This window comes from Halomonas saccharevitans, assembly GCF_032333995.1.
Taxonomy (GTDB): domain Bacteria; phylum Pseudomonadota; class Gammaproteobacteria; order Pseudomonadales; family Halomonadaceae; genus Halomonas; species Halomonas saccharevitans.
The window spans coordinates 271,231-384,529 of sequence record NZ_JAVXUR010000001.1 but is presented as its reverse complement, the minus strand read 5'-3'; the positions used below and the strand labels follow the sequence as shown (position 1 = coordinate 384,529).

At 67.5% G+C, this 113,299-nt stretch carries 103 protein-coding genes (1 of these 103 cut by a window edge); 45 read left to right on the top strand and 58 right to left on the bottom strand.

The annotated features are described in order from the left end of the window. A protein-coding gene (gene metH / locus RSO68_RS01755) for a methionine synthase (RefSeq protein ID WP_315585205.1) crosses the window boundary here: on the bottom strand, positions 1-3,532 show its 5' portion. It extends 188 nt beyond the left edge of the window; only the first 3,532 of its 3,720 coding nucleotides appear in the window; it begins with the start codon at positions 3,530-3,532; its stop codon lies off the left edge, out of view. Between the two features lie 356 nt (positions 3,533-3,888). Here metH and nfuA point away from each other — a divergent pair, with 356 nt between their 5' ends. Continuing rightward, positions 3,889-4,479 carry a Fe-S biogenesis protein NfuA gene (gene nfuA / locus RSO68_RS01750; protein ID WP_089848906.1) on the top strand — a complete coding sequence of 197 codons (591 nt, stop codon included), beginning with the start codon at positions 3,889-3,891 and terminating at the stop codon, positions 4,477-4,479. 55 nt (positions 4,480-4,534) lie between these two features. Here the strand turns inward: nfuA and RSO68_RS01745 are convergent, their stop codons facing one another. After that, positions 4,535-5,593 (bottom strand): DNA-binding protein, encoded by a 1,059-nt coding sequence (locus RSO68_RS01745; protein WP_315585204.1) that lies wholly within the window; start codon positions 5,591-5,593, stop codon positions 4,535-4,537. A gap of 438 nt (positions 5,594-6,031) precedes the next feature. Between RSO68_RS01745 and RSO68_RS01740 the strand changes: the two genes are divergently transcribed. The 3 genes from RSO68_RS01740 to RSO68_RS01730 all read left to right on the top strand — a co-directional run bounded on the left by RSO68_RS01740 (position 6,032) and on the right by RSO68_RS01730 (position 9,254). Then, complete coding sequence (locus tag RSO68_RS01740) at positions 6,032-7,147, top strand: tyrosine-type recombinase/integrase (RefSeq protein ID WP_315585203.1); 1,116 nt, start codon at positions 6,032-6,034, stop codon at positions 7,145-7,147. Positions 7,148-7,184: 37 nt separating this feature from the next. Beyond that, complete coding sequence (locus RSO68_RS01735; RefSeq protein WP_089848900.1) at positions 7,185-7,613, top strand: SufE family protein; 429 nt, start codon at positions 7,185-7,187, stop codon at positions 7,611-7,613. An 87-nt stretch (positions 7,614-7,700) separates the two neighbouring features. After that, positions 7,701-9,254: a Fic family protein gene (locus RSO68_RS01730; protein ID WP_315585201.1), complete on the top strand. Its 1,554-nt coding sequence runs from the start codon at positions 7,701-7,703 to the stop codon at positions 9,252-9,254. Here the strand turns inward: RSO68_RS01730 and yidD are convergent. The 8 genes from yidD to RSO68_RS01690 form a co-directional block, all read right to left on the bottom strand. Then, complete coding sequence (gene yidD, locus RSO68_RS01725) at positions 9,251-9,595, bottom strand: membrane protein insertion efficiency factor YidD (RefSeq protein WP_089848899.1); 345 nt, start codon at positions 9,593-9,595, stop codon at positions 9,251-9,253. The genes RSO68_RS01730 and yidD overlap by 4 nt on opposite strands. Before the next feature lie 33 nt (positions 9,596-9,628). Next, the gene (gene hisI / locus RSO68_RS01720) at positions 9,629-10,069 is read right to left on the bottom strand and encodes a phosphoribosyl-AMP cyclohydrolase (protein WP_089848897.1); all 441 of its coding nucleotides are present in this window, start codon (positions 10,067-10,069) and stop codon (positions 9,629-9,631) included. Beyond that, a complete protein-coding gene (locus RSO68_RS01715; protein ID WP_315585200.1) occupies positions 10,066-10,536 on the bottom strand; it encodes a Fur family transcriptional regulator in 471 nt (156 codons plus the stop codon). Before RSO68_RS01715 ends, hisI begins: the two co-directional genes overlap by 4 nt. Before the next feature lie 70 nt (positions 10,537-10,606). Further along, positions 10,607-11,569, bottom strand: a complete 963-nt coding sequence (locus RSO68_RS01710) for an alpha-L-glutamate ligase-like protein (protein ID WP_089848893.1) — start codon at positions 11,567-11,569, stop codon at positions 10,607-10,609. Between the two features lie 3 nt (positions 11,570-11,572). Beyond that, on the bottom strand, positions 11,573-13,078 hold the full coding sequence (locus tag RSO68_RS01705; protein WP_315585199.1) for an inactive transglutaminase family protein: 1,506 nt from the start codon (positions 13,076-13,078) through the stop codon (positions 11,573-11,575). A gap of 53 nt (positions 13,079-13,131) precedes the next feature. Next, on the bottom strand, positions 13,132-13,926 hold the full coding sequence (locus RSO68_RS01700; protein WP_315585198.1) for an ATP-dependent zinc protease family protein: 795 nt from the start codon (positions 13,924-13,926) through the stop codon (positions 13,132-13,134). A gap of 203 nt (positions 13,927-14,129) precedes the next feature. Then, positions 14,130-17,195, bottom strand: a complete 3,066-nt coding sequence (locus RSO68_RS01695) for an efflux RND transporter permease subunit (protein ID WP_315585197.1) — start codon at positions 17,193-17,195, stop codon at positions 14,130-14,132. Next, positions 17,195-18,262, bottom strand: a complete 1,068-nt coding sequence (locus tag RSO68_RS01690) for an efflux RND transporter periplasmic adaptor subunit (RefSeq protein ID WP_245781489.1) — start codon at positions 18,260-18,262, stop codon at positions 17,195-17,197. The genes RSO68_RS01695 and RSO68_RS01690 overlap by 1 nt, the downstream gene beginning before the upstream one ends. 366 nt (positions 18,263-18,628) lie before the next feature. On the opposite strand from RSO68_RS01690, the gene RSO68_RS01685 reads away from it, so the two are divergent. Further along, positions 18,629-19,174, top strand: a complete 546-nt coding sequence (locus RSO68_RS01685) for a DUF3833 domain-containing protein (RefSeq protein WP_315585196.1) — start codon at positions 18,629-18,631, stop codon at positions 19,172-19,174. A gap of 124 nt (positions 19,175-19,298) precedes the next feature. Here RSO68_RS01685 and RSO68_RS01680 read toward each other — a convergent pair whose 3' ends face one another. The 4 genes from RSO68_RS01680 to gorA form a co-directional block, all read right to left on the bottom strand. Next, on the bottom strand, positions 19,299-19,712 hold the full coding sequence (locus RSO68_RS01680; RefSeq protein ID WP_089851181.1) for an ectoine synthase: 414 nt from the start codon (positions 19,710-19,712) through the stop codon (positions 19,299-19,301). Between the two features lie 98 nt (positions 19,713-19,810). After that, positions 19,811-21,076 (bottom strand): diaminobutyrate--2-oxoglutarate transaminase, encoded by a 1,266-nt coding sequence (ectB, locus tag RSO68_RS01675; RefSeq protein ID WP_089851180.1) that lies wholly within the window; start codon positions 21,074-21,076, stop codon positions 19,811-19,813. Positions 21,077-21,194: 118 nt separating this feature from the next. Then, positions 21,195-21,773, bottom strand: a complete 579-nt coding sequence (ectA, locus tag RSO68_RS01670) for a diaminobutyrate acetyltransferase (protein ID WP_315585195.1) — start codon at positions 21,771-21,773, stop codon at positions 21,195-21,197. A gap of 283 nt (positions 21,774-22,056) precedes the next feature. Then, entirely contained in the window at positions 22,057-23,418 is a 1,362-nt protein-coding gene (gorA, locus tag RSO68_RS01665; RefSeq protein ID WP_315585194.1) for a glutathione-disulfide reductase, read from the bottom strand. Between the two features lie 148 nt (positions 23,419-23,566). On the opposite strand from gorA, the gene can reads away from it, so the two are divergent. The 10 genes from can (at position 23,567) to RSO68_RS01615 (ending at position 33,884) form a co-directional block, all read left to right on the top strand. Beyond that, complete coding sequence (gene can / locus RSO68_RS01660) at positions 23,567-24,220, top strand: carbonate dehydratase (RefSeq protein WP_315585193.1); 654 nt, start codon at positions 23,567-23,569, stop codon at positions 24,218-24,220. A 147-nt stretch (positions 24,221-24,367) separates the two neighbouring features. After that, positions 24,368-25,942 (top strand): ABC transporter substrate-binding protein, encoded by a 1,575-nt coding sequence (locus RSO68_RS01655; protein WP_089851172.1) that lies wholly within the window; start codon positions 24,368-24,370, stop codon positions 25,940-25,942. 107 nt (positions 25,943-26,049) lie between these two features. After that, the gene (locus tag RSO68_RS01650) at positions 26,050-27,096 is read left to right on the top strand and encodes an ABC transporter permease (protein WP_315585192.1); all 1,047 of its coding nucleotides are present in this window, start codon (positions 26,050-26,052) and stop codon (positions 27,094-27,096) included. After that, positions 27,093-28,049, top strand: coding sequence for an ABC transporter permease (locus RSO68_RS01645; RefSeq protein ID WP_089851168.1), 957 nt, complete (start codon positions 27,093-27,095; stop codon positions 28,047-28,049). The genes RSO68_RS01650 and RSO68_RS01645 overlap by 4 nt, the downstream gene beginning before the upstream one ends. Before the next feature lie 5 nt (positions 28,050-28,054). Then, complete coding sequence (locus tag RSO68_RS01640) at positions 28,055-29,074, top strand: ABC transporter ATP-binding protein (RefSeq protein ID WP_315585191.1); 1,020 nt, start codon at positions 28,055-28,057, stop codon at positions 29,072-29,074. Further along, positions 29,074-30,120 carry an ABC transporter ATP-binding protein gene (locus tag RSO68_RS01635; protein ID WP_089851164.1) on the top strand — a complete coding sequence of 349 codons (1,047 nt, stop codon included), beginning with the start codon at positions 29,074-29,076 and terminating at the stop codon, positions 30,118-30,120. The genes RSO68_RS01640 and RSO68_RS01635 overlap by 1 nt, the downstream gene beginning before the upstream one ends. A 61-nt stretch (positions 30,121-30,181) precedes the next feature. Continuing rightward, positions 30,182-31,105: a LysR family transcriptional regulator gene (locus tag RSO68_RS01630; RefSeq protein ID WP_089851163.1), complete on the top strand. Its 924-nt coding sequence runs from the start codon at positions 30,182-30,184 to the stop codon at positions 31,103-31,105. A gap of 94 nt (positions 31,106-31,199) precedes the next feature. After that, positions 31,200-32,201: a hydrolase gene (locus RSO68_RS01625; RefSeq protein WP_315585190.1), complete on the top strand. Its 1,002-nt coding sequence runs from the start codon at positions 31,200-31,202 to the stop codon at positions 32,199-32,201. A gap of 184 nt (positions 32,202-32,385) precedes the next feature. Beyond that, positions 32,386-32,955, top strand: a complete 570-nt coding sequence (locus RSO68_RS01620) for a hypothetical protein (protein ID WP_315585189.1) — start codon at positions 32,386-32,388, stop codon at positions 32,953-32,955. A 140-nt stretch (positions 32,956-33,095) separates the two neighbouring features. Then, positions 33,096-33,884: a Crp/Fnr family transcriptional regulator gene (locus RSO68_RS01615; protein ID WP_315585188.1), complete on the top strand. Its 789-nt coding sequence runs from the start codon at positions 33,096-33,098 to the stop codon at positions 33,882-33,884. Here RSO68_RS01615 and msrA read toward each other — a convergent pair. The 4 genes from msrA to RSO68_RS01595 form a co-directional block, all read right to left on the bottom strand. Next, positions 33,865-34,479, bottom strand: a complete 615-nt coding sequence (gene msrA / locus RSO68_RS01610; RefSeq protein WP_315585187.1) for a peptide-methionine (S)-S-oxide reductase MsrA — start codon at positions 34,477-34,479, stop codon at positions 33,865-33,867. The genes RSO68_RS01615 and msrA overlap by 20 nt on opposite strands. An 85-nt stretch (positions 34,480-34,564) precedes the next feature. Next, entirely contained in the window at positions 34,565-38,608 is a 4,044-nt protein-coding gene (tamB, locus tag RSO68_RS01605; RefSeq protein WP_315585186.1) for an autotransporter assembly complex protein TamB, read from the bottom strand. Between the two features lie 11 nt (positions 38,609-38,619). Next, positions 38,620-40,467, bottom strand: a complete 1,848-nt coding sequence (gene tamA / locus RSO68_RS01600) for an autotransporter assembly complex protein TamA (RefSeq protein WP_315585185.1) — start codon at positions 40,465-40,467, stop codon at positions 38,620-38,622. A 26-nt stretch (positions 40,468-40,493) separates the two neighbouring features. Further along, entirely contained in the window at positions 40,494-41,339 is an 846-nt protein-coding gene (locus RSO68_RS01595) for a hypothetical protein (RefSeq protein ID WP_315585184.1), read from the bottom strand. Between the two features lie 244 nt (positions 41,340-41,583). On the opposite strand from RSO68_RS01595, the gene RSO68_RS01590 reads away from it, so the two are divergent. Both RSO68_RS01590 and RSO68_RS01585 read left to right on the top strand, forming a co-directional pair. Further along, a complete protein-coding gene (locus RSO68_RS01590; protein ID WP_315585183.1) occupies positions 41,584-42,162 on the top strand; it encodes a superoxide dismutase in 579 nt (192 codons plus the stop codon). Positions 42,163-42,301: 139 nt separating this feature from the next. Next, positions 42,302-43,378, top strand: coding sequence for an alcohol dehydrogenase family protein (locus RSO68_RS01585; RefSeq protein WP_315585182.1), 1,077 nt, complete (start codon positions 42,302-42,304; stop codon positions 43,376-43,378). A gap of 65 nt (positions 43,379-43,443) precedes the next feature. On the opposite strand, the gene RSO68_RS01580 is transcribed toward RSO68_RS01585, so the two are convergent. Together RSO68_RS01580 and galU are read right to left on the bottom strand one after the other, a co-directional pair. Further along, positions 43,444-44,733: a nucleotide sugar dehydrogenase gene (locus RSO68_RS01580; RefSeq protein ID WP_089851144.1), complete on the bottom strand. Its 1,290-nt coding sequence runs from the start codon at positions 44,731-44,733 to the stop codon at positions 43,444-43,446. Positions 44,734-44,737: 4 nt separating this feature from the next. Continuing rightward, positions 44,738-45,628, bottom strand: a complete 891-nt coding sequence (gene galU / locus RSO68_RS01575; RefSeq protein ID WP_315585730.1) for a UTP--glucose-1-phosphate uridylyltransferase GalU — start codon at positions 45,626-45,628, stop codon at positions 44,738-44,740. Between the two features lie 141 nt (positions 45,629-45,769). Here galU and ubiG point away from each other — a divergent pair, with 141 nt between their 5' ends. Continuing rightward, on the top strand, positions 45,770-46,495 hold the full coding sequence (gene ubiG, locus RSO68_RS01570; RefSeq protein WP_315585181.1) for a bifunctional 2-polyprenyl-6-hydroxyphenol methylase/3-demethylubiquinol 3-O-methyltransferase UbiG: 726 nt from the start codon (positions 45,770-45,772) through the stop codon (positions 46,493-46,495). After that, positions 46,495-47,169, top strand: a complete 675-nt coding sequence (locus tag RSO68_RS01565; protein ID WP_089851139.1) for an HAD-IA family hydrolase — start codon at positions 46,495-46,497, stop codon at positions 47,167-47,169. Before ubiG ends, RSO68_RS01565 begins: the two co-directional genes overlap by 1 nt. A 105-nt stretch (positions 47,170-47,274) precedes the next feature. Here the strand turns inward: RSO68_RS01565 and RSO68_RS01560 are convergent, their stop codons facing one another. From RSO68_RS01560 to RSO68_RS01500, 13 genes are all read right to left on the bottom strand, one after another. Further along, a complete protein-coding gene (locus RSO68_RS01560; protein ID WP_315585180.1) occupies positions 47,275-48,039 on the bottom strand; it encodes a YciK family oxidoreductase in 765 nt (254 codons plus the stop codon). A gap of 16 nt (positions 48,040-48,055) precedes the next feature. Further along, positions 48,056-48,835 (bottom strand): tol-pal system protein YbgF, encoded by a 780-nt coding sequence (gene ybgF, locus RSO68_RS01555; protein ID WP_315585179.1) that lies wholly within the window; start codon positions 48,833-48,835, stop codon positions 48,056-48,058. Positions 48,836-48,864: 29 nt separating this feature from the next. Next, positions 48,865-49,401: a peptidoglycan-associated lipoprotein Pal gene (gene pal / locus RSO68_RS01550; protein WP_315585178.1), complete on the bottom strand. Its 537-nt coding sequence runs from the start codon at positions 49,399-49,401 to the stop codon at positions 48,865-48,867. 22 nt (positions 49,402-49,423) lie between these two features. Further along, positions 49,424-50,710 (bottom strand): Tol-Pal system beta propeller repeat protein TolB, encoded by a 1,287-nt coding sequence (tolB, locus tag RSO68_RS01545; RefSeq protein ID WP_315585177.1) that lies wholly within the window; start codon positions 50,708-50,710, stop codon positions 49,424-49,426. After that, the gene (gene tolA, locus RSO68_RS01540; RefSeq protein WP_315585176.1) at positions 50,710-51,744 is read right to left on the bottom strand and encodes a cell envelope integrity protein TolA; all 1,035 of its coding nucleotides are present in this window, start codon (positions 51,742-51,744) and stop codon (positions 50,710-50,712) included. The genes tolB and tolA overlap by 1 nt, the downstream gene beginning before the upstream one ends. Positions 51,745-51,753: 9 nt before the next feature. Next, complete coding sequence (tolR, locus tag RSO68_RS01535; protein ID WP_089851126.1) at positions 51,754-52,194, bottom strand: protein TolR; 441 nt, start codon at positions 52,192-52,194, stop codon at positions 51,754-51,756. 13 nt (positions 52,195-52,207) lie between these two features. Continuing rightward, positions 52,208-52,897 (bottom strand): protein TolQ, encoded by a 690-nt coding sequence (gene tolQ / locus RSO68_RS01530; RefSeq protein WP_089851186.1) that lies wholly within the window; start codon positions 52,895-52,897, stop codon positions 52,208-52,210. Positions 52,898-52,946: 49 nt separating this feature from the next. Beyond that, entirely contained in the window at positions 52,947-53,969 is a 1,023-nt protein-coding gene (gene ruvB, locus RSO68_RS01525) for a Holliday junction branch migration DNA helicase RuvB (RefSeq protein ID WP_315585175.1), read from the bottom strand. 44 nt (positions 53,970-54,013) lie between these two features. Continuing rightward, positions 54,014-54,628: a Holliday junction branch migration protein RuvA gene (gene ruvA / locus RSO68_RS01520; protein ID WP_089851123.1), complete on the bottom strand. Its 615-nt coding sequence runs from the start codon at positions 54,626-54,628 to the stop codon at positions 54,014-54,016. A 141-nt stretch (positions 54,629-54,769) separates the two neighbouring features. Beyond that, complete coding sequence (gene ruvC, locus RSO68_RS01515; RefSeq protein WP_089851121.1) at positions 54,770-55,309, bottom strand: crossover junction endodeoxyribonuclease RuvC; 540 nt, start codon at positions 55,307-55,309, stop codon at positions 54,770-54,772. 182 nt (positions 55,310-55,491) lie between these two features. After that, positions 55,492-56,250 (bottom strand): YebC/PmpR family DNA-binding transcriptional regulator, encoded by a 759-nt coding sequence (locus tag RSO68_RS01510; RefSeq protein WP_315585174.1) that lies wholly within the window; start codon positions 56,248-56,250, stop codon positions 55,492-55,494. Between the two features lie 337 nt (positions 56,251-56,587). Continuing rightward, complete coding sequence (aspS, locus tag RSO68_RS01505; RefSeq protein ID WP_315585173.1) at positions 56,588-58,369, bottom strand: aspartate--tRNA ligase; 1,782 nt, start codon at positions 58,367-58,369, stop codon at positions 56,588-56,590. A 50-nt stretch (positions 58,370-58,419) separates the two neighbouring features. After that, positions 58,420-58,680, bottom strand: a complete 261-nt coding sequence (locus RSO68_RS01500; protein WP_089848735.1) for an FmdB family zinc ribbon protein — start codon at positions 58,678-58,680, stop codon at positions 58,420-58,422. A gap of 210 nt (positions 58,681-58,890) precedes the next feature. Between RSO68_RS01500 and RSO68_RS01495 the strand changes: the two genes are divergently transcribed. Genes RSO68_RS01495 through RSO68_RS01485 form a run of 3 tightly spaced genes read left to right on the top strand, consistent with a single transcriptional unit; the run spans position 58,891 to position 61,750 of the window. Continuing rightward, the gene (locus RSO68_RS01495) at positions 58,891-59,826 is read left to right on the top strand and encodes a D-2-hydroxyacid dehydrogenase (RefSeq protein WP_315585172.1); all 936 of its coding nucleotides are present in this window, start codon (positions 58,891-58,893) and stop codon (positions 59,824-59,826) included. Between the two features lie 19 nt (positions 59,827-59,845). Then, positions 59,846-60,754 carry a ribokinase gene (locus tag RSO68_RS01490; protein ID WP_089848739.1) on the top strand — a complete coding sequence of 303 codons (909 nt, stop codon included), beginning with the start codon at positions 59,846-59,848 and terminating at the stop codon, positions 60,752-60,754. A 54-nt stretch (positions 60,755-60,808) separates the two neighbouring features. Continuing rightward, the gene (locus tag RSO68_RS01485; RefSeq protein WP_315585171.1) at positions 60,809-61,750 is read left to right on the top strand and encodes a nucleoside hydrolase; all 942 of its coding nucleotides are present in this window, start codon (positions 60,809-60,811) and stop codon (positions 61,748-61,750) included. 120 nt (positions 61,751-61,870) lie between these two features. Here RSO68_RS01485 and RSO68_RS01480 read toward each other — a convergent pair whose 3' ends face one another. Then, positions 61,871-62,143 carry an acylphosphatase gene (locus tag RSO68_RS01480; protein WP_089848743.1) on the bottom strand — a complete coding sequence of 91 codons (273 nt, stop codon included), beginning with the start codon at positions 62,141-62,143 and terminating at the stop codon, positions 61,871-61,873. 286 nt (positions 62,144-62,429) lie between these two features. Here RSO68_RS01480 and RSO68_RS01475 point away from each other — a divergent pair, with 286 nt between their 5' ends. Next, complete coding sequence (locus RSO68_RS01475; RefSeq protein WP_315585170.1) at positions 62,430-63,476, top strand: Glu/Leu/Phe/Val family dehydrogenase; 1,047 nt, start codon at positions 62,430-62,432, stop codon at positions 63,474-63,476. 144 nt (positions 63,477-63,620) lie between these two features. On the opposite strand, the gene RSO68_RS01470 is transcribed toward RSO68_RS01475, so the two are convergent. After that, on the bottom strand, positions 63,621-64,550 hold the full coding sequence (locus RSO68_RS01470; protein WP_315585169.1) for a YihY/virulence factor BrkB family protein: 930 nt from the start codon (positions 64,548-64,550) through the stop codon (positions 63,621-63,623). A gap of 158 nt (positions 64,551-64,708) precedes the next feature. On the opposite strand from RSO68_RS01470, the gene RSO68_RS01465 reads away from it, so the two are divergent. Then, a complete protein-coding gene (locus RSO68_RS01465; protein ID WP_315585168.1) occupies positions 64,709-65,797 on the top strand; it encodes a bifunctional nicotinamide-nucleotide adenylyltransferase/Nudix hydroxylase in 1,089 nt (362 codons plus the stop codon). Between the two features lie 134 nt (positions 65,798-65,931). Here RSO68_RS01465 and RSO68_RS01460 read toward each other — a convergent pair whose 3' ends face one another. The 7 genes from RSO68_RS01460 to RSO68_RS01430 form a co-directional block, all read right to left on the bottom strand. Continuing rightward, complete coding sequence (locus RSO68_RS01460; RefSeq protein WP_089848751.1) at positions 65,932-66,849, bottom strand: LysR substrate-binding domain-containing protein; 918 nt, start codon at positions 66,847-66,849, stop codon at positions 65,932-65,934. Positions 66,850-66,943: 94 nt separating this feature from the next. After that, a complete protein-coding gene (gene cls, locus RSO68_RS01455; protein ID WP_315585167.1) occupies positions 66,944-68,386 on the bottom strand; it encodes a cardiolipin synthase in 1,443 nt (480 codons plus the stop codon). A 135-nt stretch (positions 68,387-68,521) separates the two neighbouring features. Continuing rightward, the gene (locus RSO68_RS01450; protein WP_315585166.1) at positions 68,522-70,027 is read right to left on the bottom strand and encodes a fumarate hydratase; all 1,506 of its coding nucleotides are present in this window, start codon (positions 70,025-70,027) and stop codon (positions 68,522-68,524) included. Positions 70,028-70,194: 167 nt separating this feature from the next. Then, the gene (gene nei / locus RSO68_RS01445; protein ID WP_315585165.1) at positions 70,195-71,025 is read right to left on the bottom strand and encodes an endonuclease VIII; all 831 of its coding nucleotides are present in this window, start codon (positions 71,023-71,025) and stop codon (positions 70,195-70,197) included. A 59-nt stretch (positions 71,026-71,084) separates the two neighbouring features. Beyond that, positions 71,085-73,112 (bottom strand): excinuclease ABC subunit UvrB, encoded by a 2,028-nt coding sequence (gene uvrB, locus RSO68_RS01440; protein ID WP_089848758.1) that lies wholly within the window; start codon positions 73,110-73,112, stop codon positions 71,085-71,087. A gap of 66 nt (positions 73,113-73,178) precedes the next feature. Continuing rightward, positions 73,179-73,616 (bottom strand): OsmC family protein, encoded by a 438-nt coding sequence (locus RSO68_RS01435; protein ID WP_089848761.1) that lies wholly within the window; start codon positions 73,614-73,616, stop codon positions 73,179-73,181. A gap of 68 nt (positions 73,617-73,684) precedes the next feature. After that, positions 73,685-73,882 (bottom strand): hypothetical protein, encoded by a 198-nt coding sequence (locus RSO68_RS01430; RefSeq protein ID WP_089848763.1) that lies wholly within the window; start codon positions 73,880-73,882, stop codon positions 73,685-73,687. 151 nt (positions 73,883-74,033) lie between these two features. On the opposite strand from RSO68_RS01430, the gene ygfZ reads away from it, so the two are divergent. Beyond that, on the top strand, positions 74,034-75,068 hold the full coding sequence (gene ygfZ / locus RSO68_RS01425; RefSeq protein WP_315585164.1) for a CAF17-like 4Fe-4S cluster assembly/insertion protein YgfZ: 1,035 nt from the start codon (positions 74,034-74,036) through the stop codon (positions 75,066-75,068). 37 nt (positions 75,069-75,105) lie between these two features. Here the strand turns inward: ygfZ and RSO68_RS01420 are convergent, their stop codons facing one another. Together RSO68_RS01420 and RSO68_RS01415 are read right to left on the bottom strand one after the other, a co-directional pair. Next, complete coding sequence (locus tag RSO68_RS01420) at positions 75,106-75,870, bottom strand: TatD family hydrolase (RefSeq protein WP_315585163.1); 765 nt, start codon at positions 75,868-75,870, stop codon at positions 75,106-75,108. 198 nt (positions 75,871-76,068) lie between these two features. Further along, on the bottom strand, positions 76,069-77,658 hold the full coding sequence (locus tag RSO68_RS01415) for a peptide chain release factor 3 (RefSeq protein ID WP_089848768.1): 1,590 nt from the start codon (positions 77,656-77,658) through the stop codon (positions 76,069-76,071). A gap of 358 nt (positions 77,659-78,016) precedes the next feature. On the opposite strand from RSO68_RS01415, the gene RSO68_RS01410 reads away from it, so the two are divergent. Further along, positions 78,017-79,366: a type II toxin-antitoxin system HipA family toxin gene (locus RSO68_RS01410; RefSeq protein ID WP_089848770.1), complete on the top strand. Its 1,350-nt coding sequence runs from the start codon at positions 78,017-78,019 to the stop codon at positions 79,364-79,366. Next, positions 79,363-79,698 carry a helix-turn-helix transcriptional regulator gene (locus RSO68_RS01405; RefSeq protein WP_315585162.1) on the top strand — a complete coding sequence of 112 codons (336 nt, stop codon included), beginning with the start codon at positions 79,363-79,365 and terminating at the stop codon, positions 79,696-79,698. The genes RSO68_RS01410 and RSO68_RS01405 overlap by 4 nt, the downstream gene beginning before the upstream one ends. A 17-nt stretch (positions 79,699-79,715) precedes the next feature. Here the strand turns inward: RSO68_RS01405 and RSO68_RS01400 are convergent, their stop codons facing one another. Continuing rightward, positions 79,716-80,237 carry a DUF6647 family protein gene (locus RSO68_RS01400; protein ID WP_315585161.1) on the bottom strand — a complete coding sequence of 174 codons (522 nt, stop codon included), beginning with the start codon at positions 80,235-80,237 and terminating at the stop codon, positions 79,716-79,718. A 230-nt stretch (positions 80,238-80,467) separates the two neighbouring features. On the opposite strand from RSO68_RS01400, the gene RSO68_RS01395 reads away from it, so the two are divergent. Together RSO68_RS01395 and RSO68_RS01390 are read left to right on the top strand one after the other, a co-directional pair. Next, positions 80,468-80,971 (top strand): CIA30 family protein, encoded by a 504-nt coding sequence (locus RSO68_RS01395; protein WP_089848777.1) that lies wholly within the window; start codon positions 80,468-80,470, stop codon positions 80,969-80,971. Beyond that, entirely contained in the window at positions 80,968-81,372 is a 405-nt protein-coding gene (locus tag RSO68_RS01390; RefSeq protein ID WP_089848779.1) for a DCC1-like thiol-disulfide oxidoreductase family protein, read from the top strand. Before RSO68_RS01395 ends, RSO68_RS01390 begins: the two co-directional genes overlap by 4 nt. 122 nt (positions 81,373-81,494) lie before the next feature. Here RSO68_RS01390 and RSO68_RS01385 read toward each other — a convergent pair whose 3' ends face one another. After that, positions 81,495-82,160, bottom strand: a complete 666-nt coding sequence (locus tag RSO68_RS01385) for an SDR family oxidoreductase (RefSeq protein WP_315585160.1) — start codon at positions 82,158-82,160, stop codon at positions 81,495-81,497. A gap of 69 nt (positions 82,161-82,229) precedes the next feature. Further along, the gene (dkgB, locus tag RSO68_RS01380; RefSeq protein ID WP_315585159.1) at positions 82,230-83,039 is read right to left on the bottom strand and encodes a 2,5-didehydrogluconate reductase DkgB; all 810 of its coding nucleotides are present in this window, start codon (positions 83,037-83,039) and stop codon (positions 82,230-82,232) included. A gap of 592 nt (positions 83,040-83,631) precedes the next feature. On the opposite strand from dkgB, the gene nhaD reads away from it, so the two are divergent. Next, positions 83,632-85,068, top strand: a complete 1,437-nt coding sequence (nhaD, locus tag RSO68_RS01375; RefSeq protein ID WP_245781486.1) for a sodium:proton antiporter NhaD — start codon at positions 83,632-83,634, stop codon at positions 85,066-85,068. Positions 85,069-85,232: 164 nt separating this feature from the next. Here nhaD and RSO68_RS01370 read toward each other — a convergent pair whose 3' ends face one another. Next, entirely contained in the window at positions 85,233-88,367 is a 3,135-nt protein-coding gene (locus tag RSO68_RS01370) for an efflux RND transporter permease subunit (protein ID WP_315585158.1), read from the bottom strand. Next, positions 88,364-89,716, bottom strand: coding sequence for an efflux RND transporter periplasmic adaptor subunit (locus RSO68_RS01365; RefSeq protein WP_315585157.1), 1,353 nt, complete (start codon positions 89,714-89,716; stop codon positions 88,364-88,366). Before RSO68_RS01365 ends, RSO68_RS01370 begins: the two co-directional genes overlap by 4 nt. A 173-nt stretch (positions 89,717-89,889) precedes the next feature. Here RSO68_RS01365 and RSO68_RS01360 point away from each other — a divergent pair, with 173 nt between their 5' ends. Continuing rightward, on the top strand, positions 89,890-91,161 hold the full coding sequence (locus tag RSO68_RS01360) for an ATP-binding protein (RefSeq protein ID WP_315585156.1): 1,272 nt from the start codon (positions 89,890-89,892) through the stop codon (positions 91,159-91,161). 34 nt (positions 91,162-91,195) lie between these two features. Next, positions 91,196-91,735, top strand: a complete 540-nt coding sequence (locus tag RSO68_RS01355) for a response regulator transcription factor (RefSeq protein ID WP_089848790.1) — start codon at positions 91,196-91,198, stop codon at positions 91,733-91,735. Positions 91,736-91,837: 102 nt separating this feature from the next. Here RSO68_RS01355 and RSO68_RS01350 read toward each other — a convergent pair whose 3' ends face one another. Continuing rightward, complete coding sequence (locus RSO68_RS01350; RefSeq protein ID WP_315585155.1) at positions 91,838-92,608, bottom strand: 3-hydroxybutyrate dehydrogenase; 771 nt, start codon at positions 92,606-92,608, stop codon at positions 91,838-91,840. Between the two features lie 139 nt (positions 92,609-92,747). Beyond that, positions 92,748-93,242, bottom strand: a complete 495-nt coding sequence (gene hybE / locus RSO68_RS01345) for a [NiFe]-hydrogenase assembly chaperone HybE (protein ID WP_315585154.1) — start codon at positions 93,240-93,242, stop codon at positions 92,748-92,750. Positions 93,243-93,371: 129 nt separating this feature from the next. Between hybE and RSO68_RS01340 the strand changes: the two genes are divergently transcribed. The 3 genes from RSO68_RS01340 (at position 93,372) to RSO68_RS01330 (ending at position 95,660) form a co-directional block, all read left to right on the top strand. Next, complete coding sequence (locus RSO68_RS01340) at positions 93,372-94,190, top strand: inositol monophosphatase family protein (RefSeq protein WP_315585153.1); 819 nt, start codon at positions 93,372-93,374, stop codon at positions 94,188-94,190. Positions 94,191-94,428: 238 nt separating this feature from the next. Beyond that, the gene (locus RSO68_RS01335) at positions 94,429-94,698 is read left to right on the top strand and encodes a GrxA family glutaredoxin (protein WP_089848798.1); all 270 of its coding nucleotides are present in this window, start codon (positions 94,429-94,431) and stop codon (positions 94,696-94,698) included. 194 nt (positions 94,699-94,892) lie between these two features. Further along, entirely contained in the window at positions 94,893-95,660 is a 768-nt protein-coding gene (locus tag RSO68_RS01330; protein ID WP_315585152.1) for a DUF1338 family protein, read from the top strand. 194 nt (positions 95,661-95,854) lie between these two features. Here the strand turns inward: RSO68_RS01330 and RSO68_RS01325 are convergent, their stop codons facing one another. Then, entirely contained in the window at positions 95,855-96,517 is a 663-nt protein-coding gene (locus tag RSO68_RS01325; RefSeq protein ID WP_089848801.1) for a CoA transferase subunit B, read from the bottom strand. Positions 96,518-96,592: 75 nt separating this feature from the next. Further along, on the bottom strand, positions 96,593-97,294 hold the full coding sequence (locus RSO68_RS01320; protein ID WP_089848804.1) for a CoA transferase subunit A: 702 nt from the start codon (positions 97,292-97,294) through the stop codon (positions 96,593-96,595). 169 nt (positions 97,295-97,463) lie between these two features. Between RSO68_RS01320 and RSO68_RS01315 the strand changes: the two genes are divergently transcribed. The 6 genes from RSO68_RS01315 to RSO68_RS01290 all read left to right on the top strand — a co-directional run bounded on the left by RSO68_RS01315 (position 97,464) and on the right by RSO68_RS01290 (position 102,701). After that, positions 97,464-98,369 (top strand): LysR family transcriptional regulator, encoded by a 906-nt coding sequence (locus RSO68_RS01315; protein ID WP_089848806.1) that lies wholly within the window; start codon positions 97,464-97,466, stop codon positions 98,367-98,369. 72 nt (positions 98,370-98,441) lie between these two features. Continuing rightward, positions 98,442-99,314, top strand: a complete 873-nt coding sequence (locus tag RSO68_RS01310; RefSeq protein ID WP_315585151.1) for an acyltransferase — start codon at positions 98,442-98,444, stop codon at positions 99,312-99,314. Further along, complete coding sequence (locus tag RSO68_RS01305; protein ID WP_315585150.1) at positions 99,260-100,201, top strand: M23 family metallopeptidase; 942 nt, start codon at positions 99,260-99,262, stop codon at positions 100,199-100,201. The genes RSO68_RS01310 and RSO68_RS01305 overlap by 55 nt, the downstream gene beginning before the upstream one ends. 128 nt (positions 100,202-100,329) lie before the next feature. Further along, a complete protein-coding gene (locus RSO68_RS01300) occupies positions 100,330-101,490 on the top strand; it encodes a glycosyltransferase family 4 protein (RefSeq protein WP_089848809.1) in 1,161 nt (386 codons plus the stop codon). Beyond that, complete coding sequence (locus RSO68_RS01295) at positions 101,462-102,004, top strand: phosphatase PAP2 family protein (protein WP_089848811.1); 543 nt, start codon at positions 101,462-101,464, stop codon at positions 102,002-102,004. Before RSO68_RS01300 ends, RSO68_RS01295 begins: the two co-directional genes overlap by 29 nt. Positions 102,005-102,071: 67 nt before the next feature. Beyond that, positions 102,072-102,701 carry an alpha-ketoglutarate-dependent dioxygenase AlkB family protein gene (locus RSO68_RS01290; protein WP_315585149.1) on the top strand — a complete coding sequence of 210 codons (630 nt, stop codon included), beginning with the start codon at positions 102,072-102,074 and terminating at the stop codon, positions 102,699-102,701. Positions 102,702-102,834: 133 nt separating this feature from the next. Here RSO68_RS01290 and gcvT read toward each other — a convergent pair whose 3' ends face one another. Together gcvT and RSO68_RS01280 are read right to left on the bottom strand one after the other, a co-directional pair. Beyond that, on the bottom strand, positions 102,835-103,944 hold the full coding sequence (gcvT, locus tag RSO68_RS01285) for a glycine cleavage system aminomethyltransferase GcvT (protein WP_315585148.1): 1,110 nt from the start codon (positions 103,942-103,944) through the stop codon (positions 102,835-102,837). A gap of 76 nt (positions 103,945-104,020) precedes the next feature. Then, positions 104,021-105,427, bottom strand: coding sequence for an alanine/glycine:cation symporter family protein (locus tag RSO68_RS01280; RefSeq protein ID WP_089848816.1), 1,407 nt, complete (start codon positions 105,425-105,427; stop codon positions 104,021-104,023). A gap of 476 nt (positions 105,428-105,903) precedes the next feature. On the opposite strand from RSO68_RS01280, the gene gcvH reads away from it, so the two are divergent. Continuing rightward, positions 105,904-106,296: a glycine cleavage system protein GcvH gene (gene gcvH / locus RSO68_RS01275; protein ID WP_089848818.1), complete on the top strand. Its 393-nt coding sequence runs from the start codon at positions 105,904-105,906 to the stop codon at positions 106,294-106,296. Positions 106,297-106,430: 134 nt separating this feature from the next. Continuing rightward, on the top strand, positions 106,431-109,325 hold the full coding sequence (gcvP, locus tag RSO68_RS01270) for an aminomethyl-transferring glycine dehydrogenase (RefSeq protein ID WP_089848819.1): 2,895 nt from the start codon (positions 106,431-106,433) through the stop codon (positions 109,323-109,325). Positions 109,326-109,559: 234 nt separating this feature from the next. On the opposite strand, the gene RSO68_RS01265 is transcribed toward gcvP, so the two are convergent. Beyond that, a complete protein-coding gene (locus RSO68_RS01265; RefSeq protein ID WP_089848821.1) occupies positions 109,560-110,468 on the bottom strand; it encodes a LysR family transcriptional regulator in 909 nt (302 codons plus the stop codon). A gap of 141 nt (positions 110,469-110,609) precedes the next feature. Here RSO68_RS01265 and ppnN point away from each other — a divergent pair, with 141 nt between their 5' ends. Further along, complete coding sequence (gene ppnN, locus RSO68_RS01260; RefSeq protein ID WP_315585147.1) at positions 110,610-111,971, top strand: nucleotide 5'-monophosphate nucleosidase PpnN; 1,362 nt, start codon at positions 110,610-110,612, stop codon at positions 111,969-111,971. 148 nt (positions 111,972-112,119) lie between these two features. On the opposite strand, the gene RSO68_RS01255 is transcribed toward ppnN, so the two are convergent. After that, a complete protein-coding gene (locus tag RSO68_RS01255) occupies positions 112,120-112,488 on the bottom strand; it encodes a hypothetical protein (protein ID WP_315585146.1) in 369 nt (122 codons plus the stop codon). A 1-nt stretch (position 112,489) separates the two neighbouring features. Further along, complete coding sequence (locus RSO68_RS01250) at positions 112,490-112,954, bottom strand: flavodoxin (RefSeq protein ID WP_089848826.1); 465 nt, start codon at positions 112,952-112,954, stop codon at positions 112,490-112,492. Between the two features lie 134 nt (positions 112,955-113,088). Here RSO68_RS01250 and RSO68_RS01245 point away from each other — a divergent pair, with 134 nt between their 5' ends. After that, the gene (locus tag RSO68_RS01245; protein WP_089848828.1) at positions 113,089-113,298 is read left to right on the top strand and encodes a DUF2788 domain-containing protein; all 210 of its coding nucleotides are present in this window, start codon (positions 113,089-113,091) and stop codon (positions 113,296-113,298) included. Position 113,299 lies beyond the last annotated feature (1 nt).

The following is a 113,299-nucleotide window of genomic DNA, read 5'->3' as shown; positions in this document are numbered from 1 at the left end:
TGAGCGCGAGGCCGGCGTTCTCGGTGGCGTCGAGCAGGCGGAACAGGGTCGCCTTCTCGGTGTGATCGGGGCAGGCCGGATAGCCCGGCGCCGGGCGAATGCCCTGGTACTTCTCGGCGATCAGCGCCTCGTTATCCAGGGTCTCGTCGGGCACATAGCCCCAGAACTCCTTGCGCACCCGCTCGTGGAGCCGCTCGGCGAAGGCCTCGGCCAGGCGGTCGGTGAGCGACTGCACCAGGATGGCGTTGTAGTCGTCGCCGGCGGCCTTGTAGCGCTCGGCGAGCGCCTCGACGCCGTGGCCGGTGGTCACGGCGAAACCGCCGATCCAGTCCGGCTGGCCGCTTTCCTCGCCGCTGGCGTCATAACGGGGCGCCACGAAGTCGGCGAGGCTCTGGCAGACGCCGTCGCGGTTCTTGGTGGTCTGCTGCCGGATGTGGTGCAGCCGCTCGATCACCTCTCGGCGTGACTCGTCGGCGTACACCTCGATGACGTCGTCGTCGACGCAGTTGGCCGGCCACAGGCCGATCACCCCGCGGGCATGCACCAGCTTCTCGTCGATCAGCTTGCCAAGCATCGCCTGGGCGTCGGCGAAGAGATGGCGCGCGGCCTCGCCGACCACCTTGTCTTCTAGGATCCTCGGGTACTTGCCGGCCAGCTGCCAGCTCATGAAGAAGGGCGTCCAGTCGATGCGCTCGACCAGCGATTCGATGTCGTAGTCGTCGAACACCTGGAGGCCGGTGATGGCCGGCCGGGGCGGCGTGTAGCCCTCCCAGGCCATGTCGGGCTTGCGGCGTCGCGCCTCGTCGTAGCTCAAGTCGGCGGCCTTGGGGCGACGCTTGGCATTACGCTCGCGCACCGTCTCGTACTCGGCGCGGATGTCCGCGATGTAGGCCGGCTTCAGGGCCGGCGAGAGCAGCTTGCCGGCCACGCCCACCGCGCGGGAGGCGTCCGAGACGTAGATCACCGGCTGATCGTAGCCCGGTTCGATCTTGACCGCGGTGTGAGCCTTGGAGGTGGTGGCGCCGCCGATCAGCAGCGGCAGGCTGAAGCCCTGGCGCTGCATTTCCTTGGCCACGTGGACCATCTCGTCGAGCGACGGGGTGATCAGCCCGGAGAGGCCGATGATATCGGCGTTCACCTCACGGGCCGTCTGCAGGATCTTCTCGGCGGGCACCATCACGCCCAGGTCGATCACCTCGTAGTTGTTGCACTGCAGGACGACGCCGACGATGTTCTTGCCGATGTCGTGCACGTCGCCCTTGACCGTGGCCATGACGATCTTGCCCTTGGCCTTGGTCTCGGCACTCTTCTCGGCCTCGATGTAGGGGATCAGGTAGGCCACCGCCTGCTTCATGACCCGCGCCGACTTGACCACCTGGGGCAGGAACATCTTGCCGGCCCCGAACAGGTCGCCGACCACGTTCATGCCGTCCATCAGCGGCCCCTCGATCACCTCGATGGGGCGCTCGGCACGCTGGCGAGCGAGTTCGGTGTCCTCCTCGATGTAGGCGGTGACGCCCTTGACCAGGGCGTGGGAGATGCGCTGCTCGACCTCCCAGGAGCGCCACTCCAGATCCTCCTTCTTGGCCGGGCCGCTGCCGTCGCCCTTGTATTTGTCGGCGAGCTCCAGCAGACGCTCGGTGGAATCGCTGCGCCGGTTGAGGACCACGTCCTCCACGGCCTCGCGAAGCTCCGTCGGCAGGTCGTCGTAGACCGCCAGCTGGCCGGCGTTGACGATGCCCATGGTCAGGCCGGCGCGCACGGCATGGTAGAGAAACACCGAGTGGATCGCCTCGCGTACCGGGTTGTTGCCGCGAAACGAGAAGGAGACGTTGGAGACGCCGCCGGAGACCATGGCGTGAGGCAGGTGCTCGCGGATCCACTGGGTCGCCTCGATGAAGTCCACGGCGTAGTTGTCGTGCTCCTCGATACCGGTGGCGATGGCGAAGATGTTGGGGTCGAAGATGATGTCTTCGGCCGGGAAGTCCAGTTCGTCGACCAGGATGCGGTAGGCGCGCTCGCAGATCTCGCTCTTGCGGGCGAAGGTGTCCGCCTGGCCCGCCTCGTCGAAGGCCATCACCACCACGGCGGCGCCGAAGCGCCGGCAGGCGGTGGCCTGCTCGCGGAAGGCGTCCTCGCCCTCCTTCATGGAGATGGAGTTGACCACCGCCTTGCCCTGCACGCACTTCAGGCCCGCCTCGATGATCGCCCACTTGGAGGAGTCGATCATGATCGGCACCCGGGCGATGTCGGGCTCGCCGGCGATCAGGTTGAGGAAGCGCACCATCGCCTCCTCGGACTCGAGCATCCCCTCGTCCATGTTGATGTCGATGACCTGGGCGCCGTTCTCCACCTGCTCCAGGGCCACCTCCAGCGCCGTGGTGTAGTCCTCCTCGACGATCAGCCGCTTGAAGCGTGCCGAGCCGGTGACGTTGGTGCGCTCGCCGACGTTGACGAACAGCGAGTTGGCCTCGATGTTGAAGGGCTCGAGCCCGGAGAGGCGACAGGCCCGCGAGCGCTCGGGCACCCGGCGCGGGGGCAGGTCCTTGATGGCGGCATGGATCGCCGCGATGTGCTCGGGCGTGGAGCCGCAGCAGCCGCCGATGACGTTGACCAGGCCGCTTGCGGCGAACTCGGCGACGATGGCCGCCATCTCCTCGGGGGTCTGGTCGTACTCGCCGAACTCGTTGGGCAGGCCGGCGTTGGGGTGGGCCGAGACGAAGGTGTCGGCCTTGGTCGAGAGCTCCTCGACGTAGGGGCGCAGCTCCTCGGCGCCCAGGGCACAGTTCAACCCGATGGTGAGCGGTCGGGCGTGGCGTACCGAGTTCCAGAAGGCCTCGGTGGTCTGCCCCGAGAGCGTGCGCCCGGAGGCGTCGGTGATGGTGCCGGAGATCATCACCGGCAGACGCTCGCCGCGATCCTCGAAGAGCTCCTCGAGGGCGAAGATCGCGGCCTTGGCGTTGAGGGTGTCGAAGACCGTCTCGATCATGATCAGGTCGGCGCCGCCCTCGATCAGCGACTCGGCGGCCTCACGGTAGTTCTCGCGCAGGGCGTCGAAGGTGACGTTGCGCTTGGCGGGGTCGTTGACGTCCGGCGACAGCGAGGCGGTGCGTGAGGTCGGCCCCAGCACCCCCGCCACGTAGCGCGGCACGCCGCTCTCCTCGGCCACGGCATCGCACACCTGGCGGGCCAGGCGCGCCGACTCGCGATTGAGCTCCGGCACCAGCGCTTCCATGCCGTAGTCCGACTGGGAAAGGCGGGTGCTGTTGAAGGTGTTGGTCTCGACGATGTCGGCACCGGCCTCGAGGTAGTCGCGGTGGATGCGGGTCACCAGGTCGGGGCAGGTCAGGGCCAGCAGGTCGTTGTTGCCCTTGAGGTCGCTGGGCCAGTCGGTAAAGCGCTCGCCACGGAATTCCTGCTCAGACAGCTCGGCGTTCTGCAGCATGGTCCCCATGCCGCCGTCGAGCATCAGGATGCGACGTGACAGGCTGTCGTGAAGCGAGGCGGTCTGGGCGGTGGGAACGGCGGCCATGGGCGGGTCAATCTCCAGCGAAGAAGCGTCAAGGTTCTGGCCGGCAGCGGTGCGCCTGTGGCGTCTTGTCTCATTGAGGCGCTGCGGGCCGAGGGCGGCCTGCCGAGATGCGGCACGTCGGCGGGTCGCCGGGCAAGCCGATCATCCTAGCAAAAGCCGGCGCGCCGCGGCAGGGGCGCGACGCGAGCGTCTTTCATGTCGTGCGTGACCGAGCTTCATACAGCCGATGGATGTAAAACCCAGCAAATCAGTCGGGATTGTGTCGGCCGCGCGGGTCGCTTACCATTGATGTCATCACCATTTCTGCCTCCGTCGCGACGGTCTTCGCTGCGGCGGGTCACGATAGCGAGAGCATGATGAGCGACAGCATCCAGATCACCGATAGCGCCCAGGACTACCTCGCCGAGCTGCTCGAGAAGCAGAACGTCGAGGGCATCGCGGTACGCATCTTCATTACCCAGCCCGGCACGCCCTACGCCGAGACCTGCCTGGCCTACTGCCGGCCCGGCGAGGAGGAGCCCAACGACGAGCTGCTGGAGCTTCCCAAGCTGCGCGTCTATCTCGACAAGAACAGCCTGGCCTTCCTCGAGGAAGCCGTGGTCGACTTCAACGCCGATCGCATGGGTGGCCAGCTGACCATCAAGGCGCCCAACGCCAAGATGCCCAAGGTCAACGCCGACAGCCCGCTGGAGGATCGCGTCAACTACATCCTCTATAGCGAGATCAACCCGGGTCTGGCCTCCCACGGCGGCGAGATCAAGCTGGTCGAGCTGACCGAGGACCAAGTGGCGATCCTGGCCTTCGGCGGCGGCTGCCAGGGCTGCGCGGCGGTCGACCTGACCCTCAAGGATGGCGTCGAGAAGACCCTGCTCGAGCGCATCCCGGAGCTCGCCGGCATCCGCGACGTGACCGACCACTCGGACACCACCAACGCCTACTACCGCTAAGCGCGGCGATGGGCGCGAGACGCCCCGGGAGGCCTTCGACCTCCCGGTGTCGCGCTCACTCCTCCCTGGAAGGCTCCGCATTCGCGGGGCCTTCGTCGTTTCTGGCGCCGTGTTCGGCTTCGCCCTCTGTCTCGTGCTCGTTGTCAGGCGGCGTCACCGGTGCCTGCCACAGGCAGCGATGCAGCTGAGTCTCTAGGTCGCGCAGGCGGCGCGCCTGCTCGGCCAGCAGCTGCTTCTGCTCGTCGATGCGCCCTTGCAGCAGAGCCTGTTCGTGCTGCTGCGTGCGCGTGCGCTCCTCGGCCTGCCGGCGTGCCCAGTCGGTCTCCCGGTGGCGCTTCTCTTCCTCGGCCAGCGCGCTTCGCGCCTCCTGCACCAGCCGCTCTGTCTTCTCCAGTCGCGTCTCGAGCTGCTGGTGGCGCTGCGCGTGGGCCTTGTCGGCGGCTTGGCGCTCCTGGCGCGCCTGGTCGAGCAGGGCCATCAGCCGCGATTCGCTGCTCTCATGACGCTTCTCCTCCTGGGTCAGCCGCTCCTGGTGGTGTGACGCCTGCTCGGCCAGCGCCTGCTGATGCTCCCGGGCCTTCTGCTCCTGCGCCTGCTGCAGGTCGGCGAGCTGCTGCTCGAGCCGCGCCTGCTGGCGGGAGAGCTTCGCTTCGCGCTCGGCCAGGGTATCGCGTTCGGCCTCCCGGCGGGCGAGCTCCCCGCTCTGTTCCGTCAGGCGCTGCTCGGTGCTCGCCAGGTGGGCGGAGAGCGCCGACTCCCGCTGCTCGGCATCTTCGGCGCGGCGTGACGCCTCGCCGGCCTCCTGGCGGGCCGTCTCCACTCGGCCGTCGGCCTCCTGGCGATAGTGGGCCAGCGCCTCGTTGGCGGCGGCCTGAGCCTTCTCCCACAGCGCCTCGGCGAGCTCCTGCAGCGCCGGCGGCATGCCGTGGGGCGGGGGCTGGTCGCGGTTCTCCTCGCGCTGGGTGCGCCACTCCCGCAGGTGCTCGCTGATGGTGGTGAAGCTGCCGGTGCCGAGCACCTCGCGCACCTTGTGCACGCTCGGGGCCTCGCCTTTCGAGAGCAGAGCGTCGATGGCCCGCTGTACATCCTCGTACCGCACGCCGCTGCGCGCCATGGTCGTGTCCTCGTGGTGGTCTGCCGCCCGCATGTCGGGCCGTGTTGGTGTTCAGGGCGCCAGTCTAACTGGGAGCGGGCCAATATTGAAGCCAATTACATAATACGTAAAACGTAAAAATATTTACATTAATCAGAATAAAATCAAGATTACGCGGCTTATCTTGATTATGTGGCGGTACAGGGGCGACACTGGGCGGTGTGGCAGAAGGGGCCCTCCACAAGCAGGTCGCGAAATACGGCAAGAGTCGCGGGGAGCCACGGCGTAAATCGATACGGCATGAATGTCAGGGAAGGACACGAGGAGTCGATGAGAGACGAATCACATCAGGGGGTTGAGCAGGGTAGTCGGGGGGGTGATCGGAGCCTGGCAAAGGGCCTGGAGGTCGCGCCGAGCCGAGCGCCCGCGGCGGATCTCGCGCCTTCGCCGGCAACGCGCGTGCATATCGAGGCCGAGAGCGACGCCGAGGCGGTGGCGCGGTGGCTCGCCGAGTATCGAGCCAGCCGGCAGACCCAGCGCGCCTATCGCCGTGAGGCGGAGCGGCTGCTGCTGTGGCTTTCCGAGCAGGGCAGGGGCCTTGGCGAGCTGCGCCGGGGTGACCTGGATGCCTTCGAGGTGTTTCTGGCCGATCCGCGTCCGGCCGAGCGCTGGATCGGCCCGGTACGACCTCGCGACGATCCCCGCTGGCGGCCCTTTCGCGGGCCGCTGTCACCGGCGAGTCGCCGGCAGAGCCTGGTCATCCTGCAGGGCATGTACGCCTGGCTCGTGGAAGCGGGCTGGGTCGGCCACAACCCGTTTCGGCTGATGCGCGACAAGCGTCGCCGCCTGGATAATCGCCAGGGTGGCATCGAGCGCTATCTCGAGCGGCCGCTGTGGGACTGGTTCTGGGCCTGGCTCAATCGGCCTATGGCGGCGGACGCCGCACCGCGCCGGGTCTTCGAGCGGTCGCGTCGCCGGCTGGTCTTCGGCTTCGCCTACCTGCTGGCCCCGCGCATCGGCGAGATGAGCGCGGCGCGCATGAACGACTTCGTGCGCCGCGAGGGGCGCTGGTGGTGGCGGGTGATCGGGAAGGGCGACAAGGCGGCGCAAATCCCGGTGCCGCCGGACATGCTGGCCCTGCTGGAGGCCTGGCGGGAGGCCCTGGGTCTGTCACCCCATCCTGCGTCGGACGACGATGGCCCGCTACTCAGGGCCCTGGACGGCAGGCGGGGCCTGGGCGACAACCGGCTCTATCGGCTGATTCGCGACGCCTTCGGCGAGGCGGCGGACGTCCTGGAGGCCGAGCAGGGCGACGAGGCTCGCGACGCCGCGGCGCGCCTGCGCCAGGCGACGCCCCACTGGCTGCGTCATACGGCCCTGACACACCAGGCTCAGGCCGGCGTGGAGCTTCGTTACCTGGCGGGCACCGCACGCCACTCGCGACTCGATACCACGGCGCGCTACCTGCATGCCGAGGATGAGGAGTGGCATCGCCAGCAGGCCCGCCATGGCTTCGGGAGCGGGGCCGCCTATGAAGAGCACGACGACGGCGGAGGATCGAGATGGGACGCCTGAGTCGTTATACTGAACCTCACCGCTTTGAGGAGAGATCATGAGCACCGAGACCACCGCCGAACAGGCCCAGCAGGAGCTTCTCGACGAGTTCGAGATGTTCGACAACTGGATGGATCGCTACCAGTACATCATCGACATGGGCAAGCAGCTGCCGACCTTCCCCGAGGAGTGGAAAGTCGATGAGCTGAAGATCCAGGGCTGTCAGTCCAACGTCTGGATGCGTCACCGCCGCGAAGGCGAGACCCTGCACTTCGATGCGGTCTCCGATGCCGCCATCGTCTCCGGGCTGATCGCCGTGCTGATGCGCATCTACAACGACCGCCGGCCGGCGGACATCCGCGCCACCGGCCCGCACTTCCTCAAGGATCTCGGCCTCGACAAGCATCTGTCGCCGACCCGCAGCAACGGCCTCAACGCCATGCTGGAGCGGATCTACCGAGTGGCCGAACAAGAAGCCGCTGCCTGACCCATAGGCTCTGATCCTCGGGTCTGCCATAATCATTATTATCGGCCGTGTCGATTTTATAATCATTTTCGCAGCGGGATAATCATTTTGGCAGCCCAAGAGCAGAATGAAATCGGCTATGGCTGGCTTGCCCGCCGCTACGACGTCGAGGCGACTCAGCCGTTCCCAGTCACGAGCCGTATCGGGAGGACGCGGCATACGCATGAAGTCGATGGTGGCCGCCAGGAGACGTATCTCGAGGCCATGCGCCCGGCCGATACCCTGAGTGCTCATTTGACCTTCGCCCTGAAGCACGAAGAAGTGCACCTGGAGTTTCTGGCTCGACTTTTCGAGGTCATTCCCGAGCAGTTGCTGGCAGATTGGGTGCTTAGTGAATCTACCGGGCAATATGCCCGTCGGGCGGGCTTTCTCTATGAATGGCTGACGGGGCGTCAACTGGATATCGACGAAGTGGGGGGCAACTATCGCGACCTGCTCGATGCTCGATATCACCTCGTCCGAAGCTCGCCGAAGCGGAATCGTCGCTGGAGGATCAACGATAACCTTCCCGGAACTCCCGACTACTGCCCGATGGTGCGCAAGACGCCCTTGGTCGATGAAGCCTCGGGTTACGACGTTGGTGCCCGGCTGGATGCCATGGAGGGGGAGTTCGGCGCCGACATCCTGCGCAGAAGTGCCGTCTGGCTGACCATCAAGGAAAGCCGTGCCAGTTTCGTCATCGAGCATGAGGGTGATCGGCGAGACCGCATCCAGCGCTTTGCGGAAGCCATGGAAGCCTACTGTGGTCGCCTGTCGGACCCGCTCGATCAGCATGCGCTGAGTGATCTCCAGCGGGCCATCCTGGGCGTGTCGACGATCGAGCCGGGACTGCGTCAATCTCCGGTCTTCGTCGGTAGCCGGTCTCTCCAGCACGGTGCCGTGGTGCACTATGTCTGCCCACACTGGGATTGGCTGCCCGGCATGCTCGGTGGGCTGCGTCAGTTCCTGTTGACCACAGAGAATGTTCCTTCCATCTTGCGCGCGGCCGTGGCGAGCTTCGGCTTCGTCTTTCTCCATCCTCTGGCCGATGGCAATGGCCGAGTGTCGCGGTTTCTGGTCAATGACGTACTGCGGCGCGATGGGGTCGTGCCCGAGCCCTTCATTCTACCCGTCTCCGCGGCCATCACTTCCTCGGCGATTCGGCGTGCCGAATACGACCGGGTGCTTGAGCGCTACTCGCGCCCCTTGATGGAGGCCTACCGAGATTCGGTTACCTTCTCTAGGGAGCGCTCACGATACGACGATGGAATCGAGTCTGACTTCGAGTTTTCGGCCTATGATCTGGCGGGGCCAACCTGGCGTTATCCCGACCTGACACCCCAGGTCGAATATCTAATGGGCATTCTTCGTCATACGCTGGAACATGAGATGCATGAGCAGGCCACGCTGCAACGGGCCTGGTATCAGACGCGATCGGCGATCAAGGATTGGCTGGAAGGGCCCGATGACCACATCGATCGCATCATTCGTGCGATTCGCCAGAACGGCAGAATCAGCGGCAAGCTGATCAGGGAATTTCCAGTGTTGCAGGATGCGGACCTGGCATCACGCCTGGAGCAGGAAGTGGTCACTGGTTTTCGTGATCTGGACGTCCATTTCTAGGCGTTATTTTCTTTGGCGGCATCGCTTGCGCCGTGCTGTCGGCAGCGAAAATGTTCGTCGAGCTCGGGGTCCTCGCGGCACAGTTGCTCGCTCGGGCCGCCGGGTACCGGATCGATGCCGCCGTCGGCGCCGGGATGGCAGCGCGCGATGCGCTTGATGCCCAGCCAGCCGCCGCGCAGCGGGCCATGTACCCGCAGGGCCTCCGCCGTATAGGCCGAACAGCTCGGCCAGTAGCGACAGCGCGGCCCCAGCAGCGGGCTCAGCGTGACCTGATAGAGCCGCACCAGGGCGATCATCAGCCCGCCCAAGGCGCGTGACAGCAGGGCCAGCCCGCGCCTCATGACTCAGGCCTTTCCATCTCGGTCCTTCTCATCTCAACCCTTGCCATAGAGCGTATCGGGGTCGATCAGCGGATCGCTGCTGATACGCGCCTCGTCACCCTCCAGCGCCACATAGAAACAGCTGCGCCGCCCGCTGTGGCACGCCGGCCCGGTCTGTTCCACCTGCAGCAGCAGGGTGTCGCCATCGCAGTCCAGCGCGGCGGCCCTGAGGCGCTGCTGCTGGCCGGAGCTCTCGCCCTTGCGCCACAGCTTGCCGCGGGAGCGCGACCAGTAGCAGACGCGGCCGGTGCGCAGGGTCTCCTCCAGGGCCTCGCAATTCATCCACGCCATCATCAGCACCTCGCCACTGTCGTGCTGCTGGGCGATGGCGGGGATCAGGCCGTCGGCATTGAAGCCCACGGCGGCGAGGATCTCGGCCAGGGGCCGGCGGCTGTCGCGGGGGGCCCGTTCGAGGGCCTTGAAGGATGTGCTCATGGAGACTCCGCGGATAGAGCAGGAGAGTGTGCCTGACGGCAGGCGTCGCACTGGCCGAGCAGCTCGATGGTCTGGCGCTGGACCTCGAAGCCCAGCTCCTGGGCGCGTCGCATCAGGTGATCGTTGATTTCGTCCAGGTGCAGCTCCTCGACGCGGCCACAGTGGCGGCAGATCAAAAGCTGGAAGCCGTGGGCGTGCTCCGGGCAGGGGCAGGCCACGTAGGCGTTGAGCGACTCGATGCGATGCACTAACCCGTGCTCGATGAGAAACTCGAGGGCCCGGTAGACGGTGGGCGGACGCGCCGCAGCGTGCTCGGCCGCCAGGCGGTCGAGCAGCTCGTAGGCCTTCAGGCCGCCGCGGGTGGTGGCGATCAGCTCCAGCACGCGGCGGCGAATCGGCGTGAAGCGCGCGCCGCGCTGCTGGCACTGCTGCTCGGCCTGGCGGATCATGTCGCGGGGGTCGGTCATGGCACCCGAAGCGGTGGCTGGAGGAAGCACATATTCTACGCGGCCCCTAGGTGAGGAGCCAGCCGGCGCCTCAGGCCGTCTCGCGCAGCTCGCTCGAGCGGGCGAAGTGGTGCTGCGAGAAGGCGATCCGCTCCTCGGCGGATACGCCGTCCGGCTGGCGTTCGATCAGGTCGAGCCGCGAGCGCAGCCCCACGCCGTTGGCCATCTGGATCGCCAGGCCCGGGCGGGCGTTGAGCTCGAGCAGCATGGGGCCATGATCGCGATCGAGCACCATGTCGGTGCCGAGATAGCCAAGGCCCGTCATCTCGTAGCAGCCGGCGGCGAGCAGCAGCAGGGTCTCCCAGCCGGGAATGTGCAGGCTGGCGAGCTCATGGCCGGTATCGGGATGGTCGTGTCGCGTGCGGTCGAACTGCACGCCGCGGATCGCCATGCCGCTGGCGATATCGATGCCGACCCCCACGGCGCCCTGGTGCAGGTTGGCCTTGCCGTCTGATGCCGCCGTGGAGAGGCGCATCATCGCCATCACCGGATAGCCCTTGAAGACGATCACCCGGATGTCGGGCACGCCCTCGTAGGTGTACTCGGCGAAGGAGTCGTCGAAGTTGATCAGCGCCTCGACCAGCGCCACGTCGGGTGAGCCGCCCAGCGAATAGAGCCCCGAGAGGATGTTGGAGACGTGACGCTCCACGTCGCCGAGGCTCAGCCGGGTGCCGCTCGGCTTGACGTAGTGATCGCCCTCGACCCGCTCGATGACCAGGATGCCCTTGCCACCACTGCCCTTGGCGGGCTTGATCACGAAGCCCGGGTGGCCGATGAGCATCTCGCGGATGTGCTTGATGCCGAACTGCGTGGTGACGGTGCCGATCAGGGCCGGCGTGGTGATGCCGTACTCCTGGGCGAGCAGCTTGGTCTGGAGCTTGTCATCCACCAGCGGATAGAGCCGGCGGCTGTTGTAGCGTCCGATGTAGCGGATGTTGCGCCGGTTCATGCCGATGATGTCCTTGGCACGCAGGCGCGCGGGGGTCGTCCACATGACTCAGTCCTCCGTGACCGGCTGGAAGCGGCGCAGCTCGAGCAGGCGATAGCCCGTGTAGTTACCGAGCAGCAGAATCAGCCCCATCAGCATCAGCTGCACGCCGAGGAAGTTGAAGGTGATGTGGCGGATCCAGGGGTTGTTCATGGCCAGATAGGCGAGCACCGCCGTCATGAGGCTGCCGCCACCCTGGATCAGCACCTGCTTGGGGCCTTCCTCCTCCCACAGGATCGACATCCGCTCGATGGTCCAGGAGAGGATGATCATCGGGAAGAAGGTGATGGTCAGGCCGGCGTTGAGCCCGAATCGATAGGAGAGCACCGAGAACACCGAGATGATGGCGATGACCGTGATGATCACCGCCGTGACTCGCGCCACCAATAATAGATTCAGATAGGAGAGATAGTTGCGGATCACCAGTCCCACGGCGACCACCATCAAGAAACCGACCAGGCCGGTGATCAGGGTGGTCTGGATGAAGGCCAGCGCAATCAGCACCGGCATGAAGGTGCCCGAGGTCTTGATGCCCACCAGGACACGCAGCAGCACCACCACCAGCGCGCCGATGGGAATCAGCAGGATGGTCTGGAACAGTGCCTGATCCTCGAGGGGCAGGCTGTGGATCGAGAAGTTGAGCAGGGTGTCGTCGGCCAGCTGGTTGCGCACGGCGGCGGCGGCCGGCTGGTTGCGCGAGAGCATCGAGAAGTTGATGCGCGAGTTGCTGCCGCCCTGGACCTCGAGCACCGCCTGACCGGCGGACTCCCAGAGCAGCATGTTGTCCGGTCGTCCTCGCTCGCCGGTGCGCGGATCGAAGAGCCCACCCTGCTGATCCTCGAAGACCTGGATCCAGGTCGTCAGGCTCTGGCGGCGGCGGCCATGATCCAGCATCAGCCCGCTGACCTCGCGGGCCGGCACCCCCGCCTGATTGAGCAGGCGCACCAGCAGCGGCGTGCGGTCGAACTGGGTCAGCAGCAGCCGCGCATTCTCGCCCTGGCGCTCGTCGCTGAAGTCGCGGATCAGCTCACGGGCGAAAGTGAAGTGATCGGCGCTGCGCGACCAGGCGCGGTCGATCACCTGGCTGGCTGCGGTATCGTAGGGCGACTCCCAGAGGATGTCGCGACGCAGGGCAGGGGGCTCGATGTTCGCGTCACGGGCTTCCGGTGCCACCAGCGCCTGGACGCTATAGTAGAGCTGCTGCTCGCCGACGGCCTCGCGGGTCGACCATTCGGCGCGACGACCGCCTTGCTCCTCGAGAAAGGCCAGGCCGTAACCGGGCGAGGCGGTATGCTCGGTAAGGATGCGATACCCCTGCTGGCTCGAGGGCAGTGCCATGTTGACCTTGGCCGGTCCACCGTCGGCGGTGAAGTTCACCTGGGCCTCGATCTCCCAGACCTGGCGCAGTTCGCCCGGCGTCCAGGGCACTTCGAACTGCACGTGACGATGGATGCTCATGGCGGCGCCGGCCACCAGCAGGAGGGTGACGATCAGATAGAAGGGCAGTCGTGACATGGGTCTTCCTTGGGGGATGGACGGGCGGTCCGGGTCAGGCCCGGACGCGGGCGTCAGCCCTCGGGTTGTGCATCGGCATCGGTGGCTTCATCGGCGCCGGCGTCCGCTGCCGGACGCCCACCCGGAAATTCGGGGCGCTCGTGGAGGTACTGCTCGGCCACGTCGATGATGGCGATATCCAGCAGGAAACGACGCCCGAGCAGGACCGGGTGATCGAGGTGCGTGCGGTCATTTAGGGTGAACTGCACCGTCTCGCGCAAGGGGCCGAGGGTCATCATCAGGCTGATCACCGGTCGAGAATCCTCACCGGAGGCCTGGATGATGCGCACGCGTCGATCCACCGGCGCTTCGATCCACTCGCCGCGGACGCCGTCGACGACGCTGTCGTCATCGTTGAGCCCCAGCTTGAAACGCACCCAGTCCTCGCCGTCGCGTTCGAAGCGCGTGATCTCGGTGGCCGAGAGCGACGAGGTAGTGGCACCCGAGTCGATCCGCGCCTTCAGGTAGGTGCCTACGCTTGGCAGGCCGATCCATTCTGAGCGCCCCAGCAGCGACTTGTTGGAGACGCTCGCATCGTTGGTGCACTCGCGTGTCACCTGCTCCGGTTCGCTATTGGCCTGCGCCAGACCGGACTGCAGTCCTCGCAGCAGGCTGCCAATCTCTCCGAGGTCGGCAGTGACCCGATCGAGACGCTGCTGCTGCTGTGCAAACTGCTCCTGCTGGCCACCGCACTGACTCATCACGGTGGTTTCCAGCTGCATGAAACGCTCCTCGAGCTGCGCCCGGGTGGCAGGCTTGGCGTCGACGTCCTCGTCTGCCTGAGGCAGCCAGGCGCATCCCGTCAGCAACGAGAGTCCAAGCACTGCCACTGCGCATGAATAGCGATTACCCATTTATCGTTCACACCTTTCAGCGGCCGTTGGTATCCGACCCGAGCCACCGCCGGAATCATCAGGTTCTGTGCTTCGCGCCCGGCGAAGCAAACCGCGATGATAAGGAGTGGGGTCGAGCCTGTCCACGCAGACCCCGGGCGGATCCGGCGCCGCCATGATCAGGAGGGCTCGCCTTGCGCCGCGCCTGCGTCCTTGGTCGCGTTGTGGTCTCGTGCCAGCAAGAGGTAGAACGCCGGCAGCACGAAGAGGGTGAACAGGGTACCGATGCCCAACCCCGAGGCGATGGTCAGGCCGATATCGAAACGACTTACCGCACCGGCACCGGTAGCCACCAGCAGCGGCACCATGGCCACGATCAGCGCCACCGACGTCATCAGGATCGGCCGCAGCCGGATGGCCGAGGCCTCGATGACCGCCTCGCGCTTATTGAGTCCCTTCTCGTGCTGCAGGTGATTGGCAAACTCAACGATCAGGATGCCGTTCTTGGCCACCACGCCGATCAGGGTGATCAGGCCGACTTGAGTATAGATGTTCAGGCTCGAGACACCGAGGGTAATGAACGTCATGGCGCCGGCGATCGACATCGGTACCGAGACCAGGATGATCAGCGGATCGCGCCAGCTTTCGAACTGAGCCGCCAGTACCAGATAGATGACGATCAGCGAGAGGAAGAAGGTCAGCACCAGCGCGCTGCCCTGGGTCATCAGCTGTCGAGACTGGCCCTTGTAGTCGACCGAATAGGCCGGTGGCAGGGTCTCGGCGGCGGCCTGGTTGAGCCAGTCCAGTGCATCGCCCAGCGCCACGCCGGGTCGCGGTACCCCTTCGAGAATCAGCGAGTTCAACTGCTGGAACTGGCTGCGCGCCGAAGGCTCCACGCTGTCTTCGAAGCGAACCAGATTGCCAAGCGGCACCTGTTGACCGGCGTCTGCCTCGATGTAGTAATCGTCGATCATCGAGGCGTCCAGCCGGAATGCCTGCTCGACCTGCGCGATGACCTTGTAGCTTCGTCCGTCCATGCTGAAGCGGTTGGTGAAGCCCTCGCCGAGCAGCGTCGACAGCGCCTGGCCGACATCGGCCATGGTCAGGCCAAGGTCCGCCACTCGGTTGCGGTCGACGAGGATGCGAGTGGTCGGACGATCGAAATCGATCGACTTGCGCAGGAAGGCGAAGTTGCCGCTGCCCATGGCCTGGCCGAGCAGCTCATCGGCGACGGCGTTGAGCTCTGCATAGCTGTTGCCGCTGGTCAGCACGAACTGAATCGGCAAGCCGCCGCTGGAGCCGGGCAGGGAAGGGCGAGGGAAGGCGGCAGTCTGCAGGCCGGTGACTCGGGAAAGCGCCTCCTGAAGCGTCGGCATCACCTCCATCTGGGAGACCTCTCGTTCGCTCCAGGGAGCCATCTTGAAGCCTCCGAATACGGTGTCGGCGCTGGTGCCGCCGAGGATCATGAAGGATTCCTTGTAGCCATCGATCTCCTCCATGCCGGCCTGGATATCCGCGGCGTAGCGCTCCAGATACTCCAGCGTTCCGGTCTTCGGCGCGGTGCCTTGAAAGAAGATGATGCCCTGATCTTCCGTGGGGGCCAGCTCGTTCTGGCTGGTGATGAACATGAAATAGATCGAGGCCAGGACCACCGTGGCAAACACCACCGGCACGGAGACGGTTTCGAGGGTGCGGGAGAGCATCCCGCGATAGCCATTGGAGAGGCCGTTGAAGCTGGCCTCGACCCCGCGCTCGAAGCGAGACGACGCCCCGTGAGGTTTCAGCACCTTGCCGGACAGCATGGGGGAGAGCGTCAGGGCGACGATACCCGAGACCACCACTGCGCCGGCCAGGGTGAAGGCAAACTCGGTGAACAGTGAGCCGACCAGCCCTCCCATGAAGCCGATGGGCGCATAGACGGCGACCAGCGTCGTGGTCATGGCAATGATCGGCACTGCCATTTCGCGAGCGCCATTGATGGCCGCATCGAATCGCGATTCACCGGCTTCGATATGCCGGTGCACGTTCTCGACCACGATGATGGCATCGTCCACCACCAGGCCGATGGCCAGTACCATCGACAACAGGGTGAGCAGATTGAGTGAGAAGCCCAGCATCAGCATCACGAAGGCGGCCCCGATCAGCGACAGCGGCACCGCCACGGCCGGGACCAGGGCCGCACGGAAGGATCCGAGCGACAGGAAGATCACCACCAGCACGATGATGACCGCCTCGAGCAGCGTCTTGATCACCTCGTTGATGGAGTCCTCGATGAACTCCGAGGCGTCATAGGGCAGTACCGCCTCGAGGCCGGTCGGTAGCTGGCGTCGGATCTCCGGCATGGCGTCGCGCACGGCCCTGGCGACGTCCAGCGGGTTGGCGCCGGGCGCCTGCTCGATGGCCATGAAGGTGGCGGGAGTGCCGCTGTACCAGGCCGTGCTGTCATAGTTTTCCGCGCCCAGCTCGGCGCGTGCCACGTCTCTCAGCCGCACCAGATCACCACCGTCGTTGCGCACCACCAGTTCCTCGAACTTGGCGGGATCCGTGATATCGGTATCGGTGGTCAGGTTGATGGCCACGAACTCGCTGCGGGTCTTGCCGACGCCCGCCTGATAGTTATTGCTGCGCAGCACCTCGAGGATCTGTTCGGGGTCGACGTTCAACGCCGCCATGCGCTGCGGGTCGAGCCAGATGCGCATGGCCATGCTCTGGCCGAAGCTGCGCGCCTTGGCCACGCCGGGCAGTGCCTGCAGCTTGGGCTGCACGACGCGCGTTAGGTAGTCGGTGATGCGCGGCACCGCCATGCGCTGCGAGTAGAACGCCAGGTACATCAGCGCCGTGCTGTCGCCGGTCGACGACTCGATGACTGGACTCTCGGCCGCCGCTGGCAGCACGCTGCGCTGACTGGCCACCTTGGCCTGCACCTCGGCCAGCGCCGCGTTGGCGTCATAGTTCAGCTCCATGTTGACCTCGATGGTCGAGGCCCCCTGGATACTGCTCGATTCGATGAAGTCGATGCCATTGGCTTCGGCGATGGCCTGCTGCAGGGGTGTGGTGACGAAGCCCTGCACCAGCTCGGAGCTGGCCCCGGGATAGGACGTCGTCACCGTGATAACGGTGCTTTCGAGCGCCGGATATTGGCGAACCTCCATGTCCATGGCGGCCCTGAGGCCCGCGAGAAGAATCAGCAGGCTGACCACGGTGGCGAGCACCGGACGGCGGATGAAGATGTCGGTGAAAGCCATCAGCCGTCTATCTCCCTGTCCGCGTCAGTCGCCTGGTCACGGCCCGACACCGCCACGGGCTGGCCGTCGCGCAAGCGCAGCAGCCCAGTAGCCACCACGCGATCGCCTGCGCTCAGCCCCTCGACGATCTCGACGACATCGCCGCGCGTGCTGCCTGAGGTGACCTGCTGGCGAGAGGCGATCAATTGGCCTTCGTCGTTCTCGGTGACACGAAACACGAAGTCGCCATAGGTATTGAACGAGAGCGCCGTGCGGGGGAGGGTGAAGACCTCGCGGGTCTCGGGCGAAAGGGTGTCGACCTCGGCAAACATGCCGGGACGCAGGACGTTATCGGCATTGTCGAGACGTGCGCGGACATTGAGCGTGCGTGTCGATTCATTGATCGAGGGCGCGATCGCCAGGATCTCGCCACGGAAGGTACGCTCGGGATACGCGGCCACCGACAGCGAGATTCCGCGCCCGGCGGCCACCCGATTCAGTGCCCGCTCGGGCACGCTGTAGTCGACGTGGATAGGATCGAGCATGTTCAGGTCGACGATCGGCGTGCCCTCGGCCAGGTATTCGCCCAGATCCACCTCGCGAAGCCCCACCACGCCGTCAAAGGGAGCGCGAATCGTCTTCTTGCTCAACTGGGCCCGCTGCTGTTCGGCCTTGGCGCGAGCGGCCTGGAAGTTGGCGCGGGCCTCATCGAACTCTGACTGGGAGACCGCGTTGCGTGGCAGCAGATTCGAGTAACGCTTGAAGGTTTCATTGGCGAGCTGGGCCTGGGCCTCCAGGGCAACGAGCGCGGCCCGATCGACGCTATCCTCGAGGCGAATCAGGATATCCCCCTGGCTGACGCGCTGACCGGACTCGAAGGCTAGATGACTGACGACACCGGCCACTTCATTAGCGACCTTCACGCCATTGATGGCGCGCAGTGATCCAACGGAACTCACCCCCGAGCGCCATGACTGTGACGTGATGGTGACGACCTCGACGGGTGTCGGCGGCTGGGCGCGGGCGTTCTGTTCATTCGTTTCCTGCATCTTCACGTACTTCCAGCCGAAGATGCTGCCCAGGGCCACCGCCAACACGGCGATGACGATGACGAGGCGTACGGTGGTTTTCATAGATGGTCTCGCGAAGCGTCGATACGATCCACGCGCTCAGGACTCACCGAGGCGGCGTAGGAGAAGGTCATATAAGAACACAACGGGGAAAGGGTGTAAGCACGACGCACAAACCGCCAGGCTTTCGCAGGCCAATGCCGGAGCCGCGTTCGCCGGACATATCCATGATTTAACATAATATACATTATGCGGCTTACAGGATGTTTGGATAATACTCACTATGAGCCAGGACTTCCCGCATCGCCTTGCCGGCCATCGAATGGCAACGCCGTCGGCGATCCGCTAGCCTATGTTATACCTTAAACCAATACCGGATAGATCATGTACAAGATATTGCGCTATCGACTGCTCCCACTGCTCTTCCTGCCACTGCTGCTCGCCGGCTGCGGCAGCGTCGACGTCGAGCGGTACGCCGGCACCACGCCGCGGCTGGACATCGGCGAGTATTTCGACGGTCAGACGCGCGCCTGGGGTATGGTTCAGGACTACAGCGGCGAGGTGCAGCGCCGTTTTACCGTAATGATCGACGGTAGCCTCGAGGGCGACACCCTGACCCTCGACGAGCGCTTCACCTACCAGAATGGCGAGACGGATCGCCGGGTCTGGACCTTCGAGCGCCAGGATGATGCCACCTGGCTCGGCAGCGCCAACGACGTCGAGGGCCCCGTGGAGGCTCGCCAGGCCGGTCACGCCTTCAACATGCGCTATCGCCTGCCGGTCGAGGTCTCGGGGCGCGAGCTCACCTTTACCCTGGATGACTGGATGTACCTGCAGCCCGACGGGCGGCTGATCAACCGCACGGCGATGAGCAAGTTCGGCGTGACGCTGGCCGAGATCACCATCGTCTTCGATCGCTCGGCGCCCTGAGGTGCCACCAGGCCATGCCGAGTGGCGCACTCCATGAACGACCTGGCCCCGAACCATCATGGTTCGGGGCCAAAAATCAGACCCATGTGTCGCGACAGGAACGCGACGAACTGCGCTCAGATCATCAGAGCGGGGTCTTGTCGTCCGGCTCGTTGGCCGGCGCGTAGGAGCCATCCTCGCGATGGATCTCCTTGCCAGTGAGGCCCGGAGTGAAGACGCAGGCCAGATGCATGGTCTTGCTGGCCCGCAGCAGGTGTTCGTCGTGCTGATCGAGGATATAGATGTCGCCCGGCTTGATCGGCCAGATCTTGCCGTCGGCCAGGGTCTCCACCTCGCCTTCGCCCTCCATGCAGAACACCGCTTCGAAGTGATGCTTGTAATGGATATGAGTCTCGGTGCCCTCATAGATCCGGGTGATGTGGAAGGAACAGTTGCCACCGTCGTCGGCCAGCGACAGGCGGGTGCTGTCCCAGTTGCCGTTCTCGGCGGCGACCAGGCGGTCTGACTTGCGCGCTTCCTCGAGATTGCGAACGATCATGAATACTCTCCAGTAATGTCGATGGCGAACCGGCCGAGCCCTCGGCCGGTCGAGGACCGGGCCGCCCTTCCTCGTTTTCGGGCGACCCTTTCAGCGTATCAGCTCAGCGCTTCGCGTGCGCTGGCCTCGAGGATATCCAGGCCGCGAGTCAGTTCTTCGTCGGTGATGGTCAGTGGGCAGAGGCACTTGACCACCTCGCCGTCCTGGCCGCTGGTCTCGATGACCAGGCCGTTCTCGAAGGCCTTGTGGGTGATCTTGTCGGCGACGTCGCCGCTGCCCACGTCGATGCCGCGCATCAGCCCGCGGCCGCGCTCGGTGGCCTCGAAGCCCAGCTCATTGAGCATGCCGGCGATCCGCTGGAAGCGCTTGGCGACCACCTCACCCTTGCGCGCCACTTCCTTCTCGAAGGCGTCGTCGGCCCAGTATTCACGCAGCGCTGCGGCGGCGGTGGTGAAGGCCAGGGCGAAGCCGCGGAAGGTGCCGTTGTACTGCCCCGGCTTCCAGACGTCGAGCTCCGGGCGCATCAGCACCTGGGCGAACGGCAGGCCGAGGCCGGAGAGCGACTTGGAGTTGGTGACGATATCCGGGGTGATGCCGGCGTGCTCGAAGCTGAAGAACTTGCCGGTGCGACCGCAGCCCGCCTGGATGTCGTCGGCGATCAGCAGGATGTCATGGTCGCGGCAGATCTGCTCGAGACGCTTGAGCCAGTCGAGGCCGGCGACGTTGATACCGCCCTCGCCCTGCACGGTCTCGATGATCACCGCGGCCGGCACGTCGAGTCCGCCGGACTTGTCGCCGAGCAGTTTCTCGAAGTAGTCCAGGGTGTCGGTGCTCTCGCCCATGTAGCCGTCGAACGGCAGGAAGCTGCCGCCGACCGTCGGCACGCCGCCGGTGGCTTCGCGGAACTTGCGGTTACCGGTGGTGGCGAGCGCCCCCATGGTCACGCCGTGGAAGCCGTTGGTGAAGGTCACGACGTTATGGCGACCCTTGGCGTTGCGGGCCAGGCGGATGGCCGCCTCGACGGCATTGGTGCCGGTCGGTCCGGGGAACTGGACCTTGTAGTCGAGCCCGCGCGGCTTGAGAACGACCTCCTCGAGAGTCTCGAGATAGTCGCGTTTGGCGGCGGTCCAGAAGTCCAGGCCGTGGATGATGTTGTCCTCGGCCAGGTACTCGAGCAGCGCCTGCTTGATGTGCGGGTTGTTGTGGCCGTAGTTCAGCGTGCCGGCGCCGGCCAGGAAGTCGATGTACTCGCGGCCGTCTTCATCGGTCAGGCGCGCATTCTGGGCCTTGGTGAAGACCACCGGAAAGGAGCGAGAATAGGTCCGAACGTCGGACTCCATGCGTTCGAGAATCTGGGTCTGCATGTGCGACCTCCTGTGGGTCTTGGGAAGTTGAAGAAAGGGTCTGGCCGTGGAAGCGGCCGGTAGAGACGCAGGGGCCTGGGCCGCCCGTCGGGCAGCCGGTCCCACGAAAAGGCGTTGGTCAGATACGATCGGTCTGGAAGGGTCCGATGCGCACGAGGTTTTCCGGGTCGTGCTCGCCGCCGAGCTGATCGGTGGAGAAGTACTCGCGGCTATTGAGCGGTGCCTGCCAGCGATCGGCAAGCCGACGGAACAGGCCCCAGGAGGCCTGGTTGTCGGGAGTAATGGTGGTCTCGAGGTGATGAACCTCGGCCATCTCCGTGCGAGACATCACGGCTTCCACCAGGCGACGTGCCAGGCCGGTACCGCGCGCCTTCTCGCCTACCGCCACCTGCCAGAGGAAGTAGGTGTCGGGCGCATTGCTCTTAACGTAGCCGGAGACGAAGCCGACCACCTCCCCTTCCTGGTTGGTGGCCAGAGCGCAGCTGTCGCGGAATTGGGTCGCCAGCAGCAGGTAGGCATAAGCGGAATTGACGTCCAGCGGAGGGCAGGACTTGACCAGTTCGTAGATGCCCCAGCCATCGTCGGGATTGGGCTTGCGGATGAACAGCGGCGAGGCGTCGTGGCCGACCACGGCGTCGGCCACGGTGGGCCTTGCCAGTTCGGCGGAGGGTGTGAAGGGTTCGTTGGTTGCGGTCATGTCGGTGGTTCGCTGTAGCGAATTTGAGCGGGATTATAACAGCGCCTTATCAGCAATTCAAAACCATGGTTATCCAGGCGCCGCCTAGTCATAAAATATCATTATGAAGAGTGAGCCAATGCCCGCCATGTCGGCATCGAAGCCCGTCTTACCTCTTCCACAGTGGCGTCAGACGGTATCTTCAGAATAGCCCAGGACGAGGACGCCGAAACCTTGAGGATCACTAACGCAAACGGGCCACCCCTGAGGGTGGCCCGTGGTCACACACCGGCGTCGATCGCGCTCAGCGGCGGGTCGGCGTGCGCATGGTGACGAACTCCTCGGCGCCGGTGGGATGGATGCCCACGGTGGCATCGAAATCCGCCTTGGTGAGTCCTGCGCGGACGGCCACGGCGATCCCCTGGATCACCTCCCCGGCTTCCTCGCCCACCATGTGGGCACCGACCACCACGTCGCTTTCGTCGTCGACGATCAGCTTCATCAGGCAGCGCTCGCTGCTGCCGGAGAGGGTGTGCTTCATGGGGCGGAAGTCCGCCGCGTAGACCCGGATCTCGCCACAGGCCTCGCGTGCCTGCTCCTCGGAGAGTCCCACGGTGCCGATGTTGGGATGGCAGAATACCGCCGTGGGAATGTGGCGATAGTCCAGCGGGGCCGGCTCGCCCGGCTCGAAATGGTGGCGGACCAGCTGCATGGCCTCGGCGAGCGCCACCGGCGTGAGCTCAGGGCCGCCGGTCACGTCGCCGAGCGCCAGGATCGATGGCACCGAGGTCTCGAAGCGCTCGTTGACGGCGAGATGGCCGCTCTCGGTGCGGGTCACGTCCAGCGCCTCGAGCCCGAGTCCCTCGACGTGGGGGCGACGACCGGTCGCCGCCAGCACCGCGTCCACCTCGAGCTGCTCACCGCTGGTCAGGGTGACCGCGAGGCCGCCCTCGACCTTCTCGATCGCCTCGATGTTGGCCTCGAAGTGCAGGTTGACGCCCTTCTTGGCCATCTCGTCCCGGGTGAACTCGCGCACCTGCTGGTCGAAGCCGCGCAGGAAGAGCTCGCCGCGATAGACCAGGTGGGCCTCGCTGCCGAGCCCGTTGAAGATGCTGGCGAACTCCACCGCGATATAGCCGCCGCCGAGCACCAGGAAGCGCTCGGGGAAGGTCTCGAGATCGAACACCTGGTTGGAGTTGACCGCAAACTCCTTGCCGGGGAAGTCCGGTGTCCAGGGCCATCCGCCGACGGCCACCAGGATCTTCTCGGCGCTGACGGTCTCGCCGCCGACCTCCACGTGATGGGCATCCACCACCCGGGCGCGCTCGTTGATCAGGCGTACGTCGGCGGCGTCCAGCAGCCGCCCGTAGATGCCGTTGAGCCGCTTGATCTCGCCGATCTTGTTGTCGCGCAGCGTCGACCAGTCGAAGCGCGGCGCCTCGGCCAGTTGCCAGCCGAAGCCGCTGGCGTCCTCGAAGGCCTCGTGGAAGTGGGCCGCATAGGAGTAAAGCTTCTTGGGCACGCAGCCGACGTTGACGCAGGTGCCACCCAGATAGCGGTCCTCGGCCACGGCGACCCGGGCGCCGGTCGCCGCCGCGGTGCGGGCGGCGCGCACGCCGCCGGAACCGGCGCCGATCACGAAGAGATCGTAGTCGTATTCGGACACAGTGTTCTCCTGATGGTGTGTCGTTCTGATCGGGCGCGATCATACCAGCCACGGCCATGGCCCGGGAGGCCCGCTGCATTGACCCTGGCTATGCCGGTAATCAAGAATGCGTCCCGTCCCATGGCCCGTTCTTCAGAGAAGCCCACCCATGAAAACCGAAATGCAAGAGCTGCTCGAGCGCAACCGCGATTGGGCCGAGAGCGTCCGTCGCCAGGATCCCGACTTCTTCTCTCGGCTGTCTCAGCAGCAGAACCCCGACTATCTGTGGATCGGCTGCTCCGACTCCCGGGTGCCGGCCAACCAGATCATTGACCTGCCGCCCGGCGAGGTCTTCGTCCATCGCAACGTCGCCAACCTGCTGCACCACAACGACATGAACGCCCTCTCGGTCGTCCAGTTCGCCGTCGACGTGCTCAAGGTGAAGCACATCATGATCGTCGGCCACTACGGCTGCGGCGGCATCAAGGCGGCGGTGACCGGCGACGAGTGCGGCATGGTCGACTACTGGCTGCACTCGGTCCGCGAGCTCTACAGCCGCCACCGCGGCGACCTGGAGCAGCTGCCGCTCGGCGAGCAGGTCGATCGCATGTGCGAGCTCAACGTCAAGGCCCAGGTCAACAACCTGTGCCGCACCAAGATCATCCAGCGGGCCTGGCAGCGCGGCCAGGCGCTCGCCGTCCACGGCTGGGTCTACGGCCTGAGCGATGGGCGCGTCACCGACCTGAAGTGCAGCGTCTCTGGGCTTGATCAGGTCGCGACCCTCTACCGTATCGGCCGTTTGACGCCGTCGAGCGAGGACTGAATCGTCGTTCGCCCGGCGGCCTCATTCGCCGGGCGCATGGCGCCTGTCAAAATTTCGATTGGGCAGGGGTCGCCGGGCTCTCTATGTTGTTGGCTGGACCTTAGCGGTCATTACACCAATAACAAGTCACCCGGCATGGAACGACACATGACTCTCAAGAAGACCCTGCTGGCGAGCGTGATCGGCGCCGCCATGACCACCGCCGTGCTGCCCTCCGTGGCCAGCGCCGAGACCAGCCTGCGCATGGCCTACGACGCCGACCCGGTCTCGCTGGACATCCACGAGCAGCTCTCCGGCGGCATCATCCAGCTCTCCCACATGACCTTCGATCCGCTGGTGCGCTGGAACAAGGACCTCTCCTTCGAGCCGCGCCTGGCCACCGGCTGGGAGCAGGTCGACGACACCACCATGCGCATGACGCTGCGCGATGACGTCGAATTCCACAGCGGCAACACCTTCAGCGCCGAGGACGTGGTCTGGACCATCGAGCGCCTGAAGCGAAGCCCCGACTTCAAGGCGATCTTCGAGCCCATCGAGAGCGTCACCGCCATCGACGACACCACCGTGGAGATCACCACCACCAAGCCCTACCCGCTGCTGCTGAACCTGGCGACCTATGTCTTCCCGATGGACAGCGCCTTCTACAGCGGCACCGATGCGGATGGCGACCCCAAGGACGAGATCGTCAAGAACGGCAACTCCTTCGCCTCGACCCACGTCTCCGGCACAGGCCCCTACGTGGTCACCGAACGCCAGCAGGGCGTGCGCATCACCTTCGAGCGCTTCGATGACTACTGGGACGAGGAATCGCCCGGCAACGTCGACGAGATCGTCATGACCCCGATCAGCGAGAACGCCACTCGCGTGGCCGCGCTGCTCTCCGGCGACGTCGACTTCATCGCCCCGGTGCCACCCAATGACCTGGACCGGGTCCGCGAGGACGAGGACGTGCAGCTGGTGACCATGTCGGGCACCCGGATCATCCTCTTCCACATGAACCAGGAGCGCGTCGAGGCCTTCCAGGACCCGAAGGTGCGCCAGGCCTTCGCCTACGCCATCAACCAGGAAGGCATCGCCGATCGCCTGATGAAGGGCTTTGCCACCCCGGCCGCCCAGTTCTCGCCGGAGGGCTATGCCGGCCACGTCGAGAGCCTCGAACCGCGCTATGACCTGGAGAAGGCCAAGCAGCTGATGGCCGACGCCGGCTTTGAAGACGGCTTCGAGATCAGCATGATGGCGCCCAACAACCGCTACGTGAACGACGCCAAGATCGCCCAGGCGGTCGCCGCCATGCTGGCGCGCATCAACGTCACCGTGGATCTCAAGACGCTGCCCAAGGCCCAGTACTGGGGCGAGTTCGACGAGCGCGTCGCCGACATGATGATGATCGGCTGGCACGCCGATACCGAGGACTCGGCCAACTTCCACGAGTACCTGACTGCCTGCCCGGACGCCGACACCGGGGCCGGCCAGTACAACGCCAGCAACTACTGCAACCCGGAACTCGACAAGCTGGTCGCCGAGGCCAATCTCGAGATCGACCTCGAGAAGCGCGCCGAGATGCTCCAGCAGGTCGAGCAGACGCTCTACGACGATGCCGCCTTCGTGCCGCTGCACTGGCAGGACCTGGCCTGGGCCTCGGCCTCCAACGTCAACATCGAGCCGGTGCTCAACGTGATGAACTTCCCCTACCTCGGGGACCTGGTCATCACCGACGAGTAAGTCCGCCGCGCGCCGGCCCCTCGCGGGCCGGCCCTTCGAAACCATGACCCCTGTGACGCGCTCGATGATCGAGTGCGTTGCCGCGTGTTGCACACGGGACGCCAGCCATGATCGCTTTCCTGATCAAGCGCCTCTACCATGCCCTGCTGGTGATGTTCGTCATCAGCATCATCGCCTTCGCCATCCAGGACAACCTGGGCGACCCCATCCAGCAGATGGTCGGCCAGTCGGTGCCCGAGAGCGAGCGCGAGGCCCTGCGCGAGGAGCTGGGGCTCAACGACCCCTTCCTGGTCCAGTACCTGCGTTTCGCCGGTAACGCCGTCCAGTTCGACTTCGGCTATTCCTACACCTTCAACCAGCCGACCACCGAGGTCATCATGCGCCACCTGCCGGCGACCCTCGAGCTGGTGGCGGCCAGTACCTTCCTGATCATCGCGCTGTCGGTACCGATCGGCGTGTACAGCGCCATCCGCCCCCGCGCCTGGCTGACGCGCTTCTTCATGGGCGTGTCGATCGTCGGCATCTCGATACCGGTGTTTCTCACCGCCATCGTGCTGATCCAGATATTTGCCATCGGGGTGAGCGTCACGCCCTTCCCCGCCGACACCGGCTGGGGCGCCTGGCTCAATGATCTGCTCTCCACCGACGGCGGCATGCCGGCCTACGGCCGCGGCGATCCCGTCAACGTCTTCGGCACCTGGGACAGCAACTTCGCCTCGCTGAACGGGCTGACCTACCTGGTGCTGCCGGCGGTCTCGCTGGCCTCGATCATGCTGCCGCTGTTCATTCGCCTGATCCGCGCCGAGATGCTCGAGGTCCTGCAGTCCGAATACGTGAAGTTCGCCCGCGCCAAGGGTATCTCGCTGCGCCGTATCTACTTCATCCATGCGCTGAAGAACACCATGCTGCCGGTCATCACCGTGGGCGGCGTGCAGATCGGCACCCTGGTGGCCTACACCATCCTCACCGAGACGGTGTTCCAGTGGCCGGGCATGGGGCTGATGTTCCTCAACGCCATCCAGCGTTCCGACGTGCCGCTGATCGTGACCTACCTGATGATCGTGGGGCTGATCTTCGTGATCACCAATACCCTGGTCGACCTCATCTACGGCCTGGTCAATCCCACCGTCAAGCTGACAGGGAAACCCGCATGACCACCACCAACTCTTCCATGGACGTTGCCCCGGTGGCGAGCCGCTGGTCCCGTTTCCGCGGCTCCTACCTGCTCTACAGCTTCAAGCGCGATCCGATCGCCCAGCTCAGCCTGCTGGTATTCATCGTGCTGGTCGGGGTCGCCGTGCTGGCGCCGTGGCTGGCGCCGATGGATCCCTACGACCTGGCGCAGATCGATATCCTGGCCTCGGAGCTGCCGCCTTTCTGGGTCGACGGCAGCGATCCGGCCTACCTGATGGGCACCGATGCCCAGGGCCGCGACCTGCTTTCCACCATCCTCTATGGTGCCCGAGTGTCGTTGATCATCGGCTTCGGCGCCGTGGCCCTGCAGGCCCTGCTCGGCGTCAGCTTCGGGCTGCTCGCCGGCTACCTCGGCGGGCGCGTCGACGCCTTCCTGATGCGCCTGGCCGACATCCAGCTGTCGTTCTCCACCCTGATGGTGGCCATCGTGGTCGGCGCCCTGGTCAAGGCGGTCTTCGGCGGCGCCACCTACAGTGACTTCGCGGTGCCGCTGCTGGTGCTGATCATTGGCCTGGCGGAGTGGCCGCAGTACGCGCGCACGGTGCGCGCCTCGGTGCTCGCCGAGCGCAGCAAGGAGTACGTCGACGCCGCCCGGGTGATGGGCTTCACGAGCCGGCGCATCATGTTCCGCCACATCCTGCCCAACACCCTGTCGCCGATCTTCGTCATCTCCACGGTGCAGGTGGCCAACGCCATCATCTCCGAGGCCGCGCTGTCGTTCCTGGGGCTCGGCATGCCGGAAACGCACCCGTCGCTCGGTTCGCTGATCAAGTCGGGCTTCGACTACATCCAGTCCGGCTCTTGGTGGATCACCCTGATCCCCGGGGCGATGCTGGTCATCCTCGTGCTGGTGATCAACCTGCTCGGCGACTGGCTGCGCGACGTCCTCAACCCGCGACTCTACAAGGGCTGATTCCCATGGCACTCCTCGACGTAACCAACCTCGACGTGCGCTTCGCCCTGCGCCGCGGTGACGTGCAGGCCCTGCGTGACGTCTGCTTCAGCCTGGAGCGTGGCGAGCGCTTAGGGATAGTGGGCGAGTCCGGCGCCGGCAAGTCGGTGGCGGCCTTCAGCCTGCTCAACCTGATCGCCAAGCCCGGCTACATCGCCGGCGGCAGCATCACCTTCGACGGCCAGGAACTCACCGCCATGAGCGACCGCGGCCTGCGCCACGTGCGCGGGCACCGCATGTCGATGATCTTCCAGGATCCGATGATGACCCTGAACCCGGTGCTGACCATCGGCGAGCAGATGGTCGAGTGCCTGAAGGCACACCGGCGCATCTCCACCAGGGAAGCCCGGGCGATCTCGCTGCGCAAGCTCGAGCAGGTGCAGATCCCCTCCCCCTCGGCGCGCCTGGACCAGTACCCCCACGAGCTCTCCGGCGGCATGCGCCAACGGGTGATCATCGCCATCGCGCTGCTGCTCGACCCGGACATCATCATCGCCGACGAGCCGACCACCGCGCTTGACGTGACCATCCAGGCCGAGATCATGGCGCTGCTGCTCGAGCTCTGCGAGAAGCACAACGTCGGCCTGATCCTGATCACCCACGACCTCGGCGTGGTCAGCCAGGTGACCCAGCGCATGCTGGTGATGTACGCCGGCCGGGTGATCGAGCAGGGCCCGACCCGGGAGATCATCAACGACCCGCAGCCCCCCTACACTCAGGGGCTGATCAACGCCCTGCCGCAGATGGCGACGCCCGGCGCGCGCCTCAATCAGATCCCCGGCAGCATGCCGTCGCTGGACAACCTGCCGAGCGGCTGCGCCTTCCATCCGCGCTGCGGCTTCGTGGCACGCGCCGACGGCTCGACCCGCCACGCCTGCACCGACGAGGTGCCCGACTTCGTGACCTCCGGCAACTGCCGGGTCGCCTGCCACATGGTCGCCGAGATGCTCGATCGCGAGCGCATCCCGGCCGAGGAGATCCGCTGATGAGTTCGACAGCACACGCCACCGCCGCCGAGCCCGCCTCCCCGCTGCTGGAGATTCGCGGCGTGGAGAAGCGCTTCTCGCTCTCCGGCGACTTCCTCGAGCAGCTCAAGTTCAAGGGCGGCAAGCTGGTCCGCGAGCAGAAGTACGTGCACGCCATCAACGGCGTCGACCTGGACATCCAGCGCGGCGAGGCGCTCTGCGTGGTCGGCGAGTCCGGCTGCGGCAAGTCCACCGTGGCGCGCACCGTGATGGGGCTGCTGCACCCGAGTGCCGGCGAGATCCGCTATGACGGTGAGCGCATCGACGATCTCTCCCATCAGGCGCTGATGCCCTATCGCCGCCGCATGCAGATGATCTTCCAGAACCCCTATGCGTCGCTGAACCCGCGCATGACCATCCAGCAGACCCTGGAGGAGCCGATCCGCCTGCACCATCCGGACTGGTCGCCGCAGCGGGTCAAGCAGCAGGTCGCCGAGGTGATGGCATCGGTGGGCATCGCCGCCGACTGGGGCGCGCGCTACGGCCACGAGTTCTCCGGCGGCCAGCGTCAGCGAATCGCCATCGCCCGGGCCCTGGCGGTGGACCCGGAGTTCATCGTCGCCGACGAGCCGATCTCGGCGCTGGACGTGTCGATCCAGGCCCAGGTCCTCAACCTGCTGATGGAGGCCCAGCAGCAGCGCAACCTGACCTACCTCTTCATCACCCACGACCTCGCCGTGGTGGAGCACTTCGGCACCCGGGTGGCGGTGATGTATTTGGGCAGGGTCTGCGAGGTGGCGCCCACGGCGACGCTCTTCGCCCGGCCGCGCCACCCCTACACCCAGGCACTGATGTCGGCCATTCCTCGCCTGGAGGACGACCGGCCGCAGCATATTCGCCTGCAGGGCGAGGTGCCCACGCCGGTCAATCTGCCGTCGGGCTGCGTTTTCCATGGGCGCTGCCCCCACGCCAACGCGCGCTGTCGCAGCGAGATCCCGGAGCTGATCGTCAGCGACGACGGCAGCCAGGTGGCCTGCCACGCCGTGGAGGAAGGGCGCATCGACTGACGCCTGGGGAGGTGTGGCACAATGCCGGGTGAGACACCCGGCTCCTGGCTCGAGGATCGACATGGAACTGCGCTGGCTGGAAGACTTCATCGTCCTGGCCCGGACCCAGCACTTCTCGCGCGCGGCGGAGGAGCAGAACGTCACCCAACCGACCTTCTCGCGACGCATCAAGCTGCTCGAGGAGGGCATGGGCACCACCCTGATCAACCGCCAGACCCTGCCTCTGACGCTGACGCCGGCCGGCGAGGAGTTCCTGGCGCTGAGCCTCGAGGTGACGCGCCGGGTCGCCGCGACCCGACTTCGCCTGTCGCAGCTGGCCGAGGAACAGGCCAGCCAGCTGCGCCTGGCCGCGCCCCAGAGCCTGCTGGCGCACTTCCTGCCGGCCTGGCTCTCCAGCTTTACCTCCCCGCCGCCGCTGACGCCCTCGCTGCGGGCCACCGGCTGGCTGGCCAGCGACTTCTTCGAGGCGCTGGCGCGTGACGAGTGCGACCTGGTGCTCACCTACTGGCCGCGGGTCGAGGGGTCGCAGATGCCGGATACCGAGGGCCTCGAGCACCGCTGTCTCGACAGCGAACGGCTGGTGCCGGTGTCGCTGCCCGAAGGCGACGGGCGGCCCCGTTTCGAGCTGGAGACCGGCCCGCGTGCCAGCCTGCCGCTGATCGCCTATCACCCGCGGGGTCTGACGGACATGGCCCTGCGCCGCCATCTCGAGGGGATTCCCGGCGCGCCGAGCTTTCGCGTGCTTCACGAGAGCATCCAGAGCGGCAACATCCGCGAGCTGGTCGGCCTGGGCTATGGGCTGGGCTGGCTGCCCGAACGCGTGGTGCAGGAGAGCCTGGCCGCCGGCACCCTGGTCCGCGCCGGCGACGGACGCTGGGACGTACCGTTGGAGATCCGCCTCTACCGCCGCCAGGGCATCGATCAGGCCGCCGTCGAGGCCCTCTGGGAGGCGCTGGCGACGGACTCCGAGTCGCGCGCATCCTGATACCCTTTGAGCCTGATGCGGCACGCCGCCGACCCTGGCGGCATGCCATCCCCCCTATCCCTTCCTTTTTCTGAATCCCCTGGTGGAGCCCCTCATGGACGAGCCCTGGCATATCGCCGACTTCCGCGCGCCCCCGGGGCTTGGCAATCGTCACGTCCAGACCCTGCTGCCGCGATGCCTGCCGCGACCTGCGGTTAGGTGGGCAGGCGAGATCCTGGCGCTGCCCGATGGCGACTTCGTCGAGCTGGCCTGGGCGCAGCCGGCCCCGTCCGAGACCGATGCGCCCATCCTGGTGCTCTTCCACGGGCTCGAGGGCTCGATCGACTCGCCCTATGCCCGGGAGCTGCTGAATGCCGCCGCCGGACTGGGCTGGCGGGCCGTGCTGATGCATTTTCGCGGCTGCGGCGAACACACGAACCGCCTGCCCCGCGCCTATCACAGCGGCGATACCGCCGATGCCCGCTGGCTGATCGGCCAGCTGTCGCAACGCTATCCCGACGCCATGAAGGTCGCAGTCGGGGTCTCCCTGGGCGGCAACATGCTGGCCAAGCTGGTCGCGGAAGAAGGTAGCCAGGGCCTCGACCTGGCCGGGGCCATCGTCATTAGCGCGCCGCTGGACCTCGCCGCCTGTGCCGACACCCTGAGCCAGGGATTCGCCAGGCTCTACGAACGCCATCTGCTCGCCTCGCTCAAGCAGAAGATGGCCGGCCGCCTGGCGCGCGGCGAACTGCCGCTGGCGCTCGGTCCCCGCGAGCTCGCCTCGCTCGACAGCCTGCGCGGCTATGACGATGCCGTGACCGCCCCGCTGCACGGTTTCGACGGCGCCGCGGACTACTATCGGCGGGCCTCGGCCGGCCCGCTGCTCACGGAGGTGACGCTGCCCATGCTGATGCTGCACGCCGACGATGATCCCTTCATGCCGCCGGCGCTCTTCGCACGCCTCCCCCGGCCGTCGCCCGCGGTGCGGGTGGAGCTCGCCCATCACGGCGGGCACGTCGGCTTCGTCGAGTGGCGCGACGGCCGCCCGGCCTCTTGGCTGGCCAGGCGCGTCGCCCGCCAGCTTACGGCCTGGCAGGCCCCTCGCACGGGCCGCTGACGGCCGCCGATGTCCCTCCCGCCAAGACGCCTGCGACAATAAAGCCCATGACCTTAACCCATGTTGTCGCCGCTTCCCGGGCGCGATCCCTAGTCTGACTGCATGGCGAGGCCCGCGATCGATGTCACCGTGCCGGCCGCCGCCCCGGATTCATCACACGGTTCATCACACAGGGGGGGAGCTCATGGACATCTCGAACCAGTCTCAGGGATCGACCATCCACGCCAGTGACTCCCGGCCAAGCCGGACGCCCATGCTGCCCGCGGAGCTGCGGCAGGCGGTAGACGACCATGAACGCCGGCAGTCGCAACGGTATCGCTGGCGGGCGCTGCGCTTCTTGACCTACCACCCCGGCCTCAGCCAGCTGATGGAGGCCCTGGCCGACGAGAGTCGCGATCGACGCGAGGTGCTGGTCGAGGCGCTGGCGGGGGAGCATCCCGTCGAGTCCCGCCAGGCGCCCACGGCCGGGGATTGCCGGGGGCGGGGTGCGGCGCACTTCTTCATCGTCGACGACGACATCGCGCACCTGGAACTGGGCCTAAGTCTGCTGGAGGAGCGTCGTACGGAGCGCTTCTACACGCGCCTGCTGCGCGACGGAGCGATCCCGGGCCTGGATGCGCTGCTGGGCGACTGCATCGCCCAGTGTCGGGCCCATGGCCGGCTGATCGAGGAGACGCGACAGTCGCTGCCGGCCCGCCACCGCTCGCTTGGCAGCATCGCGCGCAGCCGGCGGCGGCGTCGACGCATCGGCTGAGCTCATCGTCGGGGGCCATTGTCGGGGGCGATGGAACGCGCGGGCATGGGTCATGGTGACATGGCGCTATAGTGAACAGGTGGGGGCAGCGTCGCGCTTGCCATCTTCCCGCCGTCGCCACCACCCATCGAGGTTCGTGAATGTCCACCGCCCCCTTCTTCCAGGCCGCCATGAGCCGCTACTTCGCCCTGCGCGACGACGATTGCCGGCTGCTCGAACAGCTCGAGCGGTGCAGCGTGCCGGTCGGCAAGGATCGGGTGCTGTGGCCGCTCGGCGCGCGGGTTCAGGATCTGTTCATCCTGCAGAGCGGCTGGGCCTGTACCGTTCGCGATACCTGTGCCGGAGAACGCCAGATCATCGAACTGTTGCTGCCGGGCGATATCGTCGGCCTGCGGGAGTTCACCTTCCGCCAGCACGGCAGCGAGGCGCGCATGATCAGCGAGGGCAGCGTCAGCACCTTCACCCACCAGCACATCGTGGATCTCGTGGCGGCCTCCACTTCCCTGGCGATGGCCCTGTTCGCCACGATCGGACGACAGGAGGCGCTGCTCACCGAGCGCATGCTGGTGACCCTCCACCGCTCGGCCCGGGTACAGGTCAGCCATTTCGTGCTGGAGACCTATCTGCGCCTGAGCAAGCTCCAGTCCGTCGACCCCGGCCACATGCCCTTCCCCGTCTCCCAGCGCCTGCTGGGACAGATCCTCGGGCTCTCGCCGGTGCATATCAATCGCACCCTGACGGCGCTGGAGCGTGACGGGGTGCTCGAGAAGCACCGCGCGCACATCGTCATTCACGATCCCGCTCGCCTGCGCGCCGAGGCGGATTTCGACGACGACTACCTGAGCGACCGTGTGGACGGCCTCAGCACCCGCCTCACGGAGCTGAGAGAGGGCGCCGCGTCCTCCGGTGTCAGCCGATCGGGCAGCTGACGCCGGTGCCCTTCAGGCCGCAGTAGCCGCCGGGGTGCTTCTCCAGATACTGCTGGTGGTACTCCTCGGCGAAGTAGAAGGCCGTGAGCGGCTCGACCTCGGTGGTGATGGGGCCCTTGCCGCGTTGCGACAGCGCCTCGCCGTAGGCCTCGCGACTCTGCTCGGCGGCCTTCTGCTGCTCGTCGGTGGTGGTCAGGATGATCGACCGGTACTGGGTGCCGATGTCGTTGCCCTGGCGGTTGCCCTGGGTCGGGTCGTGCGCCTCCCAGAACACGCGCAGCAGCGTCTCCAGATCGACCACGCGCGGGTCGAAGACCACCCGCACCACCTCCGCATGGCCGGTTCGGCCGCTGCAGGTCTCCTCGTAGGTGGGATTCGGGGTCACGCCGCCGGCATAGCCCACGGCGGTGACGTGCACCCCGGGCAGCTGCCAGAACAGCCGCTCGGCGCCCCAGAAACAGCCTAGGCCCAGCACGATCTCCTGCATCCCCTCGGGCCAGGGCGGCCGCATGGCGTGGCCATTGACCAGGTGGGTGGCGCTGATCGGCAGCGGCGTCTCGCGCCCGGCGGGCGCATGGACGGGATGGAGTGGCATGCGGTTCGCTCCTTGTCGTTGGTCGCCCGCCGCCCCCGACAAGTCGAGGGAGCGGGCGCAGTGGCTCGTCTGAGGGGCGGGCCGATCACGGCGACGGCGGATCACCCGGCAGGCTGAAGGTATAGATCATGTCTACCGCCTGCGCAGCGCCAGACACCGCCTCGAGGTAGAGGTTACGCCACAGCTTGTAGCGCAGGGACAGCTCGGCGATGGGCGAGAACACCCCGACGCCATAGCCGATGCTCAGCCGGTCGGTCAGGTTACCGCTGACCACCACCTGGCTCTCCTCTCCGGTGCCGGCGGACGAGAGACTGAGATCCTCGATGCCGAAGGCCTCGCCGACGGCCCCCACGGCGTTACCGGTCTGGCCGATCGTCAGGCCGATCAGCGCCGAGGTCAGGGCGCCGTCGGTCCCGCCGCTGCTGTCGGGCGCGCGCCCGCGCAGCAGGTAGGAGAGCGCCCTGCCCTCGTTCATCTCCGGCTCCGAGAAGATCTCCAGGCTCGGCGCCGACGCCTCGCCGCTCACCCGGAGTCCGGCGATCACGTCGTCCTCGGTGGCGGCCGGGTTGCGAATCGCCTCGAAGTCGAGCCGCGGCTGCCCCGGCGGGCCGCTGAAGAAGATGATCCCCTCGCGGATGACCAGGTCCTGACCGTAGGCCTTGAAGCGGCCGTCGACCAGGCTGACATCACCGAACAGCTGGACCGGGCCGCTCTGCTGGCGCACCTCGAGGTTGCCCACGAGCTCCGACTCCAGGCCATAGGCCTCGAGCTGCATGTCCGGGCCCAGTGACAGGGTGATCTGGATATCGGTGGCCATGCCGGCCTCGGCCATGGCCTCGGCGGTAGATTCGCCAGGTTGGCGTTGCGCCCTGGCCTTTGCCTCGGCTTCGGCGGCACGGCGATCGTCTTCCTCGGTGATGATCACCTCGTCGGGGCTTGGCGCCTGCGCCGACTCGGGCACCTCGCCCACCTGGAGCCTCGCCCAGGGTATCTTGACCGTGCCGCGCACCCGGAGTCGCTCGGGGTCGGCGCGCACGCGCAGGTCCGGGGCCAGGCGCAGGCGACCGAAGCTTGGCAGGATCGCCAGCAGGGGGTCATCGACGGCGTTCAGATCGATCGCCGCCTGCCATCCGCCGTCGGCCGGCCACTGGGCGTTGCCATCGATGGTGAGGCGGCCCTCCTCTGCGGCCAGGAAGCCGTCGAGATCGGCCCGGTCGCCGGCCAGGTCGATGGTGAGCTCGCCGTCCCGCACCTCCAGGGGCAGGTCCAGGCCACCGGCCTGGAGCCCGGTTAGGGCGAGCCGGCCGTCCAGCCGCGGGGCCTCCTGGTTGCCGGCGATGCGGATATCGCCGTCCAGGCCGCCCTCGAGGGTCTCCAGGCCGGCGACCAGCGGGCGATACGGCGCCAGGCGCAGGTCGTCGACGCGCAGCTGTCCGTCCAGGGCGCCGTCGCCCAGCGGGTCGATGATGCCCAGCGCCAGGCGCAGCTCCCCGGTGTCGGCCAGGCCCACGACCAGTTCGAGATCCGCCCGCGCTTCGCTGGCCTCCACCACCACGCTCAGGCTGGTGCCGGGCACCGCCCAGGGCTGGCCATAGGCGTCCTCGCCGGTCACCTCGGCGCGGCTGTCGAGGTCGGCGTCGAGCCGCCAGCGTTCTCCCCCGCCCGACCAGCCGGCGGAGAGGGTGCCGGCGCTCTCGCCGCCGATGCGCCATCCGGGCGGCATCACGCTGTCGACCATATCCATCGGCAGGTCGCGGATCTCGAGGGCGGCGCGCCCGGCCTCGGCCGAGGCCTCGAGCGGCTCGACCAGGCAGACGTCCCCGCCCTGGCGTCGGCTCAGGCAGAACGGCGCTACCCGGGCCGAGCCCTCGGGCAGATTGGCCTCGAAGGTCAGCGCCTCGGCCAGGCGGATATCGCCGAACTCGCTGTCGAGCTCCAGCGGCGCCAGGTTGCCCCGGTAGCGCTCGCGGGCGGCGTCCAGGCCACCCTCGAGGGTCAGGGCCAGGCGCGAGACAGGCAGGCCCTCACCGCCGTCCATGGCCAGGCGCAGTCGATGCGATGTCTGCCGTCCCTCGAGGTCCAGCGTCAGCGCGCTGATCCGCTGGCCGCCGGTGGCGATATCACGGACGTCCAGGGTCACGGCGAGTTCGGGATCGTCGAGACCGGCGACGCTGGCTTCCAGATCCAGGCGCGACAGCCGGTTCTCGTTGAAGGCCAACTCGCGCCCGGCCAGGTCGAGATCGAGCCGTGGGGCCTCGAGGCTGCCCTGGGCGATGAATTCGCCGTTCAGGACGCCCTCGAGCCCGGGATAGAGGCTTTGGAGTGCCGGCAGGCTGAGCTCGCCGCCCAGGTCCAGCGATGACGGGCTGATCGACCCCGCGGCGCTGACCCGATTGCTGCCCTGGCGAAAGTCGAGGGTCTCGAGCTCCCAGCGCATCTCGCTGTCGCCGGCGAGCACCGCCTCGAGGGAGAGCGGCCGATCGTCCAACACGCCCTGGACGTCCAGGGACGGGACCTCGACTCGCCAGCCGTCGTCGTCCTGGGTGAAGCTCACCTCGGCGCCGCCGCCCAGCCGGCCCTCGAGCCCCTCGACAACGTTGCCGGGATTGATCCCGTCCAGGGAGAGTGTGGCCGTGGCGGCAAGGCCCTCCGCCCAGTCGACCCGGCCACGGCTGACGATCACGCCGCCCTGCTGATTGATGGTCAGCGGCGACCAGTCGAAGTGGTTCAGGCTGCCGCTGCCAATGAGCGAGAGATCGGTGGGCGGCAGCGTCGGCCCCGCGGCGGACAGGGAGAGTTCGGCCCGATAGTCGACCAGGCTGCCGGCCAACCGCAGCGAGAGATCCTCGGCCCGCCACGGCTCTGCCGGCGCCTCGGACGAGGTGTCGCCCTCTTGCGCCTGTGTCTGCGCCTCGGCGGGCGCGTCTTGCCCCTGGGCCTCGGCGGGCAGCGGCCACTGCAGGGCCTCGCTTTCAAGCGAGGCCTCGAAGGGCAGCGTGGGGTCGAGGGCGTCGAGTCGGGCCGTCAGCCGCGCCTCGACCGGGCCCTGCAGGGCCAGGTCGACCTCGAGCTCGGCCAGGCTGCCGGCGATGTCGAGCTCGATGCGCTCTCCCGCCACCGCCGGCATGCGCTCCGGCAGGTAGAGGTCGGCCCCTAGGCGTGCCCGGAGGGGATAGTCGTCACGCAACTCCAGTCTTGCCGTCAGCTCGGCATCGGCATCGGGGCTCGCGATCGTCAGAGGATCGATCGCGATCTCGTGGTCCCGGGCGCTCAGGCGCAGCAGCAGGCGTTCCACGCCGGCCTCGACGGCGCCCCCCACGGCAAAGTCCTCGACGAGCAGTTCCGGCACCTCCACCGCCAGGGGCAGCGTCACCTCGGGCAGCACGCGGCGCGGCTGCTCCGCAAGTGGCAGGCCGGCCACGCCCTTCAGCTCGGCGGCGGCCTCGTCGGGCAGCGGTGAAGTTACGGCGGTGGCGGCGTCGATGGCCTGGGCGGTGAGCCTCGGCGCCTCGTGCTCGGCCTCGCTGAGGGCGAGACGCGTGCCCGCCGAGAGCGGCAGGGTCAGCCGGGTGCCGGCGAGCCGCGTGGGCAGCAGGGTCAGGGTGCTCTGCTCGGCGCGCAGCGCACTGGTGAAGGACGCCCAGGCGAGCCGCGTGCCGTCGGCGAGCCGCAGGTCCACATCGTTAAGCGACAGCTCGCGCAGCTCGAACGCAAACGGCAGCTGGATCTGGCCGAGCGGTTCGCCGTCAGGGGCGGGCTCCTCGTGGGGCTCCGGTGCGGCGGGCGCCGTCTCGGCCAGGCGAATGTCGGCGCCCTCCAGGGCGAGGCGCTCGATGCACAGCCGCCCCCTGAGCAGGCAGTCCTCGGACCAGGCCAGCTCCAGCCGCGACAGGGCGACCCGCGCCGGGCCCGCCTCCAGGCGCAGGTCCTCGAGCACCAGGCGATCCAGCGGCGCCCCCTCATGGCCGCCCAGCTCATAGAAGCCGCGCTTGGCGCCCTGCTCGAGCAGCACGCCGGTGCCCCAGGGCGACAGGGCCAACCCCAGCAGCAGCAGCACGAGGCCTATCAGCCACAGGGGCAGCAGGATCAGCAGGCGGGCCAGGGCCCAGGTCACGGCGCGCTTTCTCAAGATGTTGGCTCTCAGAATTCCGGTCCGATGGAGAAGTGGATGCGAAAGGTATCCTCGATATCGAAGGGGTGCGCGACGTCGAAACGGATGGGGCCGACCGGCGAGATCCAGCGCACGCCGAGGCCCGCCCCGGTCTTCAGCTCGCTCGGCCACCAGTCGTTGAACGCATCGCCGGTGTCGACGAAGGTCGCCAGCCACCACTTGCCGGCGACGCGACGCTGGGCCTCAAGGCCCAGGGTCAGCAGCTGCTCGCCGCCGATCAGGTCGCCGTCGCTGTCCTCGGGGGCGATGCTCTCGTAGGAGTAGCCGCGCACGCTGCGATCACCGCCGGTGAAGAAGCGCAGGGACGGCGGGATGTCCGCGAAGTCATCGGTGGTGATGCTGCCGAACCCGACCCGGCCGACGAAACGATTGTCATCGCCCAGCATGCGGATCCATTCGCTGTCGCCGGTGATCCGCAGGAACTCCGCCGCCGACCCCCAGGCCTCGTTGGAGTACTCGAACGCCAGGAGCTGGCGATCCCCCCAGGTGGGGAAGGCGGGATTGCGCGTGCGCGTCCGCGTCCAGCTAATGCCGGGATAGAGCAGCAGGACCTGGTTGGAGACGCCGGCCTGGGTGAAGTCCTCGTAGGTGCCCCGCAGGTAGAGCGACTGTTCCCAGTCGTTGTCGAATTTCCAGCGCCGGGCGATCTCCACGGTGCTCTCGAGGGTGCGGGTGTCCTCGCTGTCCTTGTTGCGCAGCCCGTACTGGAGGCGATAGCTGTCTCGCAGGGGATTCTCGAGGGGCATCGTATAGAGTCCCGAAAATCGCTGCTCCGGGCCCGAGATATAGAGGTCGTGGTCGAGGCCGTGACCATAGCGATTGACCCAGGGCTGATCCCAGGAGAGGCGGATACGGGGGCCCACGTCGGTGGCATAGCCCAGGCCGACCTCGAACTGGTGGCGGTCCGCCGGCGTCACCGTGACATCGATCGGCGCCTCGGCGGGACGCTGAAGGGTGCTGGCCGCGACCAGCGCCTCGGCCTCGAGACGCGCCGCGGGGGGCGTCGGCTCGCGGCCCACCAGGTCGAGCGCCTGCCACCAGCCCGCCTCGGAGGCCGGTAGTGCCAGGCGCTCCAGCTCGCGATCGAGGCGCGGGCGAACGCTCAGCGAGGCAAACCACTCGGTCTGGCCCAGGCGCTCGTTGAGCCTGGCCACCTGGCTTGCCAGGTAGGGATCCCCGCGTTCGAAGGTCGCCAGGTTCTTGAGTCGCTCGGTCTCGATGTGATGGCCCTGAAACGTCACGTCGCCAAAGCGATAGCGTGGGCCGCTGTCCAGTGCCAGGTAGAGCCGGGCACTCCGGGCATAGGGTCTCACTTCCATGCGCCGGTCGGTGAAAGACCAGTCGAAGTAGCCGCGCTGCAGGGCCAGGTTGGCCAGGGTGCTGCGCAGGCTGTCGAAGGGCGCGTGGCGCAGCCGATCCCCGTGGGAGACGGGGAAGTCGTCGATGGCTTCCACGAAGGGGCGATCGTCGGCGGCGTCTCCGGTCACCGAGAGCTCGAGGACCTCGATGCGCACCGGCGCGCCGGGGTCGATGACGAGGGTCACCTCCTCGGGTGCCTCGGGGTCGTCAAAGCGCGTGCGGATATTGGGCGAATAGTAGCCGTAGACCCTGAGGGCCTCGCTGCTGCGCCGCAGTACCTCGCTCTTCAGGCGCTCGGGGCTGTACTGCTCGGCCTCGAGTTCATCGAGATAGAGGCGCACGTTTTCGGCCAGCTCGTCCTCGATGCCCTCGACCGTTGCCTCTAGGGCCTGGGCGCCGGGCGCCAGGCCGAGACACAGCGTCGCCGCCGAGAGGCGAGTCCACACGCGATTATCCATGAGCATCGATCCCTGACCGGGGGATGTCACTGGCGCAGGGCCTCGAGTTGGGCGCTCAGGGCGAGCTGTGACTGGCGCAGCTCGCGCAGCCCGGATGCCATCTCTTGAAGCCCGCTGTCCAGCGCTTCCATTCGTTGGCGAACATCATCGCGTGATCCGGTCACGGCTTCAACTTGGCCGTCGATTTGCGTCAGCTGTGTTTCCAGGTTCTCCATCCGCCCCTGGAGCGCCTGCACCCCGTTGGCCAGGGTCTGGCGACGCGCGGCCTGAGTCTCGCGAGCCTGCTCGAGGGTCGCCAGCCGCTCGCTCAGCGCGGCGCGGCCCTCCTCGCCGGCACGCTCCAGGGCGTCCAGGGAGGTGCGGGTCGCGGCCAGGGTGGCGTCGCGGGTCGCGGCCTGCTCCGCCAGCGAGGCGAGGCGAGCCTGTTGGCGCTCCAGGCGCTCCTCGAGGGACGCCATCTGCTGCGCTCGCTCGGCCTCACGTTCGGTCTCGAGGTCGGTCTTGAGCTCGGTCTCGAGTTCCGCCAGGCGACGGTCGAGGACCGCGTCGACCTCGGCCTCCAGGTTGGAAAGCTCGTCCAGGCGCGACTGCAGCGTGGTGAGCGCCTCCCCCCTGCCCTGCTCGGCATCGAATCGCGCATGCACGTTGGAGAGCTCGCCGCTGACGCGGGAAAGCTCGGCCTGCAGGCGAGCGCGCTCCTGCCAGCCGGCCCAGGCCAGGGCCGCGCCGGCGGCGAGCAGCAGGAGGATCAGCAGCCACAGCGGCCAGACTCGCGGGGAAGCCGGATGGCGGGCTCGCGGCGCCGACAGGCTGGCATCCGGGTCCGGCACGATCGGCCGGGGGTGCCGGCGGTCATCCGGGTGCTCTGCCATGACGAACTCCTTCTCTCGGGGTGGTTGGCCGGGGTCGCCGGACCTAGGGCACGCAATTGGCGCCCCCCGGGCCGGGTGCTATGATGCCGCGACAGCACCGACACATCGTCCTGATAGTGTAAGGTTTTTTGTCATCGGAACGCACGGTCCCCGGTCAACATCGACGGGGGAGCCTTGAATCCCGGCGTCCCGATGCCCACCATGGGGTGCTGTAACGACACCGCTGACGACAAGGAGAGACTCGATGGCATTTGAACTGCCCGCACTGCCGTACGACAAGAACGCTCTGGAACCGCACATCTCGGCCGAGACCCTCGAGTATCACTACGGCAAGCATCATCAGACCTACGTGAACAAGCTCAACGAGCTGACCGACGGGACCGCCGAGGCGGACAAGTCCCTGGAGGAGATCATTCGGTCTTCCTCCGGCGGCCTGTTCAACCAGGCGGCGCAGGTCTGGAACCACACCTTCTACTGGCACTGCCTCTCTCCCAACGGCGGCGGCGAGCCGACCGGTGCACTGGCCGAGGCCATCAACGCCAAGTTCGGCTCCTTCGAGAAGTTCAAGGAGACCTTCAACGCCCAGGCGGCCGGCAACTTCGGTTCCGGCTGGACGTGGCTGATCAAGACCGATGACGGCGGCGTCGACATCGTCAACACCAGCAACGCCGACACCCCCATCGCCCATGGCCAGACGCCGCTGCTGACCATCGACGTGTGGGAGCACGCCTACTACATCGACTACCGCAACGCGCGTCCGAAGTACCTTGAGAACGTCTGGAGCGTCCTCAACTGGGATTTCGTCTCCCAGAACTTCGCGTAAGTGCATCTCGGTCAAGCCGTCTCGACGAGACGGCTTGGAAGAAGGCCTCCTCGCCATGGTCGAGGGGGTTCTTTTTTTGGTGCCTCTCCGATGTGTTAGGCAGGTCAAGGGGTAAGGCATGCAGACAACGGGTGAGCCGATGCACCACATGATGAACGCCGTGATGACTACCGACACCGGCGGCTACGACAAGCTCGACTTTTGCGAGGTTCCGGTGCCGACGCCCGGCCAGGGTGAGGTGTTGATCAAGGTGCTGGCGGCAGGCATCAACAACACCGAAATCAACACTCGGCTGGGCTGGTATTCTTCCGCCGTCACGGACTCCACCGAGTCCATGGCCGACAACGATGCCGATGAAACGCTCAGTGACGGCGGGTGGAATGGGCAAAGCCCGTTTCCTTTCATCCAGGGCACCGACTGCTGTGGCATCGTGGTGAAGACGGGGCTTGATGCCGATCCCGGGATGCTCGACAAGCGCGTGCTGGTGCGCTCCTGCATCCGCACGCACGGGTTCGAGCAGTGGGATAATCACTGGATGGGCTCGGACTTCGACGGGGCCTTTGCCCAATACGTGAAGGTCCCTGCCAGCGAGGTGTTCGCGGTCGACTGCGACTGGACGGATGCCGAACTGGGCACCCTCCCCTGTGCCTATGGCACGTCGGAAAACATGCTGGTCCGGGCCGGCCTTTCCCGGGGCGAGACGGTGCTGGTCACCGGTGCCTCGGGTGGGGTGGGCTCGGCGACCGTGCAACTGGCCAAGCGTCGCGGGGCCCGGGTGATTGCCGTTGCCGACGCTACCAAGCATGAGCGTCTGAGGGACATCGGTGCCGACCGGCTCTTTGACCGTCACGACGACCTGCTGGCCGCGCTCGGGCCGGAATCCGTCGACCTGGTGGTGGACAACGTGGCGGGCGAGCATTTCCCCGTCATGCTGACATTGCTCAGGCGAGGGGCGCGTCTGGTGACCTCCGGCGCGATTGCAGGCCCCGTGGTGTCGCTGGACCTGCGCGAGCTTTACCTCAAGGACGTGCGCCTGATCGGCACGACGGCCTGGGAGGAAGAGGTATTCCCGAACCTCGTGCATTACGTCGAGCACAACGAGATTCGACCGCTTCTGGCCGGAACCTTTGCCTTGAGGGATATCGTGGCCGCCCAGCAGGAATTCCTGACCAAGCGGCATGTCGGCAAGTTCGTGCTGCTTCCCTGGCAGGAGTGATAGCGACGGAACCCGGCAGGAAGAGGGCCCCGCCACTGGCGGGGCCCTCACTTTGTCCCGGCGAATCAGGGGTCGGCACGCCGGCCGATTCCCCTGTAGTGCAGGCCACAGGCCGCGACATGGGCCGGATCATAGATGTTGCGACCATCGAGTAGCAGCTTCTCGCCAAGCAGGTCGGTGAGCCGCGGCCAGTCGGGGTTCCAGTAGGCCTTCCACTCGGTGACCAGCATCAGCGCATCGGCGCCCTCGCAGGCCGTCAGCGGGTCCTCCTCGAACACCTCGAGCAGCGGATGCTCGCCGACCTCGGCGAGCACCGCCGGAATCGCCGCGGGATCGTGCAGGCGCACCTTGACGCCCTGAGCCCAGAGGGCGCGCAGCAGCGTCAGCACCGGCGCCTGGTCGATGCGCGCCGTGCCGGGCTTGAAGGCCGCCCCCCAGATCGCCACGCTGCGCCCGCCGAGGCGGCCGTGGAAGTGCGACCACAGCTTGCGAAACAGCGTCTCCTTCTTGTGCTCGTTGATGTCGAGCACCTGATCGAGCAGCGCCGAATGACGCCCGCTCGCCGACTGGACATGAGCCAGGCGCATCAAGTCGCGGGAGAAATTGGGGCCGCCGAAGCCACAGCCGGGATACAGATATTCGTAGCCGATGCGCGAATCGGCGCCCATGCCCTGGCGCACGTGCTCCACGTCCACGCCCAGGCTGTCGGCGAGCCCGGCGATCTCGTTCATATAGCTGATGCGGGTGGCGAGCATGCCGTTGATGGCGAGCTTGGTGAGCTCCGCGGCGCGCCGCGGCATGCGCTGGATCACCTCGCGCCGACGGTTGAAGGCGCGCAGCAGTTCTCGCACCTGGCGTCCCGCCCGATCATCGTCGCAGCCGAGCAGCCAGCGCGAGGGCCGAGTGAAGGTCTCCCAGGCACGCCCCTCCTCGAGCAGGTCGGCCAGCGCTACCGCTCGGCAGCCGGCCAGGCGCGCTTCCAGCTGCTCGGTCTCGCCGACCGGGAAGGTGGAGTTGTTGATCAGCACGGCCCCGGGGCAGAGGCTCGCCATCCGTCGCTCGACGCACTCGGCGGCGTCCCGGCGCTGATCGGGAGAGACGGCGAGCCACATCACGTCGAACGGCTCGTCGTCGACGTCATGGTCATCCTGGGACAGTATCCGCAGGCTGCCGTGGGTCATGCCTTCCTCGAGTCGGCCCATCAGCTCGGGCTCGCCCGACAGCCAGCGGCTTTGTGACAGAGTCGGCCAGTCGGCCGAGGCATGGGGCAGCCAGGCCACGCGGTGGCCCACCCAGGAGAGCGCGGCCGCCGCGGTGGCCGCGGCCAGCTCGCTGCCGTGGATCAGTACCCGCATCGGTTCACTCCCCGTCCGCGTAGCGCGAGAGCAGCTCGCAGAAACCCTTCCCGTAGCGGGGATGGCGACGGCCATAGGCGAGAATCGCCTCCAGATACCCAAGCTGATGGCCGCAGTCGTAGGTCTTGCCCTGCATGCGGAAGGCGTCGACGCCTTCCTCGCGGCGCAGGGTCTCGATGGCGTCGGTCAACTGGATCTCGTTGCCGGCGCCGGGCGGCGTGTCGGCGAGCAGCGGGAAGATGCGCCCGGGCAGCACGTAGCGCCCGATCACCGCGAGATCGGAGGGTGCCTCGTCCACCGGCGGCTTCTCGACCACCCCCGCGATCGGCCGCGACTCGCCAGGCCCCGGCAGCTCGCCGCCGGTATCGACGATGCCGTACTTGTGGACCAGCTCGTGGGGCACCTCCTCGACCATCAGCTGGCTGTGCCCGGTGGCCTCGAAGGAGGCGATCATGCCGGCCAGGTCGTTGCGCGCCAGGCCCTCGCCGTCCACCAGCACGTCGGGCAGCAGCACCGCGAAGGGCTCGTCATCGCCCACCACCGGGCGGGCGCAGAGCACGGCGTGGCCGAGGCCCAGCGGCTCGGGCTGGCGCACGCTGATGATATTGACGTCGGCGGGCACGATGGAGCGCAGCTCCTCGAGCAGCTCGGTCTTGCCCTTGGCCTCGAGGCTCGCCTCGAGCTCGAAGTGCTTGTCGAAGTGGTTCTCGATGGCGCTCTTGGTGCCATGGGTGACCAGCACGATATCGCGAATACCCGCGGCCACCGCTTCCTGGACGACATACTGGATCACCGGTCGGTCGACGATGGTGATCATCTCCTTGGGAATGGCCTTGGAGGCCGGGAGGCAGCGCGTGCCGAATCCGGCAACGGGAAGAACGGCCTTGTGGATCATGGTGCGGTCCCTGTCACGGTTGGGGGGTGGCTCGCCGGAAAGCTTGGGAATGCCCTCCGGGGAGCGGGTACAATAGGGCATGATACCGAACCCAGGCCGGCCTGACAGCGTGTCGGGTGGGCGATACCAGGGAGAGAGCAGATGAGTGCAAGCCACCCGCAAGCGGGCAACGTCGATCAGGCAGAGATCGCCAAGTTCGAGGCCCTGGCCGACCGCTGGTGGGATCCGCACGGCGAGTTCAAGCCGCTCCACGATATCAATCCCCTGCGGCTGGACTTCATCGATGCCCGGTCGGGGCTGGCCGGACGGCGCGTGCTGGACGTCGGCTGCGGCGGCGGCATCCTCGCCGAGGCCATGGCCCACAGGGGCGCCGAGGTCACCGGCATCGATTTGGGCGAGGCGCCGCTGGCCGTGGCTCGCCTGCATGCCCGGGATCAGGGCGTCAGCGTCGACTACCGCCATGTCAGCGCCGAGGCGATGGCAGAGGCACACCCCGGCGAGTTCGAGGTGGTCACCTGCCTGGAGATGCTCGAGCACGTGCCCGACCCGGCCTCGGTGGTACGCGCCTGCGCGTCCCTGGTGAAGCCCGGCGGCCAGGTGTTCTTCTCGACCCTGAATCGCACGCCCAAGGCCTATGCCCTGGCGGTGGTCGGCGCCGAGTACTTGATGCGCATGCTGCCTCGCGGCACCCATGACTACAGCCGCTTCATCCGCCCGTCGGAGCTGGCCGGCTGGTGCCGCGAGGCGGGCCTGGCGGTGCGCGAGCAGAACGGCCTGGTCTACCATCCGCTCACCCGCCAATTCTCCCTCTCGGAGCGCGATGTCTCGGTCAATTACCTGATGCACTGTCGCCGGGAGGTGAGCTGATGCCTCCGTCGCGGCCCGAGGCCCTGCTCTTCGACCTGGACGGTACCCTGGTGGATACCGCGCCGGACCTGGCGCGGGCCACCAATGCCCTGCGCGACCATCACGGCCTGCCCGCCCTGCCCTATGCGCTGATCCGCGCCCAGGTCTCCAACGGCGGCAGCGCCCTGGTGACCCTGGCGCTGGGCCTCGAGAAGCAGGCCCCGGGCCATGACGCGGCTCGTACCTTCCTGCTCGAGGCCTACGGCCAGTCGGTGGCCGAGGAGAGCCGCGTCTTTCCGCCGCTGGATCGACTGCTGGACGTCTGGAGCGCAAATGAGGGACGCTGGGGCATCGTCACCAACAAGCCCCGCGCCTACGCCGCTCCCCTGGTCGAGGCTCTCGGGCTCGCGCCCGGGGTGCTGCTCTGCGCCGACGACCTGCCGGTCAAGAAGCCCGATCCCGCACCGCTGCACGAGGCGGCGCGACGCCTGAGCGCGCCCCCAGCGGACTGCTGGTACATCGGCGATCACCTGCGCGACATGCAGGCGGCTCGAGCGGCGGGCATGGCCGCCGTGGCGGTGGGCTACGGCTATATCGAGGAAGAGGACGACTATCGCCGCTGGCCGGCCGATCTCTGGTTCGAGACCGCCGAGGCGCTGGTCGCCGCGTTGCTGGAGGGAGAGCCAGAAGGCTAGCACGACCCACGCTCCCCAGAAGCCATGAAGCCCTCATGCCGTTCAAGGCGTGAGGGCTTCTTTATGCCGCCTCGCTGTTCAGACCCTGCCGTTAGGGTGGCCCCCTCAGGAACCCTTGGGCGGCTGGGCGTCGAACGGCTCGCCGTTGTGACCCCGGCTCTCAGGGCCCATCAGCCACAGATAGGTAGGCATGATCGCCTCGGGGGTGCGCAGGGCCTGGGCGTCCTCGCCAGGATAGGCGGCCTTGCGCATGGCGGTGCGCGTGGCGCCGGGATTGAGGCTGTTGACGCGCAGCGTGCCCAGGTGCTCGACCTCGTCGGCCAGCACCTGGACGAAGCCCTCGGTGGCGAACTTGGAGACCGAGTAGGCGCCCCAGTAGGCGCGGCCGCGACGCCCCACGCTCGAGGAGGTGAACACCACCGAGGCGTCCGGTGAGCTCTTGAGCAGCGGCAAGAGCGCCTGGGTCATCCAGACCGGTCCGTTGATGTTGACCTGCATCACCTGTTCCCAGAGCTCGGGATTGTACTGCTCGAAGGGGGTGATGCGGCCGAGCATGCCGGCGTTGTGCAGGATGCCATCCAGGCGACCGAACTCCTTGTCCAGGGTCTCGGCCATGTCGTGGTAGTCCTTGAGCACGGCGCCCTCGAGATTGAGGGGGAAAATCGCCGGCTGGGGGCCGCCGGCGGCCTCGATCTCGTCGTAGACCTTCTCGAGCTTGGCGATGGTACGCCCGAGCAGGATCACGGTGGCGCCGTGACCGGCAAAGGCCAGCGCCGCGGCGCGACCGATGCCGTCGCCGGCCCCGGTGACCAGGATGATGCGGCCGTCAAGCAGGTCGGCCGCGGGCTGGTAGTCGATCTTGCAGGTCATTTCGGTTCCTCGATCCTCAGTTGCCCGCCTGGCGCAGGAAGTCATCGGCCAGTCCGGCGGCGCTGCTGTCGGGATGCTCCTCGCGCACCCGCTCGAGCAGGGCTCGACTCTCTTCCGGTTGTCCGCGGCGCGCCTCGAGAAGGCCCAGCTTGTAGAGCGCGTCCGGCACCTTGCTGCTCTCCGGGAAGTCATCGAGGACGCGCTGGAAGGCCGTCTCGGCCTCCTCGAGGTTGGACTCGGCCGAGTGCAGCTCGCCCAGCCAGTAGTAGGCGTTGGCGGTCAGGCGGCTGTCGGGATGCTGGCCGACGAAGGCCTCGAAGGCGGCAATCGCCTCGCCGAACTCGCGGGCCTGGACGTGCGCGAAGGCGGCCTGATAGGCCTGCTGGGTATCGGCATCGTCGCCGCTCGGCGAAGGGCTCTTGGCCACCTCGCGGGCGCTCTGCTCGTCCACGGGCGCCGTGGCCTGATCGACGCCGCTGCCTGCCGCCATCAGGCGATCCTCGATGTCCAGGTACTGCTGGCGAGTCTGGCGGCGCAGCTGTTCAAGCTGATGGCGAAGCTCCTCCACCTGCCCGCGCAGCTGGCGGATTTCTTCCTGGTGCTTCTGCACCTGGTTGAAGATCACCAGGCTGCCCCCGGCCTCCTCGCGCGTCGCCGTCTGGCTGTAGAAGCCCCCTCCCCGGTTGCTCTCGGTGAGGTCCTCGACCACCGGCTGCTGCGCCAGAACCGGCGCCGCGACGGTCAGCGGGAGCACCAGGGCTCCCGCGCCGCACAGTCTCTTCAGACCGTGTCTCATGACGTTCTCCCTCGTCGTGTGGGCCCGGCTCAGTAGGCGAAGACCACCCGACGGTTCTGGGCGTAGGCTTGCTCGTTGGCGCCGCGCGCGGCCGGCCGCTCCTCGCCGTAGCTGACCACCTCGACCTGGGAGGGGGAGACGCCCTGCACGTTGAGGTAGCGCTCGACGGAGCCGGCACGGCGCTCGCCCAGCGCCAGGTTGTACTCGCGGGTACCGCGCTCGTCGGTGTGGCCCTGCAGGATCACGGTGGCGCTGGGGTTGGCGCGCAGGAAGCGTGCGTGGGCGGTCAGCACCGGCTCGAACTCGCTGCGGATGGTGTCGCTGTCGTACTCGAAGTAGATGGTGCGGGTCGCCGGGATACGGCCGTCCGCGTCGGTCATCTGACCGGCCCGGTCGCCGTTGACGCCGCGACCATCGGTGGTACCGGTGGTGACGCCGCCGCGGTCGCCGCCGGCGAGGCCGCCGTCCATGTCGCCGTCCTGGCTGCCGCCCGTGCTGGAACAACCGGCCACGACGGCCAGGGAAAGAGCGATGGCCAGGGTTCTGGCGTGGGACTTGAGCTGCATCGTGAAACTCCTTTTGGGGACATCAGTTCAGAAACGGGGACCACGCGGGTTCGCGGACATCACCCTGTGCTGCCGGCAGCCGGAAGGAGGCGCGTCCGTCGGCGGACACGCCGCCCAGCACGCCGTTGCCGCCCTGCTGGGTGGCGAAGATTACCATGGTGCCGTTGGGCGCGACACTGGGTGATTCGTCCTGCCGCGAGTCGGTCAGTGCCACCAGGCGGCCGCTCTCCAGGTCCTGGCGAGCGACCTGATAGCCGTTGCTGCCGCGGTGGATCAAAAAGATCGCCTCGCCGTCCGGGGCGAAGCGGGCCCGGGCGTTGTAGCTGCCGGTGAAGGTGATGCGCTCGGCCTTGCCGCCGCCGAGCTCGAGGCGATAGATCTGGGGGCCACCGCTGCGATCCGAGGTGAACACCAGGCTCCGGCCATCCGGCGACCAGGCGGGCTCGGTCTCGATGCTGGAGTCGGTGGTGATCCGCTCGATATTGCGCGAGCCGATGTCCATCACGTAGATGTCGGGCTGGCCGTCCTTGGAGAGCGACATCGCCAGGCGCCGGCCGTCGGGGGACCAGGTCGGGGCGCTGTTCAGGCCCTCGAAGGAGGTGGCCCGCACGCGCTGGCCGGAGGCGATGTCCTGGAGGTAGATGGCCGGGCGTCCGGTCTCGAAGGAGACGTAGGCCAGCTTGCCGGCGTCCGGGGACCAGGCCGGCGACATGATCGGCTCGTCGGAGGCCAGGATCTGCTGGCTGTTGCGGCCGTCGGCGTCGGCCACGTGCAGTGCATACTGGGTGCGATCGCCCAGGCCCGTGGAGGTCACGTAGGCGATGCGGGTCGAGAAGGCACCGCGAATGTCGGTGATCTCCTCGAAGATCTGGTCGCTGATGTAGTGGGCAGCGTCGCGAAGCCCCTGGCGCCCGGCGGTCACGGTCTCGCCGAGCATCCGACTGCCGCCGCTGACGTCGAGCAGCTCGTAGCCGATCCGGACGTTCTCACCCTCGCGGCTGACCCGTCCCACTACCAGGTAGCGGACGTCCAGGGCGCTCCACTCGCCGTAGCTGACCTCCTCGCTTGAGGCGGGGCGCGCGAACATGGCGCTGCGCTCGAGGGGCTCGAAGTAGCCGCTGCGCTCGAGATCATCGGCGACGATCTGCGCGATGTCCTGGGGCAGGTCGTCGCCGTCGGCCAGCGGCACCACGGCGATGGGCGTGGCCCGGTCGCTGCCCCGGGTGATCTCGATGGTCAGGTCGGCCTGGGCCAGGCTGGTGAACAGCATCAGCATGGCGGCAAGCCAGGTAGTCTTCAGAATCTTCATCAGCGGATATCCCCCGGTCTGAATCGCAGATTGAATTGACGGTAGTCGCGTTGCACCGCTGTCGGCAACTGGCGAAGCTCGGCGAAGGGGGCGGCGGCCTCCACGGCCTGGATCGCGGAGCGGTCGAAGGCGCCGTCACCACTGCTCTGACCGATGGAGGCGGCAAACAGCTCCCCCGACGGCCCCAGCCGCACCGTGACCTGGGCCGCGGCGCCGGCCGGGACATTGGGCGGAATCACCCAGGCCTGCTCCACCGCGCGGCGTACCAGGGTGATGAAGCTGTTGGCGGCCTCGGTCGCCTGGCGGGCGTTGGCGACATTGTCGCTCTCGCCCTCGATGGCACGATCCAGTCCCTGGCTGGCCGCCTCGGCGGCGCGCCGCGCGGCCTCCTCGGCCTGACGCTTTCGTTCGGCTTCTGCCTCGGCCTGGCGCTTTCGTTCGGCCTCCGCCTCGGCCTGACGCTTTCGTTCGGCCTCCGCCTCGGCCTGGCGCTTTCGTTCGGCCTCCGCCTCGGCCTGACGCTTTCGTTCGGCCTCCGCCTCCGCCTCCGCCTCAGCCTGGCGTACGCGTTCGGCTTCCGCCTCGGCCTGGCGGCGACGCTCGGCCTGGGCTTCGCGCTCGCGGGCCTGTGCTTCCGCCTCGGCGGCGCGGCGTGCGGCTTCCTCCTCCGCCTCGCGGCGGGCGGCCTCGCGAGCTTCCGCTTCAGCCTGGCGCTGTGCTTCGGTCTCTGCCTGGCGGGCGGCCTCCTCTTCCATTTCCTCGGCCTGGCGAGCCGCCTCCTGTTCGGCGCGTGCGGCTTCTTCTTCCTCCTCGGCCTGGCGAGCGTCGGCCCGGGCCCGTGCCTCTTCGGCGCGCTGCGCCTGGTCGGTGGTGGTCTCGGTGCTCACCAGAGTCGCCTGGACGATGCTGGTGCTCGGCGGCGCGACCTCCTCGTCGGGAAAGCGCAGCACGCTGGCCACCAGTATCGCCAGGTGCAGCCCGATGGCGAGCAGCAGCGGCAGGCCATAGCCCACGCGTCGGTCTTGTCTGGCCATGGGCGCTCCTCAACGATCCCCGGGGGGCGGTTCGGAGATCAGCCCGACGTTGCTCACCCCGGCCGTCTGCAGGGTGCTCATCAGGGTCACCACCTGGCCGTAGGGCACATTGCGATCGCCGCGGACCATCACCGGGGTGCCCGGCTGGCGGTCGAGCAGGATGATCACACGCTCGCTGACCTCGTCCAGGCTGACCGGCGACTCGTCGCCGCCCAGCGAGATGAAGTACTGGCCGTCCTTGTCCACCGAGACGACGATAGGGTCGCGATCCTCGGTCTCCTCGATGGGCTCGGAGGTGACCTGTGGCAGCTCGACCTGCACGCCCTGGGTGAGCATGGGGGCGGTGATCATGAAGATCACCAGCAGTACCAGCATGACGTCGATGAACGGCACGACGTTGATCTCGCCCATGGGGCGGCGGCGTCCGCTTCGATTGAAGGGTCCCTGCATGATCGCCTCTCCCTCAGTCGGCGCCGGCGTCGGTCCGGCCCTGCAGGTTGCGGTGCAGGATGGAGTGGAACTCCTCGGCGAAGTCCTCGTACTTGCCCAGCAGGCGGCCGGACTCGGCCGAGAGACGGTTGTAGAAGATCACCGCGGGAATGGCGGCGAACAGGCCCATGGCGGTAGCGATCAGCGCCTCGGCGATCCAGGGTGCCACGGTGGCAAGCGTGGCCTGCTGGGCCAGGGAGAGCGACTGGAAGGAGCCCATGATGCCCCAGACGGTACCGAACAGCCCGATATAGGGGCTCGCCGAGGCGACGGTGGCCAGGAACACCAGGTGCAGGTTGAGGCGGTCCTCCTCGCGGGACCAGGCCACGCGCATGCTGCGCTGGACGCCCTCGAGGATCGCCTGGGGGCTGCGCGTCTTGGCCATCAGGCGGTTGAACTCGCGAAAGCCCGAGCGGAAGACGTGCTCGGCGCCCTGGGTCTCCTGCTCGGCCGGCGTCTCGCGGTAGAGCTCGTTGAGGTCGACGCCGGACCAGAAGCGGTCCTCGAAGCGACGGTGCGCCTTGCGGGCCCGGCGCATCACGAAGGTGCGCTGGAAGATCACCACCCAGGAGAGCAGCGAGCCAATCATCAGGATCAGCATCACCGCCTGCACCACGCCGCTGGCGTTCATGATCAGGTGGGGAATGGACAGGGAGTCGTTCACGGGCATCCTCGTCGGTCTTGGTCGGTCAGGAATGGGAAAGAAAGGAGCGCTACTCGGGCGACCGTTCGTGGGGCGCCAGGTCGAAATGGGCCCAGGCCTGGCGGGTCACCACCCGTCCCCGGGCGGTGCGCATCATCAGGCCTTGCTGGATCAGGTAGGGTTCGATCACGTCCTCGATGGTGTCGCGCTCCTCGCCGATGGCCGCGGCCAGGGAGTCGATGCCCACCGGGCCACCGTCGAACTTCTCGATCATCGCCAGCAGCAGGCGACGGTCCATGTGATCGAGGCCATGGTGATCGACGTGCAGCATGTTCAGCGCCAGGTCGGCGATTTGGGCATCGACCCGCCCCTCGGCGCGCACCTGGGCGAAGTCGCGCACGCGACGCAGCAGCCGGTTGGCGATGCGTGGGGTGCCGCGAGACCTCCTCGCGACCTCCCGGGCACCCTCGCGATCGCTCTCGACGCCCAGCAGGTGCGACGAGCGGGCGACGATCTCGGTCAGCTCGTCGATGCTGTAGAACTCCAGGCGCTGCACGATGCCGAAGCGGTCGCGCAGCGGCGAGGTCAGCAGGCCCGCCCGGGTGGTCGCTCCCACCAGGGTGAAGGGCGGCAGGTCGAGCTTGATCGAGCGCGCCGCCGGCCCCTCGCCGATGACGATATCGAGCTGGAAGTCCTCCATGGCGGGATAGAGGATCTCTTCGACCACCGGCGAGAGGCGATGAATCTCATCGATGAACAGCACGTCGCCGGGCTGCAGGTTGGTGAGCATGGCGGCGAGATCGCCGGCCCGCTCAAGCACCGGCCCCGAGGTCGACTTGAGTCCCACGCCCATCTCGGCGGCGATGATGTTGGCGAGCGTCGTCTTGCCAAGCCCCGGCGGGCCGAAGACCAGGGTGTGGTCGAGGCTCTCCTCGCGACCGCGGGCGGCGCTGATGAAGATGTCGAGCTGCTCGCGCACCCGGGGCTGGCCGATGTAGTCGGCCAGGCGCTTGGGGCGGATGGCGTGGTCGGCGCTGCCCTCGCCTTCGCCCTCCCGGGCGTCAGCGGCGATCAGGCGGTCACTCTCGAGCATGGCGGCCATCCGGTGTCAGGTGGAGAAACGACGTGGGCATCGGCTCACCCCGCCAGGCGGCGGCTCAGCGCCGCCTTGATCATGGCCTCGGTGGACTCGGCCTCCTCGAGGCCGACCAGCATGCGGGCGGCCTCGGCAGGCTTGTAGCCCAGGCTGACCAGCGCCGCCTCGGCGTCGGCGACGGGATCCGCCGCGGCGGCCGGCGCGGTGCCTGGCGTGCCCTCCAGGCCCACGGCCAGCTCGCCGGGCTGCTGCCAGTGGGGGAAGCGGTCGCGCATCTCGATGATCAGACGCTCGGCGGTCTTCTTGCCGACCCCCGGCAGGCGCGTCAGCGCCTTGGCGTCATCGTCCATCACGCAGCGAATGAAGGCCTCCTCGTCCATGCCGGAGAGGATGCCGAGGGCGAGCTTCGGGCCGATGCCGTTGACCTTGATCAGGGCGCGGAACAGCGCGCGCTCCTGCTCGCGGGCGAAGCCGTAGAGCAGGTGGGCGTCATCGCGGATGGTCAGATGGGTATAGAGTGATACCGGCTCACCGGTGCCGGGCATGGCCACCAGGGTGGTCATGGAGGCTTCCAGTTCGTAGCCAACGCCGGCCACGTCCACCACCATCCAGGGGGGCTGTTTCTCGAGCAGGGTGCCTCGCAGGCGTCCGATCATGGAAATGTGCTGTCCCTTAGGGTTGGAGTCCTGGGCGGCCCGGGGGCCGTCACCGGGCCACTATACTGTTCGCCCGGGCGCCGTGCCAGCCCGCGAGAACAGCGTTCGACAAGGCACGGGCGTCGCTCTCTGGCGACTCGCTCAGGGGCGAAAATCCCGCCAGGTGTTCGCCTTGCGGCGGCTGCGATGGCCGCCGAAGCTGCCCTTGTTGAGCAGCCCCAGCCGCGCATGGGCATGTGTCAGGGCGATGGCCAGAGCGTCGGCGGCATCGGCCTGGGGGGTGGCCGAGAGCCCGAGGATCGCCGTCACCATGTGCTGCACCTGGGCCTTGTCGGCGGCGCCACCGCCGGTGACGGCCTGCTTGATCTGTCGCGGGCCGTACTCGCTGACCGGCAGGCCGTGGTTGGCGGCGCAGACGATCGCCGAGCCCCGGGCTTGGCCGAGCTTGAGGGCGGAGTCGGCATTCTTCGACATGAACACCTGCTCGATGGCGAATTCGCCGGGGACGTGCACGGCAATCAGCTCGCTGATCCCGGCGTAGACCTGGGCCAGCCGCTGAGCCAGGTCGTCGGCCTGGATGCGGATGCAGCCGCTGGCCACGTAGCGCGGCGTGGGGGTGGAAACGTCCAGCACCCCGTAGCCGGTGATCCGCGAGCCGGGGTCGATGCCGAGGATCAGCATGACGCGACCGCTTCACCGGATCGGTGCGCCATATCCGTCGGGGCGAGCGCCGGGGACAAGGCGAAGCGAGGGTCTTTTGCCCATGGATGGCAAAAGTAGCGCCCATGGATGGGTTCACAGCGCCCTCGCGATGGTACGGCACTCCGGGGCTTGTCGCCGGAAAAGCTCATCGTTCCCCTCGATCACTGATTTTCTTGCAGTTCGTCCATGATGGCATCGTCGAAGTCCGCATTGGTGTAAACATTCTGCACATCGTCCAGATCCTCGAGCCAATCGACCAGCGCAACGATGCGTCGTCCCAGGTCAACATCGTCGATGCGGGTGTAAACGTCCGGGAACAGCCCGACGTCGCTGGCCTCGGGGGCAATAGCCGCCTCGACCAGGGCGTCCTTGACCGCACCGAAGCGCTCCGGGGTGGTCACCACCTCGAGCCGGCCGTCCTCGAGGGTCTCGATCTCCTCGGGCTCGGCGGCGAGCGTGGCCTCCATGGCGGTCTCCTCCGAGACGCCTTCCGGCAGTGTCAGGCGGCCCTGCTTGTGAAACAGGAAGGCCACCGATCCGCTGGTGCCGAGGTTGCCGCCGTGCTTGTTGAAGGCGTGTCGCACCTCGGAGACAGTCCGGTTGCGATTATCGGTCATCGCCTCGACCAGCACCGCGACGCCCTCGGGGCCGTAGCCCTCGTAGACGACCTCTTCCATATCATCGCCGTCGGTGTTGCCGGCGCCGCGATCCACCGCCCGCTGGACGGTGTCCTTGGGCATATTGCTGGCCAGCGCCTTGTCGATGGCGGCGCGCAGGCGCGGGTTATCCTCGGGCTCGCCCCCGCCCTGGCGGGCGGCGACCGTGAGCTCGCGGATCAGCTTGTTGAAGACCTTGCCCCGCTTGGCGTCCTGGGCCGCCTTGCGGTGCTTGATGTTGGACCATTTGCTATGGCCGGCCATGACAACCTCCTCTGGTAGCTATCTCTGCTCGAGGCTGTGCCGGCGACAGGGCCCGAAGTGTCGGACCATCGAGGAGGCGCTGTAAACCCGTCCCTGGGCGCTACCGACGCCTTGCTGCGCTCTCGTGTCCCACTTCGCTTGCAGGTCCGGTGCTGGCCATCCCTGGCCAGCCCGTTCGGAGCAGTGCTCCTCACCCCTGGCGTAGGACCTCCTCTTCGCCCTATCCCCGGCGCCTCTCGTATCGGATAAAACCGCGACTCCCTTTTAAAGGTCAGGTATCGATACGCCACCGGCGCCCTGAGGCGCCGGTGGGATGGTACGTGTCGGTCGACGAGGTTTACTCGCCGGCCCCCTCCGCCTTGGCCTTCTGGCGCAGGCGAATGTTGAGCTCCTTGAGCTGGTCGCCGCTCACCTCGCCCGGGGCCTCGGTCAGCAGGCAGGACGCGCTCTGGGTCTTCGGGAAGGCGATCACCTCGCGGATCGTCTTGGCGCCGCTCATCAGCATCACCAGGCGATCGAGGCCGAAGGCCAGGCCGCCGTGGGGCGGTGCGCCGTACTGCAGAGCGTCGAGCAGGAAGCCGAACTTCTCGCGAGCCTCCTCCTGATCGATGCCCAGCACCTCGAGCACGGTCTGCTGCATCGCCTGATCGTGGATACGGATCGAGCCGCCGCCGAGCTCGGTGCCGTTGAGCACCATGTCGTAGGCGCGCGAGAGAGCCCCGGCCGGATGGGACTTGAGGGTCTCGACGTCGCAGGACGGCGCGGTGAACGGATGGTGCAGCGCCTGCAGGCGTGCGTTGCCGTCCTCCTCGAACATCGGGAAGTCGACCACCCACAGCGGCGACCACTCGGCGGTGTAGAGGTCCAGGTCCTCGCCGAGGCGAACGCGCAGCGCGCCCAGGGCCTCGTTGACGATGCGCGCCTTGTCCGCGCCGAAGAAGATGATGTCGCCATCCTCGGCGCCGACGCGATCGAGCAGGGTCTCGACCACGCCTTCCATGAACTTGACGATCGGCGACTGCAGGCCCTCGAGGCCCTTGGCACGCTCGTTGACCTTGATCCAGGCCAGGCCGCGGGCGCCGTAGATGCCGACGAACTTGGTGTACTCGTCGATCTCCTTGCGCGATAGCTTGGCGCCACCGCTCACCTTCAGCGCGGCCACGCGGCCGTCATCGGCGTTGGCCGGGCCGGAGAAGACCTTGAAGTCAACGTCCTTCATCAGGTCGTCGACGTCGGTGAGCTCGAGCGGGATGCGCAGGTCCGGCTTGTCGGAGCCGAAGCGACTCATGGCCTCGGCATAGGGCATGCGCGGGAACTCGGGCAGTTCGACCTCGAGCACTTCCTTGAAGAGCTGGCGGACCATCGTCTCGGTGATCCCCATGATGTCCTCCTCTTCGACGAAGGAGGCCTCGATATCGATCTGGGTGAACTCCGGCTGGCGGTCGGCGCGCAGGTCCTCGTCGCGGAAGCACTTGGCGATCTGGTAGTAGCGATCGAACCCGGACACCATCAGCAGCTGCTTGAACAGCTGCGGCGACTGCGGCAGGGCGAAGAAGCTGCCCGGATGGGTACGGCTCGGCACCAGGTAGTCGCGGGCGCCCTCGGGGGTGGCGCGGGTCAGGATCGGGGTCTCGATGTCGAGAAAGCCCTGCCCCTCGAGGAAGGCGCGCACGTTGTGGGAGATGCGCGAGCGCAGGCGCAGCTTGTCGATCATCTCCGGGCGGCGCAGGTCGATGTAGCGATGCTTGAGGCGCACCTCCTCGCCCACCTTGCCATGCTCGTCGAGCTGGAACGGCGGCGTGGCGGCGGTGTTGAGGACCTCGACGTCCTTGGCCAGCACTTCGATCAGCCCGGTGGGCATGTTGGGATTCTGGGTGCCTTCCGGGCGCAGCCGGATCCGGCCCTGGATGCGCAGCACGTACTCGCTGCGGGCGCGGTCGGCATTGGCGAAGGCCTCGGCGGTATCGGGGTCCACCACGACCTGGGCGATGCCGTCGCGATCGCGCATGTCGAGGAAGATGACGCCCCCGTGGTCACGGCGGCGATGAACCCAGCCGCACAGGGTGACCGTCTGGTCCACCAGGGTCTCGTTGAGCTGGCCGCAATAATGGCTGCGCATGTCGTATCCTGTTCCGTTGCGTGAAGTGGTGAAAAGGCAGCGTGGACGGCTCAGGCGAGCGTTCCGTCCTTGCCGGATGTCGCGGCGGTCTTCGCGCCCTCGCTGCCGCCGGCCAGGTTTTTCTTGCTGCCGGTCTTGAAATCGGTCTCATACCAGCCGCCGCCGGCCAGGCGGAACCCCGCCGCGGAGATCAGGCGGTTGAGCTCGGCTGCCTCGCAGGACGGGCAGTCCGTCAGCGGCGCGGCGCTGATCTTCTGCAGCTTCTCCAGGCGGTGGCCGCAGGCCTTGCACTCGTATTCGTAGATGGGCATGGTTTGCTCACTCCCGAAATCTGTCATGTCCCATGGGCAAGCGCGTGCCGGGCATTCGCCGGGGCGCGCGGGTGCGGTACGATATAGGGCCGGCCCGCGGATAATCCAAGCCTGCCTCGAAAGCCGGGTATTATAGCCTGCCGCCGCCTGCCAGGCCCAGCCCCGGCATGATTCAACCTCCGATGCGGCCGACTCGACAAGGACCTCCCTATGAAAGCCGTCATTCTCGACGCCGCAAGCCTCGGGCCAGGCATCGACCTGACCCCGATCCGAGCGCATCTCGACGCCCTGGATGTGCATGAATACAGCGCCCGCGAGCAGGTCGCCGAGCGGCTGGCCGGCGCCGAGGTGGCCATCGTCAACAAGGTGGTGCTCGACGGCGACGCCCTGGCGGCGCTGCCCGAGCTAAAGCTGATCTGCGTGCTGGCCACCGGCACCAACAATATCGACATGGCCGCCGCCGAACGCCTGGGCATCGCCGTGCGCAACGTCACCGCCTACGGCACCGCCAGCGTGGCCCAGCACACCCTGATGCTGATGCTCGCCCTGGCCACCCGCCTGCCCCGCTATCAGCGGGACGTGGCCGAGGGCCAGTGGGGCGAGAGCCCCTTCTTCTGCCTGATGGATCACACCACCCTGCAACTGGAGGGCAAGCGGCTGGTGATCGTCGGCCAGGGGGAACTGGGCTCCAAGGTGGCGCGCCTCGCCCAGGCCTTCGGCATGCACGTCGACTTCGCGGCCCGTCCCGGCAACGAGGCTCACGACAGCCGGCAGAGCCTTGTCGAACTGGCCCCCGTGGCGGACGCGATCAGCCTGCACTGCCCGCTCACCGAGGCCACCCGTCACCTGGTCGACGCCGACCTGCTGGCGACCCTGAAGCCCGGCGCACTGCTGATCAACTGCGCCCGGGGCGGCATCATCGACGAAGCGGCGGCACTGGCGGCGCTGCGCGACCATCGCCTCGGCGGGCTTGCGGTCGACGTGCTGCCGACGGAGCCGCCCCGCGACGGTCATCCGCTGCTCGACGCCCTGAACGAGCCGCTCAACCTGATCGTCACCCCCCACAATGCCTGGATCACCCCCGAGGCTCGCCAGCGCATCGTGGCCCTGACCGCCGACAACCTGCGCCACTGGCTGGCCGACTGACTGATTGCAAGAGGACGACATGCTGCACAATTTCGGGTCCATCAACCTCGATCACTTCTATCGCGTATCCCATCTGGTGAGACCCGGCGAGACCCTGGCCAGCCGTGACTACCGCGTCGGCCTCGGTGGCAAGGGCGCCAACCAGTCGCTGGCCATGGCCCGCGCCGGCGGCCGAGTCAGCCACTGGGGCCGCCTCAATCACCGCGATGCCTGGGCCCGTTCGCTGCTCGGCGAGGCCGGCGTGGAGGTCGCCGGCATCGCGCTGGTCGACGCGCCCAGCGGCCATGCCGTCATCCAGGTCGACGATCAGGGCGAGAACGCCATCATCCTGTTTCCCGGCGCCAACCACGGCTTCGATGTCGCCGACCTCGAGACGCGCCTCGACGCCACGCGCCCCGGCGACTGGCTGCTGGCCCAGAACGAGACCAACGCCCTGCCCGAGGTGCTGGAGCACGCCGCCGAGCGTGGGCTCAAGGTCGCCTTCAACCCCGCGCCCATGGGAGCCGAGGTGCTGTCGCTTCCCCTGTCGGGGTGCACGCTGCTGTTCGTCAACCGCGGCGAGGCCGCCTGGCTCGCCGGCGTCGACGAGGATGCCGCCCCCGAGGCGTTGCTGGAGGGCCTGGCGCGCCGCCTGCCGGACACCGATACCGTGCTGACCCTGGGCGGTGACGGCGCCTGGTTCCAGGGCGGCGGTGAACGCCACTTCCAGCCGGCGCTGCCGGTGGCGCCGCGGGACACCACCGCGGCTGGCGATACCTTCATCGGCTACTACATGACGGCCCTGCAGGAGGGACAGACCGTCACCGACTGCCTGCGGCTCGCCGCCACGGCCGCCGCCCTGGGCGTCCAGGTCGAGGGGGCCACCGAGAGCATCCCCCAGCGCGATGCGGTCGAGCGCGCCCTGAGCGACGGCTGCGTGGCACGCTGATCCGTCCGCCCCGCCGCCGATGCCGCTGATGTCTTAAAGGAAAGGAGCCCCACCGTGACGCATCCGATCATCTTCGATACCGACCCGGGCGTCGACGACGCCCAGGCCATCGCCATCGCCCTGCGCCATCCCGAGATCGAGCTGCTGGGCATGACCACCACCTACGGCAACGTCGATGTGGAGACGGCGACCCACAATGCCCTGCTGCTGGCGGAGCTTGCCGGGCGGGAGATCCCCGTCGCCCAGGGGGCGGCGGGGCCGATGGTCAAGGATCGCCATCCGCCGCCGGCCCACATCCACGGCGCCAACGGCCTGGGCGACATCGCCCTGCCACCGGTCACGGGGCGGGCCGAGGGCGTGAGCGCCGCGCAGTTCATCGTCGACACCGTGACGGCTCGGCCCGGCGAGGTCACGCTGGTCGCCGTCGGTCCGGTGGGCAACCTGGCCGCCGCCCTGCAGCTCGACCCGGGCATCATCGACAAGGTGAAGCACGTGGTGATCATGGGGGGCTCGATCCGCGAGGGCGGCAACGTCAGCCCGGTGGCCGAGGCCAACATGTTCAACGACCCGGACGCCGCGGCCCGGGTGCTGACCGCCGGCTGGCCGCTGACGCTGGTCGGCCTGGACGTCACCCACCGCTGCGTGCTGACCGACGCCCACATGGCGCGTATCGAGGCGGGCCAGGGGGAACTTGGCAAGGTGCTGGCGGGAAGCTTTGCCTTCTATCGGGACTTCTACCGCGAGGCACTGGGCATCGACGGCTGCTGCCCCCACGACAGTTGCGCCCTGGCCTGGCTGCTGCGCCCGGAGCTCTTCACCACGGCGCCTGGCCATCTGACCGTGTCGACCGACGGCGATGCCGAGGGCCAGACCATCTTCGCCCCCGAGGGGCGCGGTTTCATCGAGGCGCGCTGGTCGCGCACGCCGCTGGTGGAGGTCTGCCTGGGCGTCGACGGTGCGGCCGTCAGCGACTGGATCGCCGATACCCTGGCCTGATCGCCGAGCCCCGGCATCAACCGGGGCTCGTCGTGGATCCATCCTGATCTAGGCCCGCTCTCCTCTGCACGGACGTGAATCACGCGGGCCTGAATCGCACGGGCTTGAAAGGCGCGAAACCTAGCCGGTGCGAAAGTCGTCCGGGACGTGCGTCTCGATCACCTCGAATTCCACGTGGGTGACCCGCGCCCCGTCCGGGCCCTTCCACAGCCACTCGGCGAGGCGCTTGACCGCCTCGCGCTCACCGCACATCAGCACTTCCACTCGTCCATCCGGCAGGTTGAGCGCATGGCCGGTGATCCCGGCCTTGAGAGCCTGCTCCTGGGTCGCCCGGCGATACCACACCCCCTGCACCTTGCCGGTCACCAGCGCCTTCGCGCAGCACGTGTCCATGGCCGTCTCCTGATGGTTGCGATGGGAATTTCCTCCTTTCTACCAGCCAGGCCGTCGTCGCGGCCAGTCCTCTGCGCTCTTCCCCGTGTTCGCTCCCTCCTATCCTCCACCGTTTCCGTCTCGTACCCGGCTCGCCCACGCGCCTGACCACTTCCCGTGCGAAGGCCGATGGCCTAGGCTTACCGGTATCCCCGGACGCCTCACGGCCACAAGCCGACCGCGGCCGAGGATCGCCCTACCCGGGCAGACATCACCACAACAATCATCCTCACGAGGGAGTACCGTCATGCCGGTCTTCGACCACCCCGAGTTCGATCACCATCAGCAGATCGTCTTCGGCAGCGACGAGGCGAGCGGCCTGCGCGCCATCATCGCCATCCACGACACCACCCGCGGCCCCGCCCTGGGCGGCCTGCGCATCTTCCCCTACGCCAGCGACGCCGAGGCCCTCACCGACGTGCTGCGCCTCTCCCGCGGCATGACCTACAAGTCGGCGCTGGCCGATCTGCCGCTGGGCGGCGGCAAGGCGGTGATCATCGCCGATCCCCGCCGGCACAAGACGCCCGAGCTGCTGCGCGCCATGGGTCGCCTGGTCGACTCCCTCAACGGCGCCTACATCACCGCCGAGGACTCGGGCTCCGGCGAGGACGACATGCGCCTGATCGCCGAGGCCACCGAGCATGTGGGCGGCCTGCCCCGCCATGGGCAGGCCTCCGGTGATCCCTCGCCCTTCACGGCCTGGGGCGTGTTCAGTGCGCTGAAAAGCGCCGTGCGTCATCGCCTGGGGCGTGACGACCTGAGCGGCCTGCGCGTTGCCGTGCAGGGCGTCGGCCACGTCGGCGCCCACCTGGCCCGCCACCTGCACGCGGCGGGGGCCCGGCTGGTGCTGACCGACGTCGATACAGCGGCGCTCACCCATCTCGCCGAGGAGCTCGGCGCCGAGACCGTGGCGCCGGAGGCGATCGCTGATGCCGAGGTCGATGTCTTCGCCCCCTGCGCCCTGGGCGCCGCCCTCTCCGCCGAGGTGGTCGAACGCTTGCGGGCGACGGTGGTCTGCGGCGCCGCCAACAACCAGCTCGCTACCCCCGAGATGGCAAAGCGCCTGCAGGCCCGCGAGATTCTCTACACCCCGGACTACGTGGCCAACGCCGGTGGGGTGATCGAGATCGCCTGGCAGCGGCGCGACGACTATGCTCGCGAGGCCGTCATGGCCCATATCGAGGGCATCGGCACGACCCTCGCCGAAATCTTCGTGCGGGCCGAGCGCGAGGGACAGAGTCCGGCCATCGTCGCCGACGACCTGGCCCGGGAGCGCTTCCGCCCCGCCGACTGAGGCTCGAGGAACGCACGAGAACGGGAGCCAGCAGGTGGCCCAACGCAGAAGGCCGGCGATTGCCGGCCTTCTGCGTTTGTCTCCTGTTCGTCCATCTCGGCGCTCTTTATCAATACCCTTTATCAGTGCCCTTTATCGGCGCCGTCAGGGCTCGACGAGCTCGTGTCGTTCGAGCAGTTCATGGCGCACCAGCACCGCGGAATTGCGCGGCACCACGTTCTTCCCTCGGGCCAGCAGGTGGCACTTGGTGAAGGCGGCCCCGAACAGCAGGATCAGCGAGCTGTAGTAGACCCACAGCAGGATCATCACCACCGAGCCCGCCGCGCCGTAGGTGGAGGCCGTGGCCGTGTAGGCCAGGTAGATGGCGATGCCCCAGCGGCCGATGGCGAACAGCACCGCGGTGACCACGGCGCCGACCAGCACGTCCTGCCAGCGCAGCACCACGTCCGGCAGCACCTTGAAGATGGTGGCGAATAGCGCGGCGATCACCGCCAGCGATACCAGGAATTCGGCGGCGCTGGTCAGCATGCCCACATAGGGCAAGAGGTCGTCCCCCGCCTGGAGCACGGCGCGCACCACCACGCCGAGTACCAGCGAGACCAGCAGAATGAAGCCGATGGCCAGCACCACGGCCAGCGACAGCAGACGATTCTGGATGAACTTGAGCGCGCTGTTGCTGCTGGGTCGCGCCGTGACGCCCCACAGCGTGTTCAGCGAGAACTGCATCTGGGCGAAGACGGTGGTCGCACCGACCAGCAGTGCCCCGACGCCGAGCAGCGTCGGCAGCAGGCCGGATTCCTGAATCCTCGACTGGGCGACCGCCTGCTCGATGGCGGCGGCGGCGTCGTGGCCCATGGTGCTCTGCAGCTGGGCGACGATCTGGCCCTGGGCGGCCTCCTCGCCGAGCACCACGCCGATCACCGTGACCGCGATGATCATCGTGGGGGCCAGGGAAAAGAGGGTGTAGAAAGCCAGTGACCCGGCGTAGCTGAAGGCGTTGCGCTCCAGCCAGAGCCTCACGGCGCCCTGCACCACGTTCCACCAGAACCGCACCGCCTGTCGTATGCTCGTCACGTTTGGCTTTATCACTGCGTTCCCCGTGCCTGTGTCGTTTGTTTCAGCATAACCGAATGGACACCGCCTCGCCGAGGCTCGGGGCGATTGCAGCGATACGCGGGGCTGACCATAATGGCCCCGGCTCACGCCTTCCTCCTCTCCCGCCAGGAGCCTTCATGACCGCACGACCGGACGACAACGCTACCGAATTCGACTGTCTGGTGTTCATCGGCCGCTTCCAGCCGCCCCACCTGGGGCACCTGGCGGTGATTCGCGAGGCGCTGCGCCAGGCGCGTCAGGTCATCGTGCTGGTGGGCTCCGCCTGGCAGGCGCGCTCGCTGCGCAACCCCTGGCGCTACGAGGAGCGGCTGCGCATGCTGCGCAGCGCCTTCGAGGAGGAGGAGAATGCTCGCCTGAAGGTCGTGCCGCTGCTCGACGCCCTCTACAACAACGACGTCTGGGTGCGCGACGTGCAGCGCAAGGTGCGCGATATCGCGAGCCCCGAACACGCGCGACTGCCGCGCATCGGCCTGATCGGCGCCAGTCGCGGCCAGTCCAGCTACTACCTGGCGCTGTTTCCCCAGTGGGAGTCGGTGAGCGTGCCGCTGGTGGAGGGTATCTCAGCGAGCCGGATCCGCGACCGGCTGTTCCGCTCGGCCTCGTCGGCGGAGGACTACCTGAGCACCCACGCGGCCCATGACCTGCCCCCCGGCGTGGTGGCGCGGATCCGCACCTTCCTCGAGGAAGCGACCTACGGCCAGCTGGTCGAGGAGCAGCACCTGCTGGATCAGTATCGACAAGCCTGGGCCCAGGCCCCCTACCCGCCCATCTTCGTCACCGTCAATGCCGTGGTGGTGCAGTCCGGCCATGTGCTGCTGGTGAGGCGCACCGCCGCCCCGGGCAAGGGGCTCTATGCGCTGCCCGGCGGCTTCATCAGCCCCCATGAGCGGCTGATGGACGCCTGCCTGAGGGAGCTTCGCGAGCGGGTGCGATTGAAGGTGCCGGAGGCGGTACTCAAGGGCTCGCTACGCGGCCAGCGGCTCTTCGACGAGCCCCACCGCAGCTGGCGCGGCCGGACCCTGGCCGAGGCCTTCTACTTCGCGCTGCGCCCCGAGCAGCAGCTGCCCCAACTCAAGCCGGTCAAGGGCGGCGACCATGCCCGCTGGGTGCCGCTGGCCGACCTCGATCCCGAGAGCCTGTTCGAGGATCACTTCTTCATCATCCAGGACTTCCTGGGCCTGCCCGCCGACTTCGGCGGGCCGTGATCACGGCAGTGCAGCAGAACCATGGGGGGCAGACCCCGAAGCCCCGAGCTTCTAAAAAGGCTGGAATTTCCGTGACGAGCGAAGAGTAGGTGGGGACGCCGAGCTATAGAGCGCAGTAGGAAATCCTGCCTTTTTCAGGCCTGCAGGAAATCCCGCGGCAACTTCATCATCTGCCGCCACAGCTTCTCGACGCCTGGCTTGTGCACCAGCGAGCAGCGGTAGAGACGAATCTCCAACGGCACGTCCCACTGTTCGCCACCGGCGCGCACCAGGCGGCCGTCCTTGAGCTCCTGGCGAATGCAGAAGTCGGGAATCCAGGCCATGCCCATGCCCTGCATCACCATGCCCTTCAGGCCCTCGGCCATGGCAGTCTCGTAGACGGTGCGCAGGCGCATGCGCACCGGGTCGTTCTTGAGCAGCATGCGCACGCTGCGCCCGAGAAAGGCGCCCTGGGTATAGGCCAGGTAGGGAATCGATTCCTGGCCCTCAAGGGTGAAGCGCGGCTTGCCCTGCTCGTCGGGCAGGCAGACGGGCAGCATCTTCACCTGGCCGATGGAGAAGGAGGGAAAGACCTCGGCATCCAGCTGCATGCTGGCGTAGGGGTCGTAGTAGGCCAGCATCAGGTCGCAGTTGCCCTCACGCAGCACGTGGATGGCATCGCCCACGTTCATGGCGACCAGCCGTGTCGGCAGCTCACCGAGGCCCTGCTGCAGGCGGGAGATCCACTGCGGATAGAAGCTCAGGGCCAGCGAGTGGGCGGCGACGATGTCCAGCGCCTCATTGGCCATGGCCAGGCCGCGCAGGTGGCCGAGGCTCTCGTTGAGCTGCTCGACGATGTTGCGGGCGGTGACCAGGAACAGCTGCCCTTCCGGGGTGAGGTCCACCGGCGTGGTGGAGCGGTCGACCAGAGTCACGCCCACGGCCTGCTCCAGGGAGCGAATGCGCCGGCTGAAGGCCGGCTGGGTGACGTGGCGCTGACGGGCCGAGCCCGAGAAGCTGCGCGTGCTGGCCAGGGCGACGAAGTCTTCCAGCCATTTGGTCTCGAGGTTCACCAGGACTCCCCAGGATATCGTGATGCCTGCCCCCCGACGGGGAGCGTTTGAAGCCCGCTAATGTACCCCAGCCGGGAGCGCGACCCAAGCCGCATCACTGGATCGGCGAGAGCAGGTAGGCGGCCCGAGAGAGCAGCTTTCGCCACAGCGGGCGACGCGTGAGCTCCTCGAGCGTGACGCGACGGCAGTCGCCGAAGTCGCGCTCGAGCATCTGGCGCACCTCGGCGGCGAAGCGCCGGTCAGGCACCACGGCGGTGATCTCGAAGTTGAGCCGAAACGAGCGGTTGTCGAGATTCACCGTGCCCACGCTGGCGGCGACGTCGTCGATCAGCATGACCTTCTGATGCAGGAAGCCCGGCTGGTAGCGGAAGACCTTGACCCCGGCGCGCAGCATGTCGGGCAGGAAGGAGAAGGCCGAGAGGAAGACCAGCAGGTGGTCGGGCCGCTCGGGCATCATGATCCTCACGTCCACCCCGCGCATCGCCGCCAAGCGCAGCGCGTCCTGCACGCCCTGGTCGGGCACGAAGTAGGGGCTCGTCACCCACAGCCGCTCATGGGCGCTGTGGATCGCGTGCTGCACCAGCAGGCTCGCCGTCTCCAGCTGATCCGCCGGCCCCGAGGGCACGATCACCACGCTCTGGCTCTCCGCCAGGCCCTCGTCCTGGCGGTCGCCTGCGAAGGGCACGGGGGTCCAGGTCAGCGAGATCATCTCGCCGGTGGCCCAGTGCCAGTCCTCCCAGAAGGCCTCCTGCAGCCCCAGCACGCTGGGGCCGCTGAGTTTCAGGTGGGTGTCGCGCCAGTGGCCGAGGCGCGGGTTCTCGCCCAGGTACTCCGTACCGACGTTGAAGCCGCCGATCCAGCCCTCGCGCCCGTCCACCACCAGTACCTTGCGGTGATTGCGGAAGTTGAGCTGGAAGCGATGTTTCAGGCCCCGCGAGGAGCGAAAGGCGCTTACCTCCACGCCGGCCATGCGCAGATCGCGGAGGTAGCGCTCGGGAAGGCTGTGGGAGCCGATCTCGTCAAACAGGAAGCACACCCGCACTCCCCTCTCGGCGGCGCGCTGCAGGCGCTGCTTGAGCTCGAGCCCCAGGGCGTCATCGCGCACGATGAAGAACTGAATGAGGATGTACTCCTCGGCGGCTTCGATGCCGGCAAACAGGCTCTCGAAGGTGGCCTCGCCGTCGACCAGCAGCTCGGCTCGGTTGCCCCGGGTGAGCGGCATCAGGGCGAGCTGCTCCACCGCGCGTATGTCGGCATTGCTGGCAGATGACAGGTAGGGTTCGAAACGATCCCGGTAACGGTGCAGCTGGCGGCGCAGCACGCTGTCGCGCTCTCCCCGGGCCAGCACGTAGCCATAGAATCGCGGGCGGCCGAAGATCCAGTAGGCCGGCACCGCCAGGTAGGGCATGGTCAAAAGCGAGATGATCCAGGCGATGGCGCCCTGAGAAGTGCGCGCCGACATCAGGGCCAGCACCGCCGAGAGTATGCCCAGCACGTATATCAGGAAGATCGCCAGGCCAATCAGCCAGGAGGTCATGGTCGGGTCCCCGTTCCGTGGGACGACGGCGTGGCCGTCCGAAAACACAGTGTCCTGTTGCCTACCCGCCCAGCATACCCCTAACGACGACGGCCCCACCAGATGGCGGGGCCGTCGTAAGCGTTCGCGTGAGAATCAGGCGCGCTCGGCGATGATCTCCTTCCACTTCGCCGGGCCGGTCTGGTGCACGGACGTACCGGCGCTGTCGACGGCCACGGTCACCGGCATATCCTCGACCTCGAACTCATAGATCGCTTCCATGCCGAGGTCCTCGAAGCCCACCACACGGGCCTGCTTGATCGCCTGGGCGACCAGGTAGGCGGAGCCGCCCACCGCCATCAGGTAGACCGCCTGGTTGTCGCGGATCGCCTCGATGGCCGCCTCGCCGCGCTCGGCCTTGCCGACCATGCCCAGCAAGCCAGTCTCCTCGAGCATGGTACGGGTGAACTTGTCCATCCGCGTGGCGGTGGTCGGCCCGGCCGGCCCGACCACCTCGTCGCGCACCGGATCCACCGGGCCGACGTAGTAGATGAAGCGGCCCCGCATGTCGACGGGCAGCGGCTCGCCCTTGCCGATCATGTCGACCATGCGCTTGTGGGCGGCGTCGCGGCCGGTGAGCAGCTTGCCGTTGAGCAGCAGTGTGTCGCCAGGCCGCCAGGTCTTGACCTCCTCCGGCGTCACGCTGTCGAGGTCGACGCGTTTGACGTTGTCGCCCGCCTCGCGGGTGATCTCCGGCCAGTCCTCGAGCTTCGGTGCAGGCAGTGCCGCGGGGCCGGAGCCGTCCAGGGTGAAGTGCGCGTGGCGGGTGGCGGCGCAGTTGGGGATGATCGCCACCGGCTTGTTGGCGGCGTGGGTCGGATAGTCCTTGACCTTGATGTCGAGCACCGTGGTCAGCCCGCCCAGCCCCTGGGCGCCGATGCCGCTCCTGTTGACCTTGTCGAACAGCTCCAGGCGCAGCTCCTCGGCGCGGTTTGACGGGCCGCGCGCCTGCAGGTCCTGGATGTCGATGGGATCGAGCAGCGCCTCCTTGGCGATCTCCATGGCCTTCTCGGCGGTGCCGCCGATGCCGATGCCCAGCATGCCGGGCGGACACCAGCCGGCGCCCATCTTGGGCAGCTGCTCCATCACCCAGTCGACCACGCTGTCCGACGGGTTGAGCATGGCGAACTTGGACTTGGCCTCGCTGCCGCCGCCCTTGGCCGCCACGTGTACCTCCACGGTGTCGCCGGGCACCAGCTTGTGGTGGATCACCGCGGGGGTGTTGTCCTTGGTGTTGGCGCGCTTGCCGTCGGGGTCGGCCAGCACCGAGGCGCGCAGCACGTTATCCGGCAGCTGATAGGCGCGACGCACGCCCTCGTTGATCATGTCGTCGAGGCTCATGTCGGCCTCGAAGCGGACGTTCATGCCGACATGCACGAAGACCGTGACGATGCCGGTGTCCTGGCAGATCGGGCGCTTGCCGAAGGCACACATCCGCGAGTTGATCAGGATCTGCGCGATCGCGTCCTTGGCTGCCGGGTTCTCCTCCCGCTCGTAGGCCGCGGCCATGGCGTCGATGAAGTCCTTCGGATGGTAATAGGAGATGTACTGCAGGGCATCGGCGACGCTCTGGATCAGATCGTCCTGGCGAATCACGGTCATGGGCAAGGAGCTCCTTGGCGTTGTCGGCATGCCTACCTGCGCTCTGAGATGGCGCCTCGGTGGGCCTGAACGGCGGGCATTATACCCTACCCTCGAGGCTGTCGACATTCTCGCCAATGGTCGGAGCTGGTGTTTAGTGGCAATGATAGATAACGGTATAAATCTTATTAGCGGGAAGGCTCAAGTTGACAGCTGGGGCAGAAATAGATGCGTCGTGAGCTCACCGAGGTACGTTCGATCGCGGCCCCGCAGGCGTGGCACGCCAACCCCTCGCGCTCGAAGACGGCGAAGCGCCAGCGGCGTCGGGAGGCGCCTCGGGCACGATCGGCAGACGCCCACTCCTCACGATTGGTCACCCCGGCCTCGTCGTAGGCCTGGCGCGTGACCGAGAGGATGCACTGCGCCAGGCGTGCCAGCCTCTCCTCCTCGAGGGCTTGGGGCTTCACGCGATGATGGAGGCCGGCGAAGAACAGGATCTCGGAGCGCAGGTAGTTGCCGATGCCGGCGAACAACCCCTGATCGAGCAGCAGCCCGCCCAGGCCCCGGCGGCGAAAGCGCGGCTCGAGAAGACGCGTCATGGCCTGCTCCACCGTCACCCCGTGGGTCAGGACGTCCGGGCCGAGGCGCGACAGAAACGGGTGCTCGTCGAGCCGCTCGGCATCCCACAGCGAGACGTCCGAGGCGCTGTAGAGGCTGGCCGCCCTGCCCTCGGCGACCAGGCGCACCCGCAGCGAGCGGCCGGTGTCCGGCTCGCGTTCGGCATCATGCAGCTTCCAGACTCCGTAGAGCTGGTTGTGGGAATAGAGCACGCGGCCGTCGTTGAAACGGGTCAGAAGCGCCTTGCCCCAGCTGTCCACGGCGTCTACCTCACGTCCGATCAGTGAGGCGGCCTGCCCCGCCAACTCGGGAAAGGCGAACCAGGCGTCATCGAGACGCCGACCGGCAATCTGGCGATGCACGCGGTCGGCGGCGCGACGGATCTCGGGCCCTTCAGGCATGCGGAAACCTCGATAAGGGTGAGCGAGAGGCGTTGGGGGCCGGGAAAACCTCGAACATATCAGGCGGAACCCAGCATCAGCTGACGCTCCTTGAGCGCGTGCAGGCGATCGCGCAGGCGAGCGGCCTCCTCGAACTCCAGGTTCTGCGCCGCCTCGTGCATGCCGTCCTCGACCCGGGAGACCTCCTTGAGCAGCTCCTGGGGCGACAGCTCGGCGGGATCGTAGACCGCCTCGCGCTCGGCGACCTTGCGTTCGCCGCGGCGCCCCTTGCCTTTCTTGCCGGGAGCCTGGGCGGCCTCCATGATATCGGCGACCGAACGCGTGACGGTGGTCGGGGTGATCCCGTGGGCCTCGTTATGGGCGATCTGCTTGTCGCGACGCCTGTCGGTCTCTTCCATGGCGCGACGCATGGAGTCGGTGACCCGGTCGCCGTAGAGGATCGCCTTGCCGTGGGCGTTACGCGCGGCGCGACCCATGGTCTGAATCAGCGAGCGCTCGTTGCGCAGGAAGCCTTCCTTGTCGGCATCGAGGATCGCCACCAGCGAGACCTCGGGAATATCGAGGCCCTCGCGCAGCAGGTTGATCCCCACCAGCACGTCGAACTTGCCCAGGCGCAGGTCGCGGATGATCTCCACGCGTTCCACGGTGTCGATGTCGGAGTGCAGGTAGCGCACCCGTACGTCGTGCTCGTCCAGGTACTCGGTGAGATCCTCGGCCATGCGCTTGGTCAGCGTGGTCACCAGCACCCGCTCCCCCACCTCGGTACGCGTGCGAATCTCGGAGAGCAGGTCATCGACCTGGGTGGTGGCCGCGCGCACCTCGATCTCCGGGTCGAGCAGTCCGGTCGGCCGCACCACCTGCTCGACCACCTGACCGGCGTGCTCGGCCTCGTAGGGGCCGGGCGTGGCGGAGACGAAGATCGTCTGCGGGCAGATGCGCTCCCACTCCTCGAACTTCATCGGGCGGTTATCGAGCGCCGAGGGCAGGCGGAAGCCGTACTCCACCAGGGTCTCCTTGCGCGAGCGGTCGCCCTTGTACATGCCGCCCACCTGGGGAACGCTGACGTGGGACTCGTCGATGAACAGCAGCGCATCGGCCGGCAGGTAGTCGAAGAAGGTCGGCGGCGGCGCGCCGGGGTCGCGCCCGGAGAGGTAGCGCGAGTAGTTCTCGATGCCGTTGCAGTAACCCAGCTCCAGCATCATCTCGATGTCATAGAGGGTGCGCTGCTCCAGGCGCTGGGCCTCGACCAGCTTGTCCTGCTTGCGCAGCTGGTCGAGGCGCGTGGAAAGCTCGGCCTTGATCTCGTCGATGGCGCCGAGGATGGTCTCCCGCGGCGTCACATAGTGCGACTTGGGATAGATGGTCATGCGCGGCACCTTGCCCCGTACCTCGCCGGTGAGCGGATCGAACAGGCTGATGGTGTCGATCTCGTCGTCGAAGAGCTCGACGCGCACCGCCTCGTCCTCGGCGTCGGCCGGGAAGATGTCGATCACGTCACCGCGCACCCGATAGGTGCCGCGCTTGAAGTCCATGTCGTTGCGGGTGTACTGCAGCTCCGCCAGGCGGCGCAGGAGGGCACGCTGGTCGATCTGCTCGCCACGGGTAACGTGCAGGCGCATCTTCAGGTACTGGTCGGGATCGCCCAGGCCGTAGATCGCCGATACCGAGACCACGATGATCGCATCGCGGCGCTCCAGCAGCGCCTTGGTGGCCGAGAGGCGCATCTGCTCGATGTGGTCGTTGATCGAAGCATCCTTCTCGATGAAGGTGTCCGACGACGGCACGTAGGCCTCGGGCTGGTAATAATCGTAGTAGGAGACGAAGTACTCGACGGCGTTGTCGGGGAAGAACGACTTGAACTCGCCATAGAGCTGCGCGGCCAGGGTCTTGTTGGGCGCCATCACGATGGTCGGGCGCTGCAGACGCTCGACCACGTTGGCCATGCTGAAGGTCTTGCCCGAGCCCGTCACGCCCAACAGCGTCTGGTGGGCCAGCCCCGAGTCGAGCCCACCGATCAGGCCCTCGATGGCCGCGGGTTGGTCGCCGGCCGGCTGGAACTTGGACTGCAGACGAAAGGGCTTGCTCATGGCGGCTCCGATGGCGAGCCGGACGCCCTCACGGCGCCCGGGAAGAAGACGACGCCGGGCGCGGGGTCAGGCGTCGGCGCGGGTAGCGGTGCGCTGGTCGGCGAGGCGGGTCGAGACCTCCACGGTGGAGGTGGTCATCAGCCGGTGGATCGGGCACTTGTCGCTGATCTCCTCGAGCCGCTTCTGTTGCTCGGCGTCCTCGATGCCGTGAAAGGCCATGGCCACGTCCAGGCGATAGGTCCCGTGGCGCTCCTGGCTGTCGTCGCGGTTGACCGTGACGCTCACGCCCGACAGCGGCCACTGCTTGCGGCGCGCGTACATCATGGCCGTGATCGCCTTGCAGGCGCCCAGGGAGAGATCGAAGTAGTCGTGGGGATCCGGGGCGCTGTTCTCGCCGCCGTAGGCCTCGGGCACATCGACGAAGAGGTCCTCGAATCCGTCCAGCTCGACCCGCTGACGATAGATATGGTTACGCTCGCTGACGACTTCAATGGTCTTCTTCATGTCACCTCCAAATCACCTTCCCTGGAACTTCACCTCGAACATAAACGCCTCATCGGGTCGCCGTCCGGTCACTTCACCTCGATGCCGAGCTTGAGGTCCTTGATAACTTTGATCAGCGCCTCGCGGCGGGCCTTGCCCTCGACTTCCGCGCCGTGGCGACCGACCTCGACAGTGTCGACGCCGTCGAGCATCATCAGGGCGGTGGTGATGCGGTTGACCTGGTCGGCGTTCTCGACGCCCTGAAAACTCAGCGACTGTTGGGCCATGATCGGCTCCTGAGAGGAATGAAAGGGTGCATAAGAGTAGGCATCGAGTCTAGCACGCCACCGAGGTACCGGGCAGCGCTTGCAATGCCGCTCCGTCGCCCGCATCTAGCGCAGCATCAAGCCCGACACCGAATCACGAGGAGCCCCGCAGATGAAGGATTGGATCGCTGCCACCGGCGGCCGGCAGGAGGCCGGTCATCGCGTGACGTTCGAGACGCCCGCGGCACCCCGGGTCGCCCTGGATACGACGGTGATGACGCCGCTCGCCCACCTCGGGGTGCTCGACGTCGAGGGTGCCGATGCCGAGCGTTTCCTGCAGGGCCAGACCAGCGCCCAGGTGTCACTGGCCGACGGCGGCTTCGCGCCGCTGACCTGCTTCTGCACCCCCAAGGGACGCGTGCTGGCCAACGCCCAACTGATGCGCATCGCCCCGGCACATTTCCGCCTGATCATGCATGCGAGCCTGGTACCATCTCTCGCCGAGCACCTGGCGAAGTTCGCCGCCTTCTACAAGGCCGAACTGCGAGTTCGCGACGACCTGGCGCTGCTCGGCCTGATCGGCCGCGAGGCCCCGGCGCTTGCCGAGGTGCGCTTCGATGCCGCAGCACCCCGGCCCTGGCATCAGGCCGGCGACGAGGCAGTCCAGCTGTTGGCCCACCCCGGGCCGCGGCCTCGTCTGCTGGTCTGCCTGCCGGCCGAACGCGTCGAGGAAGACTGGCAGCGGCTCAAGGAGCACGCCACGCCTGTCGACAACGCCGTCTGGCGGCTGCAAGACATCCAGGCCGGGCTCGCCTGGCTCAACGCCGAGCAGCGCGACACCTACCTGCCGCAGATGATCAACTGGGAGGCGCTGGGCGGCATCAGCTTCAAGAAGGGCTGCTATACCGGTCAGGAGGTGGTCGCCCGCGCCCACTTCCGCGGCCAGGTCAAGAAGCGTCTGGTGCGGGCCCAGCTCGACGGCGGCCTGCTGCCGGAGCCCGGCAGCGCCATCGAGGACGCCAACGACAAGCGCCTCGGCGAAGTGCTGGGGGCCGAGCTCGACGCCTACGGCGAGGCCGAGGTGCTGGCGGTGATGAGCACCAAGGAGCCCGCCCTGCCCCTGCGCTGCGCCGGCCAGAAGCTCAAGCTGCTGAAACTGCCCTATGCGGTGGAACGGCTGGATCCGGAGGCGCTGGCGGCTCGCTAGGCCCTCCACCACCGGCCATCCGCGCTGCGAGAGCCGACTAGGACGGCAGGTCGAAGAGCCGTCGGGCGGTGGCGGTACTCGCCGCCGCCACCCGCTCCTCCGACTGGCCGCGAAGCTCGGCCACCGTGCGGCATATCTCGGCGACTCGCGCCGGCTCGTTGCGCTCTCCCTGATAGCCGGCCAGCGGCATATCGGGGCTGTCGGTCTCCAGCACGTAACCGTCGTCCGGCAGCGAGGCCACGGCGCGTTGCACGCGCTTGGCGCGCTCGAAGGTCGTCGCCCCGCCGAGCCCCAGGGTGAAGCCGAGATCGAGGAACTTTTTCGCCTGCTCGGGCGAGCCGGCGAAGGCGTGGATCAGCCCACCCGCCGGCAGGTCGAGCTGACGCAGCCGCTTGGCGACACGGTCGTTGGCCTGCACGCAGTGGATCACCACCGGCAGCGTCCTTTCCTTGGCCAGGCGCAGCTGGGCGTCGAAGAAGCGCCACTGGGCGTCCCAGCTGTCGGCAAAACGCGCATCGATGCCGCACTCCCCGACCGCCACGATCTCCGGATGATCGTCCAACCACTGCGCCAGCGCTTTGAGATCGCCCGGCGCATGCTCGGCCATGAAGTAGGGATGCAGCCCCAGGCAGATGCTGACGTCCTCGCGTTTCCCCAGCGCCAGCACTCGCCCCCAGTGCTCACGGGTCGTCCCTGGCACCACGCAATGCGCGACGCCCACCGCCCTTGCCCGCTCAATCACCAACTCGCGGTCGGCATCGAAATCGGGGAAATCCAGGTGGCAGTGGGCGTCGATCAGCATGAGCAGTCTCTGCGGTTAGGGAAGCCTTGGCAGGCGGCTGATCCGGCGGCAGGCCCCGGGGTGCCGGACCATCGCGGAGGCGCTGTGAACCCGTCCCTGGGCGCTACATTTGCCATCCATGGCAAATGACCTCCGCTTCGTCCTGTCCCCGGCGCCGCCGGCTTGGAAGTATCCTGCTCGGCGCTCGGTGCTTAAAGCTCAGTGCTCCCGCGTCGGCTGGAAGCGAATCTCCGGCCAGCGCTCCTGGGTCATCTGCAGGTTGACCCGAGTCGGGGCGATATAGGTCAGGTAGCCGCCGCCGTCGATGGCCAGGTTGGTGCTGGCCTTGCGCTTGAACTCCTCGAGCTTCTTGGCATCGTCGGAGTAGATCCAGCGCGCGGTGTTGACGTTCACACCTTCGTAGATGCAATCGACCTTGTACTCCTCCTTGAGGCGGTGGGCGACCACGTCGAACTGCAGGGTACCCACGGCGCCGAGGATCAGATCGTTGTTGTCCATCGGCATGAAGACCTGGGTCGCACCCTCCTCGGATAGCTGCTGGAGGCCCTTCTGCAACGCCTTCATCTTCAGCGGATCCTTGAGGCGCACGCGCTTGAACAGCTCTGGCGCAAAGTGCGGGATGCCGGTGAAGCGCATGTCCTCGCCCTGGGTGAAGGTGTCGCCGATCTGGATGGTGCCGTGGTTGTGCAGGCCGATGATGTCACCGGGCCACGCCTCCTCCACCTGAGCGCGATCCGAGGCCATGAAGGTCAGGGCGTCGGCAATCTTGATGTCCTTGCCGATGCGCACGTGGCGCATCTTCATGTTCTTCTCGTACTTGCCCGAGCAGACCCGCAGGAAGGCGATGCGGTCGCGATGGTTGGGGTCCATGTTCGCCTGGATCTTGAAGACGAAGCCGGTGAAGCGCCCGTCGTCGGCCTCCACCACTCGGGTGTCGGTCTCACGCGCCTGGGGCGGCGGCGCATACTCGACGAAGCCGTCGAGCATCTCGCGCACCCCGAAGTTGCCCATGGCAGTACCGAAGTAGACCGGCGTCAGTTCGCCGCGGCGATAGGCCTCGAGATCGAACTCATGCGAGGCCCCGCGTACCAGCTCGACCTCCATGCGCAGCTCCTCGGCCTGCTCCTCGCCGAGCACCTCGTCCACCTCGGGGCTGTCGAGCCCCTCGATGCGCTTGTCCTCGGGGATGCGGTTGCCCTGCCCCTGGGTGTAGAGGTGGATGACGTCGTTGTAGAGGTGGTAGACGCCCCGGAAGTGCCGCCCCATGCCGATCGGCCAGGTCATGGGCGCGCACTGGATGTTGAGCACCTCCTCGACCTCGTCCATCACCTCGACGGGGTCACGGGTGTCGCGGTCCATCTTGTTGACGAAGGTGAGGATCGGCGTGGTGCGCAGGCGACACACCTCCATCAGCTTGATGGTACGCGCCTCGACGCCCTTGGCGCCGTCGATCACCATCAGCGCCGAGTCCACCGCGGTCAGGGTGCGATAGGTGTCCTCGGAGAAGTCCTCGTGGCCCGGCGTGTCGAGCAGGTTGACGATGCGCCCGCCATAGGGGAACTGCATCACCGAGGTGGTCACTGAGATGCCGCGCTCCTGCTCCATCTTCATCCAGTCGGAGGTGGCGTGGCGGTCGTCGCGCTTGCTCTTGACGGAACCGGCCAGCTGGATGGCGTTTCCGAACAGCAGCATCTTCTCGGTGATGGTGGTCTTGCCGGCGTCGGGGTGCGAGATGATCGCGAAGGTGCGGCGCAGCCCGGTTTCATGGGCGAGGGTCGAGTTGGACATTGCGTCTCGTCGCTGATTGATGCACATCCGGCCGGGGGTCGGGTCCGGCCGGCGCGTGTCGGTGTCTATCGGTATCGTGAATGCGACGATTGTACCGTCAGGCTCGGATTCTGTCGCCGGTCGTCGACCAGGCCGCCAGACCACCGGCAACGGAACGGGGTATCAGATCCGGCTCAAGCCGCGGCGACATGAACACAGCAGGCCACCCCGATGGGCGCCCGCACACACAATTCGCACTATATTGCCCAAAATATGACCTGTCGGCCAAAATATGAGTAATTTACTGCGCAAGAAATACCGCCTGCGCTAGACTATGCGCAATACATTGCGCAAACCCATCACCATGCCAGGGCCCACCATGCAGTTGACCCTCCAGATCCATCACCAGGGACAGTGGCACGATGCGGCCGTGCTGGAGCTCCCGCATCCGGAGCGCGGCACGCGTGGCCCGGCCCGGTTGGGCTATCTCCAGGCGCATGCCCTGGCCTGGATGTCCCGCGATGATGAGCACGCCTGCAGCCTGACCCTGCCGGTCGAGCTGATGATGCGCCACCACGGCGAGCGCTGGTTCGGCTTCCTCGAGGACATCATGCCCGCCGGGGCGAGCCGCCGTTACTGGATCGCTCACCTCGGCATCCAGGACCTGACGTCCGGCGAGCAGGACAGCGAGCTGCTGCACCGAGGCACCATCGCGCCGGTCGGCAACCTGCGCATCCGCGAGGCCGTGCCGCCGCGCCCGCCAGGCAGCACGCTGGAGGCACTGCGCTTCCCACTCAGCGATGTCATCGAGCGGCATACCGACTTCCTGGAGTACGCCCAGCAGATGGGCGCCGCCAGCGGCGGGGCCACCGGCGCCGGCGGTGAGGCGCCCAAGCTGCTGGTGCGTCGCACGGCGGGCGACGAGGTCTGGATCGACACCTGGCAGGACGACCCGACGACCCTCGACCCGCACTTCCTGGTCAAGTTTCCCCGCGGCCAGCGCGGGGACGACGACTGCGACATCCTGCGCGCCGAATACCATTACTACCGTGAGCTGGCCGAGCTGGGCATCGATACCGTCTCGCTCCAGGGCCTGCAGCTGAGCGAAGGCGAGCGCTATCCCTCGCTGTGGCTGCCCCGCTTCGATGTCGAGGTACGCGACGGCCGGCTGTGTCGCTTCGGCCTGGAGTCCGTCTATGCGCTGCTCGGCGTGGCCCCGGGCTCCCACCTTCGCCACCCGGCGGTACTGGAGCGGCTGGTCACCCTGCTCGAGCGCCAGCACCGGGTCCGGGAGCTGGGCGAGGCCTTCGACCGAGAAGCGTTCGTAATCGAATGGGTCAAGCGCGACCTGCTCAACGTGGCTTTCGGCAACTCCGACAACCATGGGCGCAATGCGGCCCTGCTCAAGCGCCCGGAAGGCATCTGGCACGCCCCGGTCTACGACTTCGCGCCCATGAAGGCCGACCCGGAGGGCGTGACGCGCACCACCCAGTGGGGCGCTCCGCTGGAACAGGGCGGCGACTTCGACTGGCCCGCCATCGCCCGGGCGCTCGGTGGCCTGGTCGACCCCGATCGCCTGATGGCCGAGCTGGAGGACCTCGGCAGGCGCCTGCAAGGCCTGGCGGAGCGGCTCGCGGCGCGCGGCGTGCCGGAAGGAATCCTGACTCGGCCGGCCGTGGGCCTTGGTCACCTTGATCAACGGCTGAAACGCTGGGGACTGGCACCATGAAAACCGACACCCTGACCCCCGAGGCCCGGGAAGCCGCCCTGCTGGAGCAGCTGCGCCAGTTACTGCGCGGGGAGCTCAGCGAAGGCCAGGTGCTGCGCTACCTGCGCCGCGAGGTGCTGGGCATGTCCCAGGGCGACTACGCACGGCTCGTCGGCATCAGCCGACGCACCCTCTCCGACATCGAACGCGACGCCGGCAACGCTTCCATGGCCAGCATGGACTGCGTCTTTCGCCCCCTGGGCCTGAGGGTCGGCCTGCTGCCTCGTCAGCCCGCCCTGCTGTCACGGCTCGTCGCCGATGACGATGAGGCTAGCGCAGCCCACGCTCGATGATGCGCAGGGTCTTGTCGTCAATGCCCAGCGCCGCCAGGGGGTCCGCCACCCCCCGCCTCCTCGAGCCAGCGCAGCTGCAAGCGATAGGCCTCGCCCTCCAGGCGCCCCCGGGGACGTGTAGCGGCATCGTCCCGATCGTGGCGCTGGGCATGATGAACCTGGAAATGATGGACCAGCTCGTGGAGCAGATAGCTCTGGTCGATGAGGTCGTCCAGGTCGAGATCGACGTCCAGGTAGATGATGCCGTCCACGGGGTCGTAGGCTCCCTTGACCAGGATGCCCAGCGGTTCGGGAAAGTCGGGGAAACAGCGTTGCTGCAGGCTCGCCTGGCTCTCGAATTGCACCCCCGGCAGTACCGGTTCGCGGTAGTCCGTGCGCAGCGCCAACCAGGCGCTCTGCTCCCGGACGATCCGTGCCGGCGCCGAAATCGAGGGGGGGCCGGGCGACGTGGACGCCACGGCGGGTGCCGCAGGCAGCGCCAGCAGCAGTATCCGGAGCACGAGCGGTGCGGGCCAGCGGGGCGTGAGCAAAGGCGACATGCCGACCTCGCAATGGTTGGGCAAGCAAGCGCCGGCGACCGGCCGCACGGTATTCCCGAGCCCCGACGGCCGACGCGGCGGCGACACTTCACAAGTCTAGCCGCCGAGCGTGCACACCACCCGGGGTGTCGCGGCGACGGACATGGGCAGCTGGCCAGTGCCCCCCGATAGACGTCATCCTGTCGAGTGATGAAGGATACTCAGGTTCACCGCTACCGCGAGGAGGCTCCATGCCATCAGGGATCGATTTCCGCATCGATTTTCAGGACCCCGACGAGGCAGATCGCTGGCATGCCATCAACGACGGCGTGATGGGCGGGGTCTCTCAGGGTGGAATGCAGACCGCCGCGGGCACCGGCGTCTTCACCGGCCGTCTGTCGCTCGAACACGGCGGCGGCTTCGCCTCGGTGCGCCGGGAACCCGGCGACCCGGCCTTGGGCGACGCTCGCGGGATGCGTCTCCACGTGCGCGGCGACGGCCGCACCTACCAGCTGCGGCTGCGCACCGACCGCCTCTTCGAGGGGGCGGCCTATCGCGCCCGGTTCACCACCACGGGCGAGTGGCAGAGCCTCGATCTTGACTGGGGCGACTTCGAGGCGGTCTTCCGCGGCCGGCGGCTGGAGGATGCCCCGCCACTCGCGCCGCAGGACATTCGCCAGCTCGGCTTCCTGATCGCCGACCGTCGCGAGGGGGAGTTCCGGCTGGAGATCGCCTCCCTCGAGGCGCTGGCATGACGCGACGGGAAACGTCTCGACCCGACATGACGCTGGTCTATGACGGCGAGTGTCCGATGTGTCGCCGGTTCGTGCGCCTGCAGCGGCTGCGTCGCGACGTCGGCGAGCTGGAACTGGTCGATGCACGAGAGCAGAGTGCCGCGCGCCGCGAACTGAGCGCGCTCGGCATCGACCTGGACGAGGGATTCGCGCTGCGCATCGGCGAACAGTGGATCCACGGCAGCGAGGCCCTACATCGCTTGGCGCTGATGAGCACACGCAGCGGCCTCTTCAACCGGCTGATGGCGAGGCTCTTCGCTTCCCCGAGCCGCACCGCTCGGCTCTATCCCTGGCTGCGCGCCTGCCGGGCCGCCCTGCTGCGTCTGCTGAGGCGCGGACCCATCGGCAATCTCCGGCGCTGAGCCTCGATGATCGCCCACGTCATTAGCGCCTCATCGGGGTCGGTCATCAGACGGCTCACCTCAAAAAGCGGCTAACTCGACGTGGACGGACCTCATCGGCACAGGCTTTGCCAGGACAGGCCTTACCAAGGCAGCGTTTCGCCATTGCTGTGCCAGAAGCCGCCGCTGGTCGCGAGCGTCAGCGCCTCGATGCGCGCGGCGATGCCGTCGGCGGCCTCCTCCGGGCTGATCAGGCCACCGAAGTTGACCATGCGGGTCTGCACGTAGCCCGGGTGAAGCTGGGCCACGGCGATGCCGCGGGGCGCCAGGTCCACCGCCAGCGACTTGCCGAAGGCGTTCAGCGCCGCCTTGGAGGCGCGGTAGCCGTAGCGCCCGCCGGAGTCGTTGTCGGCGATCGAGCCCATGCGGCTGGTGATGTTGGCGATCTTGGCGCCCTCGCCAAGCCTCGGCAGCAGGGCCTCGGTGACCCGCAGCGGGGCATAGGCGTTGATCTCCATCTGCGCGCGCATGGCGTCGAAATCGAGCTCGCCCAGCGACTCGTCGTGGAGCAACCCGGCGTTGTTGATCAGAAGATCCAGCGGCTGATCCCCGAGCGCCTCGGCGAGGCGCGCCACGTCCGCCTCGCGGGTCACGTCGATGCCGTCGATGACCCGATGGGCCACCTCGGCGAGCTCGTCGGAGCCCGCGCGGCAGGCGCCGATCACCTGCCAGCCTGCCCGGTGGTAGTGGCGCGCCAGCGCCAGGCCGACGCCGCGATTGGCGCCCGTGATCAGTACGGTGGAAGCCATGATTTCTCCTTCGATGAGCCGTTCGTCTCGTTCGAGTGGGTCTCGTTCGATGACAGAGGCCGGCCGGGATCAATCCCAGTCGGGGGCGAAGTCGGGATCGGCGATCCGTTCGCCGCGATCCAGGGCGGCAATGGCCGCGAGCTCCTCCTCGCTCAGCGTGAGGTCGAGGGCGGCCAGGTTGCTCGCCAGATGCTCATGCTTGGTGGAGGACGGAATGGTCACCACGCCGCGGGCGCGGGTCCAGGCCAGGGCCACCTGGGCCGGCGTGGCATCGTGAGCCTCGGCGATGCGCGCCAGGGTCTTATCCTCCATCACCTTGCCCACGGCCAGTGGCATGTAGCCGGTCACCGTCAGGCCGCGGGACTGGCAGTGCGCTACCAGGTCGCGATTCTGCAGGAAGGGATGCACCTCGACCTGGTTGGTCAGCAGGGACTCCGGCCCGAGGATCTCCAGCGCCTTGTCGACCTGGGCGATGGTGAAGTTGGAGACGCCGATATGGCGCGCCTGGCCGGCCTCGCGCACCTCGCGCAGGGCGTTCAGGTAGTCGGCCATGGGCACCGCGTCCTCCGGCGACGGCCAGTGGATCAGCAGCAGATCGACGTAGTCGGTGCCGAGCCTCTCCAGGCTCTCGCGCACGCTTTCCTTGAGCGCGCCGGGCTCGAGCCGGTCGTGCCACACCTTGGTGGTCAGGAACAGTGACTCGCGCGGCACCTCGCTCTCGGCGAGGGCGGCGCCCACGTCCTGCTCGTTCTCGTACATCTGGGCGGTATCGATATGCCGATAACCCAGCGCTAGGGCGTCGTGGATCACCTGCGTGAGGGTGTCGCCCTTCAGGCGAAAGGTGCCGAGGCCGGGATTGGGCAGCGTGGTCGTGCTCATGGGCTCTGCTCCTCGTGTCGCGCGCTGCGTTTCGCGCTGAATCGGTGGCGCAGTGCATGTCGGGCATGCCGCGCCGATCCTGTCTAGGTGCGGGGAGACGCGTCGATTTCAAGGGTCGCTCTCAAGGGGCGCTGTCTGACCTACGCCCTGGCCGAGCCAGTGCCGACCAAGCGCGAGACGCTTAGCGCCGCGGCGTGACCGTCGATGGCACCGCCCGTTCTGCCGCTCGCGATGCCCGTAGTGAAGGACGCTCGAGGATCGCTTGAGGTGCCCTCGAGGTGCTCTTGAGATGCTCTTTGGATGCTCTTTGGATGCTCTTGAGAATGCCTTAAGAAACTCTTAAGGAAACACCGCGAAACTCCGCCTGCGCGCGTCAGACCCTTGCCTGCTGTCTGCCGGCATCGCGACTGCCGATGCCCGGGCCCCGAAGGGCCGCCGACGGCGCTGGCGAAGGCTTGCTTCCAGTTGCGAGCAAACGGTTCGCCCCCTATCATTCTCGCTCCAGCCTCCCCGCTCACCCTCCTCCCCGGGAAATTTCACTCCGATGTCGATGCTACCCCGACCGCACCACAGGCCCAGGCACAGCGCCCGGATGCCTGGTCTTCTCGTGCTTGGCCTGATGGCCCTGCTGGCCGCCCCGCTGGCTCAGGCCGCCGCCGGGCCCCTCGCGCTCACGAGCTCTCTCTACGGCTTCAGCGCCGTGACGCTGTTCATCCTCGCCTACGCGCTGGTCATGGCCGAGGAACAGCTGCACATGCGCAAGTCCAAGCCGGTGCTGATCGCCGCCGGCCTGATCTGGACGCTGATTGGCTGGGTCTACGTGCAGGCGGGCCTGCCCGACGCGGCCGAGGAAGCCTTTCGGGAGACCCTGCTGGAATACAGCGAACTGCTGCTCTTCCTGCTGGTGGCGATGACCTACATCAACGCCATGGAGGAGCGCCGCGTGTTCGATGCGCTGCGCTCCTGGATGGTGCGCAAGGGCTTCAGCTACCGTTCGCTGTTCTGGATCACCGGTATCCTGGCCTTCGGCATCTCGGCCATCGCCAATAACCTGACCACGGCGATGCTGATGTGCGCCGTGGTGCTCAAGGTCGCCGAAGGTGACAAACGCTTCATCGGCCTGTGCTGCGTCAATATCGTCATCGCCTCCAACGCCGGCGGCACCTTCAGTCCCTTCGGCGACATCACCACCCTGATGGTCTGGCAGGCCGGGATGGTCGAGTTCAACCAGTTCTTCGCCCTGCTGGTGCCCGCGCTGGTCAACTACCTGCTGCCGGCGCTGATCATGAGCGTCTTCATCAAGAACCGGAAGCCCGACTCCCTGGAAGAGAACGTCTGGCTCAAGCGCGGCGCGCGACGCATCATCGCCCTGTTCCTGTTCACCGTGGCCAACGCCGTGGCCTGCCATACCCTGCTGAACCTGCCACCGGTGCTGGGCATGATGACGGGCCTTGGCCTGCTGCAGTTCTTCGGCTATTACCTGCGACGCAGCCTGCCGATGTCGCTGGAACGCAAGCGCACCCGCTACACCCAGCGCGGCGACTGGAAGAAGCTCGAGCAGCTCGGCAGCGTGGTGCCCTTCGACGTCTTCACGCGGATCGCCCGCTCCGAGTGGGACACCCTGCTGTTCTTCTACGGGGTGGTAATGAGCGTCGGCGGCCTGGGTTTCATGGGCTATCTGGCGCTGCTCTCTGAGACCCTCTACACCGGCTGGGACCCGATCTGGGCCAACATCGTGCTGGGCGTGATCTCGGCGGTGGTCGACAACATCCCGGTGATGTTCGCCGTGCTCTCGATGGAGCCTGACATGTCGCTGGGCAACTGGCTGCTGATCACCCTGACCGCCGGCGTCGGCGGCAGCCTGCTCTCGGTCGGCTCCGCCGCCGGGGTGGCGCTGATGGGCCAGGCGCGTGGCAACTATACCTTCGCCACCCACCTGCGCTGGGCCCCGGTCATCGGGCTGGGCTACGCGGCCAGCATCGCCGTGCATCTCTGGATGAACGCCGAGGGCTTCCAGCTCCTCGGCTAAGCGCACCCGCAAGAGGCGCACCGAGCGCTCACGACAGCGGCCGGTCACCACAGCAGCGAAAAGTCACGACAACTACGCGTAAAAAAGGAGGAGCTGCCCAAGTCAGCTCCTCCTTTTTTTGTTGAACGGAGAAGATCATCGGCCGCCGGCGGCAGGGCCGAGCGTCAAGCCCCGCCGACGGGATCTGGGGCCTCCTCCCTCATGCGCCCGAAGCGCTCGCGCAGCCGCTCGAGATAGCTCAGCAGCACCGGGATCACGGCCAGCACCAGCAGGGTCGAGAAGGCCAGGCCGAAGGCGATGGAGACGGCCATGGGAATCAGGAACTGCGCCTGCAGCGAGGTCTCGAAGAGCAGCGGCAAAAGCCCGCCGATGGTGGTCAGCGAGGTGAGCAGCACGGCCCGCACCCGCTGCACCACCGCCTCGTTGAGCGCGGCGTCGATGGCCAATCCCTTCTGGCGCTGGTGACGGTAGAAGGCCACCAGAATGATGGCGTTGTTGACCACGATGCCGGAGAGCCCGAAGAGCCCGAAGAGCGAGAGCATGGTCAGGTTGAGGCCCAGTGCCCAGTGGCCCAGCAGGGCCCCAACCAGCGCCAGCGGGATGATCGTCATGACGATCAGCGGCAGGCTCCAGGAGGCGAAGACCCAGGCCAGCACCACGTACATCAGTCCCAGGCCGATGATCAGCCCGGTGCGCATGTCGGCGAAGGTCTCGCGCTGGTCGGCGGCGCGCCCCTCGAAGCTATAGCGCAGCCGGTAGGTGCTGACAAGGGTCGGCAATACCTCCTCGGAGACGGCGTCGAGCACCCGCTCGGCGTTGGTGATCTCGCTGTCGAGCTCGGCGGTCACCTCCACCGCCAGGCGCCCGTCGGCATGGCGCAGCGCCTCGAAGCCCTGGCGATGATCGAGCGCCATGACCTGATCCAGCGGCACGAAGCGCCCCGCCGGCGTGCGCACCGTCAGCCGCGACAGGGTCGAGAGCCGCTCTCGCTGCTCTCGGGGCAGCAGCACCCGCACCTCGATCTCGTCGTCGCCGTCCTGGTAGATCTGCACCAGGCGGCCGTCGAAGGCCGCCCTGAGCTGTCGACCCAGGTCGAGGGTGGTCAGCCCCAGGGCCTCGCCGTGGGCACTCACCCGGTAGATGAGCTGCTCGCGCCCCCAGGGCATGTCGTCCTCGGTATCCAGCACCCCGGGCAACTCGCGCAGCGAGCGGGACAGCGATTCCGCGGCGGCCTTGAGGTCGTCGGCCGACTCGCCGGTCAGGCGGATGTTGACGTCCTTGCCGGGCGGTCCCGCTGCGCGCTCGCTGATGGTCAGGTTCTCCAGGCCCGCGGGCTCGGCCATCCGGCCGCGCCAGGCGCGAATGAACTCGGCGTTGCGCACGTCGCGGTCGTCCGAGGCGGTGAGCTCGATCATCATCGAGCCGACGTTGTCGCCGTTTCGCCCCGGCTGTCCGCCGGACATCGTGGCCCCGTGGCGGACCACGGCATGCTGGACGAGCCCGCCGCCGAGCGCCTCCTCGGTCTCGTCCAGGGCGGCCTGCATCTGGGTCAGCAGCTCGTCGACGCTGCCGCGATCGGTACCGGCCACGAAGCTGGCGTTGGCATAGAGGATGTTGGGTTCCGGCGTGGGGAAGAAGTTGAACTCCAGGCGCCCACCGACCAGCAGGCCCGCGGTAAAGAGCACCACGGCGAGCGCCGACGCGAGCGTCGCGGCACGGTGGCGCAGGGTCAACGCCGAGAAGCGCCGAAAGGGGCCCTCGCGGAAGCGCTCGAAGGCCGTCTCGAAGCGCTCGCGGGGCCGCGACAGCGGGTGGCGTCGTGTCTTGCGCCCCGGCACGAAGGCGTTGCGCAGGTGAGCCGGCAGCACCACGAAGCACTCCAGCAGCGAGGCGATGAGCACGCAGATCATCACCACCGGGATATCGCCGAGGATGTTGCCGATCACCCCGCCCACCAGCAGCAGCGGCATGAAGGCGGCCACCGTGGTCAGCGACGAGGCAATGACTGGCCACAGCATGCGCCTGGCAGCCCCCTCGGAGGCGTGACGGGCGGGCTCGCCGCCGCGGAAGTGGGCATCCGCGTCCTCTCCGACCACGATGGCGTCGTCGACGATCACCCCCAGCGCCATGATCAGCGCGAACAGCGAGATCATGTTGATCGAACCGCCGATGACCCAGAACACCGCCATGGCCGCCAGGAAGGCGGTAGGAATGCCGATGGCGACCCACAGCGCCACGCGGGCGGGCAGGAAGAAGTAAAGCAGTAGCAGCACCAGCGCCAGGCCACCCAGGCCGTTGCTGATCAGCAGCCAGATGCGCTCGGCGATCAGCTGCCAGGTCTCATCGTGCACCTCGAGCTCCACCGAGGGCGGCAGCTGGGGGCGGGTCTCGTCGAGCCAGCGATTGAGCACCTCGGCGGCAGCCAGCGAGTTGCCGTTCTCGCTTCGCTGCAGCATCAGCTCAACCGCCGGGTGACCGTTGCGGCTCAGGGTCACCGAGGGCTCGCGGGCCTCCTGGCGGATAATGGCGATGTCGCCCAGGCGCAGCTGGACCCGATCACCGCTGAGCACCGGCAGGTCGGCGAAGGCCAGGGCGTCGCGACGCTGCTCCACGGCGCGCAACTCGCGGGTGCTGTCCTGCTGGCCGAGCAGCCCCGCCGGCAGGTCGCGGGACATCGCCTCGATGCGCTCGGCGATCTCGCCGAGGCCGAGCTGCAGACCCTGCAGGCGCTCGGCCGGGATCTCGATGCTGATCTGCTGCTCGGGCAGGCCGCTGATTTCCACCCGATCGATGCCCGCCTGCAGCAGCTGATCCTCGAAGCGATTGGCCAGGTGGCGCAGCTCCTGGGGGGTGACCTCGCCATGCACCAGCAGCCGGGCCACCGGTTCATAGCGGGCCGCCCGGGCGACCTGGGGCTCCTCGGCCTCCGACGGCAGGTTAGTGAACTCATCGACCTGTTGGCGAACGTCGTCCAGGGCCAGGATGGGGTCGCTGCCCTCGTTGAACTCCAGGGTGATGTTCGAGATGCCCTGAGCCGAGGTGGAGGTCATCCGCTTGAGGCCATCGATACTGCGCAGGCGCTGCTCGAAGGGGATGGTGATGCCCTGCTCGATGTCCTCCGCCGAGGCGCCACTCCACACCGTGCGCACGCTGACCACGTCCAGGGCGAAGGAGGGAAAGAACTGGATGTTCATCCGCGAAATGCCCAGCGCCCCGCCTAGCAGCATCACCAGCATCACCAGGTTGGCGGCGACCTTGTGGTGGACGAAGAAGCCGATCACCCCGCGCCGGCGACTCACGAGGCCGTCTCCTCGTAGCCAGCGCCTCCATCGACGCCGCCGTCGATGTCGCCGGCACGCTCGACGCGCTCGGCGTTGGCGCCGCTGTCGTCTTCCCCGTCGCTTGCGGCTTGATCGTCACTGGCGGCTCGCTCGTCGCCAACGCTCTGGACCAGCAGCCCCTGCATGGCGTTGGGCAGGTGGGTGAGGATCACTCGGTCGCCATCGGCCAGCGCCTCGCCGCTGACCAGCGCCCATCGCTCGCCGTCGCGCACCACGTCGCCATGGCGAGTCACCGTCAATCGCTGCATGCGGCTCGCCTCGTCCATCAGGTAGAGGGCCTCGTTGCCATAGAGCGCGCTGTAGGGCACCGCCAGGCTGTCCGGCACCCGCGGGCGCTTGAGCGACACGGCCGCCAGGCTGCCGGGGCGCAACCCCTCGCCGCCTTCCTCCAGGCGGAAGATCGCCTCGGTGCCGGCCGGGTCGCCCTCGCCGGCGAGCCCGGTCAGCACGAGACGCGCGCCCTGCTCATCGGTGGCCACCAGGCGTTCCCCGCGGGAGAGGGCTTCGAGCAGTTCGCCCTGATGGCGCTGGGGGATGCGCGCGCGAAGCTCCAGCCCGCGTTCGGGATAGATGCTGAGCAGCTCGCTGCGGGCCGCGACCTGATCCCCCGGGGCCACCCGGATGCGCGTGACGATACCATCGAAGGGCGCATCGACCCGGCTGCGCTCGGCATCGCGGCGCGCCGCGGCCAGGGCGGCCCGAGCCCGGGTCAGGTTGGCCTCCAACGCACGCAGGCGCGCCGGATGCTCGGCGACCGCCCGCTCACGGGCCGCCACCGTCACCCGGGCGCGGGCCAGCTCATTGCGCGCGGCGTCCAGGTCGGACTGAGAGGCCAAGTTGCGCGCCCTGAGCGAACGGGTGCGCTCAAGCTGGCGACGGGCGTTGTCGACCAGCTCGCGCTCGCGGGCCAGGGCCTCGCGGTCGCTCTCGTGGCGCACCCGCTCGTTCTCGACCTGGGCCTCGCGATCCGCCACCTCGGCCTCGGCCTGCTGAAGGGGCGGCGTCACATCGGCATCGTCCAGGGCCACCAGACGCTCGCCGCGGGCCACCCGCTGGCCCTCGCGGACCGGCCGTTCGGCGATCCGCCCGGCCAGGGGCGCGGTGACGGTGAGCATGTCGGGGGCGGTGATCTCGCCATACAGTGGCAGGACGGGCGCCTGGGGCGCCAGCGTCGCCGCGAGGGTCTCGACGCGCCAGCGGCGCTCTTCGGGCGTCACGCTGGGGCTCTCGGGCCGGGTCGCGCGCAGCCACAGAAAGGCCGCCACGCCGACGGCCAGGATCAACAGGGGGAGCAGGCGTCTGAGCATCGGGCTGGGTTCCAACGGGCATATCAACAGCCCACAATATACAGTCATCGAGCGGTGATTGTCGGCGCCACGTCGCCACGGCGACACTCTACCGCAGCCCGGTGCGTCGGCGGCTCGCCCCGCCCTGTTCCGGATCGGGTATCATCGGCCCCCACTCGCCTCGCGGAGTCACCATGCAAGCCGCCCTTCCCCTGCCGCTCTCCACCCCCAACCGCAACCTGGTGCGGCTGACCATCGTGCGCGGCATCACCTGGACCGGCTTTCTGGCCGCCATCATCATCGGCATCGAGCTGCTGGGCTTCTCGCTGCAGGTGCCCGCGGTGATCGCGGTGATCGTCTCCATGGGCGTGATCAACATCGCCACCTGGTGGCGGCTGGGGCGTCCCCGGGCGGTCACGCACCAGGAGTACCTCGGTCACCTGATGATCGACGTGACAGGGCTGACGCTACTCTTCTACTTCACCGGCGGCGCCCACAATCCCTTCATCAACTACTACCTGGTGCCGGTGACCATCGCCGCGGCCACCCTCCCCTGGCGCCATGCCTGGCTGGTCGCCGCCGCCTCCATGGCCGCCTACACCTTCCTGATGGTGGTCTACCAGCCGCTGCCGCCGCTTGCCCAGGGGGATGGCGAGACCACCCTTGGCCTGCACACCCTGGGCATGTGGTTGAACTTCGGCCTCTCGGCGGGGCTCGTGACCTTCTTCATCTTCAAGATGGCCCATGCCCTGCGCCGCCGGGACCAGGCGCTGTCGCGCACCCGCGAGGCGGCGCTGCGCAACGAGCAGGTGCTGGCGGTGGCCACCCAGGCCGCGGGCACCGCCCATGAGCTCGGCACGCCGCTCTCCACCATGGCGGTGCTGCTCGCCGAGATGCGCGAGGATGCCAAGGACGACCCCGAGCTGACTCGGGATCTTGAGCTGCTGCGCCAGCAGGTCGATACCTGCAAGTCGCGGCTGCGCCACCTGGTGCAGAGCGCCGATCGCCGGCGCATGGCCGAACCCGAGGTCTACGATGCCCAGGCGTGGCTGGCCGGCGTGGTGCAGCGCTGGTTGGTGCTGCGCCCCGACGTCAGCCATCGCCTCGAGGTCGCCGAGCGGCGCGACCCGCCCCGGCTGGCCGTGGATGCCACCCTCGACCAGGCGCTGACCAACCTGCTCAACAACGCCGCCGATGCCAACCCTGACGACATCATCATCCGCCTGGAGTGGAACGGCGACGAGGTGATCATCGACATTCGCGACCACGGCCCGGGCGTGGCGATGTCGATCGCCGACCAGCTGGGCGAGACCTTCGTTTCCACCAAGAGCAAGGGGCTGGGCATCGGCCTGTTCCTGACCCACGCCACCATCAACCGCTTCGGCGGCGGCGTGAGCCTGTACAATCACCCTGACGGCGGCACCCTCACCGAAGTGACCCTGCCGCGCAGCCAGACGACGACCTGACGGCTCCGGGATTCCCCGACCCTGCGAGGACGACATGCAAGAGACCGCCGAACGCCTGCTGATCATCGACGACGACGAGATGTTCTGCCACGTGCTCGACCGGGCGCTGACGCGCCGCGGCTTCGAGGTGATGGTCGCTCACGACGCCGCCCAGGCGCTCTCCCTGGCGCGCCGTCACCAGCCCCAGCTGGCCACCCTGGACCTCAAGCTGGAGAACGAGTCGGGCCTCAAGCTGCTGCCCGAGCTGCTCGAGCTGGTGCCGGCATGCCGGGTGATCGTGCTGACGGGTTATTCGAGCATCGCCACCGCAGTGGAGGCGATCAAGCTCGGCGCGGTGAACTACCTGTGCAAGCCGGCCGATGCCGACGAGGTGCTCGCCGCCCTGTCACGGGAGGAAGGCGATCCGGAGATGGAGGTGGCGGACAACCCGCCGTCGATCAACCGCATCACCTGGGAGCACATCCAGAAGGTGCTCCAGGAGCACGACGGCAATATCTCCGCCACGGCGCGGGCGCTGGGCATGCATCGCCGCACCCTGCAGCGCAAGCTGCAAAAGCGACCGGTCAGGCGCTGACGCTACGGGCTACGGGCTACGGGCTACGGGCTACGGGCTACGGGCTACGGGCTACGGCAACAGCATAGCTCGTTGCTCGCCGCCCGCGGCCCGAACGCGGCGTTATTGCGCGGTCCACCCCAGGTCGATGTTCCAGCTCGCCCCGGTGACGGCGCCGGCCTGATCCGAGGTCAGGTAGGCGACCAGCGACGCCACCTCGCTCGGCTCGATCAGCCGCTTCACGGCGGCATTCTTGAGCATGATGTTCTCGATCACCTCCTGCTCCTCCATGCCGTGCATCCTCGCCTGATCGGCGATCTGGTTGTCGACCAGCGGGGTCTTCACGTAGGCCGGGCAGATGGCGTTGGCGGTGATGCCCTGCTGGCCACCCTCCAGCGCCGCGGTCTTGGTCAGGCCGATCATGCCGTGTTTGGCGCTGATGTAGGCGGCCTTGCCCGGCGAAGCCACCTGGGCGTGCACCGAGGCGATGTTGACGACCCGACCCCAGCCGCTCTCGCGCATGCTCGGCCACACCGCCTGAGTGAGCAGGAAGGGCGCGGTCAGCATCAGGTCGATGATCTGGCGCCACTTCTCCTCGGGAAAGGTCTCGATGGGCGAGACGTGCTGAATCCCGGCGTTGTTGACCAGGATGTCCACGCGACCGAAGCGCTTGATCGCCTCCGCCACCGCCGCCTTGCAGGCCTCGCCATCGGTCAGGTCGGCCTGGAAAAAGGCCGCGCCGGCCTGTTCGGCGACCTCCTTGCCGGCCGGATTGAAGTCCACGGCCAGCACCTGATGACCCTGCTCGCAGAAGTGGCGGACCACGGCCTCGCCGATGCCGCTGCTGGTGCCGGTGACCAGGGCGACGCGGGGGGTGGAAGCGTTGGCGGTCATGCGTGACTCCTCTTGATCGGATCGTCCCGGGGCGACGGGGCGCGCCCCGCTGAAGCCCGGTGATGTTGTGGTTGTCGTCGTGCTCATGGGGGTGGCGCTGCGCCACCAGCATAAGGCGAATGACGCAGTGCGTCATCCATCAGGCATCGGGCGCGGAAGGCGTCATGACCCGCTCCATCAGCTGCTGAGCGAGGCGACTGGCCGCCTGGCGGGAGTCGAGATCGGAGATATCTTCGAGCAACTCACAGCGCCAGCAGCCCTCGAGCGCGCCTTTACCCTCAGCGTCGCCGTCGACACGACGCTCATCGTGACTGTCGGCGCTACTGTCAGAAAGGGGCTCCCAGGCGAAGGGATAGCGCCCCGAGGGCAGCGCCAGGGTCAGGCGCGGCTCGGCCAACGGCGGCGCGGCCTCGTCGTCGACCACCAGCGCAAGCGACAGAGAGACGGGCGTGACCAGGGCCCCCAGCAGCCCGCGGCGCCCGTCGGGCAGCAGGTGGGGCTGAAAGCACAGGGCATCCACGCCAAGGCGGGGATTGAAGTGCGCCTCGCCCTTGGCGTCCTTCAGGTAGCGGCGGGTCCAGGCCTCGGCCAGGCGCCCCAGCCGCGCATACTGCTCGGCACTCATTGCCTGCATGATGTCCTCCGGTTCGGCGAGGCCGCCAGTATAGTCGCCGCGCTCGGGTCGTCACACCGGGCGTTCGGCAGCGACACGGCGAGCTGCTAGCATGAAAGCCGTTTGATACTGACCCGCCAAGGAGCCGCCATGACCCCCGCCCAGCGCCTGGAGATCGCCGTCGACATCGCCCGAGAGGCCGGCCAGATGATCATCGAGGCCCGCCAGGGTCAGGCCTTCGGCCATCGCTACAAGCACGGCCATGAACTGGTCACCGACACCGACGTCGAGGTGGATACGCGAATCAGCGAGCGCCTCCAGGAGCACTTCGCCGACGAGGCGCGCCTCAGCGAGGAGCTGGCCCCCGACCGCGAGGCGCTCGCGACGCCCCAGGCGCTTTGGGTGGTGGATCCCATCGACGGCACGGTCAACTTCGCCCACGGCCTGCATCACGTGGCGGTTTCCATCGGCTGGGCCAGCGAGGGCAAGACGCGGCTGGGGGTCGTGCATGCGCCCTTCCTCGGCGAGACCTTCACCGCGCTGGACGGCCGGGGCGCCTGGCGCAACGGCGAGCCGATCCGCGCCAGCCGCACGGGCAGCCTGACCCACTGCCTGGTGGGCACCGGCTTTCCCTACCGCCGCGACAGCCGCCCGCCGCTGATGCGCCGTCTCACCGCGGTGCTCGGCCACTGCCAGGACATCCGGCGCAACGGCTCGGCCGCCCTGGACCTGTGCGACGTGGCCTGCGGTCGGCTCGACGCCTACTACGAGAGCGTCTCACCCTGGGACTGCGCCGCAGGCTGGCTGATCGCCCGCGAGGCCGGCGCCCGCACCGGGCACCTCTATCCCGTCCCGGCAGCGATTCCGGAGGATCTCTACGGCGAGAACCTGCTGGTGACCGCCCCCGAGGTCCATGTCGCGCTCGGAGACCTGCTGCGCCGGGCCGACGCCGGCGAGATCGATCTTTAGGGCGTTCGCCAGGGCCGTCGCAAGAGCGCCTTCGCAAGTCCGTTCGCCGGACCGTACCCATCTAGTACGACCGGTCAGGGCACAGCGATAAGAACGCTATAACGCGGTTGCCGATAGCCCGCCCCCATCGCTGCCCAAGGTGGCGGCTATTGGCGAAAGGGCGCGCGCTCCTTCACAATGCCCATCCTTCTTTCCCATCATCCACTGCCGTGCACCTCGTCGTGCCAGGAGCCTTTTCATGTTCGTCGTCATCTTCGGCCGCCCCGCCTGCCCCTTCTGCGTCCGCGCCAAGTCGCTGGCCGAGCGGCTCGAGAGCGCCGGCGCCATCGAGGGCCACCGCTATGTCGACATCCAGGCCGAGGGGATCACCAAGGCCGACCTGGAGAAGACCATCGGCCAGCCGGTGCACACCGTGCCGCAGATCTTCGTCGATCAAACCCACGTCGGCGGCTTCACCGAGTTCGATCAGTACGTGCGCGACAACGCCCTGATGGCCGCCAGCGTCTGACACGCGCCGCACGCTATCCTCGACGCCGTCACCCCAGGTGGCGGCGTTTTCGTTGTGTGTGCATGCCCGCGAGAGCCTGCGTCTTTCCCGCGTTGAATGAGCTCCCGACCTCGCTGCCTATACTGGCGCTGCGAGCGCACGAGAGATGAAAACGGGCCACACGAACGGGGCATCACGACGGGGGAAACGGCACGATGCAACGGGAAGAGTTCGTCCAGCAGCTGTGGCTGGACTTCGTCCATCACCATCCTGACGTCGGCGGCCTGCGGCTGTGGCCGGTCGAGGCCCCGGCGGAATATTTAGCGATCCTGACCCTCAATCACGGCCCCTGGGCCATGGAATCGCTGATCCCGACGCTGGTGCGCTTCGGCTATCGACCCCAGCAGCGCTACGGCATGGCCGACCGCGGCCTGCTCGCGACCCTGCTCAGCGCGCCGGATCATGGCGGCTGGGTGCTGCTCGCCGAGCTGCAGCTGGGCGCCCTGTCGCGACAGCCCCGGGAGAGCCTGAAGGCACTGGTTGCCGACGCCGACCCCCGGGAGGCGCGCAGCCAGGCGCTGCTCTGCCACGGCCGCGCCTGGCCGATGCCCGACTGGGATACCTACCAGCTCCTGGAGCGCGCCCACCCCCTGGCCGGTTGGCTCGCAGTGATGGGACCAAGGGTCCACCACGTCGGCTTCGACTGCCAACGGCTGGGCCACGACATCCAGACCCTCGACGGTCAGTTACAGCAGGTTGGGCTCAAAGGCAGCGACGATCGCCACCATGGGCTCTTCCCCGTCTCGCCGCTGCTCGACTACCGCTTCTATGCCACCCGCTCGCAGCGCCTGGCCTTCGCCGAGGGCGACGAGCATCGCATCGGCCTGGGCGGCCTGGCGCTGGTGCAGAAGCAGGTTAGCGCCAACCAGGAGCGCGCCGCCGAACTGCTGTTGCCCCACCACACACGCTGCGAACTCACCTGATCCGGATCATCCACAGAATCTGTGGATAACGCTGTGTATCATCCCGGGGAAAGCCGCGGAGACCCGGATGGCGGGGGCCGCGCAACGTCGTGATCAGTTTTTCGGCAGTCCGGACCTCCCCTAACGACAACGGCCCGGACACAGGGTCCGGGCCGTCGATTGGCATGCGCCTCACTCGAGGGCGCCGTGCTGGATCACACCTCGAAGGTCATTTCCGGCACGTGCTCGGGCACCACCAGCTTGCCTGCGGTCAGCTCCTTGATCTCCTCGACGGAGACGCCCGGCGCTCGCTCCTTCAAGTGGAAGGCACCGTCCTTGATCTCGAGATACGCCAGGTCGGTCAGCACGCGGTTGATGCAGCCGGCGCCGGTCAGCGGCAGGTTGCAGGACTCCAGCAGCTTGGACTCGCCGTGCTTGGAGGCGTGGGTCATGGTGCAGATGATGTTCTCGGCGCCGGCGACCAGGTCCATGGCGCCGCCCATGCCCTTGATCAGCTTGCCCGGGATCATCCAGGAGGCGATGTTGCCGTTCTGGTCGACCTCGAAGGCGCCGAGCACGGTCAGGTCGACGTGACCGCCGCGGATCATCGCGAAGGACTCGGCGGAGGAGAAGATCGCCGCGCCCGGCCGGGCGGTGACGGTCTGCTTGCCGGCGTTGATCATGTCCGGGTCGACCTCCTCCTCGGTGGGGAAGCGTCCCATGCCGAGCAGGCCGTTCTCGGATTGCAGCATCACGTCGATGCCGTCGGGGATGTAGTTGGCCACCAGGGTCGGGATGCCGATGCCCAGGTTGACGTAGAAGCCGTCTTCGAGTTCGCGCGCCACGCGCTGTGCCATCTGTTCGCGGGTGAGTGCCATCGTGTTGCCTCTTGTGATCGGTGGAGAAGCGGGAGAAAAGCGCCGGCCGTGCCGGTCGTCACGTGCGGGGAGCGCTCAGCCCTCGCGCACGGTGCGCTTCTCGATGCGCTTCTCGAAGGAGCCCTGGATGATGCGGTCGACGTAGATGCCCGGGGTGTGGATCTGGTCGGGGGTAAGCTCGCCCGGCTCGACGATCTCCTCGACCTCGACCACGGTGATCTTGCCCGCGGTGGCAGCCATCGGGTTGAAGTTCTGGGCGGTGTCGCGATAGACGACGTTGCCGTAGCGGTCGGCCTTCCAGCCCTTGATGATAGCGAAGTCGCCGACCACCGATTCCTCGAGGATGTAGTGGCGACCGTTGAACTCGCGCACCTCCTTGCCCTCTCCGATCGGCGTGCCGTAGCCGGTGGCGGTATAGAAGGCGGGGATACCGGCGCCGCCGGCGCGCATCTTCTCGGCCAGAGTCCCCTGAGGCGTCAGCACCACCTCGATCTCCTCGTTGAGCATCTGCTGCTCGAACAGGGCGTTCTCGCCGACATAGGAGGCGTGGATCTTGCGGATCTGCTTGTCTTCCAGCAGCAGGCCCAGGCCGAAGCCATCGACGCCGCAGTTGTTGGACCACACCGTCAGGTCCTTCACACCGCGACGCTTGATCTCGCCGATCAGGTTCTCGGGGATGCCGCAGAGACCGAAGCCGCCGGCGATCACGGTCATGCCGCTCTCGATGCCGTCCATTGCCTCTTCGTAGGAAGTCACACGCTTGTCGAATCCGGCCATCGTGGCGCCTCGCGTTGTTGTAGAGAGTGGGGGATGGAGGAAGAAGTGAACGCCAAGCGTTCATTCGCAGAGTGTCAGGCCAGTGTTGCCCCTGACAATATATTTGTTAAGTTTGTTTTATTTATCGATTGATATGATCGACTCATAAATTTGACCTTGGTAGCACGCCATGACCGTCAAGCAACTGCGCGCCTTCCTCGCCGTGGCGCGAACCCTGAGCTTCACCCAGGCCTGCGAGCATCTGCACCTCTCCCAGCCGGCGCTGAGCCTCGCGATCAAGGGGCTCGAGGAGAGCCTGGGCGGGCGCCTGCTGATCCGCAGCACCCGCAGCGTGCGCCTCACCCCGGAGGGCGAGTCGCTGGTGCCGCTGGCCAAGCGCCTGATCGCCGAGTGGGACAACACTGAGGAGCTGCTGCGCCAACGCTTCACCCTGCAGCTCGGGCGCCTGGCGGTGGCCACCATGCCCTCGTTTGCCAGCAACCTGCTGCCGCCGGCGCTGCGGGTCTTTCGCCAGCGCCATCCCAAGGTCAACGTCACGGTCCACGACGTGATCAACGAGCAGGTGATCGAGATGGTGCGCGCCCGCCAGGTCGAGCTGGGGCTGGTGTTCGAGCCCGAGGCCACCGGCAGCCTCTCCTTCGCGCCGCTGTTTCGCGACCGCTTCGTCGCCGTGGTGCCGGCCGAGTCGCGCCTGGCCGAGCGGCCGAGCCTCGACTGGGCGACCCTGATGACCCGGGACTTCATCGCACTGCAGCGCCCCTCCATGGTACGCCGCCTGCTCGAGCAGGCACTGGAGGGGCGAGGGCTGGTGCTGCCGGCGACTTTCGAATGCCATCAGCTGGCCACCGTAGGGCGCATGGTTTCAAGCGGCCTGGGGGTCAGCGCCGTGCCGTCGCTGTGCATCGACCAGATGCAGGAGCTCGGCGCGGTCTGCGTGCCGCTGGAGGACCCGGTCGTCGAACGCGACGTCGGCGTGCTGACCTGGAATCGTCACGAGCTCTCGGTCGCCGCCGTCGCGCTGCATCGCGTGCTGGCCGAGACCATTCAGACACCGGGGCTATCGCCGCGTTGTTGAGCCCTACAGCTGGGCAGCTCGCGGCCGATCCATTAGCATGAACGCCTCATAAAACCCGTCAAGGAGACAGGCATGTCGACCCTAAGAGGGTTCGTGAGCATCCTGCTGCTGAGCCTGACCACCATGACCTGGGGAATCCCGCTGATCCTGCTGACCCTGGTCAAGCTAGTGACGCCCGGGCGCCGCTGGCGCCGCCGGGTGCTGACGGCCCTCAATTGGGTCGCGCTCAACTGGATGGGCAGCAACCTGTGGTGGATGCGCCGCTGGCTGCGCCCGCCCCTGGAGCTGCAGCTACCCGATGGCATGTCTCGGGACCGCTGGTGGCTGGTGCTCTCCAACCACCGCAGCTGGACGGACATCTTCCTGCTGTTCTTCGCCTTCCACCGGCGCATCCCCATGCCGCACTTCTTCGTCAAGCGGCAGCTGATCTGGATTCCCATCGTCGGGCTGGCCTTCTGGGCCATGGAGTTTCCCATGCTGCGTCGCCTGACCCGCGAGCAGCGCGAGCGCCAACCCCACCTGGCGCGTCGCGACCGCGAGGCCACCGAGCGCATGTGTCGCCATGCCCGTGAGCGGCCCATCGCGATCTATAACTTCGTCGAGGGCACCCGCTTCACCCCTACCAAGCACGCCGCCCAGGGCGCTCCCTATCGACACCTGCTCAGGCCGCGCGCCGGCGGCATCGCCCAGGTGGTGAGCCTGCTCGGCGACCGGCTCGGCGGCATCCTCGACGTCACCCTGCACTACGACAATCCCGCGCCGAGCTTCTGGGGCTTTCTCTGCGGCCGCGAGGGCCGTGTCGTGCTGGAGGCGCGGCGTCTGGAGGTCCCCTCCTGGATGCTCGAAGGGGACTATCACGACAACACGGACTACAAGGAACGCTTCCAGTCATGGCTCAACGCCCTGTGGCAGGACAAGGATCGCCGTCTAGACGACCACCGCTGAGCTGGCTGCTAATCGCCCTGACGGTGCTGCTGGCCGGCTGTGCAGGCACCGGCCGCGACATGGGACAAGGATATGACAGCGGTCGCGCACGTGACATCGCCGGCGAGTGGGTCACCATCCAGCGTGGCGACACCCTGGGGAAGATCGCACGCCGCGCCGATGTGCCTCTGGTCCGCCTGGAGCGCTTCAATCCCGGCGTCGACACCCGGCAACTGGCCGTGGGCCAGCGAGTGATGGTGCCCACTCGAAATGAGCGGGCGCCCTCCGGCGGCCCCTATCGGTACCAGATTCGACCGGGCGACACCTTCAGCGCCATCGCCCGGCGCTTCGGCACGACGCCAGGGCGAATCCGCTCGGGCAACCCCGGTATCGTGCCCACCGCGCTCAGGGTCGGCCAGCAGATCAAGGTGCCTCTGCGCGGGGGCCAGGCGAGCGCGTCCGCCTCGAGTACCGCCAGCAAGCGCAAGGCCGCTCGGCCGTCCCGCAAGCAGCTGCCGGACCCGGGCGACCTGCCCGCCTCGGCGCGGCGCTGGCCCTGGCCGCTGGACGACTATCGGGTGGCTCGACCGTTCGGCACCGATAAACGCGGCGCCCTGCAGCCGATGCTGCTAGCCACCGCGCCTGGCAGTCGCGCCAAGGCGGTGGCCGATGGCGAGGTGCGGTTCGCCGACAGCATGCGCCAGCTCGGCCAGGTGGTGATCGTGCACCACGCCGACAACTTGCAGAGCGTCTATGCGCTGTGCAAGAGGCCGCTCGTGGGCAGCGGAGAGCGCGTCACGCAAGGCACCCCGGTCTGCGAGGTGGGTCGCCAGGACGGCGGACCACGCCTGCTCTTCGACATGCGCCATGGCGGAAAGCCCATGGACCCCGCCCAGGTCCTTCGCTAGACGCGGCGTTGACGTGGTTGACGCAAGCATCACGTCATCGTCATCGCGGTGTCGCGCGCCTGTCATGAGCGACGCCCATCCTCGGCGGTGTCAGGCCCGGTCGGGCCCGCCAACGCACGAGGAGCGCCATGCGCATCTGCCTGGTCAGCGACACCTGGTCCCCCGATATCAACGGCGTCGCCCACACCCTTGGCCGGCTGAGTTCCGAACTGGAGCGACGCGGGGTGGCGCTGCAGCTGGTACGACCCCGTCCGACCGCGCGAACCGTGCCGCGGGCCGAGGGCATCGAGGCAGAGCTTCGCGTTCGTGGCCTGGCCCTGCCGGGCTATCGCGAGGTGCGCATCGGCCTGCCGGCCGGGCGAGCCATCCAGCGCCTGTGGCGTCAACAGCGCCCCCAGGCGATCTACCTCGCCACCCAGGGCCCTCTGGGCTGGTCGGCGCTGCGCATCGCCCGCCGGCTGGGCATCCCGGTAATCAGCGGCTGGCACACCAACTTCGATCAATACTGCCGCGACTACGGCCTGCCCTGGCTGGCGCCGCTGGTGCTGCGCCGCCTGAGGCAATTCCATAACCGCACCGCGGCGACCCTGGTGCCGACCCATGCCCAGGCCCGCGAGCTCTTCGAGCAGGGCTTTGCCAACGTGCGCGTGATGGCGCGCGGCATCGACGGCGAGCGTTTCTCCCCGGCGCATCGCGACTCGCCGCTGCGCGCGGCCTGGGGCAGCGATGCCCATCGTCCGGTGGCCCTCTATGTAGGGCGCCTGGCGCCGGAGAAGAACCTGGCCCTGTTGCGCGACACCTTTTCCGCGATGCTTGCCGCGCGCCCCGATCTCACCCTGGTGGTGGTCGGCGACGGCCCGGGGCGCACCTCCCTCGAGCGCGCGCTGCCCCAGGCCCACTTCACCGGCTTCATCGATCGCGAGAGCCTGATTCGCCACTACGCCAGCGCCGATCTCTTCGTCTTCCCCTCGCTCTCCGAGACCTGGGGCAACGTGGTGCTCGAGGCCATGGCCAGCGGCCTGGCCGTGGTCGCCTTTCGCCACGCCGCCGGTGCCGAGCTGATCGACCACGACCATAACGGCCTGAGCCTGGCGCCGGACGATGCGGCCGGCTTCCAGGCGGCGGCGGTCGCCCTGTGTCAGCAGCCGGCCCGCTATGCCCGGCTGGGACGTGCGGCACGCGAGCGCGCCCTGGCCTATCGATGGCCGGCAATCGCCGACACCTTCCTCTCCACCCTCACCCAGCCGCTGGAGATCGACGATGAAGCCGCTCCCCCCTGCCGTGTTTGATCGTCTGGATCTCATCGAGTGGCAGCTCTGCCGCCGACTGGTCGGCTGCAACGTCCACCGCCCCTGGCTGATGCTGCTGCGCCTGGCCAGCCGGCTGGGGGACTGGCCGCTGTGGGTCGGGCTGATCCTGGCCCAGCCGCTGCTCGACCCGGTGAACGGCGGACGGCGGCTGGTCGAATACGTCGCCACCGCCCTGGTGGCCATCGCCTGCTATCGCGTGCTCAAGACGCGGCTGTGCCGCGAGCGCCCCTTCATCACCTTCACCGGGATCATCCGCTGCGGCGAACCCGCTCGAGACCGCTACAGCTTCCCCAGCGGGCACACCATGCACGCGGTGCTCTTCTGCCTGCTGACCGCCGTGCACGCCGCCTGGCTGCTGCCGTGGCTCCTTCCGTTCGCGGCGATGATCGCCATCTCTCGCGTCGGCCTAGGGCTGCACTACCTCAGCGACGTGCTGGCCGGCGCCCTGCTTGGAACGGCCTTCGCGATGCTCAGTCTGGCGGTCTTCGGCTGAGACCGTCGTGGGACCAGTGAGCCGTGTCCCGCTAGCCTCCCAGCCGGCGGGATGGCATCCTGAGGCAATGACCCAGTTGTCGCTCTCTTCTCGCGAGACCCTGCTCGGGGATCCGCCCCTGGCGCGGTTCTCCAGGCTGCTCGGCGAGCCCGCCGCCACCCAGGCACTGACCCGGCTCGATCGCGAGCTTGACTGGCAGCGCCCAAGCCTGCGCCTCTACGGTCGCGAGCATCCGATCCCGCGCCACCAGGTCTGGATGGGCAGTCCCGACGCCCGCTATCGCTACTCGGGGCGCAACTTCTGCCCCGAGGCTTGGCACCCCGAGGTCGCGGCCATCCGCGATGCCGTGGTCGAGTGCCTGGCCGCCGCCGGCCAATCGGCGCGCTTCAACAGCGTGCTGCTCAACCGCTACGCCGACGGCGAGGAGCGCATGGGCTGGCACAGCGACGACGAGCCCGAGCTCGGCGCCGCCCCGCTGATCGCGGCGGTCAGCCTCGGCGCCGAGCGGCCGCTGCGCTTTCGCTGGAAGCAGCGCGAAGCCGAGGCCTTCAACGCCTGGCTGCCCCACGACAGCCTGCTGGTGATGGGGCCCGGGGTGCAGCGCCGCCTGCAGCACGCGCTGCTGCCGCGGCGACACCGAGGCCTGCGCATCAGCCTGACCTTTCGCTGGGTGCATCCGTCGCGCATCCACGACTGAGCCGCGGTCGCCCGCTTACCCGGGCCCTCAATCGCCGCCTTTCGCTTCTGCCCATGCAAAACGGCCACCCCGTTTGGGATGGCCGTTGTATGTTGCTTAAAACAGAAAACGGTATAAATCCGCAAGTAAGCTATTAGCCTCGGTAGTAGCCGGGGGTGACGAAGGGCATCTTGCTGACCGTCATCGGCAGGCGCTTGCCGCGCACCTCGGCGTAGACGGTGGTGCCGACCTCGGCGGCCTCGATGGCCACGTAGCCCATGGCCACCGGCCGGCCGACGCTGGGGCCGAAGCCGCCGGAGGTCACTCGACCCAGGTGGCCACCCTCGGCATCGTAAAGCTCGGTGCCCTCGCGCACCGGCGCGCGGCCCTCGCCGAGCAGGCCCACGCGCTTGCGGCGATGATCCTTCTCGGCCACCTGGTGCAGGATCAGGTCGGCGCCGGGGAAGCCGCCGGCCCGCTCGCCGCCGCGACGCCGCGGCTTGCCGATGGCCCAGATCAGGCCGCCCTCGACCGGCGTGGTCTCGGTGTCGAGGTCGTGACCGTAGAGGCAGAGCCCGGCCTCGAGACGCAGCGAGTCACGCGCGCCCAGGCCGATCGCCTCGACCTCCTCCTCGGCCAGCAGGCGACGCGCCAGGGCCTCGGTATCCTCGGCCGCGACCGAGATCTCGAAGCCATCCTCGCCGGTATAGCCACTGCGGCTGGCCCAGACGTCGATGCCGTCGATAGTGAAGTGGCCATGCTGCATGAAGACCATCTCGCAGGCCTCGGGGCACAGGCGCTGCATCACCTTGGCCGCCGCCGGTCCCTGCAGGGCCAGCAGGCCGCGGTCGACCACCTCGATCTCGTGATCCGGCAGGCCGCGGCGCAGGTGGGCAATATCCTGTTCGCGACAGGCGGCGTTCACCACCAGGTAGAGGTGCTCGCCGGCATTGACCACCATCAGGTCGTCGAGGATGCCCCCCTCCTCCGAGGTAAACAGCGCGTAGCGCTGCATGCCCTCGGCGAGGCCGACGATATCGGCCGGCACCAGGGTCTCCAGGGCCTCGGCCGGGTCCGGGCCACGCAGCAGCACCTGGCCCATGTGGGAGACATCGAAGAGCCCGGCGCCGTGGCGGGTATGCTCGTGCTCGCGTTTTACCCCCAGCGGGTACTGCACCGGCATGTCGTAGCCGGCGAAGGGCACCATCTTGGCGCCCAGTTCCACGTGCAGGGCATGCAGGGGGGTATGCTTGAGTTCACTCATGTCGTCGTCTCTCGTGTCGAGGGGGCCAATGCAAGAGAGGTGCCCCGCGGGGCACCTCTCTTGCCGGACTCACCCCTCAGGATTTGTCGTGGTCCAGCTCCTCGCCCGGCAGAACCTCCTTGCCGTCGAAGTAGTCACGGGCCAGCTTGAAGACCACCGGCGACAGCAGCGCCAGGGCGATCAGGTTGGGGATGGCCATCATGGCGTTGAAGGTATCGGCCATCAGCCAGATGAAGCCCAGCTGCGCCATGGCACCCAGCGGAATCGCCAGCACGAACAGCACCCGATAGAGCATGATCGAGCGGGTGCCGAACAGGAACTGGAAGCACTTCTCGCCGTAGAAGGACCAGCCGAGGATGGTGGTGAAGGCGAACACCGCCAGCGCCAGCGACACGATCTGGTTACCCATGCCCGGCAGGGCCGCATCGAAGGAGAGCGCGGTCAGCGATGCCCCGGCCTCACCGGTCTCCCAGACACCGGCGGTCAGGATGACCAGGGCGGTGATGGAGCAGACGATGATGGTATCGATGAAGGTACCCAGCATGGCGATCAGGCCCTGACGCACCGGGTTCTTGGTCTGCGCCGCGGCGTGGGCGATGGGCGCACTGCCCAGGCCCGCTTCGTTGGAGAAGATGCCGCGCGCCACGCCGAAGCGGATGGCTGCCATCACCGCCGCACCGGCGAAACCGCCCACGGCCGCATGGGGGTTGAAGGCGTAGGTAAAGATCATGCCGAAGGCGCTACCGAGCTGGTCGGCGTTGACGACCAGCACTGTCAGGCCGGCAATCACGTAGAGGATACCCATCACCGGCACCAGCTTGCCCGCCACCTTGGCGATGCGCTTGATGCCGCCAAGGATCACCGCCCCGGCCAACACCATGATCACCACGCCGGTGATCCAGTGCGGCAGGCCGAAGGTGGAATCCAGGGCGTCGGCCACTGAGTTGGACTGCACGGTGTTGCCGATGCCGAAGGCCGCCACGGCGCCGAAGAAGGCGAAGGCGCCACCGAGCCACAGCCACTTCTGGCCGAGGCCGTTCTTGATGTAGTACATCGGGCCGCCGATGTGATAGCCGGTGCTGTCGGTCTCGCGATAGCGCACGGCAAGCACCGCCTCGGCGAACTTGGTGGCCATGCCCACGAGCGCCGTGATCCACATCCAGAAGACCGCCCCCGGGCCACCCAGGGCGATGGCCGTGGCCACGCCGGCGATGTTGCCGGTGCCGATGGTCGCTGACAGCGCAGTCATCAGGGCGTTGAAGGGCGAGATCTCGCCATCCTCATGCTTCTCGGCCGCCTTGCCGGGTGCCGGTTTCTTGTCGCGGCCGGCCCACATCAGCTTGAAGCCGGTGCCGAGCTTGCGGATCGGCATCAGCTTGAGGCCCAACTGCAGATAGAGGCCCACCCCCAGCAGCAGGATGAGCATCAAGGGCCCCCACACCACGCCATTGATGGCGCCAAAGATACTGTTCAAGGTTTCCACGAGAATCTCCCTATTGTCTTCTTCACACTTGTTGTTGTGATCTGCCGCTTGTGGTGACCTGCCAGGCATTCCCCCGGACTCGCCTTCCCCCTCTTGGCAGGCGAGCGATCCGATAAGACGAAAAGGCTTGGTCAGGTCGCTCTTCGACGAAAGATCGACAGGACGAACGCCCTCACGATAGCGGATCAAGCCGCCGCTGCACCAGCCCGGCGAAAGGCTGCCCCCGCGGTTACTCTGGATTGGCAAATGCCCGGAGCGTACACCAGGTTTCCGATCGGAAACGCCAAAAGCCTACTGTCGGCGCCGCCCTGAGGCAAGGACGCGTCGCGCACTGGACGAACTCGACGCCGCCGACCACTCTGTGAACGGGTCGAGGCGCGGTTATCCGCCCTCCTGCCCCCTGCAGGACTCGCCAAATGCCGCCAATGGCGTTAGCATTCGCGGATCCGAAAACCTTTTTCGTATAGGAAATAATGATGAGCTCTATCCCCGCCAACCTGCGCTATGCCGAAAGCCATGAATGGGTCCTAGACAACGGCGATGGCAGCGTGACCATCGGCATCACCGACCATGCTCAGGAGGCACTGGGCGACGTGGTCTTCGTCGAACTGCCCGAGGTCGGCAAGACCCTCGCCGTCGGCGACGAGTTCGGCGTCATCGAGTCGGTCAAGGCCGCCTCCGATCTGTACGCGCCGATCGCCGGCGAGATCCTCGCGGTCAACGAGGCCCTCGAGGACGCCCCGGAGACCGTCAACGAGGCGCCCTACGCCGACGGCTGGATCATGAAGGTCCGCCTCGACGACGCCGCCGCACTCGACGCGCTGATGGATGCCGACGCCTATCAGGCCGTGGCCGCCGCCGAAGACTGAGCCTCGCTCCGGCACCCTCTGCCCGCCGGCAGCAACGACCGGTAAAGGAGCGTGCCAACCCCGGCCCCGTTCAGGCGGGGCCGGCCTTTCACTGATTCCCGGGGCATCGCCCCACCACGCAAACAGGGTGTTCCATGGCTTTCGACAACCGCCGTCTGGCCGATCTGGCCGCTCACGATGCCTTCATTCAGCGCCATAACGGGCCTACCGCCGACGATGTGTCGGGCATGCTCGACGCACTGGAGATGGAGAGCCTTCCCGCGCTGATGGAGGCCACCGTGCCCGCCGGCATTCGCCTGGGCCGTGAGCTGGACCTGGACCCGCCGAAAAGCGAGGCCGAGGCCCTGGACTACCTGCAACGTCTGGCGCGCCAGAACCGCGTGGCCAAGAGCTATATCGGCCAGGGCTACTACGACACCCACCTGCCGACGGTGATCCAGCGCAACGTGCTGGAGAACCCGGGCTGGTACACCGCCTATACGCCGTATCAGCCGGAAATCTCCCAGGGGCGCCTCGAGGGCCTGCTCAACTTCCAGCAGATGGTGATGGACCTCACCGGCATGGAACTCGCCAACGCCTCGCTGCTCGACGAGGCGACCGCCGCCGCCGAGGCGATGGCGCTGTGCAAGCGCGCCAACAAGAAGGCCAAGAGCGATACCTTCTTCGTCGCCGATGACGTCTTCCCCCAGACCCTGGACGTAGTGCGCACCCGCGCGGCCTGGTTCGGCTTCGAGCTGGTAGTGGCACCGGCCGAGGAACTCGCCGAGCACCACGTCTTCGGCGCCCTGCTGCAGTACCCCGGAGACAGCGGCCAGGTCCGCGACCTGGCCCCACTGATCGAAACCGCCCGCGAGCACGGCGTGATGACCTGCGTCGTCGCCGATATCATGGGCCTGGTGCTGCTCAAGGAACCCGGCGCCCTGGGCGCCGACATGGTGGTGGGCTCCTCGCAGCGCTTCGGCGTGCCGATGGGCTTCGGCGGCCCCCACGCCGCCTTCTTCGCCACCACCGACAAGCTCAAGCGCTCGATCCCGGGGCGCATCATCGGCGTCTCCAAGGACAGCCGCGGCGCGACCGCACTGCGCATGGCGATGCAGACCCGTGAGCAGCACATCCGCCGCGAGAAGGCGACCTCCAACATCTGCACCGCCCAGGCACTGCTGGCCAACATCGCCGGCTTTTATGCTGTCTATCACGGTGCCGAGGGCCTCAAGACCATCGCCTCGCGCATCCACCGCCTGACCACCATTCTGGCGACGGGCCTGGCGGAAAAGGGCGTGACCCTGGCCCACGACAGCTGGTTTGACACCCTGCGCCTGACCGGCGTGGATGCCGGCCGCATCCACGGCCGCGCCATGGCCCACGACGTCAACCTGCGCTACTTCGAGGGCGGCGATGTAGGCCTAAGCCTGGACGAGACCACCACCGCCCACGATCTGGACACGCTGTTCGACGTGCTGCTCGACGAGGAGCATGGGCTGGGCGTGCGTGAGCTCGATGACCGCGTGGTGGCCCAGGGGCTCAGCGGCATTCCGGCCGGCTGCGCGCGGGAGTCCGACTTCCTGACCCACCCGACCTTCAAGCGCTACCGCAGCGAGACCGAGATGCTGCGCTACCTCAAGCGCCTGGAGAACAAGGACCTGTCGCTGGCCCATGCGATGATTCCGCTGGGCTCCTGCACCATGAAGCTCAACGCCACCAGCGAGATGATCCCCATCACCTGGCCGGAATTCGCCCGCATCCACCCCTTCGCGCCCCGCGATCAGGTGGCCGGCTACCGGCAGATGATCGATGAGCTGGCCGCCTTCCTGGTGGAGGTGACCGGCTACGACCACATCTCCATGCAGCCCAACTCCGGCGCCCAGGGCGAGTACGCCGGCCTGATCGCCATCCGTCGCTACCAGGCGGCCCAGGGCGAGGGGCACCGCGACGTCTGCCTGATCCCGAGCTCCGCCCACGGCACCAACCCCGCCTCCGCCGCCATGGCGAGCATGAAGGTGGTAGTCGTGGAGTGCGACACGGACGGCAACATCGACATCGACGACCTCGGCGCCAAGGCCGAGCAGCACCGCGACGCCCTCTCGGCGATCATGATCACCTACCCCTCGACCCACGGGGTGTTCGAGACCAACGTCCGTGAAGTGTGCGAGATCGTGCACGCCCACGGCGGCCAGGTGTACATCGACGGCGCCAACATGAACGCCCAAGTGGGCCTGACCCGCCCCGGCGACTTCGGCGGCGACGTCAGCCATCTCAACCTGCACAAGACGTTCTGCATCCCCCACGGCGGCGGCGGCCCGGGCATGGGCCCGATCGGCGTCAAGGCGCACCTGGCGCCCTACGTCTCCAACCATGCGGTGACGCCGATTGCGGGCGTCGAGGCGGGCTGCGGCGCGGTCTCGGCGGCGCCCTTCGGTTCGGCCTCGATCCTGCCGATCTCCTGGGCCTACATCAAGATGATGGGTGCGCGCGGGCTGCGCGAGGCCACCGAGCTCGCCATCCTCAACGCCAACTACATCGCCGCCCGCCTCGGCGAGCACTATCCGGTGCTCTACAAGGGTGAGAACGGCAGCGTGGCGCACGAGTGCATCATCGACATCCGCCCGCTCAAGGCCGAGTCCGGCATCAGCGAGGAGGACATCGCCAAGCGCCTGATGGACTACGGCTTCCACGCGCCGACCATGTCCTTCCCGGTGCCCGGCACGCTGATGATCGAGCCCACCGAGTCGGAGTCGCGCTACGAGATCGACCGCTTCTGTGACGCCATGATCGCGATCCGCGAGGAGATCAGCGCGGTGCAGCGCGGCGACTGGCCGGCGGAGAACAACCCGCTGGTCAACGCGCCGCACACCATGGCCGACCTGATGGACGCCCATTGGGAGCGCCCCTACTCGCGGGAACTCGGCGCCTTCCCCTCGGAGGCGACTCGGGCCGCCAAGTACTGGCCGGCGGTCAATCGCGTCGACAACGTCTTCGGCGACCGGCAGCTGATCTGCTCCTGCCCGAGCATCGACGAGTACCGTGATTGAAGGACGCGATTGAACGATGCGGCTAAACCATCGAGACGGCGCCTCACCGGCGCCGTCTGATCGTCAACGACCGATCACCAACGCCTGACCGTCAGCGACGGGCCTTCAACGACTGACCTTCAATGACTGACTTTCAATGAAAAGGGCCCCGCTTCGGCGGGGCCCTTCGCGTTCAGGCCGTGGTCCGTGCATGCCTCGTCAGTGCACTTTCGAACATCCCGGCCCTCGACCGCCTCAGCTCTCGATCACTTCGCCATAGCCGAGGCGCTCGTGGCGGCGCTGCTCGCGATAGCCCTCGAGCAGGCGCACGTAGCGCCGCGGCATGTGTGCCCCGGTGCGGGTCACCAGATAGAGGAATTCGTGGCACGCCTGGGCCAGGGAGAGCGCCTTGACCTGGCGCTGCCAGGGTGAGGTCTCCAGCACTACCCGCGAGACCACGGCGAAACCCAGTCCCCGGGCCACCCCATCTAGCACCATGCCCACCTCGTTGGTGAAGCCCTGGCGCGGGAAGTGACTCATTGAGCGAAAGTCGGGGAAGTTGGCGCGCAAGAGTACCCCGGCATGATCATTGCCGCCCGGATAGCCGATCATTCCGAGCGCCATCAGATCGCCCAGTCCGCTGCCGGCGAAGTCCGCCGGCACCACCAGGCAGAGCGGCTCCTGGTGCCAGGGCTCGCAGTCGAGCTCGGGATGACGAACCGGTTCGGTGACGATGCCGAGATCGTGGCGACCGGCGAGCACGTCCGCGACGATCTCGGCGTTGAAGGCGAAGCTGTAGCTGACGGTGAGGCCCGGCTGCATCTGCTGCTGGCCGAGGATGAACGGATAGAGCATCAGTCCGATGCTGCCCGGCGAGGCGAGACGGCACTCGCCGGTGTCCAGGCTGTCGTTGTCGAGGGAGTGGCAGAACTGCTCGTGTTCGGCGAACAGCTTGAGCGCGTAGTCATAGGCGCGACGGCCGGCCTCGGTGAGCACGAAGCGCCGACCCTGGCGATCGAGCAGCGACTTGCCGAGGTACTGCTCGAGCTTGCGGACGTGCTGACTGACGCCGGGCTGGGTCATCTCGAGACGCCGGGCGGTGCGCGTGAAGCTGCCGGTCTCGACCAGCGTGATGAAGGTGCGGAAATAGCGGGCGTTGAACATGGGATGTCACGTCGAGGGCGGTGGCCTGGCATCGGTGATTCTATCAGCTCGCCGCCGGAGCCGCAGCGATGCCCGCCCGACGGCCGGCGTGGTAGCATCATGGAACGACCAATCCGGCCATGACGACAGGGAACGCCACGGATGCCCGACACCATTTCCACCACCATCTCACCGGAAGGCAGCCTCGAGATCCTCTCCCAGCAGGAGGTCGAGCGCCTGCATGACACCTCCCGCAGCGGGCTGCACGACCTGCTGCGCAACTGCTCGCTGGCGGTGCTCAACTGCGGCAACCTCACCGATGACGGCCTGGCCCTGCTCGAGACCTACCCGGACTTCGATATCGAGGTGCTGCAGCAGGACCGCGGCGTGCGTCTCAAGATCACCAACGCTCCCGCCGAGGCCTTCGTCGATGGCAAGATGATCCGCGGCATCCGCGAGCACCTCTCCGCGGTGCTGCGCGACATCGTCTACGTCTACAACGAGATCCAGACTCGCCATCGCTTCGATCTGCAGACCGCGGAAGGCACCACCAATGCGGTGTTCCATATCCTGCGAAAGGCCGGCACCCTAAAACCGGGCCGTGATCCGAGCCTGGTGGTCTGCTGGGGGGGCCACTCGATCTCCCGCGAGGAGTACGACTACACCAAATCGGTGGGCTATCACCTGGGGCTTCGCGAGCTGGATATCTGCACCGGCTGCGGACCGGGCGCCATGAAGGGGCCCATGAAGGGCGCCAACGTGGCCCACGCCAAGCAGCGGCGCAGCCAGGGGCGCTACCTGGGGGTCTCGGAGCCCGGCATCATCGCCGCCGAGGCGCCCAATCCCATCGTCAACGAGCTGGTGGTGATGCCCGACATCGAGAAGCGCCTGGAGGCCTTCGTGCGCCTGGGCCACGGCATCCTGGTCTTCCCCGGAGGCGTGGGCACTGCCGAGGAAATCCTCTACCTGCTGGGGATCCTGCTGCACCCGGACAACACCGACATGGAACTGCCGGTCATCTTCACCGGCCCCGCGAGCGCCGCCGACTACTTCAAGCGCATCGACGAGTTCCTAGTTTACACCCTGGGCGAGGAGGTGCGCCGCCACTACCGCATCATCGTCGACGACCCCGTCGAGGTGGCCCGTGCCATGCGCGTCAACATCGATCGGGTGGCCGAGTATCGCCGCAGTCGCCAGGACGCCTTCTACTACAACTGGCGCCTGACCGTGGCGCGCAACTTCCAGGAAACCTTCGAACCCACCCACGAGGCCATGGCGAGCCTGGCGCTCCACCGCGAGCAGCCGGTACACGAGCTCGCCGCCAACCTGCGCCGCGCGTTCTCGGGCATCGTCGCCGGCAACGTCAAGGAACAGGGCCTGCGGGCCATCGAGGCCCACGGCCCCTTCCGCCTGCACGCCGAGCCGGAGCTGATGGCGCGCCTGGACGAGCTGCTCTCCTCCTTCGTCGATCAGGGACGCATGAAGCTCGCAGGCGACTACGTGCCCTGCTACACCCTCGGCTAGCCAGAGAGACCCGACCGAGACGCAAGAAGCCCCACCGGATCACTGATCCGGCGGGGCCTCTAGGAGGTTGCGGTTGCTTGATCTTAACGGCGATCGTGGTCGTGACGGACTCAGCCGGGCATTCTCGCCGTTTCGATCGCCGCCGCGGCTAGGCGCGCACGGGTCTCCACCACAGCCAGAGCGCATGCAGCAACAGGCCGAGAGTCGCACCATGGGAGACGACGAGCTCCCAGCCGAAGAAGTCGCTGGTCAGAGCGTGCCAGGCCGTCATGCCGGCAGCCCCCGCCCCCAGGCAGAGCACTAGCCGGCGCAGCAGCCCCGGCAGGCGGGCACGCGCCTCGTGCTCGAGCATCCGCCACTGCAGCAGAGTCGCTATCGCGACCACGGCCAGCGCCATCAGCATCAGCGACTGGCGGGTCTCGAGGCCGGCGGCCAGATAGCGCGGCAGGGTCGCCAGCATCAGCACGCCGAGCCCCACCAGCAGGCTGACGCGCTCCGCGGTCGGTGTGGCCCCCATCTCAGGCCACCTTCAGCTGCTGGGCGTCGATCCACTCCTCGACCCAGGGAAGGGCTTCGTCATCGGCCATGAAGGTCTCCATGGCATCGACCTCGAGGCGCTCGCCGAGCCGCTGGGCGCCCTGCCCTTCGAGCAGCTCGTCGAGATGGCGCCCGGCACCGCAGTAGGTCTCGCCGTAGGAGCTGTCGCCCAGGGCGATCAGCCCGTAGCGCAGGCTGCCAAGGCCGGGGCTCTGCTCCTCGAGCGCCCGAGCGAACGGCACGATATTACCGGGCAGGTCGCCGCTACCGGTGGTGGAGACGCAGAACAGCGCCAGGTCGGTGGGTGAGCCGGTGAGGTCGTCGAGGGTCGGCTGATCGAAAATCGCCACCTCGTAACCGGCCTCCTCGAAGAGCGGCTTGACCTGTTCGGCGACGTCCAGGGCACCACCATACATGGTGCCTACGAAGATCTTGAGCATGGGCATGTCATGGATTTACCTGAGAATTTCACTCGGATATTAACACGGGGGTGCGGCATGGGGCCACGCCATGATGACTGCCGAGCGCGGGAAGTCCGAGTATAATGGTCAGGCATTCAACATTCCTGCAGGGAGACACCATGCGGCACGCTTTCGAGACCTGGATCACGCCGATCATGATCGGCGGTCTGATCCTCTTCATGTGCTTCATCATCTGGGATCTGGCCAAGAAGTCCCAGGCGGGACGCTTCGGCACCCTCATGCTGTTCGTGGTCCTCGGCGCCGGGATGCTGGGGTACGTGCTGAAGGTGGTGATCACCTGGACGCTGGAGAGCGGCGTCGGCGTGTAGG

Bases quoted from the DNA above. Each gene is read 5' to 3' on its own strand.
- RSO68_RS01325 (WP_089848801.1), bottom strand. From the start codon at position 96,517: ATGGCACTCACCCGCGAACAGATGGCACAGCGCGTGGCGCGCGAACTC.
- tolA (WP_315585176.1), bottom strand. From the start codon at position 51,744: ATGGCCAGACAAGACCGACGCGTGGGCTATGGCCTGCCGCTGCTGCTC.
- RSO68_RS01625 (WP_315585190.1), top strand. From the start codon at position 31,200: ATGGACGAGCCCTGGCATATCGCCGACTTCCGCGCGCCCCCGGGGCTT.
- RSO68_RS01695 (WP_315585197.1), bottom strand. From the start codon at position 17,195: ATGGCTTTCACCGACATCTTCATCCGCCGTCCGGTGCTCGCCACCGTG.
- RSO68_RS01685 (WP_315585196.1), top strand. From the start codon at position 18,629: ATGTACAAGATATTGCGCTATCGACTGCTCCCACTGCTCTTCCTGCCA.
- RSO68_RS01305 (WP_315585150.1), top strand. From the start codon at position 99,260: ATGGCTCAACGCCCTGTGGCAGGACAAGGATCGCCGTCTAGACGACCA.
- RSO68_RS01510 (WP_315585174.1), bottom strand. From the start codon at position 56,250: ATGGCCGGCCATAGCAAATGGTCCAACATCAAGCACCGCAAGGCGGCC.
- RSO68_RS01400 (WP_315585161.1), bottom strand. From the start codon at position 80,237: ATGTCGCCTTTGCTCACGCCCCGCTGGCCCGCACCGCTCGTGCTCCGG.
- uvrB (WP_089848758.1), bottom strand. From the start codon at position 73,112: ATGAGCAAGCCCTTTCGTCTGCAGTCCAAGTTCCAGCCGGCCGGCGAC.
- tolB (WP_315585177.1), bottom strand. From the start codon at position 50,710: ATGAAGATTCTGAAGACTACCTGGCTTGCCGCCATGCTGATGCTGTTC.
- RSO68_RS01595 (WP_315585184.1), bottom strand. From the start codon at position 41,339: ATGGCAGAGCACCCGGATGACCGCCGGCACCCCCGGCCGATCGTGCCG.
- RSO68_RS01735 (WP_089848900.1), top strand. From the start codon at position 7,185: ATGAGCACCGAGACCACCGCCGAACAGGCCCAGCAGGAGCTTCTCGAC.
- RSO68_RS01435 (WP_089848761.1), bottom strand. From the start codon at position 73,616: ATGAAGAAGACCATTGAAGTCGTCAGCGAGCGTAACCATATCTATCGT.
- RSO68_RS01405 (WP_315585162.1), top strand. From the start codon at position 79,363: ATGAAAACCGACACCCTGACCCCCGAGGCCCGGGAAGCCGCCCTGCTG.
- aspS (WP_315585173.1), bottom strand. From the start codon at position 58,369: ATGCGCAGCCATTATTGCGGCCAGCTCAACGAGACCCTGGTGGACCAG.
- can (WP_315585193.1), top strand. From the start codon at position 23,567: ATGAAAACCGAAATGCAAGAGCTGCTCGAGCGCAACCGCGATTGGGCC.
- RSO68_RS01585 (WP_315585182.1), top strand. From the start codon at position 42,302: ATGCACCACATGATGAACGCCGTGATGACTACCGACACCGGCGGCTAC.
- RSO68_RS01640 (WP_315585191.1), top strand. From the start codon at position 28,055: ATGGCACTCCTCGACGTAACCAACCTCGACGTGCGCTTCGCCCTGCGC.
- RSO68_RS01710 (WP_089848893.1), bottom strand. From the start codon at position 11,569: ATGTGGACGACCCCCGCGCGCCTGCGTGCCAAGGACATCATCGGCATG.
- RSO68_RS01300 (WP_089848809.1), top strand. From the start codon at position 100,330: ATGCGCATCTGCCTGGTCAGCGACACCTGGTCCCCCGATATCAACGGC.
- RSO68_RS01290 (WP_315585149.1), top strand. From the start codon at position 102,072: ATGACCCAGTTGTCGCTCTCTTCTCGCGAGACCCTGCTCGGGGATCCG.
- RSO68_RS01385 (WP_315585160.1), bottom strand. From the start codon at position 82,160: ATGGCTTCCACCGTACTGATCACGGGCGCCAATCGCGGCGTCGGCCTG.
- RSO68_RS01620 (WP_315585189.1), top strand. From the start codon at position 32,386: ATGGACATCTCGAACCAGTCTCAGGGATCGACCATCCACGCCAGTGAC.
- RSO68_RS01420 (WP_315585163.1), bottom strand. From the start codon at position 75,870: ATGCTGATCGACGCCCACTGCCACCTGGATTTCCCCGATTTCGATGCC.
- cls (WP_315585167.1), bottom strand. From the start codon at position 68,386: ATGACCTCCTGGCTGATTGGCCTGGCGATCTTCCTGATATACGTGCTG.
- ygfZ (WP_315585164.1), top strand. From the start codon at position 74,034: ATGAAGGATTGGATCGCTGCCACCGGCGGCCGGCAGGAGGCCGGTCAT.
- RSO68_RS01415 (WP_089848768.1), bottom strand. From the start codon at position 77,658: ATGTCCAACTCGACCCTCGCCCATGAAACCGGGCTGCGCCGCACCTTC.
- ruvC (WP_089851121.1), bottom strand. From the start codon at position 55,309: ATGCTGATCCTCGGCATCGACCCCGGCTCGCGGATCACCGGCTACGGG.
- RSO68_RS01330 (WP_315585152.1), top strand. From the start codon at position 94,893: ATGCAACGGGAAGAGTTCGTCCAGCAGCTGTGGCTGGACTTCGTCCAT.
- RSO68_RS01480 (WP_089848743.1), bottom strand. From the start codon at position 62,143: ATGGACACGTGCTGCGCGAAGGCGCTGGTGACCGGCAAGGTGCAGGGG.
- RSO68_RS01395 (WP_089848777.1), top strand. From the start codon at position 80,468: ATGCCATCAGGGATCGATTTCCGCATCGATTTTCAGGACCCCGACGAG.
- nfuA (WP_089848906.1), top strand. From the start codon at position 3,889: ATGAGCGACAGCATCCAGATCACCGATAGCGCCCAGGACTACCTCGCC.
- RSO68_RS01715 (WP_315585200.1), bottom strand. From the start codon at position 10,536: ATGACCGACCCCCGCGACATGATCCGCCAGGCCGAGCAGCAGTGCCAG.
- RSO68_RS01250 (WP_089848826.1), bottom strand. From the start codon at position 112,954: ATGCCCATGCTCAAGATCTTCGTAGGCACCATGTATGGTGGTGCCCTG.
- ectA (WP_315585195.1), bottom strand. From the start codon at position 21,773: ATGACCGCAACCAACGAACCCTTCACACCCTCCGCCGAACTGGCAAGG.
- tamA (WP_315585185.1), bottom strand. From the start codon at position 40,467: ATGGATAATCGCGTGTGGACTCGCCTCTCGGCGGCGACGCTGTGTCTC.
- RSO68_RS01615 (WP_315585188.1), top strand. From the start codon at position 33,096: ATGTCCACCGCCCCCTTCTTCCAGGCCGCCATGAGCCGCTACTTCGCC.
- pal (WP_315585178.1), bottom strand. From the start codon at position 49,401: ATGCAGCTCAAGTCCCACGCCAGAACCCTGGCCATCGCTCTTTCCCTG.
- tolR (WP_089851126.1), bottom strand. From the start codon at position 52,194: ATGCAGGGACCCTTCAATCGAAGCGGACGCCGCCGCCCCATGGGCGAG.
- RSO68_RS01635 (WP_089851164.1), top strand. From the start codon at position 29,074: ATGAGTTCGACAGCACACGCCACCGCCGCCGAGCCCGCCTCCCCGCTG.
- RSO68_RS01335 (WP_089848798.1), top strand. From the start codon at position 94,429: ATGTTCGTCGTCATCTTCGGCCGCCCCGCCTGCCCCTTCTGCGTCCGC.
- dkgB (WP_315585159.1), bottom strand. From the start codon at position 83,039: ATGAGCACGACCACGCTGCCCAATCCCGGCCTCGGCACCTTTCGCCTG.
- ectB (WP_089851180.1), bottom strand. From the start codon at position 21,076: ATGCAGACCCAGATTCTCGAACGCATGGAGTCCGACGTTCGGACCTAT.
- RSO68_RS01650 (WP_315585192.1), top strand. From the start codon at position 26,050: ATGATCGCTTTCCTGATCAAGCGCCTCTACCATGCCCTGCTGGTGATG.
- ppnN (WP_315585147.1), top strand. From the start codon at position 110,610: ATGCCCGACACCATTTCCACCACCATCTCACCGGAAGGCAGCCTCGAG.
- RSO68_RS01465 (WP_315585168.1), top strand. From the start codon at position 64,709: ATGACCGCACGACCGGACGACAACGCTACCGAATTCGACTGTCTGGTG.
- hybE (WP_315585154.1), bottom strand. From the start codon at position 93,242: ATGCAGGCAATGAGTGCCGAGCAGTATGCGCGGCTGGGGCGCCTGGCC.
- RSO68_RS01745 (WP_315585204.1), bottom strand. From the start codon at position 5,593: ATGGCGCGCAGCGGCGTGCGGTACGAGGATGTACAGCGGGCCATCGAC.
- RSO68_RS01350 (WP_315585155.1), bottom strand. From the start codon at position 92,608: ATGACCGCCAACGCTTCCACCCCCCGCGTCGCCCTGGTCACCGGCACC.
- gcvT (WP_315585148.1), bottom strand. From the start codon at position 103,944: ATGAGTGAACTCAAGCATACCCCCCTGCATGCCCTGCACGTGGAACTG.
- RSO68_RS01655 (WP_089851172.1), top strand. From the start codon at position 24,368: ATGACTCTCAAGAAGACCCTGCTGGCGAGCGTGATCGGCGCCGCCATG.
- RSO68_RS01590 (WP_315585183.1), top strand. From the start codon at position 41,584: ATGGCATTTGAACTGCCCGCACTGCCGTACGACAAGAACGCTCTGGAA.
- RSO68_RS01705 (WP_315585199.1), bottom strand. From the start codon at position 13,078: ATGTCACGACTGCCCTTCTATCTGATCGTCACCCTCCTGCTGGTGGCC.
- nhaD (WP_245781486.1), top strand. From the start codon at position 83,632: ATGCCTGGTCTTCTCGTGCTTGGCCTGATGGCCCTGCTGGCCGCCCCG.
- RSO68_RS01680 (WP_089851181.1), bottom strand. From the start codon at position 19,712: ATGATCGTTCGCAATCTCGAGGAAGCGCGCAAGTCAGACCGCCTGGTC.
- ubiG (WP_315585181.1), top strand. From the start codon at position 45,770: ATGAGTGCAAGCCACCCGCAAGCGGGCAACGTCGATCAGGCAGAGATC.
- RSO68_RS01365 (WP_315585157.1), bottom strand. From the start codon at position 89,716: ATGCTCAGACGCCTGCTCCCCCTGTTGATCCTGGCCGTCGGCGTGGCG.
- RSO68_RS01315 (WP_089848806.1), top strand. From the start codon at position 97,464: ATGACCGTCAAGCAACTGCGCGCCTTCCTCGCCGTGGCGCGAACCCTG.
- RSO68_RS01295 (WP_089848811.1), top strand. From the start codon at position 101,462: ATGAAGCCGCTCCCCCCTGCCGTGTTTGATCGTCTGGATCTCATCGAG.
- RSO68_RS01475 (WP_315585170.1), top strand. From the start codon at position 62,430: ATGCCGGTCTTCGACCACCCCGAGTTCGATCACCATCAGCAGATCGTC.
- yidD (WP_089848899.1), bottom strand. From the start codon at position 9,595: ATGAGGCGCGGGCTGGCCCTGCTGTCACGCGCCTTGGGCGGGCTGATG.
- RSO68_RS01630 (WP_089851163.1), top strand. From the start codon at position 30,182: ATGGAACTGCGCTGGCTGGAAGACTTCATCGTCCTGGCCCGGACCCAG.
- RSO68_RS01360 (WP_315585156.1), top strand. From the start codon at position 89,890: ATGCAAGCCGCCCTTCCCCTGCCGCTCTCCACCCCCAACCGCAACCTG.
- RSO68_RS01310 (WP_315585151.1), top strand. From the start codon at position 98,442: ATGTCGACCCTAAGAGGGTTCGTGAGCATCCTGCTGCTGAGCCTGACC.
- RSO68_RS01560 (WP_315585180.1), bottom strand. From the start codon at position 48,039: ATGACCTGCAAGATCGACTACCAGCCCGCGGCCGACCTGCTTGACGGC.
- galU (WP_315585730.1), bottom strand. From the start codon at position 45,628: ATGATCCACAAGGCCGTTCTTCCCGTTGCCGGATTCGGCACGCGCTGC.
- RSO68_RS01490 (WP_089848739.1), top strand. From the start codon at position 59,846: ATGCTGCACAATTTCGGGTCCATCAACCTCGATCACTTCTATCGCGTA.
- gcvP (WP_089848819.1), top strand. From the start codon at position 106,431: ATGGCTTTCGACAACCGCCGTCTGGCCGATCTGGCCGCTCACGATGCC.
- RSO68_RS01355 (WP_089848790.1), top strand. From the start codon at position 91,196: ATGCAAGAGACCGCCGAACGCCTGCTGATCATCGACGACGACGAGATG.
- RSO68_RS01580 (WP_089851144.1), bottom strand. From the start codon at position 44,733: ATGCGGGTACTGATCCACGGCAGCGAGCTGGCCGCGGCCACCGCGGCG.
- RSO68_RS01255 (WP_315585146.1), bottom strand. From the start codon at position 112,488: ATGGGGGCCACACCGACCGCGGAGCGCGTCAGCCTGCTGGTGGGGCTC.
- hisI (WP_089848897.1), bottom strand. From the start codon at position 10,069: ATGAGCACATCCTTCAAGGCCCTCGAACGGGCCCCCCGCGACAGCCGC.
- ruvA (WP_089851123.1), bottom strand. From the start codon at position 54,628: ATGATCGGACGCCTGCGAGGCACCCTGCTCGAGAAACAGCCCCCCTGG.
- RSO68_RS01430 (WP_089848763.1), bottom strand. From the start codon at position 73,882: ATGGCCCAACAGTCGCTGAGTTTTCAGGGCGTCGAGAACGCCGACCAG.
- RSO68_RS01565 (WP_089851139.1), top strand. From the start codon at position 46,495: ATGCCTCCGTCGCGGCCCGAGGCCCTGCTCTTCGACCTGGACGGTACC.
- RSO68_RS01500 (WP_089848735.1), bottom strand. From the start codon at position 58,680: ATGCCCATCTACGAATACGAGTGCAAGGCCTGCGGCCACCGCCTGGAG.
- RSO68_RS01390 (WP_089848779.1), top strand. From the start codon at position 80,968: ATGACGCGACGGGAAACGTCTCGACCCGACATGACGCTGGTCTATGAC.
- gcvH (WP_089848818.1), top strand. From the start codon at position 105,904: ATGAGCTCTATCCCCGCCAACCTGCGCTATGCCGAAAGCCATGAATGG.
- msrA (WP_315585187.1), bottom strand. From the start codon at position 34,479: ATGCCACTCCATCCCGTCCATGCGCCCGCCGGGCGCGAGACGCCGCTG.
- RSO68_RS01450 (WP_315585166.1), bottom strand. From the start codon at position 70,027: ATGACCGTGATTCGCCAGGACGATCTGATCCAGAGCGTCGCCGATGCC.
- RSO68_RS01265 (WP_089848821.1), bottom strand. From the start codon at position 110,468: ATGTTCAACGCCCGCTATTTCCGCACCTTCATCACGCTGGTCGAGACC.
- ruvB (WP_315585175.1), bottom strand. From the start codon at position 53,969: ATGCTCGAGAGTGACCGCCTGATCGCCGCTGACGCCCGGGAGGGCGAA.
- RSO68_RS01410 (WP_089848770.1), top strand. From the start codon at position 78,017: ATGCAGTTGACCCTCCAGATCCATCACCAGGGACAGTGGCACGATGCG.
- RSO68_RS01245 (WP_089848828.1), top strand. From the start codon at position 113,089: ATGCGGCACGCTTTCGAGACCTGGATCACGCCGATCATGATCGGCGGT.
- RSO68_RS01340 (WP_315585153.1), top strand. From the start codon at position 93,372: ATGACCCCCGCCCAGCGCCTGGAGATCGCCGTCGACATCGCCCGAGAG.
- ybgF (WP_315585179.1), bottom strand. From the start codon at position 48,835: ATGAGACACGGTCTGAAGAGACTGTGCGGCGCGGGAGCCCTGGTGCTC.
- RSO68_RS01495 (WP_315585172.1), top strand. From the start codon at position 58,891: ATGAAAGCCGTCATTCTCGACGCCGCAAGCCTCGGGCCAGGCATCGAC.
- RSO68_RS01320 (WP_089848804.1), bottom strand. From the start codon at position 97,294: ATGGCCGGATTCGACAAGCGTGTGACTTCCTACGAAGAGGCAATGGAC.
- RSO68_RS01645 (WP_089851168.1), top strand. From the start codon at position 27,093: ATGACCACCACCAACTCTTCCATGGACGTTGCCCCGGTGGCGAGCCGC.
- nei (WP_315585165.1), bottom strand. From the start codon at position 71,025: ATGCCTGAAGGGCCCGAGATCCGTCGCGCCGCCGACCGCGTGCATCGC.